The sequence below is a fragment of the Paractinoplanes rhizophilus genome (assembly GCF_042664765.1).
Taxonomy (GTDB): Bacteria; Actinomycetota; Actinomycetes; order Mycobacteriales; family Micromonosporaceae; genus Actinoplanes; species Actinoplanes rhizophilus.
Genome location: NZ_JBHTBJ010000030.1, coordinates 1 through 92154 on the forward strand (window position 1 = coordinate 1; position 92154 = coordinate 92154).

Genomic DNA, 92154 nt, shown 5'->3' on the forward strand with positions numbered 1-92154 from the left:
CACCGCAGCCCCCGTCCCTGAATCACCTCAAACAGGACGAAGTCTCACCCGATCCGCAGCCCCTGAACGCCAGGACCTGGGCACGTTCATCCGTACGTGGCTGGGCACATTCACGCGTACCCCGACAAGTGGCGCCAAGCCCGCGCCGATACCAGCCTGGATTGGGTGACCCCGCACAGCTTCCGCAAGACCGTCGCCAGCCTCATCGATAGGGAGGCCAGCGCCAAGAACGCGGCGGCACAACTCGGACACGAGAGCGAAGAGATCACCAAGAGGCACTACATCGTCAAGCCCGCCATCGCCCCGGACAGCTCTCAGATCCTTCAAAAGCTCGGCCCTAGTTCTGAAGCTTCCGGCAACGATTCTTAGATCAAACTGGACAGAACCGAACTCGACTGACAAACCCATCTGAGGCTGACAACCCATCTGCGGACAGCGTCGCTCGCTGTCCGCCACGCAGGCTCAATCAGACCAACGCGTGCAGACGCGCTATCGTGCGTGACTTCGCAGCGATGGCTTCAGTGCGACTGCGCGCCTTGCCAGCGGCTTCCAGGTTGCGGCGGACATCGGCTGGCACGAGGTTTTCAAGTTGTCTCTGCGCACGTGCGCGACGCTCGCGCTCAGCACGCAGCGAGGACTGACTCTGCTTGCTCACGTGTCTCACCCCGTCTCAGCTCGCCGAGCACTGTAAGCACAAGACTACGGGTAGTAGCTACTACCGTTACTGCAACGTACCACGGTGTGTCATATGCCAACTAGGGTTAAGTTCACTGCTGAAGTAGTGTTTACGTTTCAACCAGACGAAGCCGTCACCTCGCGAGATCAGCGCGACGTCGATGGCCCCTCCAACGGTAGCTACGCTCTGGACGTCCATCCGCTGCTTGAGGGATGTCAGGTTAACCAGACTCTCCGCCAGCACTGCAAGCTCGTCTTTGGGAAGGAAAGAAATACTTTCCAAGAAGGGTGCAACGAAGGTGCTGTCTTCGTGGTCCTGCATATGATGCATAAACTCATGTAAACGATCAGATGTGATCTTGGACATCGCTTCTTCAACCTCGGTTTTTTCGGCCGCCGTGAGGTTACCGAAGCGACTTAGTGTACTGGCTATTTCGGTGCGAGAGTCGGTCATCCATCCGCGCCAGTACTCGACGATCTTCTTCCGAACCGCAGAATTGACGCCGGAGATGTACGCTCGCGCCTCCTCGTCCTCCGCAAAGGTTTCGAGGTGCCCAGCGTAATTCTGTTCAATCGCCACATCCTCGTGTCCGTACGAAAGGACACTGTTTCGCAACATTCCGCGCACTCGAACACTATGCATCTTCGGGAAGTAGTCCCGCTCGCCGAAGCCAGCTATCACTACTCCACTCGCTGCTGGATCTGGAACGACCTTAGTAATGTAGCTAATAGCAATGTTAGAGAGCCGGTTTCGGATGCTCTTTTTAAGCCGCCACTCTCCGAACAGCTCTCCGACCAGCATGTCAATGGCCTGACCGAAGGTCTCCCGTATTTGCTTAGGCCCGACCGCGTCGGTCCAGGGGCCGTCGTGAATGGGTTCGTACCGGGCTTCGGCGCGGTCGATAGCTTCGGTGACCAACGAAGAGACTCGCGTCATGACTAGGCGCCCAGTGTTGGTAACGCATGACTCTTGACGCTCGAAAACGTACTCAAAAATATCCGTCAGCGCGTTATACGCCTTGTCGATAACTAGACGAACTTCGCTGGCGGGCCCGACCATATCACGGTTGTCTTTAATATACTCGCTGAAGGAATCAACGTAGTCTTCGAGGTAGGGCAGAGATAAGTCGCGATTCGCGTCCCGAAACGACTTAAGAACAGTTTCCCACGGCATGCCGTTGATCTCGGCGTTTGCATAAATCATAAACCCGACCGGACGGCCTTTGATAAGCTCAAAAAGCTTGTTTACCGTCTCAAAGGTCTTGCTACCCTGCCGGCCGGAGGAGATCGTTACCGCGCTATCGGCCGCCATAGCAACGGCTGACTTGTTCATCACAACAGCTTCGGCAGTCATAGATTCCTGAGCTTCCCGGCAGAGGGCGTCCAATGTGGCTAGCTGGATTGTATCCGTCCTCGGCGGTGCTCGATACCTGGCATTGCCGGAAGGCGCAGAGCGGAGGCCGCCGGCCCTTGACTGAGTGGACCAGTTCCACCACGGGACCAAGTTGCTGTAAGAATTCCGACAGACGCGAGGTGCAAATACGATGCAGTCCGGTCGCCGCCTTCCGAGCTAGGCAGGGTGTCCCGCTAACGGCTCCTGCCTGCCGTGGCCTGCCTCAGCCTTCAGGTATCCCCTTGAGTGCATCCCGAGCAAGATCAGGGTTCTGTCGTACAGCAGCCCGGAGTTGGATATCACGGAATTCTTCTCGCGTGCGATCGAGCGCGCTTTGCCACCCGGTCTTCGGTTGCACAAGCTGTTCATCGATCAGAAATTCGAGAACATCTTCGAGCGCAGGCCGAAAACGGCGCCCACCAACAGGAAAATGCAACTCGCCCATACTTTTCTTCTTTCGCTTAGCGCAGAGCACTTCCATAATGGGAGTAAGGCCCGTATTCTCGCCAAGCACCTGAAGGTGCGCCTCGGTGTATCCGGCCTTGTGCCGTTCGTAGTCGTAGTGAAAGAAAGGATCCTTTGCGTCAGCAGATCCTGAAACCCCAAAGTAAGAAGTCTTCACCGTCATATAATGATCGCTTGTTTCCTCGAGAAACAGTAGATACTGAATATCGAGAAAGCATCGCATCTTCTTGTCCGCGGAAAGAAGTGCGATGGGCTTGGTGCTGAGGTCTCTCAACTGGAGATTCGCACCAACGGCCATCATGCGCTCCTCACCGACGAATCCTGCTGTCACTCGCGCGTTGTCAGCGACCGTCTGGTTCAGCAGCGTCTGGATCTTGCCCGCAAATTCACGGGCCTGCGACCGGAGATCAGCCCTGGTCACCGATCATCATCCAAAGCTTGCGCGCCTCTGTCGAGGTGAAATTCTTCTCTTGAGCTTGCTCTCTTAGCTCTGACCGAGAGAGCCCGACGCGCTTAAGTCCCTCGGTAACGGCTTCCTGCCACTCCGCAGCGGACATCTCGATGACGTCAGGCTCCTCAGTGCTGTTAACGGGGTCACTCGGTGCCGTTGCCATCGCGGCGCCTCCTCCAGGTAGGTAACCGTCATCGTACGGTCCAGGTCTGACAATTTTGCCTTCGTCGATCCCTAACCCGCCCAACGTACGATGGTCAGTCAGCCGAACGAGCGTGTCGATGCCGTACCCCGCGCAAGCAGCTAAGTATGGCAACTGAGCCAACCCGCCGAGCATGAGCGACACCCACGCAAGCGGCTGACCTGCACCTATGCCGTTGACCGATCGAGTCGCCGGATTTCCTAAGCTCGGACTTCGGTCAAATCCACCCCGAAGCGTTCACGCAGCGTCTGAGTGCGGTGCCTGAGGGCTGAGTGGCGGGAAGAGGAGCCTGCGCCATGAGTTGCGGAGGGACCAAGGCGTCGACCCAGGTCGTTCACGCCATAGCGAGCACTCTGTGGCGAACGTGGTCGTGTCCACCCGTTTGTGGGGGGTTTTCGGGGGACGATGCAAAATGCCATCGACAAAGACGTATGCCCTGACCAGCCAGAAGCTGGTCAGGGCATACCACTGGTCGGGGTGGCCGGATTTGAACCGACGGCCTCTTCGTCCCGAACGAAGCGCGCTACCAAGCTGCGCCACACCCCGAGCTGCCAGCAAATACTATCCGACGCTCCACCGGACGCGAAATCGGTATCCCCCCACCCCCATAACCGCAGGTCAGCGCGGTATCAGCGTCAACACGGAGGCCTCCGGCCGGCACGCGAACCGGATCGGCGCCGTCGGGTGCGTCCCCAGCCCGGCCGACACGTGCAGCCACGCGTCCGACCCCGGCCACCGATGCACCCCGCGGGCCATCGACAGCGGCAGGTCGCAGTTGGTCGTCAAGGCCCCATACAACGGCACCCGAACCTGTCCCCCATGCGTGTGCCCGGCCAGCAGCAGCGCGAACCCGTCCGCGGCCATGGCGTCCAGCACCCGCGCCGCCGGCGTGTGGGTCACGCCGATGTGCAGGTCAGCACCGCTCGAGACGGCGCCGGACACGGACGGATAGTCGTCCCGATCGACATGCGGGTCGTCCACGCCGACGAGTTCGATGGACCGCCCGCCGGCCTTCACCACGGTCCGGGCGTTGTTGAGATCCGCCCAGCCGGCGTCGACAAAGGCGCTGCGCAGGTCTTCGAACGGCAGGTCGACCCCCTGCACGTACTCGCGCTCCCCGGGCAGGAGATACCGCAGCGGATTCCCCCACACCGGCCCGCGATAGTCGTTCGACCCGAACACGAACGCACCCGGCACCGACAGGAACGGATCCAGCGCCCGCAACACTCCCGGCACCGCGCCCGGATCGGACATGTTGTCGCCGGTCACCACGACCAGGTCGGGGTCGGTGCCGATCAGCGAGGCCACCCAGTCCTGCTTGCGCCGCTGGTCGGGCATCATGTGCAGGTCCGAGAGGTGCAGAATCCGCAGCGGCTCGGCATCCGGCTCGAGGACCGGCACGTCGAAGCGCCGCAGCGTGAAAAGGTTCCGCTCGATCAGCGACGAGTAGGCGAAGGTGGCCGCTCCGGCCGCCGCCACACCGGCGGCCAGGGCGATAAGGGGACGCTTGCGCATGAGGGCAAGAGTAGTTTCTCCCTCCATGGGGACGCTGAAAGACCGCCTGAACGACGACCTGCACACCGCCATGAAGGCCCGAGACGAGCTGACGACGGCGACGCTGCGCATGGCCCTGGCCGCCGTCCGCAACGCCGAGGTGGCCGGCACCGAGGCACGCGCTCTCACCGACGACGAGGTCCTGGCCGTCCTCGCCAAGGAGTCCAAGAAGCGCCGCGAGGCAGCCACCGCTTTCGCCGACGCCAACCGTCCCGAGCAGGCCGCCAAGGAGCGCTCCGAGGGCGAGGTGATCGAGCGCTACCTGCCCAAACAGCTCACCGACGACGAGATCGCCGCGCTCGTCCGGGACGCGCTGGCGGCCGGCGGCTTCGCCGGCAAGGCCCAGATGGGTCCCGCTATGAAGGCAGCTCAGGCCGCCGTAGCCGGCCGCGCCGAGGGTGGCCGCGTAGCGGCCGAGGTGCGCCGCCAGCTGGGCGTTTAGCTCACGCCGACTGCATTTTTCAAACCCCTCATATCGTACGGGCGGCCCCGTCCCACAACCGCAACAGCGGGGCCCCCGGCTGCTCGGGTGACAGCCCGCCCCGATGCGTGCCTCAAGTCCCCGAACAAGTGACCGATCTACTCCAGGCCTACCCCCTGGAGACGCCCATGCTTTGCACCAACTGTGGCTCGGCCCTGTCCGCCCAGGCCGCCTACTGCGGCACCTGCGGCCAACCCACCGCCACACCCGCCTGGCATTCGGCCCCCACCCGGCAGATTCCCACCGTCCACGCCGAGCCCCAGGCGACCCCCATTTCCCCGCCCCGCCTGGCGTGGCCCCCCGCCGTCTCCACGACCCCCACCTTCGGCGACCACACCCCTCCCACATTCACGAACTTCTCGCAGCCCACCTACCTCCTGTCCGCACCGAGCGGCGACTCGCATTCCCTCCCCGCCTACGAGCGATACGACGTGCCGCCGCCGGCAACGCCGGCCTACCCCCAGCCCACGTTCCCCCCACAGCCACCGCTCCCGGCCAGCGAAGCCCTCCCGCACCCGATCTCCCCGGCCTGGCAGCTCTACAGCCCACTGGTCTCCCCAGCGCCCCAGGCTCAGCCACACCCACAGCCGTTCTCACCGACCCAGCAGGCGCAGCCACACCCACAGCCGTTCGAGCCGACCCAGCAGCCCCCGACGCAGCTGCCCCCGCAGCCCCACAGCCAGCCCCGGCCCGTCCCCGCCAACGAAGAGATCCGCCCACGGACCGGCAACCGCTTCGACATGGCCGCCATCCTCCTGGCGCTGATCGCGATCCTGGTCGCGCCCATGGGCATAGTCCTGCCCCCGGCGTTCGGCATCCTGGCCATCATCTGCGGCGTAGCAGCCCTCCGCCGAGCCGAACCCCACGGCACGCTGGCCCTGACCATCGCCGCCGGCGCCACCGCCCTCGGCATGCTCGCCGCAATCGTCATCACACTGCTCTGACGGCGGCTACAGCGTCTCGGGCGGCGGTTCGGCGAAGCCTTTGCTGTAGGCCAGCAGCAGGGACCGGTTCTCCCGCACCAGGCCGCCCATATCGGCAGCCAGCAGGTCGAACTGCTCGGGGGAGTCGAGCAATGCTGTGACGAATCCCGGATTTTCCCGAGCCAGCAAAGACCGGGCCTCGCGTCCGCTGCGGTGAGCGCCGGCCAACCTCGGGTCGAATTCGTGAAGCTCGACCAACTCTTGATGGTCTACATACAGCTGATCGAGGTACGGACCTTCGTGATAGGCCGTAATGATGCTCTTCAGGTCGATCGCGTCACGCCGGTTGTCGTGATGACGATCCTGCCACGCGAGGATTTTCAGCACTGACTGGGCGGGCAGCGAGGCCACCGGGACCACCAGGTTCCCCGGAAACGTCACGTGGACTGCGGCGGCCATCGCCTCCCGGAATCCGAAGACGTTCACAGCCACCGCTACATCGATATCGGCCGTGGCGCGCTCCGGCACGGATCCAACGACATGCCGGATCAGGATGTCTCGGGCCGTGGCGCCGACAACCATGATCTCGACGCCGCATTCGCTCGCCCGGCGACTCAGTTCGGCCAGTACCAATGCGACTGGCTCCAGGTCAGCCGCGGTCGAGGCGTTGAAGGAGCGCATCGTTCTCCCGAAGGTCGGCAGCCGCCTCGGTCAACCGCGGGTCGGCCGAGGCGACCAGGTCGCCGTAGATCAACGGCGTGGGCACGGTCAAGGAGGGTTTCGCCGGGAGATGCCAGAAGAGTTGGCGGACCTCGACACCTCCGTCCCCGTGGGGATTTCGGAACCGATAGTCGATGGCCAACTGCCGCGGGACTTCAGTGGCGTACAGCACGGCCTTCTGCGGTCGCAGTCTCGGGTTGATGCGATGAGCGGCCGACTCTCCGCCCCACAACGCTCCGGCTGCCCGCACGCTGTCGTCAGCGTTCTTCCACCAGTCCGGATTCATCGCGTCGAAGGTTGCCAGGGTCAGGCGGGGCCAAAGGTCGAACGCGTACGCCTCCACCCATCGATCGAAGAGTTTCCGAGTCCGGTGCAACTGCCGTGGATTCGTGGTCACATAACCGGCGGTTTCGAGTTCGGCCAGCACCCACTGGACCGTGCCGAGTGATACGCCGCTGGCCCGGCTTATCTCGCGGTATGTGGCGGTGACCAGGTCAGGGTCGGCCAGCAGAGCGAAGATCACCTTGAGGCCGCTCGATTTGAACGCCCGCAGGGGCTTGCCCGGCGTGCCGGGCCGGATTGCGGGACCACGACGTCCGCGCACGTCGAGCAGGAGCCCGTCGCCGCGGAGGAACATGTTGCCGACCGAGTCGACGTAGTGCACATGCTGCCGGCGCAGCGCTTCTCCGGTCTGGTCCGAAATGTGGGGCGCGACCAGCAGGAGCTTTCGCCCCGGAGACGGCCGGGAGGTTTGCGCTGACGCGGGCGAGACCTTGGTACGGAGCTGGACTTCGTAGGTGCATGTGCGTCCGCCGAGGCTCAGCTGGAGCAGTCGGCCGCCGGCGTTCCGGTCGTCGCCGCCGATCTCAGCGACAACGACGCCGGCATCTGCCAACTGGGTCAGCGCAGAGTCCAGCAGTTCGTCGCTTCGTGGCCGCATCCGCGCTCCAATCCCGCCGTTCACAGCGCCGCCTTGTTCATGCTCCCTGAACATACAGGATTTCTGAACATCTGGCTGCTGGGGGCATTGAGGCGGAGCATCAGGAAGCGGCCGCGGGCGGGATGGCTGATCCTCGATACGATGCCCTTTACGGCTTCGCGTGGATACTTCGCGACAACGGGGAATGGCTGGAGTCTCGTCGCGACAATTGACGCTGCGAAGATGGGGCGCACTACTCAGCGGGGGCACGGCTGACGCCGTACCCCCGCATGGTTTTTAAAGGGCCAACTGCGGCCGCACCGGGACCGCGGCCACCGACGGGCCGACGCTGCGGCTCGGGAGTTGTTGCGGGACCGAGTACGGACCGAGCATCGACTCGACGGCGGGGGCGATCGCGGGGCGGGCGTCCAACTGGATCAGGCGAGCGGCTCGGGCCAGGGAGCCGGTTTCGCCGTCGCGGAAGCCCTCTCGGTAGCCCTTCTCGTAACGTTCGCCTCGGCCCAGCGCGCGGCCGAGGGCGAAGCAGGAGGAGCCGGCAAGTGCGAGGAGGAAGAACAATGCGAAGGGTGTCACGGAATGTTCCTTCCGAGTAATTAGCACCAATTAGGCGAAAAGTACCCCAAAAGGATCTCCCATGTTGTAGCGCGGTGATCAAGTACGCGGATGGGTGAAGATCTGTTCGCCGGCCAGGCGAGCAGGCAGGTCCGAAGGGTCCGTGGGGCGGCACAGGTGGTAGCCCTGGCCGTAGGCACAGCCCAGGCGGCGCAGCGCGGCGAGCTGGTTGGCGTTCTCGATGCCCTCGGCGACGGTGCGCAGGCCGAGGATCTGGGCGAGCTCGACGATGGTGCGTACCAGAGCCAGATCCTCGCCGGTGAGCTCGGCGCGGGCGATGAAGGCGCGGTCGATCTTGAGCTCGTCGACCGGGAGCTCACGCAGGTACGCGAGCGACGAATAGCCGGTGCCGAAGTCGTCGATCGACAGCTGGACGCCGAGGCCGCGCAGCGCGTGCAGGGCGGCCTTGCCCAGGTCGGGCTCGCTCATCAGCACCGACTCGGTGAGCTCGAGCGTGACGGCGCTGGACGGCAGGCCGGCGATCGCCAGCGCGCGCATCACCGCGTCGGCGAAGCGGGGATGCACCAGCTGATGACCGGAGACGTTGACGTTGAGCCCCAGATCGGGGAAGTCTCGCCGCCAGAGCGCCACCTGCTTCGCGCTGGTCTCGAGCGCCCACTGGCCGATGTCGACGATCAGGCCGAACTCCTCGGCGATCGGGATGAAGTCGACCGGCGAGACGAAGCCGCGGGTCGGGCTGTGCCAGCGGATCAGGGCCTCGACCCCGGTCGGCGCGAGGTCGGACAGGCGGATCAGCGGCTGGTACTGCAACCGGAACTCGCCCTCGCGCAGCGCGCGCTGGAGGTCGCCGCGCAGGCTCAGGTGGTCGAGGGCCTCGCTCTGCATGTACGGCTCGTAGACCAGCACCCGGCCGGCCCCGTCCCGCTTCGCGCGGTACATGGCCAGGTCGGCGTTGTGCAGCAGGGCCTCGGAGCGTTCGGCGGAGTCGCGCGAGGTGGCGATGCCGATGCTGGCGCCGATGAAGATCTCGCGGCCGGCGACCCGGAACGGCTCCTTGATCGCGGCGATGATCCGTTCGCCGACGACCACGGCCGTTCCGGTGGGAGAGTCGTGCAGGAGCGCGGCGAACTCGTCGCCACCCAGGCGGGCGGTGGTGTCGCTGGCCCGTACGCAGGCGCGCAGCCGCCGGGCGACCAGGGCGAGCAGCTGGTCGCCGGCCTCGTGGCCAAGGCTGTCGTTGACCGTCTTGAACCGGTCGAGGTCGATGAACAGCACGCTGGTCGGGTCGCCGTCGGTGTTCCGCGACGCCAGCACCCGGTTCAGGATCTTGAGAAACAGGGCCCGGTTGGGCAGGCCGGTGAGCGGGTCGTGGTGTGCCTCGCGGACCGCCTCCACGGTACGGGCGTCGGTCAGGGCGAGGCTGACCTGCTGGGCGAAGGCGGCGAGCTGGTCGCGCTGCTCGGCGTACTTTTCGGCGCCGCCGGGCAGGTGGGCGACCAGGCTGCCGGCCATCTCGCCGGTCACCCGCACCGGCGCGGCGATCACCGTCCCGCCGCCGTCCGAGCGGATCAGCACCGCGCCGCCGGACATCGCGGCCCGGGCCGCCGAGTCGTACAGCGGCCGGCCGTCGGCGCCGCCGCAGGTGGAGGCGACGCTCAGCCGCCGATCGGGTCCGCCCTCGGCGAGCAGCAGCGATACCGTCGCGCCGGCCAGCAACTCGGCCGCGCCGCCGGTCACCGCGTCGAGGATCTCGGGCAACGGCCGGCGGGCGGAGATCGCCCGCTGGATGGTCAGCAGCGATTCGACCAGCCGTTGGCGGGTCTGCGCCGTCGTCGCCTGGCGCTCCTTCTCCTCCCGCAGGTGCCGTTCGGCGGCGAGGACCCGGATGCTGCGCAGCGCCAACCCCAGCACCTGCGCCATGCCCTGGAGCATCTGCCGCTCCTCGGGGATGAACGGCTCGCCGGCCCGGCCGACGATCAGCGCGTCCGCGTTCTCGCCGCCCAGCGGGCTGGCCACCGCGTACAGCTCGCCGAGGCCGGCGACGTCGAGCAGAGATTCACCGGCGGCGACGGCCAGGAGGCCCGCTTCCGGCGGGGCGCCGCTGAATCCGTACGCCTCGGAGACCTTGCCTTCCCGCACCACCGCGCCCACCTCGGCCTCGACCATCTCGGCCGCCCGTTCGACGGCGCCGGTGATCGCCGACGCCTCGTCGGCGGCGGCGTTGACCGCGGTGAAGTACTCGGTCAGCAGGTAGGTCAGCATGCGTCAGCCCAGAGCGAGGGTGACCAGGGTGAGGTGGTGCAGCCCGCTGGCGCCGCGCACCCGGGCGATCTCTCCGCTGGTGTAGAAGCCCGCGAACGGGGCGTCGCCCAGCGCCTCGCGTATCGCGTCGATCTCGTCCTGCATGCCACCGTCGATCAAACCGGCCCGCCGTCCGCCGCAGTCGAAGGCGAGCACCCCGAGCGGCGCCAGCCCGTCGAGCCGCGCGATCGCCTCGGTGCACGACCAGGTCGCGCCGTCGATCAGCGCCTGCCGGTCGGCCTCCATGGGCCACACCAGCGCACCCTGCGGCACGTCGGCGGTGCCCCAGACCGAGCGCGCCTCGTCGTCGCCGGCGTGAATCACCCGGATGTCCTCGCCGTTGCGCCGGGACAGCCCGAGCGGCTGCAGCGCCCGCCCCCGGTCGAAGAACTCCTCGGCCGTGCCCTCGAAGTTGTTGCGGCGCAGCAGCACGTCGAGGGCCGGTTTGTCGTCGAGGCTGTAGATGTGCGCGCCCTGGCTCCGGGTGACCACCATCGGCGGCTCGGTGCGCCGCCAGCCGTGCGCCACGCCGATGCCGAGCGGGCCGTCCGAGCCGAGCGCGAGCCCCACCACGGCCTCGCTGAGAACCTCGTCGTCGCAGAACTGGTAGGTCCGCTCGAAGTGCCGGTCGTCGGCGCCGAACCCGCCGACCAGCGGCCAGGCCGCGCCGACCGCCGAGTACGCGCCGCGGACGATCTCGTGCGGCCGCCCGGTCATCCCGTCGGCCAGCAGGATCAGCACCCGGTTCGGGTCGTGCAGGCCGCGCAGCGCCTCGGCCGCGGCGGCGCCGGCCGCCCGCAGATCGTGCGGGTCGAGCTGCGCCGCCCGCGTATGCACGGTGAAGCCATCGCCGCCGAGCGCGGCTATCGCCACCCCGCCCACCGTCATCCCGGCGTTGCCGAGCTCGCCCATCGTCGTGCTGCCCACGATCGCCGCGTCCGGGCCGGCCTCCGCCCGCACGGCGGCGAGCAGCACGGGCAGGTCGTGCGCGACCGAGCTGAAGACGACGACGGCCTTGGGTTTGCGCCCGCCGATCGCCTCGGCGGCGGCCTCGGCACCGGCCTTGGCGGAGTCGGCGGCGCTGCTCTGGCCGGCGCCGAACCAGCGGTGCGTCTCCATGATCTTCTGATCGGCACGTTTTGTTGGTTGCTGAGTGGTTGCATGCGGGGTGCTGTCGGTTGTCTCGAGGCGGCCTGACAGGCTAGGTCCTTGTGACTTCCTCTGAAGACCTCGCGCGGCGGGTCCGCGACGTGAGCCGCCTGACCGGCGAGTTCGTTCTGCGCTCGGGGCGGATCGCCAACGAGTATTTCGACAAGTACCAGTTCGAGGCCGATCCGGAGCTGCTCGACCAGCTGGCCCAGCGGATGGCCGTGCTGATCCCCGAGGGCACCGAGGTGCTCGCCGGCCTCGAGATGGGCGGCATCGCCGTGGTGACGGCGCTGGCCCGGCACGCCAAGCTGCCCACCGCGTTCGTCCGCAAGCAGGCGAAACAGTACGGGACCGCGCGGCTCGCCGAGGGCGCCGAGGTGGCCGGCCGCCGGGTGCTGGTCGTGGAGGACGTGGTGACCTCGGGCGGCCAGGTGGTGATCTCCACCGGCGAGCTGCGCAGGCTGGGCGCCCACGTAGACCACGCCCTGTGCGTGATCGACCGCCAGGAGGGCGGCGCCGAGGCCCTAGCAGCCGAGGGAATCAAGCTACGAGCCCTACTAACAAGAGCAGACCTGACCTGACCCGAGAAGACCGGACCTGACACGGGCCCCTACCTGCCAGGGACCCCGACCCGACCACGTACTTTCCGTGAACTCCGAATCAGGGGACTCGCGCGATCGCCCCGCCGATGAAGCGGCTGACTCCTCATCGGCCTAAAAGGGGCGATCGCGCGAGGCGCCGGAGGCGACGCCGGCCAGCTCAGCTCAGCGACGCCGGCTAACTCAGCTCAACAGCTACCAGCTCCGCTATCTGCACGGTGTTCAGCGCCGCCCCCTTGCGCATGTTGTCGCCGGTCACGAAGAGGTCGAGCGCCCGCGGGTCGTCCATCGCCCGCCGGATGCGGCCCACCCAGGACGGGTCGGTGCCGACCGCGTCGATCGGCATCGGGAACTCGCCCGACTCCGGGTCGTCGACCAGGATCACGCCGGGCGCGTTGCGCAGCACCTGCCGGGCGCCGTCGGCGGTGACCTCGGAGCCGAACACGGCGTGCACGGCGATCGAGTGGCCGGTCACCACCGGCACCCGCACGCAGGTCGCCGAGACCTTGAGCGCCGGGATGCCGAGGATCTTGCGGGACTCGTTGCGGAGCTTGAGCTCCTCGGACGACCAGCCGAGCGGCGCCACATCTCCCGACCAGGGCACCACGTTGAGCGCGAGCGGCGCCGTGAACGGGCCCAGGTCGTCGCCGACGGCCTGGCGCACGTTGCCGGGGCGGGAGCCGAGCAGCCGGTCGCCGGCCACCTTGCTGAGCTGGTCGTGCAGGGTGTCGACGCCGATCTGGCCGGCGCCCGAGGCCGCCTGGTAGGACGCCAGGACCAGCTCGCGCAGGCCGTACTCGCGGTGCAGCGGCGCGATCGCCATGATCATGGCCATCACGGTGCAGTTGGCGTTGGCCACGATGCCGCGCGGGCGGTCGTGCATCGCGTCCTGGTTGACCTCGGGGACCACGAGCGGGACGTCCGGATCCATCCGGAAGGCCGCGGAATTGTCCACCACCGTCACGCCGCGCGCGGTCGCGACCGGCGCCCACTCGAGCGAGACGTCGTCGGGGAGGTCGAACAGCGCCACGTCGACGCCGTCGAACGCCTCGGCCGTCAGCTCGCGCACGGTCAGCCGCTCACCGCGGCAGGAGAGCTGCTTGCCGGCCGAGCGCGCGGACGCGAGCAGCCGGATCTCCCCCCAGACGTTGCGCCGGGAGGTGAGCAGCTCGAGCATGACCGTGCCGACGGAGCCGGTGGCCCCGACGACGGCGAGCGTGGGCTGCGCCATCGGTGCGCTTACCGGCCGGTGCCCGCGTACACCACCGCTTCCTCGTTGCCGCCGAGCTCGAACTGCTCGTGCACGGCGCGGACGGCGGTGTCGAGGTCACTGTCGCGGCAGACCACCGAGACCCGGATCTCGGAGGTGGAGATCATCTCGATGTTGACGCCGGCCTCGCCGATGCAGGCGAAGAACGAGGCGGCCACGCCGGGGTGCGAGCGCATGCCGGCGCCGATCAGCGACACCTTGCCCACGTGGTCGTCGAAGAGCAGGCTCTTGAACTTGATCTTTTCCTTGATCTTGTCGAGGGCGGTCATCGCGGTCGGGCCGTCCGCCTTCGGCAGGGTGAAGGAGATGTCGGTGCGGCCGGTGCCCTCGGTCGAGATGTTCTGCACGATCATGTCGATGTTGATCTCGGCCTGGGCCACCGTGTTGAAGATGTGGCCGGCCGCGCCGGGCTCGTCGGGCACTCCGACGATCGTGATCTTGGCCTCGCTCCGCTCGTGGGCGACCCCGGTGATCAGCGCTTGTTCCACAGAAGGGTCCTCCATCGATCCGGTGACCATCGTGCCGGGCTTGTTGGAATACGAAGAGCGTACGTGGATCGGCACCCTGAAGCGGCGGGCGTACTCCACGCATCGCAACATCAGCACCTTCGCCCCGCCGGCGGCGAGCTCGAGCATCTCCTCGTACGTGATCTGCTTGATGTGTTTGGCGTTGGGCACGATGCGCGGATCGGCGGTGAACACGCCGTCGACGTCGGTGTAGATCTCGCAGACGTCGGCGTGCAGGGCCGCGGCCAGGGCCACCGCCGTCGTGTCGGAGCCGCCGCGGCCGAGGGTGGTGATGTCCTTGGTGTCCTGCGAGACGCCCTGGAAGCCGGCCACGATCGCGATCGCGCCCTCGTCGAGCGCCGAGCGCAGGCGGCCGGGGGTGACGTCGATGATCCGGGCCTTGCCGTGCACCGAGGTGGTCAGCACGCCGGCCTGCGAGCCCGTGTACGACCGGGCCTCGTAACCGAGGTTGTGGATCGCCATCGCGAGCAGCGCCATCGAGATGCGCTCGCCCGCGGTCAGCAGCATGTCGAGCTCGCGGCCGGGCGGCAGCGGGCTCACCTGGTTGGCCAGGTCGAGCAGCTCGTCGGTGGTGTCACCCATCGCGGACACCACCACGACCACGTCGTCGCCGGCCTTGCGGGCGGCCACGATGCGCTCCGCCACCCGCTTGATGCGCTCGGCGGTCGCGACGGACGAGCCACCGTATTTCTGCACCACCAGTGCCACGGGGAACCATTCCTCCAACATCACACCGGCGGCGCCGGTCAGGGCAATCGCCACCACAGTAGCCGCGACGAGCCGGGAGGCCGACACGCGATCCCAGATTGCGGCCCCGGGCGGGCCGGGAGGCGAGAATGTCTCGGTGCGCCCACGCTCCCTGCTGTTGTCCGTGTCGGCCGCCGCGCTGCTGGTGCCGGCGGTCGCGGCGGGCTGCGGCGGCACCGAGACCCCGCCGGCCACCGCGTCCGCGCCGCCACCGGCGGGCGGCGACGATCCGGACGGCCGGGCCGAGTTGGCCGCGCGGGCCGCGCTGGCCCAGGACAAGGCGTACGCCGCGCTCTACACGCTCACCTCCGGCGGCGACGGCCGGAAGCACAACGTGGTGGCCACGATCGGCGCGGATGGCACATGGCGGGTCGATGTCAGCGACGCCGTTCTCGGCGGCACCACCGACGTGTCGATCGTCTCGACCGCGGCCGGGGTCTTCCAATGCACCGTGTCGTCCCCGAGCAACCCGATAACCCCGACATGTGTACGGGTGGCGGATGCCGGAAAGCGCGTGCCGAGGGAGTACTCCCCCCAGGTCGAGCGGTTGTTCCGGCAATGGCTCCCGGTCTTCACCGACCGGCAGTCGCCGCTGTCGGTGACCGAGGTCGAGCCGCTCAAGGGCGCGCAGGGCACGTGTTTCTCGATCGACTCGATCTCGGCCGCGCTCAAGGCGCCGGTCGACATCGGCATCTACTGCTACGCCCCGGACGGCGTGCTGACCGCGGCCCGAGTCGACTTCGGCGTGCTCAAGCTGGTCAGCCAGGTCACCGGCCCGCGCACCGTGGCGCTGCCCGGCCCCGAGGTGCCCGGCCAGGCGCTGAGCACCGACGCACCGCCGGCCGTCGAGCAGCCGTCCGGCAGCGCCTCACCCGCCTGACCCCGGCATCCCACGATCCGGGCGTAGAGTTAGCCACGTCCGAGTTGATCACGTAGGGTGATTCCGACATGTGGCAGACGCTCCTTCTTCGCTGCCGCGACGAGGCCCCATTCCAGGCCGGCACCTCGTCGCGGAGTTTCTGCGTTCTCTGAGATCGCGGCGCCGCCTGAACGCCTCGTTTCGTTTGGAGCAGCCCACATGTCCACCGTCGACAACCCTTTTGCCACGCAGCGCCCGAGCTCGATGCCGTTCGAGCGGTACGCGCCGTACCAGCAGCAATTCAAGATTGATCTGCCCGACCGCAAGTGGCCCACGCGGCACGTCGAGGCCGCGCCCCGCTGGTGCGCCGTCGACCTGCGCGACGGCAACCAGGCCCTGATCGACCCGATGTCCCCCGAGCGCAAGCGGCGCATGTTCATGCTGCTGGTGCAGATGGGCTACAAGGAGATCGAGGTCGGCTTCCCGGCGGCGTCGCAGACCGATTTCGACTTCATCCGCCAGCTCATCGAGCAGGATCTGATCCCCGACGACGTCACCATCCAGGTGCTGACGCAGTGCCGGGAACACCTGATCGAGCGCACCTTCGAGTCGCTGCGCGGGGCCAAGCGCGCGATCGTGCACTTCTACAACTCGACCTCGGTGCTGCAGCGTCGGGTCGTATTCGGCCTGGACAAGGACGGCATCACCGACATCGCCACCAGCGGCGCCCGGTTCTGCCAGAAGTACGCGGAGATCTACACGCCGGACACCGAGATCTTCTACGAGTACTCCCCCGAGTCGTACACGGGCACCGAGCTGGAGTACGCGCTGGAGGTCTGCTCAGCGGTGATCGACGTGATCGACCCCACGCCGGCCCGCCCGCTGATCATCAACCTGCCGGCCACGGTCGAGATGGCCACCCCGAACGTGTACGCCGACTCGATCGAGTGGATGGACCGGCACCTGCCGCGCCGCGAGTCGGTGATCCTGTCGCTGCACCCGCACAACGACCGCGGCACCGGGGTGGCCGCCGCCGAGCTGGGCCTGCTGGCCGGCGCCGACCGCGTCGAGGGCTGCCTGTTCGGCAACGGCGAGCGCACCGGCAACGTCGACCTGGTGACGCTGGGGCTGAACATGTTCTCCCAGGGCATCGACCCGATGATCAACTTCTCGCAGATCGACGAGATCAAGCGGACCGTCGAGTACTGCAACCAACTGCCGGTGCACGAGCGTCACCCGTACGTGGGCGACTTGGTCTACACGTCGTTCTCCGGCTCGCACCAGGACGCGATCAACAAGGGCTTCGCGTGGCTGAAGGCCGATGCGGACCAGGCGGGGGTCGAGGTCGACAAGTTCACCTGGGGCGTGCCCTATCTGCCGATCGACCCCAAGGACCTGGGCCGCAGCTACGAGGCGGTCATCCGGGTCAACTCGCAGTCCGGCAAGGGCGGCGTGGCGTACATCATGAAGGAGGAGCACAACCTCGACCTGCCGCGGCGGCTGCAGATCGAGTTCTCCGGCGTGGTGCAGCACCACACCGACTCCGAGGGCGGCGAGGTCTCCCCGCAGGAGATGTGGGACATCTTCGCGTCGGAGTACCTGACCGACCACCAGCAGTCGACCGCCTTCAAGATCGAGGGCTACAGCACGGCGACCGTCGACGGCAAGGTCGAGATCGACGTCGAGGTCTTCCACCGGGGCGTACGCCGCCCGCTGATCGGCGTCGGCACCGGCCCGATCGACGCGTTCGTGCAGGCGGTGCAGCCGCTGGGCATCCAGGCCCGGGTGCTGGACTACAACGAGCACGCGCTGACCTCCGGCGGCGACGCGCAGGCCGCGGCGTACGTCGAGGTCGAGGTCGGCGACAAGGTGGTCTGGGGCGTGGGCATCGACGCCAACATCGTCAGCGCGTCTATCAAGGCAGTGACCAGCGCCATCAACCGCGCGCGCTGAGCTCGCCTCCGCGCGCCGCAACGGCGGCGCGCGGGATGATCCACTCACGGGTGATCGACCCGGACAGAACGGGCGGGGCACTCCTACGCTGAGGGAGTGCCCCCTCACACTCCTCGATGGACCGTTGCCCTCCTGACCGCCGCCGCCCTCAGCCTGAGCGCCTGCGAAGGCGTCTCGATCGCCGTCGGCCCGTCCCCCTCGGCGGGCGCTACCTCGGGTGCGACCTCCGGCTCCTCGTCCACGTCGTCCGGCGAGGCGTCCGCGTCTTCGTCCGGCGAAGGCTCCGGCGCGGCCGCCGGCGACGCCGAGGCGCAGCTCGACAAGCTCGTCGTGGCCAAGGCCGGCTCGATGAAGGGCTACAGCCGCGACAAGTTCCCGCATTGGCGCAGCACCGGCAAGAACTGCGACGTCCGCGACTCGGTGCTCAAGCGCGACGGCACCAAGGTGAAGTTCTCCGGTTGCAACGTGGTGGCCGGCACCTGGAAGAGCCTCTACGACGGCAAGCAGCTGACCGCACCGACCCAGGTGGACATCGACCACATGGTGCCGCTCGCGAACGCGTGGCGCTCGGGCGCGTCGGCCTGGACCACCGCCCGGCGCCGGGATTTCGCCAACGACCTGGACGACCCGCAGCTGGTCGCGGTGTCGGCGTCGTCCAACCGCTCGAAGGGCGACCAGGATCCGTCCACCTGGAAGCCGTCCGACACCGGCGCGTGGTGCGAGTATGCGCGAGACTGGATCGCGGTGAAGACCCACTGGAAGCTCACGGTCACCACCGCCGAGAAGTCCGCCCTCGCCGACATGCTGGAGAAATGTTCATGACCACGGATCTGACCACCGACATCGTCGCCGGTCCCGGCGGCGTCATGACCGATGAGGTCGGCGTCGTGACCGGCGACCTGACGCTGCACACCGAGGTCTCGGGCGCCGACGCGACCGTCCAGGTGCAGTACAAGGAAGCCGACGAGTGGTACACGGTCACCGGCGGGAAGGCCACGCTCAAGGACCCGGCGGACGCCGCCGCCGTGCACCAGGTCGTGGTGGGGATCCTCAACCGGCCCGAGGGCTGAGAAAAGCTGTCCCGCCGGATCCGGGTGGATCCGGCGGGAACGGGTGCTCACGCCGTACGAAATCAGGCTCTACGCCGGAGTTGCAGCCGGCCGGCGGCCCGCCACGACCTCTTCCGCCACCACCGGGAAATGACACGCCGTCAGGTGGGTCGCCGGGTCGTCCAGGCGGGTGACCAGCGGCGGCTCCTCGGTGGCGCAGATGTCCTGCGCCTTCCAGCAGCGCGTGCGGAAGCGGCAGCCGGACGGCGGGTTGATCGGGCTCGGCACATCGCCGGTGAGCAGCACGCGCTCGCGCTGCGCGCGATCACGCCGGGCCGGGTCGGGCACCGGGACGGCCGACATCAGGGCGACGGTGTACGGGTGGCGCGGGTTGCGGTAGAGGTCGCGCCGCTCGGCGATCTCCACGACCTTGCCCAGGTACATCACCGCGACCCGGTCCGAGATGTGCCGGACCACCGACAGGTCGTGCGCGATGAACACGTAGGTCAGGTCGAACTCGCGCTGCAGGTCGTCGAGCAGGTTGACCACCTGCGCCTGGATCGACACGTCGAGCGCCGACACCGGCTCGTCCGCGATGATCATCTTGGGCCGCAGGGCCAGCGCGCGGGCGATGCCGATGCGCTGGCGCTGACCGCCGGAGAACTCGTGCGGGTACCGGTTGTAGTGCTCGGGGTTGAGGCCGACCAGCTCGAGCAGCTCCTGGACCGCCTTCTTGGTGCCCTGCGGGGTCGGGATGTTCTGGATCTGCAGCGGCGCCGCGATGATCGAGCCGACCGTGTGCCGCGGGTTCAGCGACGAGTACGGGTCCTGGAAGATCATCTGTACGTCGCGGCGGAGCGGCCGCAGCTGCCCGGCCGACTTGTGCGAGATGTCCTCGCCGGCGAACACGATCTTGCCGCCCGTCGGCTCGAGAATCCGGCTGAACAGCCGGCCCGTGGTCGACTTGCCGCAGCCGGACTCGCCCACCAGGCCCAGCGTCTCGCCGGCCCGCACCTGAAGATCGATGCCGTCGACCGCGCGCACCGCGCCGACCTGGCGCTTGAGCAGGCCCTTCGTGATCGGGAAGTGCTTTTCGAGCCCCGACACCTCGAGCAGGTTCTCAGTCATCGTTCCATCACTCCGCTCACAGGTTCGGTAGCACTTCCTCCTGGAAGATCTTGCGTCGATCTTCCGCGGGAAGGTGACAGGCGACCAGGTGCCCGGCGCTGTGACCATCGTCGCGCAGCATCGGCACCTCGGTGAAGGACCGGTCGCCGTTGCGCCCCGCATAGGGGCAACGCGGGTTGAAGGCGCACCCGTTGGGCAGGTTGATCAGGCTGGGCGGGCTGCCCTTGACCGGGGTGAGCCGATCGCGGACGTCGCGGTCCAGGCGGGGCATCGACCCGAGCAGACCCCAGGTGTACGGGTGCTGCGGGTTCTTGAAGACGTCGAGAGCCGGCCCCTTCTCGATGATCTTTCCGCCGTACATGACCAGGACGTCGTCGGCCAGCTCGGCCACCACGCCCAGGTCATGGGTGATCATGATGACCGCCGAGCCGAACTCCTCCTGCAGGTCGCGGATCAGGTCGAGGATCTGTGCCTGCACGGTGACGTCGAGCGCGGTGGTCGGCTCGTCCGCGATCAGCAGCGCCGGGTCGTTGACCAGGGCCATCGCGATCATGGCGCGCTGGCGCATACCGCCCGAGAACTGGTGCGCGTAGTCGTTGAACCGGCGCTCCGGCTGCGGGATGCCGACCCGGGCCAGCATTTCGATGGCCCGCTCGCGGGCCACCTTCTTGTTCACGCCGGGGTGGTGGATCCGATAGGCCTCGACGATCTGCGACCCGACCGTGAAGTACGGGTGCATGGCGCTCAGCGGGTCCTGGAAGATCATCGCGATCTTGCCGCCGCGCAGCAGGCGCACCTGCTCGTCGGTCGCGGTGACCAGCTCCTGGTCGTCCAGCCAGATCTCGCCGGTGACCTTCGCGTTCATGCGGGTGCGGTGCAGGCCGAGCATGGCCAGCGAGGTGACACTCTTGCCGGAGCCGGACTCGCCGACGATGCCGAGCGTCCTGCCCTTCTCCAGCGAGAAGGTCGACCCGGTGACGGCCTGGACCAGGCCGTCGTCGGTCTGGAAGCGGACGTTGAGGTCCTTGACCTCGAGGAACGGCCGCTGAATGGGTGAGCTGATGGACATCTGGCGCCTCTCTCAGCCCAGCCGCACGCGCGGGTCGATGACGCCGTACAGCAGGTCGACGATCAGGTTCATGATGACGATGAAGGACGCGGCGAACAGGGTCACGCCCAGGATCACCGGCAGGTCGCTGGTGCGGATGCCGTTGAGGGCGTAATAGCCGAGGCCGCGCAGGTTGTAGACCGCCTCGGTGAGGACCGCGCCGCCGAGCAGCGCGCCCAGGTCGAGGCCGAAGATGGTGACCAGCGGGGTGAGGCCGGAGCGCAGGCCGTGCTTGCCGATGACGGTGCGCTCACGCAGGCCCTTGGCCCGGGCGGTGCGGATGTAGTCCTCGCCGAGGGTCTCGAGCATGTTGGCCCGGGTGAGCCGGGCGTACGTCGCCGCGAACAGGAACGCGAGCGTGATCCACGGCAGGATCAGGCCGGTGAACCAGTCCCACGGATTGTCGATGAACGGCGTGTAACTCGGGTTGGGCCAGCCCAGCCAGTACACGAAGATGCTCAGCGACAACAGACCGGTGAAGTAGATCGGGAGCGAGACGCCGGCCAGGGCGATCGTCATCACCGATCGGTCCCAGATCGTGCCGCGCCGGAGCGCCGAGATCACGCCGAAGACCACGCCCATCAGCACCCAGAGCACGGCGGCGCCGATGGCGAGCGAGACGGTGACCGGGAGGGCCTCCGTCAGCAGCGGCCACACCTCCTGGTTGGTCTTGAACGAGTAGCCGAGGCAGGGGGCGTCGCAGTGAGTGACTTCCGTTCCGTTGGTGTAGTCCCGGCCGACCACCAGGCCGCTCAGGAACTTGCCGTACTGAACCAGGATCGGGTCGTTGAGCCCGAGCTTGGTGCGGATGCCCTCGATCGCCACGGGGTCGGCCTGCTTGCCGATGTACAGCAGCGCAGGGTCGCTCCCGGTGGCCTTGGGCACCAGGAAGAAGACGCAGAAGGTCACGAAGGTGACCACGATCAGCGTCACGACGGCGTTGAACAGCCGCCGGATGAGGTAAGCCAGCACGACTTTCGGCCGAACACCGAGCGGGTGCCGGGCTCTTGCGAACCCGGCACCCGCCCGGAGGGGGCGGCCTTCACCTGCCCTTCGATTTACCCGTCGGTGCTACCGCGACCGGCTGGGATCACTTGCCGTCGCTGACGCCGAGGGACGCGAAGTCGACCATGGCCAGGCCCTGGTGGAAGTACACGTTCGTCAGCCGCGGGTTGTAGTAGTTGAGCGCCTTGTCGAAGACGAACGGCAGGTAGTAGTAGCCGTCCATGACCTTCTCGTTGGCCTGCTGGTAGTCGGCCGCCGCCGCCTGCGCGTCCTTCTCGGCCAGGCCCTTGGCGAACAGGTCGTTGATGGCCGGGTCGTTGATCTCGGGCAGGTTGAAGTTGCCGGACTGCGCGATGAACGAGCCGCTCGCCAGCGGGGCGAGGTAGCCGTAACCGGTCGGGAAGTCAGCACCCCAGCCGGCGATCATGATGCCGTAGCCCTTGGCCTTGACGACGCTCGGCGAGCCGACCACGGAGCTGATGTTCTTGCCGTCGTACTGCTCGATCGCGGCGTTGATGCCGACGGTCTTGAGCGCCGCCTGCAGAGCGGTCGCCGTGGCGATCTCGGCCGGCTTGTTGTTCCGGACCGCGATCTTGGTGTCGAAGCCGTTCGGCTTGCCACACGCCTGCAGGGCGGCCTTGGCCTTGTCCACCTGCGGCTTGCCCTGGGCGCGACCGTACGGGTCGTACTTCGGGTCGGCGCCGAGGATGTTCGGCGGCAGCATGTTGGTGGCGATGTCACCACCGGCGATCGGGCCACCGCGAGCGGTCTGCAGCGTCGTCGGGTCGGACGCGTAGATGACCGCTTTGCGGCATTCGATGTTGTCGAACGGCGCGACCTTCGGCGACAGGGCCGCGTAGCGGATGAAGCCGTTGTTCGGGTTGTACGCGGTCTCCTTGAGCTTGTCGTTCGTCAGGATCTGCGTACGCGCCTGGGTCTGCACACCGCTCTGGCTCGAGTCCAGGTCGGCGGTGCCGGCGATCAGACGGGAGTCCATGTCGTCGGCGTTGGTGGTGATCGTCAGGACGATCTTGTCGGGCAGCGCCTTGCGGTTCGGGTCGGTCGCCGGGTCCCAGTTCGGGTTGCGGACCAGGGTCGCGCCCTTACCGGGCTGGATGCTCTCGAACTTGTACGGGCCCGAGGAGGCCGGCGCGAGGGCGTACTTGTCGCCGGTGTCCCGCTTCTGCGGCACCGGGGCACCGCCGGGCAGGGCCAGCTCGTACGGGAAGTTCGCGTTCGCCGCCTTGAGGTGGAAGATGATCGTCGAGTCGTCGGGCGTCTCGACGGTCTTCAGGCCCAGCTTGTTGGGGTCGGTGTCCTTGTACGGGCCGGGATACTTCTGGCCCTGGTCCAGCTCTTCGATCAGGTACAGCGGGCCGCCGGGGACGACGTCCTGAGCGAAGATCCGCTCGATGCCGTACTTGATGTCCTTCGAGGTGATCGGCGAGCCGTCGTCGAACTTCAGGCCGCTCTTCAGCTTGAACGTGTAGGTCTTGCCGTCCTCGCTGACCTGCGGCGCCGCCTCGGCCAGGTCGGGGGACAGGATCAGGCCGTCCGGGCCGGGCTTCGGCGTGTACGTCATCAGCGTCCGGCTGTACAGCCGGTTCATGTCGATCGACCAGCCGTAGTACGAGATCGCCGGGTCGAACGAGTCGACGTCCTGCGAGCTCCAGAAGTTGAGCGTGCCGCCCTTCTTGTCGCTCGGGTTGACGATCTTGGTCGCCGCGGCGTTGAAGGAGGCACCCGTGCTGGAGGTCCCCCCGTTGTCCTTGTTGTCATCCGAGCTGCCACCGCATGCGGCGGTCAGCCCCAATGTGAGGGCGGCCGTGGCGGCCACCATCACCTTCGTCTTGCCTGCCACCTGAACTCCTACCTCCTCGAACGGCGACCTGCGGGGGGTCACCGAGATTCATGCTCGTCAGTGGGTCTTCGGATCGAGCGCGTCGCGAAGACCGTCGCCGAACAGGTTGAACGCCAGCACGGTGATGAAGATCATCGCGCCGGGAATGATCATGAACATCGGGTCGTACCGGTAGAAACCGAGCGCGTCCGCGAGCATGCCGCCCCAGGACGGATACGGCGGCGGAATACCGACGCCGAGGAAGCTCAGCGCCGCCTCGGTGAGGATGTTGGTCGGGATGATCAGCGTCGTGTAGACGAGGATCGGTGCCGCCAGGTTGGGCAGGACCTCGCGGAAGAGGATGCGCGGCGACCGCGCGCCCAGGCTGCGCGACGCCTCGACGAACTCTCGTTCGCGCAGTGACAGCGTCTGACCGCGGACGATGCGGCCGATGTACGGCCAGCCGAAGAACCCGATGACCGCGACCAGCACCAGCACCCGCGACCAGCGCGGGCCGAGCCCGAACGAGGTGGCCGGCAGCACCGAGACGAGCGCGATCGAGAAGAGCAGCTGCGGGAACGCGAGCAGGAAGTCCATGACGCGGCTGATCACCGAGTCGACCCAGCCGCCGATGAAGCCGGCCGACATGCCGAAGACCACACCGAGGAACGTCGACAGGAACGCGGAAAGGAACGCGACGGTCAGCGTGGTCTGGGCGCCGTAGACGATCCGGCTGAAGATGTCGCGGCCGTTGACCGGCTCGACACCCAGGAGGTAGTCCCCCGAGATGCCACCGAGATGACCGAGCGGAAGGCCGAGCGTCGGGTCGATCTTGTCGTTGTGCAGCTCGTCGTACGGGTGCCCGAACCACTTCATCAGCAGCGGAGCGATGATCGCGATGACGATCAGCACGATGATGACGATGCCGCCGCCGATCGCGACCCGGTCCTTCTTGAGACGACGCCAGGCGATCTGCTTCAGCGACCGGCCGGCGACTGCGGCTTCGCCAGGGCTCCGCTCCAGCGCCGCGTCGGCGGTGGGCGCCGTTGTCTCATCGGCGATGGGCGCCTCTGGGCCAAGCGACATCTAGCGCCGGTCCTCTCCCGGTGGCCGGGTCGAAGCGGGGCGCTCACAGCCCGCGACACACCACAGAGCGGTGGGCCGGTGGGCGATGGCTACCCGCAGCTTCCGGCAACCGATCGGTTGTCTCATGCCTCGAGTGCCGACCCTCGTCGCGACGGTCAGATGAGTCCGCGCCACGAAGGCACTCGACGGCGGGGGTGCCGCCATCGCAAGGAACATTCACCTAATGTGGTGCCTCGGTCAAGTTCACGGACCGCACGCGGACGGTTCCGTGTCTCCCTCGTGATGTGCTTGTGACCTACGGCGCCGCCAAACGGAAGCTACCGCGTGAGAAGGCCCGAATCTAGCTATTCCGGACTAAATCACTAGCAGGGCGTTACGACCGCGTTACAAGACGTATATCTAAATAGCTCGACGTCCCTCGAACGCCCGACCAAGTGTTATCTCATCGGCGTACTCAAGGTCACCGCCGACCGGCAGACCACTGGCCAGACGGGTGACCGAGATGCCCATGGGCTTCACCATGAGCGCCAAATAGGTCGCCGTGGCCTCACCCTCCGTGTTCGGATCTGTGGCGAGAATCAACTCGTGAACCTCGCCGGTGCCGAGCCTCAGCAGAAGCTCCCGGATCCGGAGGTTGTCCGGGCCGATGCCCTCCAGCGGGTTGATCGCCCCGCCAAGAACGTGGTACCGGCCACGGAACTCGCCGGTCCGCTCGATCGCCACCACGTCCTTCGGCTCCTCGACCACGCACAGCACCTCGTTGGTGCGGCGCGGGTCGCGGCACACCCGGCACTGCTCGGACTCGGCCACGTTGAAACAGGTCGTACAGAAGCGGACCAGCTCCTTGACCTTGCGCAGCGCGGTGGCGAGCCGGTTGACATCCGCCGGGTCGGCGGACAGGACGTGGAAGGCGATCCGCTGGGCGCTCTTGGGTCCGACACCCGGGAGCCGCCCCAGCTCGTCGATCAGGTCCTGGATGGCGCCTTCGTACACGTGATCAGAATCCCGGGATCCCGAGGCCGCCGCCGAGACCGCCGGTCACCGGCCCCATCTTGGCCTCGGTGAGCTCGCGCTGCTCCTCGGCGGCGTTGCGGACGGCCGCGAGCACGAGGTCCTCCAGCGTCTCGACGTCCTCCGGGTCGACCGCCTTGGGGTCGATCCGCACCGACTTGACCTCGCCGAGGCCCGTCATCAGCACGGTCACCAGGCCACCGCCGGCGCTGCCGGTCACCTCGGCGGCGGCCAGCTCGGCCTGCGCCTGCGCGACCTGCTGCTGCATCTTCTGGGCCTGCTTCATGATCTGCTGCATGTTGGGCTGTCCACCGGGGCGCATGCCACCGCTCCTCAGTTAGAAGGTCACATTCCTGACCGCCGTCGATACCCACGCGGCCGACCACGTCAATCGCCGCCCAGCGTAGCCGCCCCAGACGCCCCACCGGTCACGCCACCCAGCCACCTGATGGTCACGCCCTGGCCGTCCGTCGGTTCGGCCGTTCGCGGCCGTGAAAGAACGCGCCCGTGCCCGTCAGCGGCCGGAGTCGGGGGTTCGGGCGGGAGCACCGCAGCCGGTCAGCTCTCGCCGATCTTCTCGGCGCCCAGCACCTCTTGCAGCAGGCGCATGGCCTGCTGCTCGCTGCTCTCCCGCGCCGTCTTCTCATCGATCACGTCGTCCAGCGGCTCGTCCCCCGGGTCGAAGCCTTCATATGCCGCAGCCCCGCCGCGCGGCGGGCCGTCGTATTCGGGGTCGTAGGGCGCTTCCTCGGTAGGCGCCCCGTCGGACCACGCCGGCGATGCGGCCGGAGCCGGGGGCGGCGACAAGGCGGGGCGAGCACTTTGGCGGGCCGCGGCCGCAGCCCGGGCACCGGCCGCGGCGGCACGGGCGGCGGCCAGGCCACCACCCCGCTCGGCGTTGCGCGCGGCGCGAGCGGCAGCGGCGGCGCCACCGGAGGCAGCGGGCCCACCAGAGGCAGTGGGCCCACCAGAGGCAGTCGGCCCACCAGAGGCAGTCGGCCCACCAGAGGCAGTCGGCCCACCGAAAGCAGTCGGCTTACCAGATGCAGTCGGCCCGCCCGAAGCAGCGGCATCAGCGGGTGCGACAGCGCTGTCTGAAGCGTCGCCTGTGTCCCAAGCTCCCTGGACGGCCGAGGCGGAAGCTCCGGCAGGGGTAGCGGCAGGGGCAGGCGCATCGGCGGCGGCAAGCGCGGGGCCAGCCGCAGGCGCATCGGCGGCAGCAGGCGCGGGGCCAGCCGCAGCTCCATCGGCGGCAGCAGGCGCCGGGCCAGCCGCAGCTCCATCGGCGGCAGCAGGCGCTGGGCCAGCCGCAGCTCCATCGGCGGTGGCCGGCGCAGGGGCGTGGCCAGGCGCAGGAGCGTGAGCTGGCGCAGGGGCGTAAGCAGGGACAGGGGCGACTGGTGATGACGGCGAGGAATCACCACTGGACGTGGCCGCCGGGCCGACCGGGCGGACCTCGGGCCAGTCCTCTTCCTCGTCGTCGGCCGGTGTGGGGGCGGGAGCGCCCAGACCGCCTGGTTTGACCGGCTCTGGCCAGTCGTCGTCGCCGCCGGAAGACGACTCGGTCTGCTGGCGGCGGCTCTGCGGCGGACGGGGCGCGGCGGCGTGCGCCTGCTGGGCGCCGGGTGCGGGCTGGGCGGCACGGCCGTTGCGCGCGCCGGCAGGGGGCTCGGTGCGTGCGGCGGGGGGAACGTCGCCGGGGTGACTGGAGCCGGGGTGACTGGAGCCGGGGTGACTGGAGCCGGCGCGCGGCGCGGGCGCGACCGTTGCCGCGCCGGCCTCGCCGCCGACCTCGCAGCGGACCTCCCACCTGCCGCCGAGCGCCTCGTAGAGCGCGCTGGCCACCGCAGGCGCCTCCGGAGCGGCCATCTCGGCATGCTTCGGATAGCGGAACGTCAGCACGAGCGTCTGTCCGTCGAGATCGCGGACCACCGCGTTGGACAGCAACGCGACCAGCCGTTTGCTCCGCCGGCCGATCGCCGTGAGGATCTCGGGCCACACCTCGCGGACCGCCGCCACGGTCAACTGCCCGGGCGGCGGCTCGACGGCGGCAGCGCCCGACTCCTCCGGCGCATCCGGCAGCACGCCCCGAGGCTCGGGCCGCCGCACGGACGCGCTGTCGTAGGCGTCAGGCTCCGGCTCGTCATCCCACGGCGGCTCGTCGTCATAGTGATCCGGCTCCGGCGACGAGCTCGGTGAAGCGGACACCGGTGGGGCGGACGCCGCAGCGGGGGTGCCGGCAGCAGGCACGGCGGCACCGCGGCCAGGTGCAGCACCAGGGCCAGCAGTGGTCGAGGCGGCAACAGCGGGCCCGGCAGCAGCAGGCCCAGCGGCAGCCGTGGTGGCGGGCGCGGCCGGCACAGCGGAAGAAGGCGTCGCAACAGCGGGTGCCGCCGGCACAGAGGACGCCGCCGGGGAACCTGCCACAGCGGCAGGTGCCGTCGGAGGACTTGCCAGCTCGGCGCCAGGTGCCGCCGGAGGACTTGCCGGCTCGACGGCAGGCGGCGGCGCGGCCTCAGCGGAGGGGGCCGAGGCCCCGGCCCGCCGCGGCGCCGTGGGGGATCGCCGACTGGCGGCAGCGGCGGCCGCCCGCGCCGCCGACAGCCCGCTCCCGCCACCAGCGCTCACCGCGGCCTCGCCCCCGTCCACCGGCATTGCGGCAACGGGCGGCGCGGAGGAAGCGGGCGGTTCATCGCGTACGAGAACGGCGTCACCACTCAGCGTCAGCCGCCGCTCCATGCGTTCCAAGCGCTGGAGCAGCGCCCCGGTCGAATCCTCGGCGCCGGGCAGCAGCATGCGGGCCGTGATCAGCTCGAGCAGCAGCCGTGGCGCGGTCGTGCCGCGCATCTCGACCAGGCCGTTGTGCACGATGTCGGCGCAGCGCGACAGCGTCGCGGGGCCCAGGCGGCCCGCCTGTGCGCTCATCGCCTCCAGCTGGTCGGCGGGGCCGTCGATCAGGCCCTTGGTGACCGCGTCGGGCACCTGCTGCAGGACTATCAGGTCGCGGAAGCGCTCCAGCAGGTCGGACGCGAAGCGGCGGGGGTCGTGGCCGGCCTCGGCGACGCGGTCGATCGTCGAATACGCCGCGGCGCCGTCGCCGGCGGCCAGGGCATCGCACATCTCGTCGATCAGGGTGACGTCGGTGACGCCCAGCAGGGCGACGGCGCGCGAATACGAGACGCCGTCGGGGCCGGCGCCGGCGATCAACTGGTCGAGCACCGAGAGGCTGTCTCGGGCGCTGCCGCCGCCGGCCCGCACCACGAGCGGAAGGACGGCCGGCTCCACGTGGACGCCCTCGGCCTCGGTGAGCTGCTGAAGATACGGCCGGAGGACGGCCGGCGGGATCAGCCGGAACGGGTAGTGGTGGGTGCGGGAGCGGATGGTGCCGAGCACCTTTTCGGGCTCGGTGGTGGCGAAGATGAACTTCACATAATCCGGCGGCTCCTCGACCAGCTTGAGCAGCGCGTTGAAGCCGGCCGGCGAGACCATGTGCGCCTCGTCGATCACATATATCTTGTATCGACTGCTGGCAGGCGCGAAGAACGCCTTTTCGCGGAGGTCGCGGGCGTCGTCGACGCCGCCGTGGCTGGCCGCGTCGATCTCGATGACGTCGATCGACCCGGCGCCGTCGTTGGCCAGCGAGCGGCAGGACGCGCACACGCCGCACGGCTCGGGCGTCGGGCCCTGCTCGCAGTTGAGCGAGCGGGCCAGGATGCGGGCGCTGGAAGTCTTGCCGCAGCCGCGGGGCCCGGAGAACAGATAGGCATGGTGCAGCCGCCCGCTGCGCAGCGCCTGCGACAGCGGCTCGGTGACGTGCTCCTGGCCGATGACCTCTGCGAACGTGCGCGGACGGTACTTGCGGTAAAGCGCGAGTGCCACTACCCCTCCTCAACGACCGCGCCATTGTCCGTCGGGGGTATGACAAGAACCAAGCCGCGCGACGACGCAGAAGGGTGGAAACGAAAAGGGCCTCCCGTGCACCCGTCAGAGCCCGCTTATCCTTGCTGCCTTCCGGCCCTGGGGAGGTTCACGAGATGCACGCCGCACGAGAGGCTGCCCAACAGCCTACCCGGTCCCGTCGCCGGCCGAGCGCCGACCCACACGCGCGGCGCGGCGCGGCGGTCTGTATCCTGGCCGACGGAGGATTCGCCTAGAGGCCTAGGGCGCACGCTTGGAAAGCGTGTTGGGTTCACACCCTCACGAGTTCGAATCTCGTATCCTCCGCCAAGCACAAAAACGGCCGAGCTCCCCTGAGCCCGGCCGTTCCGCTAAAGAAGCTCAGATCAGAGTTGTCCGGCCGCGATCGCATCCTCCACCTCGGGAAAGATCGCGAAATACCGAGTCAACCCGACCGTCTCCAGCAACCGCAGCAGGAACGGATTGGCGCCGGCAAAGCTCAGCCATCCCCCACGATCGGTGATCAGTTGCTTACTGGTGATGAAGGCGCTCAGCCCCACCGAATCGCAGAATTTGAGGTCGGTGAGGTCGACGACGATCCGGGGAACGGGACGTTCCAGCAGGCCACTCAGCGTCGAGCGCAGCTTTTCGGCCGTGTCGGCGTCCAGCTCGCCCCGGAGATGCAGCACCGCGATGTCGCAGCGGTGGTCGGTCACTGTCGCCTGCATGGCGTGAAACGTTAAACCCGATCGAGTGCTTGTCACCGGACAAACAGTCCGGTTCAACGTGTACGGGCCGGACCCCTCGCGAGGTCCGGCCCGTAACGAAAATTCGGCTGGCCGATGAAGTCAAGCAGGCGGCGCAGCCGGCCCAAGGCGCCCTAGATCTCGCGCCACTGCCAGCGTGGTCCACGCCACGCATCTGCCAGGATCAAGGCGGAGGCCTTGCCCGGGCACTGCTGCACCTTCGACTTGCCCTCCGGTCCGCCCATCTGAGCCTCGACTTCCCAGAGCGCGCCGTCGGTGCGTACGTAGACATCACGGCGCGCAAGCCGGATGTCACCATTCCACCAGTGATGCTCAACTCTCACATGTCAAATCTAGGACAGATTCAGGACATCGGCGTAGGGCAATCTTGCGAAAAGTTCTCACCAGGCGGTCGGAGCGCATTGTCTGATCCGGTGGTTTTTGGCTACGTGACTTGCGCAACAGTGGCGGTATTTGGGCCGTCCCCTCACCGTCACCTTGGGTAATCGGTCCAGCTAGTGCCGAGGGCCTTCGGAGGCCGAAACGACCGCGTTACGTGCAGGACACCTGATCATGGAGAACAGCCGAACGGCCAGGGCCTGCCGACCCGTACGGTGGACCGGATTTTACGCACGCAGAGTGACTCTTGTCGGTAACCGAAAGCACGGACAAACCACCGCGGCGCGCGCAGGAAAAAGCCCGGCGGACCGCAAGAAACGGAGCCGCCGGGCGATGGCGGTGGTGAAGGGATTTGAACCCTTGGAGGGCGTAAACCCTCACACGCTTTCGAGGCGTGCTCCTTAGGCCGCTCGGACACACCACCGCGAAGTAGGTTACCGGACGCCGCGGCGCCCGCGTCGGCGGGTCACCCATTGCCCAGCGAACCGACCCTGACCTGGCAGGATCGGCGGCATGACCAAGCGAGAGGAGCACGGAGCATGAGCGTGCACATCGGCGGGCAGCCGGGCGACATCGCCGAGCGGGTTCTGCTCCCCGGCGACCCGATGCGGGCGAAGTGGATCGCCGAGACCTTTCTGCAGGACGCGAAGTGCTACACCCAGGTCCGCGGGATGCTCGGCTTCACCGGCACCTACCAGGGCGTCCGCGTTTCGGTGCAGGGCTCCGGCATGGGCATGCCGTCGGCGTCCATCTATACCCACGAGCTGATCAACGAGTACGGCGTGCAGTCGGTCATCCGGATCGGCTCCTGCGGCGCGCTGGCGCCCGATCTTCGCCTTGGCGACGTGCTTGCGGCGATCGGCTCGGCCACCGACTCCAACATGAACCGGGCGCGCTTCGACGGCCTGATCGACTATGCGCCGGTCGCGAATTTCGACCTCCTGCGCACCGCGGTCGAGGTGGCCGAGCGACACGGCACGGCGCTGCGGGTAGGCCCGATCCTGGCCGCCGACGCGTTCTACACCGACCGTCCCGATCTCTACGACGCCCTGGCCGACTACGGCGTGCTGGCGGTCGAGATGGAGTCCGCGGCGATCTACACGATTGCGGCGCGTTACGGCGCCAAGGCGCTGACAATCCTCACCGTGAGCGATCACATCAAGACCGGCGACAAGATGGACGCGGCCCAGCGCGAGCAGGGCTTCGGCGACATGGTCCGGATCGGCCTCGAAACCGCGATCGCCGACGCCGGCTGAGCAACCTGCCGCGCGTCACTCTCCGCGATCCGCCAACACCCTTTCGGGTACGGGACGGCCCACCGATCCCGCGATTGCCGCCGGTGTGACGGCACGTGTGGTTTTCGACGCCCGTGGGTTTGCGGGTGCCGGAAAACCGCCTGCCGTCTCACCGGTTACCAGGCAATCGCCCGCGGAGTGAAGCGCAGCCAGCCAGCTCAGAGCCGTCATTCTCGGGCGAAGAAGTCGCGCAGGAGTGCCGCACACTCGGATTCCAGGACGCCGGAATACACCTCGGGCCGATGATTCAAGCGGCGATCCCGCACGACGTCCCAGAGCGAGCCGACCGCGCCGGTCTTGGGCTCCCACGCCCCGAAGACAAGCGTCGACACCCGCGCCAGCACCAGTGCGCCCGCGCACATCGTGCAGGGCTCCAGCGTGACCACGAGCGAACAGCCCTCGAGCCGCCAGCTGCCCAGGAGCACCGCGGCCCGGCGCAGCGCCAGGATCTCGGCGTGCGCCGTCGGATCCCCGGTCGCCTCCCGCTCGTTGCCCGCGGCCGCCAGCTCCACCCCGTCCGGGCCGTAGACGACCGCCCCGACCGGCACGTCCTCCGGAAACGCCGACGCGACCGCGATCGCCCGCCGCATCCAGCTCACGTGTTGAGCGGTAGGGGCGAGACTCACGCTGAGCCGGCCGGGCGTGGACTCGTGGCCCTGGCGGTCGGCTCGCGCCGGGCAGACCGCTCGCGGCCGGTGCGCTCGCTCACGCCTCGCGCAGCTCCTCCACCTCGTCGCCGCAGCCGATCCGCTGGCAGATCTCCGCGGTCACGTCGGATGGCAGCATGCCCTCCTGGCCGCACAGCGCGAGCAGTTTCTTGGCGTTGATCCCGAGGTCGTTCAGCAGATCGGCGTCACCGACCGGGTCGGCGTCGGGATCGGGAGACGGACTGTCCGCGTCCTCCTCCTCGGTCCCCGACGTCAGCTCGTCGATCTCGAGGGCGGGCGGCACCTCGATCTCGCCGAGCAGCACCGCCCCGATCCGCGACTCCTCGACGAACGCCGAGTCGGAGCCGAAGACCCGCAGGTCCTCGCCCTCGTCGAGGCGCACGATCGCCAGGTACTGGTCGTCGCTCTCGACGAAGAGCAGCGCCACGTCGGCGTCCGGCTCGACGTCGCGCAGCGCGTCCACCACCTCGTCGATGTCGGCGAGGCCGGTCAGGTCCAGCTCGGACGCCGTCCACCCGTTCTTGCCCCGAGCGACGGCGGCAGCGAAAGTCGACAAGTTTTCCCCCCACGCGACTTTTGTCTTCAGCGAGTGACGGTAGCGGGAAGAACGGCGGGCGCGGCGCGCCACGCCCCCAAATAGGTGGGAAGTCAGTTCGCCAGGCGACGGCGCGTGGCGATGATCTCGCGGAGGCGTGCCCCGCGAAGCCGCTGCGGCTGGGCGGCCTCCCGAGCTTTCGCATCGGCGAGAGCAGCCAGCAACTCCAGACGGCGACGGCGACGATCGGGGTCGAGCCGTGGCGGTGAGGGGGCCATGAAGCCGAGCGTGCACACCGCCGCGTCGCCCGTCAAGACCCAGTGCGGACGGCGACGAGGACGGCACATCCGGTCGCCCTCGTTTCCGTGCTTTTCACCACAAAGGCCAGTCGTACGTGGCGATCCACCGCGCGCCCACGAACGCCATGGCTATCGATAGCCCGAGCCCGCTCGCCAGCGCGACACCGACCGCGGCGCCGCGGTCGCCGAGCAGAGTCAGCACGATCGCCACGGCCCACGCGGTGATCGCCGCCACCATCGTCCACCACGCGTACGCGGCGAGGTCGTGGGCGAGGCCGCCGAAGAGCGCGAGCCACAGCAGCGTCGCGCCGAACCCGGACAGCAGCGGCGCCGCCGCCACCGGGTGCGGCTCGCGGTAGACCGGCCGGGACGGGCCGGGGAAGAGCCCCGACGGCGGCCGGGCCGGCGGCGGCAGGTAGCCGCCCGGCCGCCGCGCGAACATCGGCGCCGGCTGCGGCCCGGCCGGCCAGACGGGCCGCGCCCCGGCGTACGGAGCCGCCGGCGGCCCACCCTGCCAAACGGACTGCGGCGCAGCATGCGGAATCGGCTGCGACCCGGCGGACGGAGCCGGCGGCGACGTCGGCCGGGGCTCCGGGCGCGTGTAGACCACCGGCGGGACCACGGTGGCCGGTTCCGGATCGTCGGACGGAGGCCCGGACGCGGGCGTGTCCGGCCAGGACGACTCCCTCTCGCTCACCGCGCCTCCTCTGTGTGCCTCACCCGCCACCAGCCTAGCGAGCCCGGTACGGCGCGGCCCGCCGAGTTCTGCCAGGATGGCTCGGTGCGCCTGCTTCGTACCCTCACCGGCCTGACCGCCGTGGCCGTGACCATGGCCGGCTGTGGCGGCGCACCCGGCGGCGCCGCGTCGAACGAGGCCACACCGCAGTTCGTGGAGCCGCTGAACACCGACGAGTCGTCCGCGCCGCCGCCCTCGGCTCAGCCGCCGGCCGCGACCAGCGCGAGCCCGTCCGCCCCGCCCGCCAAGGCGCCGGCAAAGGTCAAGGTGAAGTACGTCTTCCCGGTCAAGGCGTCGAACGTGGCGTTCCATCCCACCCACTCGAAGTACCCGGCCACCGACATCTTCGCCGACTGCGGCAAGACCGTCGTCGCCACGACCAGCGGCGTCGTGCTCGAGGTGAGCCTCAAGGACAAGTACGTCAAGGGCTCCCCCGACGGCCCGAACAACGGCGGCATGTCGGTGTCGATCCTCGGCGACGACGGCGTCCGCTACTACGGCTCCCACCTGAGCAAGGTGCTCGACGGCATCCGGGCCGGCACTCCCGTGACGGCCGGTCAGCAGCTCGGCAAGGTCGGCAAGACCGGCAACTCGAGCGGCGTCTGCCACCTGCACTACGGCATCTCCCCGCCGTGCGCCAAGACTGGCGATTGGAAGGTGCGCCGCGGCGTGGTCTGGCCGGCCACCTATCTGACTTCCTGGCGCGGCGGCGGCCAGAAGAGCCCGGTCGCCACCGTCGCCGCCTGGAAACGCGCGCACAACTGCAAGGCGTAGGCGCGGGGCCGCACCCTCGCCCAAAGGTGCGGCCCCGCGCTGCCGGGAGGAAAGTCGCTGCCGAATGCGAGGCCCCCAGGCCCATGAAGTCCTCAGCCCGCGAAACGTCCCATGTTGGGCGTTTTGTCGGCTAAAGCCATGCGAGAACCGTAACGTCCGAGCCGGCCGCTCAACGGCCGCGAAACGGACAGAATGCGCAGGTGGGACGGGTGATCCCCGCCCGGTCCGAACGGCTGATCTTGGCAGGTGTGGGAGAGTTCCGGGGTGGACGTGGCGGTGATCGGACTCGGGCTCATCGGCGGCTCGCTTTTGCAGGCGCTGGCCGCCGCGGGGCACCGGGTCATCGGGTACGACGCCGACCCGGCGACCCGCGACCTGGCGGCCGGAGCGGGCTGGACGGTGCGAGGCTCGGTCGCCGAGGCGGTCGCGGACGCGGAACTCGTCGCTCTCGCCGTACCCCTGCCGGTCCTGCCCGAATTGATCGCCCAGCTCGCGGGTCACGACGGCCTGGTCACCGACGTCACCTCGGTCAAAGGCCCGGTGCGTGACCTGGCCGCGAAGCACGGACTGCGACGGTTCGTCGGCGGGCACCCGATGGCGGGCAAGGAGACGTCCGGATTCGCGGCGGCCGAGCCGGGGCTGTTCGAGGGGTGCGCCTGGGTGCTCTGCCTCGAGCCGCACGAGACCGACCTCGGCGACTGGCTGACGCTCGCGGCGCTGTTCACGGCGATGGGCGCGCGGGTCGTGCCGGTCGCCGCGGCCGAGCACGACCGGGCGGTCGCCCAGATCAGTCACGTGCCACACCTGTTCGCCAGCGCGCTGGCCCGCCAGCTCGACGGCAACCCGCTGGCCGGCACCCTGGCCGCGGGCTCGTTCCGGGACGGCACCCGGGTCGCGGCCACCCGCGCCGAACTGGTCGTGGCGATGTGCGGCGGCAACGCGACCGCGGTCCGCGAGGTGCTGCGCGGCCTGCTGGACGGCCTGGAGCGAATGGACGCGGCGCTGGCCACCGACCCGGTCCGCTTCCTCACCCCGCTGGTCGCACACGGCGGCGAGCTGCGACGGCATTGGCCCGCCCGCAGCGGCGCCGCGGAGCAGTTGCCGGCCGAGGTGGACGCGCTGCTCGATCTCGGGCGGTCGGGGGGCTGGGTCACGGCGGTCGCGGAAGATCGCCGGACGGTCGTTTCCATGCGGCCGGAAACTGACCGCATTGAGCACTAGGGTCTGATCACCCGGCGGTCGGTCACGATCGCCGTGACCAGGTCGTGCGGCGTGACGTCGAAGGCCGGGTTCACCGCGTCGGACCACGGGGTGATCTCGGCCGCGCCGCGGTCCTCGATCGGGACCCGGTCGCCGCTCGGCGTGTGGGTGTCCACGGTCGACTCCGGCGCCACCACCACGAACGGGATCCCGGCCCGGTGCGCGCCGAGCGCGTGCGCGTACGTGCCAATCTTGTTGATCACGTCGCCGTTCGCACAGATCCGGTCGGCGCCGAGGATCACCGCGTCGACCTCGCCGCGGGCCATCAGGAACGGTCCGGCCGAGTCGACCGCGACCCGGTGCGCTATCCCCCGCTGCGACAGCTCCCACGACGTGAGGCGGGCGCCCTGCAACAGCGGCCGCGTCTCGCTGGCGATCACGCCGCCCAGCAGGCCGCGCTGATGCAGCTCGAAGACGACGCCGAGCGCGGTGCCGAGGGTGACCGCCGCCAGCCCGCCGGTGTTGCAGTGGGTGAGCAGCCGGGACCGGTTGCCGCAGAGCTCGACGATCAGGTCGGCGCCGCGGCTCGCCATCGCCCGCGACGCCGCCACCTCCTCGTCGCGGATCGCGCACGCCTCGGCCAGCACCGCCTCAGGCCCGCGCGGCAGCAGCGCCGCGGCCCGGCGTACGCCCCGGGCCAGGTTGACCGCGGTGGGCCGGGCCGTCTCGACCCGCGCGACCGCGGCCGTCAGCGCCTGCGGGTCGTCCGCGTGCACCCGGGCGGCCAGCGCCACGCCGAACGCGCCCGCGACGCCGAGCGCCGGCGCGCCCCGGACGGCCAGCGACTGGATCGCGGCCACCAGCTCCGGGACCGTGTGCAGGCGCAGCACCCGCACCTCCTTGGGGAGCACCGTCTGATCGATGATCTCGACGGCCCCGTCCACCCAGTCGATCGTCCGCACAGGTTCGAGCCTAACCACCTACCCTGACGGCATGGCTTCTCGTGATCCGGTTGACGACCTCCGCCGCATCGCCTTCTATCTGGAGCGGGCGAACGAGGCGACCTATCGGGTGCGCGCGTTCCGCTCCGCCGCCGCCGCCATCTCGAAGGTCCCGGCCGAGGAGGTGGCCGAGCGCGCCGCCGCCGGCACCCTGGCCAAGCTGCAAGGAGTCGGCGACGTCACGGCCCGCTGCATCGCCGAGTCGCTGGCCGGCGAGGAGCCGGTCTACCTGCGCCGGGTGCGCGCCATCGAGGGCGCCGACCTGCCGGCCGCCGCGGCCGCGCTGCGGGCGGCGCTGCGCGGCGACTGCCACTCCCACTCGGACTGGTCGGACGGCGGCTCACCGATCGAGGAGATGGCGCTGGCCGCGGTCGAGCTCGGCCACGAATATCTGGTGCTGACCGACCACTCGCCGCGGCTGACCGTGGCCAACGGCCTGTCGCCGGAGCGGTTGCGCAAGCAGCTCGACCGGGTCGCCGCGCTCAACGAGGCATTGCCCGAGGGCTTCCGGGTGCTCACCGGCATCGAGGTCGACATCCTCGACGACGGCTCGCTCGACCAGGAGGACGAGCTGCTGGCCCGGCTCGACGTGGTGGTCGGCTCGGTGCACAGCAAACTGCGCGACGAGTCGCCCTGGATGACCCGGCGGATGGTGCGGGCGATCGCCAACCCGCACCTCGACATCCTCGGCCACATGACCGGCCGCAAGGTGTCCGCGGCCGGCGAGGGCGACCGCGGGCACCGGGCCGGCCGCACCCGGCCGCCGAGCACGTTCGAGCTCGACAAGGTGATCGAGGCGTGCCTCGAGCACGGCAAGGCCATCGAGATCAACTCCCGGCCCGACCGGCTCGACCCGCCCAAGCGGATGCTGACCGTCGCGGTCGAGGCCGGCTGCCTGTTCACCATCGACACCGACGCGCACGCGCCGGGCCAGCTCGACTGGCTGCGCAACGGCTGCGAGCGGGCCGCCCTGTGCGGGGTGCCGGCCGAGCGGGTGGTCAACACCTGGCCGATGGAACGGCTGCTCGAGTGGACCGCGGGGCATAAATGAGCGGGGCATAAATAAGTAGCGTCCCTACCGTAGGGTCGCAGGGTGGGACGAATTGACGACCTCGCCGACCGTTACGTCACCGAGTGGGCCGAGCTGAGCCCGACCGGTGCGACCTATGTGGGCATCGCCGGCCATGACGACAAGACCGACGACCTTTCTCCGGAGGGCTTCGAGGCCCAGGCCGAGCACGTCCGGCGCACCCTCAACGACCTCGACGTGATCGAGCCCGAACACGAGGCCGAGCAGGTGGCGAAGGACGCCATGATGGAGCGCCTCGGCCTCGAGCTCGCCACCTACGACGCCGGCTACACCAAGAGCGCGGTCAGCGTGATCTCCAGCGGGCTGCACGGCCTGCGCGGGGTGTTCGACGTCATGCCCACCGAGGGCGACGAGGCGGTGGCCAACATCGCGGCCCGGCTCAACGGCTTCGCCCCCGCGATCGAGCAGTACAAGACGACCCTGCGGGAAGAGGCGGCGGCCGGCCGGGTCAGCGCCCGCGCTCAACTGCTGGCCGTCGCCGAGCAGTGCGACGCCTGGACCGACCCGGCGCGCGACAACTTCTTCCACGGCCTGGCCGGCCGGCTGACCGCGAGCGGCGCGCTGACCACCGAGCTCGAGCGCGGCGCCGCGGCGGCGACGGCGGCCACCGCCGGCTTCGCGGCGTTCCTGCGTGACGAGCTGGCCCCGGTCGGCCGCGACAAGGAGGCGGCCGGGGCGGAGCGGTACTCGCTGGCCTCGCAATACTTCCTCGGCGCCAAGGTCGACCTGCACGAGACGTACCTCTGGGGCTTCGCCGAGCTGCACCGGCTGGAGCGCGAGATGGCCGTGGTCTCGGCGGCGATCGCCGGCTCCGGCGCGACGGTCGACGACGCGGTGGCCTTGCTCGACGCCGACCCGGCCCGGCGCATCCCGGGCAAGGAGGCCTTCCGCGACTGGATGCAGGCGCTCGCCGACAAGGCGATCAGCGAGCTGAACGGCACGCATTTCGACATCGAGCCGCCGGCCCGCAAGATCGAGTGCTGCCTGACCCCGACCAGCGACGGCGGCATCTACTACACCGGCCCGAGCGAGGACTTCTCCCGTCCCGGCCGGATGTGGTGGGCGGTCCCCGAGGGGATCACCGAGTTCTCCACCTGGCGCGAGGTCACGACCGTCTACCACGAGGGCGTGCCTGGCCACCACCTGCAGGTCAGCCAGACGATGCTCCGCAAGGACCTGCTCAACCGCTGGCGGCGGCTGCTCTGCTGGTGCTCGGGGCACGGCGAGGGCTGGGCGCTCTACGCCGAGCGGCTGATGGACGAGCTGGGCTACCTGGAAGACCCGGGCGACCGGCTCGGCATGCTCGACGGCCAGGCGCTGCGCGCAGCCCGCGTGATCGTCGACATCGGCATGCACCTGGAGTACGAGATCCCCCGGGACAACCCGTTCGGCTTCCACCCCGGCGAGCGCTGGACGCCCGAGCTGGGCTGGGAGTTCCTGCGCGGGCACGTGCGGATGGCCGACGAGGTGCTGCGCTTCGAGTGGAAGAGGTATCTCGGCTGGCCGGGGCAGGCCCCGTCGTACAAGGTCGGCGAGCGGATCTGGATGCAGGCGCGCGAGGAGACGAAACAGCGCAAGGGCGCCGATTTCGACCTCAAGGCCTTCCACCGTGACGCGCTCAACCTGGGTTCGCTCGGCCTCGACCCGCTGCGCAAGGCCCTCGCCCGGCTGTGACCGCTTCGGGCTTTTCCCCGGTGAAAACCGGGGAAAAGCCCGTTTTGCGTTGCGGGCCATCATTACGCAGTGCAATTGCCATTCCTATGAGCAATCGTACGACTACTCTGCGTCAATAGCGTTCCGAGTCATAATCGTTACCCATTGCGAATCTTGTATCTTTCTCAAGGCCCGCCCTGCCGTTACCATCTCCGCGGTGGCCAACCGGCTCCGGAAGCGCTGTGCGCTGCGACTTCGGCCCGACTTAACGGTCGGTAAACGCACGCGAACGGAGTCCGACGGCGGCCGGTGGCATCCCCCGATCAGCCGAGAGAATTCTGCCCCTTGGAAAGGGGCTTCCTGAGGATTTCTCGGATAGATTGGCCCGGATCCGTGCGCCCAACCGGCTACGGACAGTAGCCGTCACCCACGGCTCATCGCGTGTTGCATGGCGGAGGACGAAAGCAATGAACAGCCGGCGAACCCGTTTACGCTCCGCTCTCGCGGTGATTTTGACGGTTTTGGTGCTTGTGCCGAGTGCGGTCCTGTTCGGCCGCGTTTGGCAGGAGAACTCACATCAGCGGGCGCAGACTGACCTGGAGAAGAAGGGCGTGGAATACATCACCGCCCTCACTCCGCTGATCAGCGCGCTTGCCGAGGCACAGTCCTCGGCCGTACAGGGGGTGTCGGCGCCGCCCGACTCGCTCAACGCGGCGGTGGCCAAGGTCGCGGCCGCCGACGCCAGCCTCGGCGACGACCTCAAGACCAGGGAGCGCTGGGCCGACCTCAATGCCAAGATCGCCAAGCTGCCCAAGGCGACCGGCGGCAGCCTCGCGATCCTGCAGGCCCACATCGAGGTCGCCGACCTGGCGATCGCCCTCTACGGCGCGGTCCGGCGCAACTCCGAGCTCAACCGCGACCCGGACAGCGACATCTCCAACCTGCAGCAGGCGGTGGCGGTCGACATGCCGACCACGGTCTCGCGGGTGAGCCGGATGGGCGACTGGGCGAACATCCTGCAGACCGCGAACGCCAAGACCCGCGGCACCATCGCGGTGCAGTTCGGTCAAGAGGTGCTCGCCGTGCAGGACTCGGTCAACTCGCTGACCGAGAACCTCCAGGCCGCCGTCGACAACACCAAGAGCCCGACGCTGAGCGGCTCGCTGGTCACCACGCTCGACTCGTTCCGCCGTGGCGTCGAGTCGATGACCCGAGGCGCCAACCCGGGCGGCACGCCGAACGTGGCCACCATGTCCACCGCGCAGACCGCCCTGCAGACCGCGCTGAACGCGCTGGCCGGCGTCACGCTCAAGGAGATGGCCAAGCTGCTCGACGACCGGTCGAGCTCGCTGTCCTACCGGCGGGCCGAGGCGCTCGCCATGGGCCTGCTCGCGATCCTGCTGGTGCTCGCCGCGCTGGTCTGGCCGGCCATCGGCCGCCGCCGCGACCATGGGCCGGGCACGCCCGGCATCGGCGAGTCCACCCGGGACATCCCGGCCGGCCGGCCCCCGGCCCCGGCCGCGTACGGCGGCCAGTACGACCTCACCCCGGCCTACGGCGACAACGACCCGACACGGCGGGAGCGGTCCGGTGCTCTTCGGTAAGTTCCGCATCCTGGGCAAGCTCGCCCTTCTCGTCCTCGTTCCCCTGCTCGGCGTCGTGGCGCTGAGCGTGCCGATCATCGTCACCCGTATCAGCGACGCCCAGGACGCGCAGAAGACGTCGGACGCCGTCCAGCTCGCCACCCGCGTCAGCACCGCCGTGCAGGAGCTCCAGGAGGAGCGCCTGCTCTCGATCGGCTTCCTGTTCGGGCTCATCCAGCAGCCCGAGCTGGTCGTACAGAGCGCCAAGGCCACCGACGCGGTCGCCCGCATCGAGGACGGCGGCAACCAGCCGATCAGCAAGGAGCTGCACAAGGCCGTCCGCGGCGCGGCCCGCCTGGAGAACACCCGGCAGAACGTGCTCAACCCGGGCGCGATCCGCCCGGACACCCTGGTCACCGACTTCACCAACGTGATCACGCCGCTGATCAACGGCCTGGCGCTCTCCTCGACCGCCGACCTGACCACCGGCGTCGGCCGGCAGGTCTTCGCGCTCGAGCAGGCGCTGCGAACCGACGACATGATCAGCCAGGCGTCCGGTTACCTGGTGGTCGCGACGATCACCAAGCAGCCCGGATTCGTCAGCCTCTTCTACTCGACGCTGGTGCAGCTGCAGCAGGTGATCGCGAACGCGCAGGCGTTCTTCACCGACGCGCAGTACAAGCTGTACCTCGGCGCCCAGGACGCGTTCTCGTCCCGGGTCGGGTCCGACTTCCTCGTCCAGGCCGCGATCGACCCGGGCACGGCGGTCAACTCGCTGAACATCAAGACGCTGTTCCCGTCGCTGCGGTCGGTGCTCGTTCTCGGTGGCTTCGTGGAGAAGCGAGTCGCCGCGGACGTGGACCAGATCGTGACCAACAACCGGGACACGGCGCTCCGGGACGCCTTCCTCATCGGTGGCGGATCGCTGATCCTGCTGCTCCTGGTGGTCTCGCTGAGCATCTTCATGGCCCGCGCGGTCGCCCGGCCGCTGCGCCGCCTGACCGTCTCGGCCGACCGCATCGCCCGCGCCGCCGAGGCCGAGCTCGAACGCGTCGCCGACGACGAAGCGGAGACGGTACGCCCGATCCGCCTCGACCCGGTCGACGTCGAGGCCCAGGACGAGATCGGCGACCTGGCCCGCGCGTTCGACCGGGTGCAGACCACCGCCGTGCGGCTGGTGGAGCGCCAGGTGGCCGGCCGGCGCAACGTGGCGCAGATGTTCGGCCACGTCGGGCGGCGTACCCAGAACCTGGTCGGCCGCCAGCTCGCCCTGATCGACAACCTGGAGCGCAAGGAGACCGACAGCGACCGGCTCCGCGAGCTCTACCGGCTCGACCACATGTCGTCCCGCCTCGGCCGGAACGCGTCCTCGCTGGTCGTGCTCTCCGGTGGGGCCGGCGCCAACGAGCACATGGCGCCGCTGTCGCTGTCCGACGTCGTCCGCCTCGCCCTCGGTGAGATCGAGGACTACACCCGGGTGGACGTCGAGGTCCCCGAGGAGATCGTGGTCGTGCCGGCCATCCTCGCCGACCTGACCCTGCTGCTCGCCGAGCTCATGGAGAACGCCACCGCGTTCTCCCCGCCGCACACCCGGGTGCTGATCACGGCGGCCGAGCTGCGCGGCGGCGCCCGCCTGGCGATCATCGACAACGGGCTCGGCATGACGCCCGAGCGCATGGCCGAGGAGAACGCCCGGCTCACCCGCCGTGAGCGCCTCGACCTGGTGCCCACCGAGGTGCTCGGCCTCTTCGTGGTCGGCCGGCTCGCCCGCCGGCACGGCATCGAGGTCACGCTGACCGACACCCCCGGCGGCGGCGTCACGGTCTGGGTCGACCTGACCCCGGCGCACCTGATCTCCCGGGTGCCCAGCAGCACGATGGCGGCGCCGATGCCGTCGTTCCTGGGCGGGCCGGCCCCGGCGCCGACCCACCACACGGCGGAGTTCGCCCAGGTGATCGCCGGTTCCGCGGCCCGGGCCTCGGTGCCCGGCAGCCAGCTGCCGTTCGACGCCAACGTGCTCGAGCGAGCCACCCGCACCCTCGAATCCGGTGGGTCGTGGAACGCTTTCGCGGCCCCGCACGCCAACGCCGGCCCGGCCCTGGCGGCGCCGGCGGTCGAGGCGCTGCCGGCGGCCCCGGTCGAGGCCGAGCCGGTGTACGAGGCGGAGCCGGTCTGGGCCCCGGCGCAGGTCTATCAGCAGCCGGCCCAGCCGTACCAGCAACCCGCCCAGCCCTACCAGCCGCCGGCCCAGCCCTACCAGCCGGCCGAGTCCTATCAGCAGTCGTCGGCGCCCTCCTACGAGCAGCCGGTCTCGCCGCCGCCCGGGTACGACCTGGGCGCGCCGGTCGCCGGCCGGGTGCCGGCCTCGCTGCCGGAGCTGCCCGCGGCCGGTCCGTCGGCGTGGAACCAGCAGCCGGCCGAGGCGCCCCAGCCGACCTGGAACTCCCCGGCCCCGGAGGCACCGGCCATTCCACATCAGCGCATCGACGAGGACACCCGGTACGGCGCGCCGGCGCCGCAGGCGTACGCCCAAAAGGATCCCTACGCCCGGCCGGACAGCTACGCCCAGCCGGACAGCTACGCCCAGCCCGCGCCGGAGCGTGGGACCGGCGGCGGACCGCTTCGCCGGCGAGTTCCCGGCAGCCAGCTGCCGGCCGAGCCGGTCGACCGGCCGACCATCGCACCGCCGTCACAGGACGACGCGGCCGCCGCGCGCGCCGCGTTCGACGCCTTCGAAGCCGGCGTCAGCCGTGCCCAGTGGGACGTCGCCGAGACCGAGATGACGGCCCCGCCGTCGGCCGGTCACGCACCCCTCGCCCGCCGGGTTCCGGGTGCCACCCTTCCGCGGGACGTGCAAAACACCCCGCCCCCGCCCGCTCCGGCACCTCCGCTCGATCCGGATGCCGCCCGAGCACTGATGGAACAGTTCGAGTACGGAGTCGCACTCGCACTGAACGAAACTCAGCCACAACCCGAGGGACAACCGCGATGACTAGCCCCTACTCCACGGAAACCGGCAACGGCTACGGCCAGGCCCAGCTAAGTGCCGAGGCGAAGACCTTCAACTGGCTCCTGGACTCGTTCACCTCCGGCACCGCGGGCGTGATCGAGGCCATCGCCGTCTCCTCCGACGGCTTGCTGATGGCGATGTCCGCGATCAAGGACCGGCCGAACGCCGAGCGGCTCGCCGCGGTCGTCTCGGGCCTGACCAGCCTGTCCGGCGGCGCCGCCAGCTGGTATCGGCTGGGCGCGCTGAACCGGGTCATCATCGACATGGCGGAGGGCTATCTCCTGGTCACCGCGATCAGCGCGGGATCGGTGCTCGGCGTCATCGCGGACCGCTCGGCCAACCTGGGCACCCTCGCGTACGAGATGACGCTGTTCGCCACTCGCGCCGGCGGCGCCCTGAGCCCGCGTCTGATCGCGGAATTGAAGAACGCCGTCCAGCAATGACCTACCCGGACGCTGACGACCCGGCACACCCGGCTCGCCCGAGTGTCCGGCCCTTCCTGCAGTCTGGCCTCCCGTCGGCCGGCGGCTACCGCCCCACATCCCTGGGTGAACCGCCGGTCGACGAGTCGGCCACGACACTGCGCCCGTTCGTCATCACGTCCGGGCGCACCGACGGCGCCGATCCCGACATCGGGATGGAAACCCAGGTGACCGTCAACCACGCCGCAGTGCCCATGCGGCTCTCGCCGGAGATGCGCGCCATCGTTGCGCTCTGTGGCGAGCCATTGTCCGTGGCGGAGATCTCCGCCCGGCTGCGTCTGCACCTCGGCGTCACCCGGATCCTCGTCGGCGACCTGCGCGCCGCGGGCCAGCTGGACGTCCATGTGCTGGACAACGAGACCCCCGACCCCGAAACCATCATGCGAGTGATCCGTGGACTTCGAGCAATCACCTGACCACTACGTCGGCACCGCCCGGGTGGGTAGCGGCGGCAAGCCGAAGAAGGCGCCGGTCCCGGTAAAGATCATCGTGGCCGGCGGATTCGGTGTCGGAAAGACGACAACCGTGGGCGCCATCTCGGAGATCTCCCCGCTCACCACCGAGGCGGAGATGACCTCGGAGTCGGTCGGCATCGACAATCCCGGCCAGGCGACCATGAAGACGACCACGACCATCGCCATGGACTTCGGCGTCCTCACGATCGACCAGACGCTGAAGCTCTACATCTTCGGCACGCCCGGCCAGTCGCGCTTCGCGTTCATGTGGGACGACCTGATCAAGGGCGCCCTGGGCGCATTGGTGGTGGTGGACACGGCTCGGATCGACGACTGCTACCCCGCCGTGGACTACTTCGAGCGGGCCGGTCTGCCGTTCGTGGTCGGCGTGAACACGTTCAACGGGCAGATGAACTACAACCTCGAGGAGGTGCGCTGGGCGCTCGCTGTGCGTGACGATGTGCCGGTTCTCTCGTTCGACGCGCGGTTCCGCGCCTCGGTCCGGGACGCCCTGCTCGTGGTTCTGGACCAGGCTCTCGACAAGGCGATCCGCGCCAGGTCCACGTAGGGTGTGCGCCGCGTCGCGCAGATCGAGGTTTTCAAATCGGCCTTCCAGCGGGCAGAGTGGATGCGAACCACCCGTAGAGGAAGGACGGTGACGTGCGAGGCGGACTGGACGACGCGCTCGACAAGCTCGCGCGCCGCGATGAGCTGCGCAGGCGCGCCGCGAGTGAGGCTACCGGGACCTCACCGGCTGTGACGGAGCTGGTCGAGGCGATCGCTGGAGTCGTGGCACGCCATCCGGAGCTGGGCGTGACCGTCGGCGCGGAGGGCTCGGGCGATCCGGTTCTGCTGCACTTCTTCTTCGCCGAGGGCCAGGTGCAGGTCAACGCCGACATCCCGGTGCCGCCGGCCTCGGCCGCCCCCGCACCCCGGCACGCCGACATCGTCGATGTGGATCTCGACGATCCGCTGGTCGAGGATCCCTACCCGGCGCGGCCGGTCTCGCCGCCCGCTTCGCCGGCCGGCGAGCCGCGGCGGATGAGCCATGACGACCAGGATCGCTACGGTCCGGCTCATTACGGGTACGCGGAACCGAGCGCCCGCGACGCATACTATGCCGACTCCGACACGGCCGAGCGCCGTTACGGCTCGTTCGACTCCCCACCACCGGCCGACGACCTGCGACACCCGGCGCGCGATCCCGGCGAGACCTCCCGTGACCTGGGCGCCCGCATGCGCGACCTGGGCATGGCCGCCCGCGACGCGGCCTCGAACGGCCCGGGCGCCGGCGGTCCGGTGTCCGACCCGCTCGCCGGCGGCCCGATTCCCGGCGGCCCGGTTTCCGGCGGCCCGGTTTCCAGCGGCCCGGTTTCCAGCGGCCCGGTTTCCAGCGGCCCGGTTTCCAGCGGTCCCGTCTCCGGCGGCGCGGCCCCGGCCTATCCGCCGCACCCCTTCGCGGCCACCCCGCCGCCGCCGGTGCCACCGCAGAGCTCGGGGCCCGACCTGCAGACCCACCGCATCCAGGCGGACCAATATCGCGCGCCCGCCGAGCCGGCGGCCCACGAGCGGATGGCTCCGCAGCGCGGTGGCGCCATGCCGACCCCGCTCCCCAAACCGATCCCGCTGCAGGTCGAGCGCCCCGAGGAGACCGAGCTGGCGGCCCGCCGGCTCGCCGCGCTGCTGCGTGACGACCCCTCGCTGCTCAACAACACCCCGCGCGACTAGCAACTCTGCGTAGCATTCATCGCGATCCTCGACATTGCGTAGCGTAGTTGCATCTCCGGAGGTTTTCGCCGGTTAGGCCAGCTCTGGGACGTCTGGGCTGGGCCGTTCGGCCACAATGAGTGGGGACGGCTTGCCTCACGCTCCGTGACTGCATAGCGTCCAACGAGCCGCTGACCCCCGCAGTTCCGGAGACGATATGACGATGCCCGAAGTCCACCTCGCCGGTGGCACGTGCGCCGAGGCCCTCCGGCTCGCCCCGGTCGCCATCGCCATGCGTGCGCAGGGCCTGGTCACCCCGGTGCTGATCGCCGCCAGCCCGGAGCCCACCGCCGTGGCGCGCACCTGGATCGCCTGCGGGCTCGCCGCCGACATCACGCTGCCGGCCTCGGCCGGCCACTCGGCGGCGATCCGCCGGTACGACCAACTGTGGGCCGCGCGCACCCCGGCCGCCGTGGTCGTGCGCGGCGACAACCTCGGTGCGGCGCTGGCCGCGTACTGGCGCCGCGTGCCGATCATGCACATGGACGCCGGACGGCGCTCCGGCTCGCTGGTGGCCGACGACGCCGACGCCGACCGCCGGCTGCTCGCGCAGGTCGCGACCGTACATCTGGCCGCCGCGCCGCTGGCCGCGATGAACCTGCTCGACGAGCGGGTCGTACCCGGCGACGTGCTGCTCACCGGCGGCACCGCGGTGGAGGGGACCCGGCTGATGGCCGGGCGCACGAAGCGGCCCGCCAAGCCCCGGGCCAACCGGGTGGTGGTGGCCGGCGCCGGCGCCGCGAACGAGCCGGTACGGGCGGCCATGCTGGCGATCGCCGCCCAGCACCACGACCTCGATGTGATCGGCGGGCTGTCGATGCCGTACCCGGAGCGGTCCCGGCTGATCGCGGTCGCCGACGTGGTAGTCACCGACGACGTGGACCTGGCCGAGGAAGCGCTCGCCGCCGGGACCGCGGTGCTGGTGCCGGGCGAGGGTGGCGGGCTGACCGAGGCCATCCACGCCGGCAGCGCTCGACCGGTCGACGCCGAGGCCGGCGAGATCGTGGCGGCGATGGCCGAGTTGCTGGAGAGCCGGGTGCGACGCGACTCCCTGGGCCTGGGCGGCAGCCCGTACGGCGATGGCCTGGCCGCCGTCCGCATCGCGCAAGCCACCGCGGCCCTGCTCGGCCACGGCCAGTTCCCCGACCCGATGCCGGCCCGGCCCGAAGCCGGCGTCGCCCACTTCTAGTCGCCCACTTCAAGGAGACGAAACGATGGACGTCATCGGATTCTGGACCCGGTCGTGGACCAGCGACGACCCCGCCGCCGTGCGCAAGCTGCTCGCCCCCGACGTCGAGGTGGAGTGGAACCTGGACGCCCCGGTCGACGACGAGGAGTTGCTGCAGGTGCAGCATCGGATCGCGGGGTTCGCCGACAAGGTCACGGTGGCCGGCGAGACGCTCGCCGAGGACGGGGCGACGCTCGTCTACGACCTGGTCGCGCCGTTCGGCACCGCGCGGATGGTCGAGTTCCTGGCGGTCGCGGACGGGCGCATCACCGAGGTGCGCCAGGTGTACGACGTGACGCTGACCGACCGCTACTTCCCCGGCCTGTACGACAACTAGAAAACCTGTCGTACCCCGCGACTAGCGTGCTCGGCATGGCATATGACTTCCAGGTGGTCGTCGACAGCGCCGATCCGCACGCCCTGGCCGACTGGTGGGCCGAGACGCTCGAGTGGCAGCTCGAGGAGCAGGACGAGGCCTTCATCAAGGACATGGTGGCCCGCGGCTTCGCGACCGACGACGAGACCAAGACCCACAACGGCAAGCTGGTGTGGCGCACCGGGGCGGCGATCCGCCACCCCGAGTCCGGTCGGCGCGTGCTCTTCCAGGGCGTGCCCGAGCCCAAGACGGTGAAAAATCGCGTCCACGTCGACGTACGGGCGGGCGACGAGCGCCGCGACGCCGTGCGCGACGCCCTGGTCGCGCGCGGCGCCACGTTCCTCTATTCGCAGTCGCAGGGGCCGTTCTCGTGGCACACGATGGCCGACATCGAGGGCAACGAGTTCTGCGTCAGCTGACCGGCAGGTTGCGGTGGAGCACGGCGAACAGGTTGACCCAATGCCGCTCCTCGGCGCCGGCGTCGTATGCCGCCGTGTCGCTCATCGTGAAGCCGTGCGGCGCGCCCTCGTAAAGCTCCGAGGTGTAGGTGACGCCCGCGTCCTCGAGGGCCGCCTCCAGCGTCTTGATCTGCTCGGGCGTGTTCGACCGGTCGTGGTCGGCATGGGCGAAATAGACCTCGCCGGTGATGCTGCCGACCGCCAGGTGCGGGCTGTCCGGGTCGTCGCTGACGACGCCGCCGGCGTGGAAGCTGGCGAGCGCCTTGATCCGGTCGGGGTGGGCCTCGATGGCGCGCAGCGCGTTGCGCCCGCCCATGCAGTACCCGACGGCCACGACCGGCCCGGCCGCGACGCCCGGCTGCGCGGCGAAGAAGTCGAGGTACGAGCCGGTGTCCGCGGCGACTCGCGCCGGCGTGAGCCGCTGCATCATCGGCACGAGCCGGGCGAAGGCGGCGCCGCGCTTCTCCGGGTCGGTCAGCTCCTCGGCGGTGACCAGCGGGCCGCTCGCGCTGCGGTAAAAGAGGTTGGGCACCAGCACGGCATAACCGCGCTCGGCGATCCGCTCGGCCATCTCGGCGAGCCGGGGCCGCAAGCCGAACGCGTCCATGAACATCAGCACGCCGGGGAACGGGCCATCGCCGTCCGGCCTGACCAGGTACGCTTCCGCCGTGCCGTCGGCGGTCGGCACCTGCACAGTCGTGGTCTGCATGTGCGCAACCTAGCACCAACCGGGGATATCTCCCCGTCTCGTCGTACCCTGTCCTCCATGGCCAATCGACTGCGCGCGGACGCGGAGCGCAACCGCGCCGCGCTTCTCGCCGCGGCCCGAGAGATCTTCGGCGCGCACGGGCTGGACGCGTCGCTCGACGAGATCGCCCGGCGGGCCGGCGTGGGCAACGCGACGCTGTACCGCCGCTTCCCCACCCGCCGCGACCTGATCGCCGAGGTGTTCGCCGGCCAGATGACCGAGTACGTGGAGCTGGCCGAGCTCGCCCTGCACGAGCCCGACCCGTGGGCCGCGTTCGTCGGATATCTCACCCGCCTCTTCGAGCTGCAGGCCACCGACCGCGGCCTCTCCGAGCTGCTGGTCTCGACGTCGTTCGACGACGACGAGCGACTCTCGGCGCTGCGCGCGGCCGCCCAGCGCGGCGCCAGCGAGGTCATCGCCCGGGCACAGCAGGCCGGGGCGCTCCGGGCCGATTTCACCCGGCACGACCTGAGCATCTTGATGCGGGCCAACGCGGGCGTGGTGAGCGCGTCCCTCGAGCCGGACGCCTGGAAACGCCAGCTCGTGCTGCTGCTGGACGGCCTGGCGCGGCGGTGACGCGGCGGCCACAAGCGGTCATTTAAGGATCTTTAAGGTCCGTACAAGGTCGTTTAAACAGGTCACGGCCAAGAATCGACTCCCGTCGTCAACCCCTGCGATCGGAGTCACCCATGCAACGCAGCCGTCTGCGTCTCGCCATCTACGCCTCGGCGGCCGTCGTCGCCGTGGCCGGTGGCGTCGGCGCGGCCGTCGCGGCCACCACCCCGACCACCACGGCCGCGGGCGTCCTCACCGCCACCTTCAGCACGGACAGCGACTGGGGCACGGGCTATCAGGCGAGGTACACGATCACCAACGGCACCGGCGCGGCGGTGAACGGCTGGCAGCTGGTCTTCGGGCTGCCCTCGACCGCGAAGCTCGGCAGCTTCTGGGACGCCACGATCACCACCGCGGGCGGGGTCTCGACGGCGAAGAACCCGAGCTGGGCCACCACGATCCCGGCCGGCGGCCGCGCCGAGTTCGGGTTCGTCGTGGCCGGTAGCGGCGCGCCGACCAGCTGCACGATCAACGGCGCGTCCTGCTCCGGCGGCACAGCGCCGACCGCACCGGTCACCACCAAGCCGACGACGGCGCCCACCACCGCGCCGACGACCGGGCCGACGACTGGGCCGACGACTGGGCCGACGACTGGGCCGACGACTGGGCCGCCGACGACGGCGCCCACCACCAAGCCCCCGGTGACCGCGCCCACCTCGGCCCCGAGCGGCGGGAAGGTGCTCGTCGCCCCGTACGTCGACATGGGTTTGCTCTCGAACGGCTCGACCACCCTGGCCCAGCTCGGCAGCGGCGGGAACCTCAAGTCCTTCAGCCTGGCGTTCGTGACCAGCGTGGGCTGCAAGGCGAGCTGGTTCAACGCCTTCGACCCGCGGCAGAAGCAGTTCGCCGACCAGATCGCGGCGGTGCGCGCGGCCGGCGGTGACGTGAAGGTCTCGTTCGGCGGCGCGACCGGCATCGAGCTCGCCCAGGCCTGCGCCAGCGTCTCGGCGTTGCAGGCCGAGTACCAAGCGGTCGTCTCGGCCTACGACCTCAGGTACATCGACCTGGACATCGAGGGCGCGGCCGTGGCCGACCCGACCACGATCGCCCGCCGCTCGACCGCGCTGGCGGCCCTGCAGAAGGCCAACCCCGGCCTGAAGATCTCGCTCACCCTGCCGGTGCTGCCCGAGGGACTCACCGCGGACGGCTTGAACGTGGTCAAGTCGGCCAAGAACGCGGGCGTGGACCTGGATCTGGTCAACATCATGGCGATGGACTACGGGCGGGCCGGCCAGGACTACGGAGACCTCGCGATTCAGGCGGTCAAGAGCACCAAAGACCAGATCAAGTCCGTGTACGGCACCAGCGACGCGGCCGCGTTCAAGATGGTCGGCGTGACCCCGATGCTGGGCGTCAACGACGATCAGGGCACATTCCTCCCGAGCGACGCCCGGGACCTGGTGGCCTTCGCGAACGCCAACCACCTCGGGTTCGTCTCGTTCTGGGAGCTGAACCGCGACAAGAACGCCTGCTCGGGCGCGCTGTTCCAGTGCACCAACGTGGCACAGGCGCCGCTCGAGTTCAGCAAGATCTTCGCCGGCTTCACCGGCTGATCGGGCTTTGCTCTCATCCCCAAAAGGTAGGAAGCGCGCGGCTCCGGGCCCCCACCCGGAGTCGCGCGTTTTCCGTTACTTGAACCCTCGGCCCGCGGTGGCCAGCGCCTCCTCGGCCATCTGCCACAGCGGGGTGCCGGCGGGCGCCTCGAGCCACATGTTCAGCGAGACGCGCAGGGCCACCAGGAAGGTGGCGGCGGTCATCCGAGCGCGTACCCCTCTCGGGTCGTCCTCGGCCATCCGGGCCGAGACCTCGGCGGCCAGATCGCGCTCGACCGCGGCGAAGGTCTGCACCTGGGCCGCGATCAGCGTCGGATGGCTGCGCAGCAGCCGGCCCTGCACCACCAGCTGCGGATCGAGCTCACCCAGCTCGCCGGTGAAGGCGGCGGCGGCCGCGGTCAGGGCCGTCCACGGCGACTCGCTCGCCGGGCGGGCCCGCACCATCTCGATCAGGCTCTGCACGCGCCGGAAGTCGCCGTACATCAGCGCTTCCTCTTTGCTGCCGAAGTAGTTCGAGAACGTGCGCCGCGAGACGCCGGCCTCGTCGGCGATCGCCTCGACGGTGATCCGGTCGAGGCCGTGCTCGGTCGCCAGGCGCACCGCCGCGTCGTGCAGGGCCTGCCGGGTCGCGGCCTTCTTGCGCTCTCGGAGGCCCGGCTCCGCCGTCGTGCTCATGACCTGAGCCTACCGGCCGGTGACTTACTTCTCAATGCGAAAGATTGCGCAATGCGCAAGCTTGGCCGATTGTTGCATGTGACAACCACATCCAGGAGGTCGGGCGCGATGAGCGCGAAACCCATGAACCACCGCCAGATCATGGAGGCCCTGTCCGGCCTCCTGCTGGTGCTCTTCGTCGCGATGGCCTCGTCGACGATCGTCTCCACCGCGCTGCCGAAGATCATCGGGGCGCTCGACGGCAACCAGACCCAGTACACCTGGGTCGTCACGGCCAGCCTGCTCACCGCCACCGCATCCACCCCGATCTGGGGCAAGCTCGCCGACCTGTACAGCAAGAAGCTGCTGGTGCAGATCTCGATCGTGGTGTTCGTGCTCGGCTCGATCATCGCCGGCTTCAGCCAGACCGCCGGCCAGCTCATCGCGGCCCGCGCCTTCCAGGGCCTCGGCATGGGCGGCGTGCAGGCGCTCGTCCAGGTCGCGATCGCCGCGATGATCCCGCCCCGGGAGCGCGGCCGGTACAACGGCTACCTCGGCGGTGTCATGGCCGTCGCCACGGTCGGGGGCCCGCTGCTCGGCGGCGTCATCGTCGATACGGCGTGGCTCGGCTGGCGATGGTGCTTCTTCATCGGCGCGCCGGTCGCGGTGATCGCCCTGGTGGTGCTGCAGAAGACGCTCAACCTCGCGGTCATCAAGCGGGACCACGTCAAGGTCGACTACGTCGGCGCCACGCTGATCGCGCTCGGCGTCAGCACCCTGCTCGTCTGGGTGTCGTTCGTGGACAGCTCGTTCGCGTGGCTCTCCTGGCAGACGTACGCGATGGTGGGTCTCGGTTTGTTGATTTTGGCCGTGGCCGTCCGGGTCGAGACCCGGGTCGCGGAGCCGGTGGTCCCGCTGCCGATCGTCAAGCAGCGCGACACCGCCCTCGCGATCGTGGCGAGCCTCGCGGTCGGCATGGCGATGTTCGGCGGCGCGGTCTTCCTCGGCCAGTACTTCCAGATCGGCCGGGGCTACAGCCCGACCGAGGCGGGCCTGCTGACCATCCCGATGATGGCCGGCGTGCTGGTCTCGTCGACCGTCGCCGGGCGCCTGATCAGCAAGAGCGGCCGGATCAAGCCGTACATCGTCGCCGGCACGCTGATCCTGGTCGGCGGCTTCGCCGGCCTCTCGACTCTCGACCACGACACCAGCCTCTGGTACGTGGGCGGCGCCATGGCCCTGGTCGGCATCGGCGTCGGCATGTCGATGCAGAACCTGGTGCTGTCGGTGCAGAACACAGTGGCGCTCAGGGACATCGGTGCGGCGTCGTCGACGATCGCCTTCTTCCGCTCGCTGGGCGGCACAATCGGCGTCTCGGTGCTCGGCGCGGTGCTGGCCCACCGGGTCACCGACAACCTGACCCACGAACTGGCCGCGGCCGGCATGCCCGCCGGCGGCGACGCGGCCGCGTCCAGCTCGCTCAATCTGTCGGCCCTGCCCGAGACGGTCCAGCATTTGGTTCACGTCGCGTACGGCGACGCCACCGGCCACATCTTCCTGATCTCGGCGGCCATCGCGGTGGTCGGCGTGATCGCTGCCCTGCTGATGAAGCCCACCGCGTTGCGCTCAACGGTCGACCTCATCGCGCCGGCCGACGAGACCCCGCCGACCCGCACCGCCGCCTCGGTCTCGGAGCTTGCGGGTGCCGCCGCGGCGAAGGCGGCCCCGATCCCGGCCGAGGCCCTGCCCCGCTGACCCGACCCGTGCTCTTCAGGAAGCGGCGTCCCCATTGGCGGGGGCGCCGCTCTCTCGGTCCAGGGCCACATATGTGGCGTCGTCCCGATCGGGCCGCCGCCAGATCACGGCGGCGGTCGGGCGGACGTGCTCGGACTCGGGCCATCGCATCTCGTACAGACCGACACCGCCGGCCGCGACGAGCCGGTCGAGCGCACCCTGGGCGATGTGTCGCCGCTCCTCCGCCGGCAGACCGGAGTCGGCGAGCAGCTCGATGAACTCATAGAGGCCCACGCTGGAGACGTCCAGCAAGTCGTTGACTTCCTGCACCAACCAGTCGACGGTTTCGTCACTCACAATGTCGGGTTTCCTTCGAGGGGAATCTTGACCGGTTTCCGGCCGCCCTGCGAGACCACGGCGTACGGGCCCCAGGTGACCGGATCGGCGCGCGACCCGGGTGGATAGCCCGGCATGATCCTAATTTGCCGGCCATGGTGGCCCGGGTCGCGATATACCTCGCCGCCGCCACGCGCCGAATTGTCCTTGGCCCAGGCGTCGGGGATGCGAGCACGGACGTCATCGGCGCTCTGCCCACGCAGCTCCTGCGGATCGAACTCCTTCGGGCCGCCGATCTTCTCGGGCGGCCCCGGCTTCTTGGGCGGTTGGGGCTCATCGGCCGGCTGGGGCTTGCTGGCCGGTTTGGGCTCTTCCGCGCGATGGAACGGGCTGATCTTTTCGATCAGGGTCGCCAGCACGCCGGACTCGCCGTCCAGCGAACGCAGGCTCTTGATCAGCTTACGGAGCCACTGGGAGATCTTCGCGGCCCAGGACGCCACCAGGGTCGTCACCTGCCCGACCACGAGTGGGGTGGACAATCCGAACGAGCCCACCTCCTCCGCCGCGTACACGATCAAGCGAGATACCACCGTGGCGATCGCGTCCCGCACCATCACGCGAACCGCGGCGATCAGCATGCCGGCGCCTTCGACGATCGCGGACATGGTGTCGGATGCAGTGGCCAGCGCGGCCAGCGCCTGACCGTGCCCAGCGGCCCAGGACCGGTAGGCGTCGCCCGCCGTGCCGCTCCATTCGCTCGTGTCGAAGCGCACCGCCCGAGCCAGCACCTCCATCCGGTCCCGCAGCGAGTTCCCGACATTGCGCCAGGTCTGCGCGTGAGCAGCGATCTGGCCCGGGTCGCCGGCCAGCCAGTCCAGCGCCTCCGAGAGCGGTTTGACGTGCTCGATCAGCCAGGAGACGCCATACTGAAGAAGCGCTCCGGCCGGGTCGGAGACCAACGCCAAAGCGTCCAGCCCGACCCCCGCCACACCCAGCGTTCCGTCGATCCAGCTGCCGTTCCGGACGCCCTGATGGATCAGCTCGATGTCCTCGGCGATCCACACGCCCGACCACGCGTCCTGCGGTCCATCGGACGCGGCGACGACGACTGGATTCACCGTCATGGATCGCACGGTAATACCAAGATCCAGGGCGAGATGGATCACGCGGGTGCGCGTGGGATCTTACGCTTACCCAGAGCTAGCCTTTGAAAGCACGCAGTGCTGTGGGAGGGGTGGGGACGGGTTGGACGGCGAGCGATTATCGGCAGCCCTGCTCGAGCTCGAGGACGAGATCAACTGGGATGCCGCCGCGATGCTCGAGCGGGCCGTTCAGCTCGAGGAGCTGGCCCTTGCCCTCGGGGACGAGTTGCTCGTGGCCCGGGCCCGGCTCAGCCAGGCCAACCTGCACATGCGCGCGGGCGACGTGGCGGGCGCGGCGCGGCGTATCTGGAAGGTGCATCAGTGGGCGGTCGAGCACGACGCCCGGCAGCTGACCTCCCGCACCCACCTGGTCTGGTCCAACATCCATCGGCTGCTGGGTGACGCCGCGCAGTGCCTCGAGCACGCGGTCCTCAGCGTCGAGCTGCTCGACGAGACCGCGACCGACCATATGCGCATCTGGCATCGGGTCAAGCTGGGCGACGCGCTGAGCCTGAGCGGGTCGATGGATGCCGCCCGGCTGCGTTACCGGCAGGCCGCCGAGCTGTCCTCCCGGCTCGGGCGGCCCGATCTGCTGCTCGCGGTGCTCAACAACTTCGCGTACGCCGAGTACGCCGCCGGCCATCACGATCGCGCGCAGCAGGTCACGGGGCAGCTGCAGGACGTCGCCAAGACGTTCGGGTTCAGGCTGGACGCCTCGCTGCTCGACACGATCGGCGCCATCCAGATCGAGAACGGGCAGCACGCCGAGGCCGAGAAGACCCTCCTCGCCTGCATCGACCTGCACAACGACGGCAACCAGGACGACGCCGACGCGCTGGCGGAATACCTGCTGACGCTGTCCCGGGCGCAGCGCTGCCTGGCTGCGTACGGGCGGGCCCAGCGCAGCCTCGACGCGTCCCGGCGGCTCTGCGTGGAGCGGGAGCTCGGCCACGTCATGGTCCGGGTGCACCAGGAGCAGGCCGAGCTGCACGCGGCCCGGGGCGAATTCGCCGAGGCGTTCGCGGCGCACAAGGAGTTCTTCGCCACCTACACCCGGCAGCACTCGCTCCAGCGGGAGGCGCAGGCGCGCACCCGCCAGGTGATGTTCGAGACCGAGGAGGCGCGGCAGGAGGCCGAGCGGTTCCGCGAGCAGGCCCGCCGCGATCCGCTGACCGGGTTGCGCAACCGGCGGTACCTCAACGAGCAGCTGCCCGGCCTGATCGCGACCGACCCCGAGCTGACCGTGGCGATCGTCGACCTCGATCACTTCAAGCGGATCAACGACGAGCTCTCGCACGACGTGGGCGACCGGGTGCTGGTGCAGGCGGCCAAGCTGCTCGAGACCGAGCTGGCCGCGGTGACGCCGCGCGGGTTCGTGGTGCGGCTCGGCGGCGAGGAGTTCCTCATGGTCCTGCCCGAGACCCCGACCGAACAGGCGGTCGAGAAGATCGACGCGATCCGCCGTACGATCAAGGGCTTTTCCTGGGAAACGCTCACCGCGGGCGTTCCGGTCACGGTGAGCGTCGGGGTAGCCGGCGTCGCCGACGCCGGCAAGGCGACCCAGCCGGCGCTGCTGTCGGTGGCGGATCGTCATCTGTACGCCGCGAAGCACGGCGGACGCGACCGGGTGGTGTGGTCACGCACCCGGCACGGGCAGGCTTCCGCCGCCTGAGCACCGGGCACGCGGGTCTGGCGGGCACGCGGGTTCTGTGGCAGATCGGGGACCGCCCTTGGGTAGCGGTCCCCGATCAGTACCCCCTTCCACCGAGCGGGCGTGGCGCTCGGCAGTGGGTGGACCGGCCGGGCGATCTGGCACGGGGGAACCGGACCGCCCGACCGGCGTCGGGGTGCGGGTAACTACGGCGTCACACCCGCTCTCGCGGTCTGGCCGGCGCGCAATCGCGGCCTCTTCCGCGCCAGGGGAGCCGGAAGCCGCTCCGCCCGGATGAAAATCTGCCGCCGGCCGATCGGATTGCCGGCCGAATCGATCTCTATGGCGTCCGTCGCGAGCCACGTGGAGCCGTCGCGGACGATCGCGATCTCCCACTCGACGCACACAATGCGTAACCGCAGGGTGCCGTTTCCATGACGATAGTCCGACTCGGCGAACTCATGATCGGGCCAGCGGGGCAGGCGCTCGAGAAGGCGCCCACCGCGGAACGTCAGCGCCGTCGGCACGGGCACCGGAGGGCCGGGAAGGAGCCCGGCCCGTCGGCCCCGCGCGCAGCTGACCAGGTCACTCGCGCGCGTCGGAATCACCCTCCTCGGCCGGTGGCAGCGGGTCGGCCACCGTCGCATCGTGGCGGGTCAGGGCATACCTGACGCCGCCGAATCGGTGCGTCACCACGCTGGCTCGCGCCGTCGCGGCGGACACCTCGTCCGTCTCCGGCTCGTCTCGGTAGACGAGCGCCGGGTTTCCCCTTCGAGGTGTTTCCACCCCATCGGGGTCGCCCGAGTCGGCATGTTCGGGACCGATGTTGGGAATGGACATCTCGTCACCTCTCGCTCGGACCGCCCCCGCCAGGGAACCTCGCGTCGAGGCCGCAGACGCCGTTTCCGCGACCGACCCGTCACTCAAAGATGTCACCGTAAGTGACACCCCTCAGGTGTGTACGTGCGTTATCATGCTCACAATCCCGTGAGTACGCAAGGCCAAATGCACGTGCATTTGCACAACGTGTAATGCGGCCGTAGCCACGAGAGAGCAACTCCGGGCGATCCCCGACCGGAGCCAACCAAGGGAGCTTCAAATGTCGTACGCGGTTAACGGCACCCCCGCCGGGCAGTTGGACGGTGTCACCTGGCAGAAGAGCCGGCGCAGCAACCCCAGCGGCAACTGCGTCGAGTGCGCCGCGCTGCCCACCGGCGAGGTCGCTGTGCGCAACTCCCGGGACCCGGAGGGCCCGGCCCTGATCTACACGCCGGCCGAGATCGAGGCCTTCATCCTGGGCGTTCGCGACGGCGACTTCGACAACCTGCTCGGCTGATCGCGGCCCGGAGCGGTATGGCGAAGGGCGCCGGGCGTGACGTGATCATGTCCACGTCACGCCCGGGCCGATTACCTCCTATGCGCGACTGAAGGCCCCCTCTTCAAGTCCCTGGCGCGCAGACGACGGAGGGCCGCGTCACCCCATGACGACCGCGGCCCTCTTTTGGTGTTCGGACTATTTGTGTACGGGCCAGTTGTGTACCGGCCAGTGCGGGCCGGCCGATCAGGCGGGCCGGCCGACCTCGTGCAGCAGCTTGCCGAGGATCTCGGGCGTGTGGTTCGGCGGCTCGGCGTCGATGCAGACCCGCTCCATCGCCATCGCGTACTGGTCGACGTCCTCGCGCTTGTCCAGATAGATGGCGCTGGTCAGCTGCTCGACGTAAACGACGTCGGGAAGCTCGGGCTCGGGGAAGCGCAGGATCGCGAACGGGCCGCCCGCGGCGGCGTGACCACCCGCGTTGAACGGGATGATCTGCAGCCGGACATTCGGCTTTTTCGCCGCCTCGATCAGGGCCTCGATCTGCGCCCGCATCACCTCGACGCCGCCGATCGGACGGCGCAGCACGGCCTCGTCGATGACCGCCCACAGCTGCGGCGCCTCCGGCCGGTCGAGGACCTGCTGGCGGGCCCGGCGCAGCTCGACGCGGCGATCCATCTCCTCCGGGGTGACGCCGGCGTGGCCGAGCATGATGACGGCCCGCGCGTACTCCGGGGTCTGCAGCAGCCCGGGGACGAATTGGATCTCATACGTACGGATCAGGGTGGCGGCCGCCTCCAGGCCCAGGTACGACTGGAACCAGCCGGGCAGGATGTCGCTGAACTGCTGCCACCAGCCGGGGTTGTTGGCCTGCCGGGCCAGCACCAGCAGCGCCTCGCGCTCCTCGGCGCTGCCGACGCCGTAGAGCGTCAGCAGGTCGGCGACGTCGCGCTCCTTGAAGCTGACCCGCCCCAGCTCCATCCGGCTGATCTTGGAACCCGAGGCGCGGATCTCCCACCCCGCGTCCTCGCGGGTGATGCCCTTGGATTCCCGCAGACGGCGGAGCTGAGCACCAAGCAGGATGCGCAGCACTGTGGGGCCGCTGCCCGGTGCCTCCTCCTGCGAACCCGCGCTCACCTGACTCCTCGTCATCGCTGTCTGGGGCTGCCGGCCGCAGTCCACCAGCATCCTAAAGGGGAGATCGTCCACAACGAAACAGCACCAGCGTATCTCCGGAGCGTGACGCCCAAGCATTCGCCCGGTGCGGATGCACGTGCAGACGGCCTTGCGGTTGCAACCTTTCGCGAGGATGATAGCTGACAGACACGCACCACTCGCTGACACACCGTGTTGGTTGGCGAGGCGTGCAGCAAGTTCGGCTTCTCGGCCCACGCGTACGGGATGGATGGCGGTCGACGCCAACCTCACGACCGAGTCTCCGAGATCTGGGAGGGTCATCTCGATGTCCACGGCACCGGTCCCGCATCCGCCCGTCAATCCGGATAGGCCTGTCACGCCGACCGTCGCCCCTCCGCAGCGCGATCCCGCCGATGTGGCGCCGGCCGACAGCTACCACCCGTCCGACCCGGTCTGGGTCTACCGCGACGGCTGGCGGGCCGGGGTGATCGAGGCGGCGTCCCCGCGGGCGGTGACCGTGACCTACCGCCCCGGCGCCCACCGCGGCACCGGCGTCGACACCTTCACCGCTCCCTATGTGACGGCCCGCTCGTCGGAGGATCCGGCGCTCGACCGGCGCCCGCAGGCCCGGGGCACCCGGATGACACCGACCGGCCTGCCGGTGCGAGGCTCGGCGGCATGACCGGGGCGCTGGTCGTCGCGGCGCTCGTGGGCCTGCTGAGCCTGCTGGCCGGCGTGGCCCTCGGCTGGTATTTGCGACGGTCCAACGACTGGTGCCCCGCGTGTGGCGAGCAACTGTCCTGCCAGGGATGCGGAGCGGGCGCGGCGTGGCCCAAGCGGCCGGTCGGCACGACGCAGGAGAGATAAGAGCTTTCCAGATATATAGAGGGGCTGGCGCTGAGGCGTCGGCCCCTCCTGTGTTGTCACGCTGGGATACCGCGCCCGGGAATGGGCCAGCCGGTTACCGATCGTCGGACAGGCGCATCTCCAACGGGTGAATTCCCCCTTTTCGACGCGGCGAATTCGGTTACCCACCGTAGTTGTGGATCGAGGACGAGAGGGAACTATTCCCCCAAAGGGTCGATATTGAAGTTGTCGCGGAAGACGTTGCCGGGGTCGTACTGCCTCTTGAGGGCGCGCAACCGGCCCAAAACCGGGGCTGGCCAGGCTTCTTTTATTCGCTCCGGGCTCTGGTCTGTCTCGAACGAGAGGTACAAACCCCGGAAATGGGGGGCAAGCACCTCCCATGCCGCGTCCAATCTCGACCTCGACGCACCGAATGCCACCACCGAGAAGTTTGCCGATCTGTGCGAATACGCCGTCGCCTCCGCGGGCACATCGGCCACCGCGCCGCCCACCGAGCGCACCTGGAAGAAGTAGACGGTGCCGGACGCGATCAACTCGGCGGCCGCCGCGGCGAACTCCGGGGTCAGATGGTCGATCAGGCCCGAGCGGGCGACCGGCTCGCCCTGCCCGGCGTGCGCGGCGTCCGGGACGTTCATCACGCCGGCGTAGGGCACCAGCTGCACCTGCTGATCGAGCAGGGGCGCGATCTCGGCGATCGGCGTCAGGCGGTCGATGATGACGTCCGGGGTGGACGAGTCGACCACCCCGTACACCTGGGCCAGCGCCTGCCCGCGCCGCGGCGGTCCCATGATCAGGTTGGCGGTGACGTCGCGCGGGGCGGCCTCCATCGCCGCGCCCCAGCGCTCGAGCAGGCCGGCGGCGTCCGACGCGTCGTAGACGAACTGGCCGAAGCCCACGTCGCCGACCTCGTCGACCTGGAACTCGAAGGCGGTAACGATTCCGAAATTCGCGCCGGCCCCGCGCACCGCCCAGACCAGGTCGGCGTGCTCGGCCTCGCTGACGTGCAGCTTCGAGCCGTCGGCGAGGACCAGGTCGGCGGCGCGCAGGTGGTCGATCGTGAGTCCGTGCTCGCGGGCCAGCCAGCCGATGCCGCCGGCGGTGGCCAGCCCGCCGACGCCCACGCCGCCGTAGTCGCCGCTGGACAGCGCCCACCCGTGCGGGGCAAGCGCGGCAGCCACGTCCTTCCACCGGGCGCCGGCCTCGACCCGTACCAGGCGATCGGCCTCGGACAGCACGGTAATCTCGCGCATCGCCGACAGGTCGATCACGATGCCACCGTCGTTCGTGGAGCGTCCGCTGATCCCGTGGCCGCCGCTGCGCACCGCGAGCGGGACCTTCTGATCGCGCGCGAAGGCGAGCGCCTCGGCCACCTCGTCGGCGGTCCGCGGCTGGATCACCAGGCCGGGCGAGCCGCCGCGCATGTAGGTCGAGCGCACCTTCGCGTACGCGTGATCGCCCGGCTCGATCGCCGTGAGCGACGACGGAAGCTGGTCGTAATCGATGCCATCGCGCCGTTTGGCGAGCTTTGCGGCGCTTCTTATCGGTAGGGCAGCGGTGCGCGTCTTCGCGATTTCTTCGCGTACGGCCGGAATGACCTCCTCAGCGAACCGCCGCAGCTCACCCGGATCGTCCGAACCGATGATGATCGTGCCGACGCCGTTCTCGAGGACGAGGGGCAGGATCTCGTCGATCCATTGCGCCGCCGGCTTCGACGGGTCGCCGAAGACGTTGAGCAGCCGCCGGATCTCGCGCGGGTCCCGGCCCGCTTCCGCCGCCGCCTCATCGATGATCGCGTTGCCCTTCTGCAGGTCGCCGGGCTTGAGGTAGCTCAGCGAGGGCAGCCAGCCGTCGGCCTTGGCGCCGGCCAGGCGCAGCATGCGCGGCTTGTAGGCGCCCAGCCAGATCGGCACCTCGTGCGCCGGGGCCGGGCCGCGCTTGGCCCCCTTGAGCTGGTAGAACTTGCCATCGTAGCGGAGCCGGGCGCGCTCGTCCGACCGCCACACCTCGCGGATCACGTCGATCGCCTCGCTCAGCTGATCGACCGACTCGGGCGGGGTGCGGCGCGGGACGCCCATCGCGGCCATGGCGTCCCAGAACGCGCCGGCGCCCAGCCCGAGCGCGAGCCGCCCGTCGGAGAGCAGATCGAGACTGGCGGCCGCGCGCGCCAGCACCGGAGCCGGGCGCATCGGGACGTTCAGCACGTTCCCCGAGATCTGGATCTTCGTGGTCTGCGCGGCTACCCAGCTCAGCAGCGTCCACGTGTCCAGGAAGCCGGCGTTGTAGGGGTGATCCTGAAAGGTGACCAGGTCGAAGCCGAGTTGCTCGCTGAGCTGCGCCCGGGCGACCGCCGCCCGCGGCGGGTCATTGACGGGCGTGATGAAGGTCCCGAATTCAAGCGGGTGGCCGTAATCCACGTTTCGAGCGTAGGCGGTTGCTTGCGTCGTCAACTTGCGTCCCGCGCCACATGATCCGCCGGGGGTGACGTGGGTCACGCCGGGACGGGCCTGCCGCCCGAGCAGTTGGTTCGCCGCCGCTTGCGGTTGGGTGCCCCGGTACCCGTACGGAAAAGTGGTTTTGATCTTGATGTTTATGGGCACATGGCGCAGCCGACAGTTTTCGCACGGGAATCGACGGGTAGCCAAAGCGCGGAGGTGGTCCCCCGTGCTCGAACCCAACGAGAAAGCCGTCTTCGACGGCATGGTGACCCAGCTGCGCGCGGATGATCCACGATTCTCGCAGCGTGTTGATCGGATGTGCCGGCCCAGGCGGCGGCTCTACATGACGATGGCGATTCTGCTGTGGACGATGGCCCCGTTCTGCATCGTCTTCGGCGGCTGGACCGGCATCATCATGGCGGTCGTCGGATCCGCCTACGGCGTGCACCTCATGAACAAGCGGAACGGCGGCACGCTGCAGACGCTGTGGTCGTCGACGCGCCGCCCGCACACCAGCTCCAGCTAGGGCCAGTCCTACCTAAGCCCAGCTGCTGCCGGTCAGCCGCTCGTATACCTCTATATAGCGGTTCCGGGTGGCCTCGACCACCTCGTCCGGCACGGCCGGCCCCGGCTCGGTGCGGTCCCAGTCGGTCAGGCTCGACGACCAGTCGCGCAGGAACTGCTTGTCGAGGTAGCGCTGGCTGCCGCCCGGCTTCCACTCGTCGGCCGCCCAGAACCGCGACGAGTCCGGGGTGAGCAGCTCGTCGCCCAGCTTCACCGTGCCGTCCTTCGCCCGGCCCAGCTCGATCTTGGTGTCGGCGATGATGATGCCCTTGGTCTCGGCGACCTGCTGCCCGCGCCGGTAGACCTCCAGGGTGATTCGCTTGAGCTCGGCGGCCGCTTCCGCGCCGACCTTCGCCTCGACGTCGGCGTACGTCATGAACTCGTCGTGCCCCTCCCCCGGCGGCACCTTGGTGGTCGGGGTGAAGATCGGGGTGGGCAGCTTGGAGCCCTCGATCAGGCCGTCCGGCAGCTTCTCCCCGGAGATGGCGCCGTCGCGCTGGTACTCCTTGAGGCCGGAGCCGGCCAGGTAACCCCGGGCAATGCACTCGACCATGACCATGTCGAGGCGCTCGCAGCGGATGGCGCGGCCGGCCCACTCGGCGGGCACGTCGGTGGCGGAGATGACGTGGTTGGGGAGGACGTCGCTGAGCTGGTCGAACCACCAGAGGGAGAGCTGGGTGAGGATCTTGCCCTTGTCGGGGATCGGCGTGGGCAGGATGACGTCGTAGATCGAGATGCGATCCGAGGCGACCAGGATGAGGTCGTCGCCGTCGGCGTAGACGTCACGAACCTTGCCGCTGTGCAACAGCTCCACGTGCTCCCCTTCGCGGTGCGTACCCGGCTTGCCGGCTTCACGCTATCCGATGCCGGTCGCCGGAGCTCGGGCCCACGGAGCCGGGACGAGGTTGGTGGTGCGCAGGCGTTCCCGCCGCGGACCTTTCGACAGGCGAACAAATGTAGGGACGTACCTAATTAGTAACGGCTTTACTTAGAGGCGTCCGGGCGGTATCGTAGAACACATGTTCCATTACGGGAGCTTCTGCGTGACTAGGTCGACCGCCGACTCGAGTGACTCATGCTCCCAGATGCGTACGACGCTCCAGCCGGCCTCCGTGAGCAGCTCGTCCGCCCTGCGGTCGCGCTCCATATTGCGTCGCAGCTTCGGAGCCCAGTACCACTCATTCGTGGTCGGCTGCCGCCCGTGCAGGGGACATACGTGCCAGAAGCAGCCGTCAACAAAGACGGCGACCTTGCGACGAGTAAAGACGATGTCGGGCCGCACCCGGGCACCTGCAAGCTTGACAACGAAGTCTTTGCGAAACCGAAAACCCAGGACGTGGAGCGCAGAACGCAAGCGCACCTCTGGCTTCGTATTCGCCCTCCGGTTCGCCTGCATGTTCCGCGACCGGCCCTCGTTGAGCGGGGCCGGATAAAGCCCTGCGGCGTGAGCGTCACGCCTTGCCTTTGCGCCGTCACGCACAGCCACTACGACACCCCGGGAAACTTTGATCCCTCAACGATCACCTCGACTTAGGGCAAGATACTCGCATCGGTGGTGATGCCACCCTGCGGAGCAAGGAGGAAGTCTGTGACCAGCCACGAGGTAGTGGAGATCTGCGCTGGCGCCGGCGGACAAGCTCTCGGTCTCGAGAAGGCCGGCTTCGAACATGCCCTCGCAGTGGAGCTCGACGAAAACGCAGTCAACACTCTCAAAGAGAATCGTCCGTCTTGGAAGGTCGCGATGGGTGACGTCGCTAACCCCGCGACGTGGAACCCCTCGGACTACCAGGGCATCTCTCTGCTTGCGGGAGGCGTCCCGTGCCCGCCGTTTACCATCGCAGGCAAGCAGCTTGGTGCCACCGACGAACGTGACCTCTTCGCCTGGGCAGTAAAGCTTGTGCAAACGGTCCAACCGGAGGCACTCCTTCTTGAGAACGTGCGAGGGCTGAGCATGCCTCGCTTTTCCGGATATCGCCAGCACGTGCTAGACACCTTGGCTTCATTCGGCTACATCGCGGAATGGAAACTTCTTCAAGCCTCCGATTTCGGTGTGCCGCAGCTCCGTCCACGCTTCGTTCTGGTAGCGCTCAAGGAAGACCACGCACCCTACTTCTCCTGGCCCGAGTTGCAAGGCCCCGCACTTACCGTCGGAGAAACGCTCCAGGACCTCATGGCTTCGAATGGCTGGGAACTTGCCCAGCAATGGGCCACCCGTGCTGACAAGATCGCTCCAACTATCGTAGGCGGTTCAAAGAAGCACGGAGGCGCCGACCTAGGGCCGACACGAGCAAAGCGCGCCTGGGCCGAGATGGGCGTGGACGCACTGGGGGTTGCGGACAACGCACCCATCAAGGGCCAGAAATTCCCGGTCGGACCCAAGCTGACCTGTGAGATGGTAGCGCGCATTCAGGGATGGTCGGATGAATACCCATGGGTATTCACTGGCCGCAAGACCACCAGATATCGCCAGATCGGAAACGCATTCCCGCCACCGGTCGCAGCGGCGGTCGGCAGATCGATAATGCGTGCGCTGAGGCACGAAGGCTCGCCGTCCGAACGGATCTCGGCAGACCATGATGCGATCTACCTAGCGCTCCGCGGCAGTGATGACTTCGTCTCGACAGCTCGTCTTCTCAGAGCCGGCGGAAAGCAGATCGATCCCTCCGAGTTGGAGCGTCGCATCAGCCTTCTCAAGCGCGACTTCGATATCGAGACGATAGAATCTCCGTCGGGTACGCAGTATAAGCTGACAGGATTCAAGGCCTTCGTTGGCCAGGAGAGCCATGTCCGGCACCATCTTTTTGAAAAGAACAAGAGCCGGATTAGCTGATTATTCTGATGGCAGCTCTGATGAACATAGCCAGAAGAAGCGTTAGATGACCAGGTCGGGCACTTCTCTGGTTACTTCTCCTACACGAGCGCGACGCCATCTTGCACCGTAGCGGTCCAGAAAATGTGGCTCAGGGTCGGACACCTCCGCCCTAGATACCCTTAAGGGCAGAAACTCTCCCGAATACGGCATTGGCAATCCCAAAGCCTTGGCCACTGGCACATAGCCGGACTCATGACCGAGAACCAAGAAACCTTCAGCAGCCAATCTCGTCCGAGCACCGCCGTTTGCCCGCATACGTTTTACCGGATCAAGCTGCTGAGCAACTGTCGCGACTGTCGTCCTTGAGAGCACTGTACCTTCGAAGCGACGGCATAGCTCCAGTATTCTCTTCTGACCTCTACCCTGTCCCTGATGCCTCATCACTTCATACGCATCCGCCGGCCGCTGCAGCAGATCGTTCGGCGGAAGCGGCGAATCTTCCGCTATGGGGATCCTTGCTTTCCGCCCCGCAACGTTCAGGCTCGCTTTAGCGTCGCGATTCCGCCCGGCATTTCGCCGACCTGGAGTAACCCACACCAGCCATGCCGACCAAACGGACGAATAGTCGTCCGCCGTCGCAAGCAAGGCTATGTTCCCCTCAATCTCGGGGCCAATCATCCAGCTCGGCATTGCACCTTTCCGGGAATGTGTGAACTTTGCGTCAAGATCCATGCCGAGCACTTGGTAGTCGGTGTCATGCCCGTCCGGAAGATCGAGTGTCTTCTGCAACTCGATCTCGAAGAGCGATCCGGTGTGTGCCTTTTCGGTTTTGCTAAGCTGCGCCAGGTGGAAACGGCCGGTCTGTGCGCCGTTGTATGACTGGTCAAGAGAGCGCCGCAGAACGGACGCCAAGCACCGCACGAGCGCCCCCTCACCGCCTGCCGATTCTTCGAGAGCGGCCTTGACCATAAAGACATCCTGGTCGGAGCTAACAGCTCGTTTGGAGGTGGTGACGGGCTTCAGCGGTTGCAGTTCGTTCAGGATTTCGAAGCCCTGGGGAACGGGCGGCTTCTTAAGCCGGGCAGTCATACCACGTAGTCAAGCACACCACGAAGATGAGCCGGTGTCCCCGGGCTGCCTGCCCGGCGGCCGCACGATCGTGCAGTCGGCCCGCCGATCACGGCTTCGACCGGAACGAACGGGCCGGCTCGTGGGCCACGACCGCGGACCGCTCGCACGTCGGTTTCTGGATCTGTCCGGCGGTAGTGGCTGCCCGCCCGGAGTAAGCAAGTCAAGGCGGCGGCATCCACACATGCACGGGGTTCAAGGCCGCGATCCTGCAGGTCCTGCGACACGCGATGCTGGCTGTCGACCATTTCCACGTCGTACAACTGGCCAACTGGGCCGTGACCGAATTCCACCGCGCGTCAGCCTCACCCAGCGCGGGCGGTGCGGCCGATGGTAGGGATCCCGCGTGCCGGATATGGAATCGGCTGCCTCCCTCGGCCGGACGTATTAGTCGCGAACGCACCTCAAATCCACTGTGACAATTGCTCGTCAGGACAACAGCCGCCGCGCGACCGCCATGGGTGACCGGTCGAGCTCGAAAAGGTCCCCAGCCAGAACGGAGAACCCTAGCTGCGACTCGACCTCGTCCGATGCCTGCTGTTGCTGCGGCCGGTACCACTGCCGCTCCCGGCGCCAGAGCGGGTGGTGCAGCGTGACTGCTTTGCGGGTGGTCCGGCAGGCCAGAACCGAGAGCCCCGCCATCTGGTAGGCAGCAATGTTGTACTGTCCGAATGAACTCACAAAGCCCTTGACGAGGATATCTGCCCGGTCAAGCCATCGATTCCAGTTCACCGGACGCCTGAGCCCTAGCTCGACCATATCGAGCGCGAGGCGCCAGTCCAGGGCGCCGTGGATGCGGCGATTGTCGAACGACCGCAGGCAGTCGGGGCATGAGGTCGTGCATTCTTCGGCGTGCCTCGTGGCTTCCCAACGATTGCGGAGTTCGTCTCCAATGCGTTCGAGCACCGAACGGAAGAAGACTGGTTCGCCGAGCAGCGATGCGTATCCGGCACCGTTCTCAAGTGTGTCCGCTGCGAAGACCCGGTGCGTCTGCTCACCGTTGACGCTGACCGGGTTCAGGCCGACGGTGAGTTCACTCGGATCGACATCGAGCTCAGCCTGGAAACCGCGCCGCAGGACTTCGGCGAAGGACCATAGCGCTGGCAGGCCGGCCGGCTGAACATCGCGGTCGGTCAGAACGACACCGCCGGGTAGGTCCAGGCCGATGGGTGTTACCACGAGCGCATCCGTCTTGCGTACTTCGCCGATGGCTGCGTCCCCAAGCTGACGGGTCGTCTGTGGGACCTGTACGTCGTTTGCATACAACGAGGTGTCGGTAACGATGACAGACCTGTTGGGACCTTCTGCCATGGGGAAGAGTCGGCCAAGGTTGTCATTAATCCGCACGATGTCGGCGGTGTCATAGACATCGACGGCAAGGGCTTCGACTGTCCCCGAGGAGCTCTGCTTTGAGGCAACGCCGAGCTCGGGAAAGCCCATGATGGCGACGGTCTCGCCGTCGGCCTGGAAGTCCTTCGGGTGATAATCAGTCCGGAAGCCGAGGGGCTGGTACATGGTGAATGCCCTGATGGGCTCACCGCACACCTCGCAGATGCCGTCGAGCGGGTCGAGGGAGGTCCGGCCACATCCAGTGCACTTGTAGATGTCGATGGGGCTGCCGAGCGGGTCGACGGCGATGGCCGCATTCCCCTTGATTTCGTAGGCGGCGAACCCTACGGCCGTATGGATTTCTCCATCCCGGACCACTTCAGCGCCAGGCACGAATTTCGCGATCGCCAGGTCAAGCGGACGATCGGAGACCTCGGCATCCTTAAGCTGCTGGCGATCACGCGGGCTGTTCTTGTAGAGCTGGCGCACCCGGGTAGGAAAGCCGAACATCGGCAGGACGCCAGCGTTGGCTAGCAGCTCGCTCAGCTCGCCCTGCTGGTAATAGGGGGTGGCTATTGCCCGGTCGATGTCAGCGACCAGCCGCCTTCTCGCCCACGATTCCAGCTCGGCTAGCTCGGTCTCCGGGATGCCGGAGCGGATGGTGAGTGCCGCGATGACGTCCGGCACGTCGGGGACATGACTGAGCCAGGCCTGAACCTGGCTGCGGTACTCCGCGGCCCACTCGTCGCGATGCCCGAAGGTGCCGTGGATGCTGGCGTTGGTCCAAGCCGGTGGCGGGTTACACACTGCGAACGCTCGTCGCAGGAGTTCGGCTGCGACAACCCGGCGTGCGATCCGAGTGCGCCGGAGATCGAGGAACGGCTGCGGTGGTATGTCGCCTGTCATTCGTTCGGTGGCGTTGAAGTAATAGTCGTCGTGAATCCGAGACCGGGCGACGGTCAGGGCGTAGGAGTACGGCTGTCCCTGCCGCCCGGCCCGGCCCACCCGTTGCTGGTAGTTGAAGCGCTGCGGCGGGACATTTGCCATAACCGTCGAGCGCAACGATCCAATGTCCACGCCGACCTCCATCGTGGTGGTCACGCTCAGCACATCGATTGGAGTTGTTAACGGATTTTCGGCGGGTGGCTTGAGCAGGGCTTCCTTGAACCAGCGCTGACGCCGCCGCTGCAAGGTGAGGGGTTTGGTTTGGCCGGTCAACTCCGCGACAACCATCCGGCGGGGTGGCAGCTCGGCGAGCCATGCGTAGTAATCCTGCTCGTCCGGGTCAGCGGTGCGCCGCTCAAGGTCCGGGCAGTGGCAGCCGCGAGCTGCGCAGACGCCAGCCGAGGGGTGCAGGTGACGGTAGTTGCATTTGCGGCAGACCCAGACGTCGGTGCCACCCTTGACCAAGACGAAGGGTGCTTCGGCACTGTTGACCCGCAGACCCCAATCGGGCGCGACGCGATCCCGGATCTCGCGGGTGACCCATGCTTCCAGCGCTTGGAACGACGGTCCCCGGCCAGTGCTGTCGACGGCCTTGAGGTATTTGCGCACCGACACTGGCATGTCGCTTGCCGGCTTGAACCATTCGCCGCCGGCGTAGCGGCCTTCGATACCCAGGATCCGGATCACTGACCGGAGAATTTGCAACGCTAAATCTGGATCGAGCCCAATGCCATCAAGGTTTGGCTGGCGAGGCTCAACCATCACAAGGCCAGTGGATTCCAGATCACGGCGCGCCCGGTCGAAAACAGCCCCTGCCATCGCCGTAGCGAGCACCTCGCGGTAATGCTGGTAGCCAGCTATCCGCAGCGCGGGCTCGAGCGGGGTCCACAGACCAAGGCGTGGCGGCTCGAAGACCTTGTACCAGGGCACGCCCTGCCATTGCTGCATCGACCGGGCGGGGCCGGCCGGGTGGATTCCTCGTTCGAGCATGTCGGTCTGCAGCCGCTGCGCGGCGACCGCCCAGGCGATCTTCGAGTCCTGGCTGCTGCGCCGATAGGCGTCAATCATGGCGGCATCGTCCGCGGTGCCGGCACCGACAGCCGTTCGCATGGCCGCCTGCGCAACGTCAGGATGGCTGGTCTGCAGTGCTTGCAGCGCCGCGAACTCCTCCGGCAAGGGCGGCTGGCCTTTGGCCAGCTTGATGAGGGCGTCGACTCCGTCCGGCTGCCGCTGTTCCAGCTCATGGCGGATGAGCTGGCGTACTACGTCCCGGTGATGGTTGCGTGCCACCCCGGCCGCCGCGCTGGCAGCGTCGTCGCGGCTGTCGTTGAACAGGATCGTCCGCGAGTCGGCTGCGGCGCTGCCCATGCTGCGGAATAGTTGCGACAGGTACAGCTGGATGGCTTGCTGATCGCCGGAGCGATGACCGCGGATCGGCGAGCGCACTATCCCCCGCCAGAACTTCTGCGGATCCATGTTCCGATACCGTGCCTCGCACCGTGGGCACCACTCCGGAAGTGCCGGTGTCCTGTTGGGCGAGCCGGGGCTGACAGCGGACACCCCGAGGGTGAGTCCGGTCGGCTGGGAAAGGCTGGCCTGCAGCACCCCGGAGTAGGGGTCGAGTTCGACCTGGTCGAACCTGAAGGTGGCCGTGCCGCTGTCGAGCTTCTTGTGAGTCCAGGTCTGCACGGATGTAAACGTTCCGCCTGGCCAGTACCACACGTACTGACTCAGCTGACGCATGTTCACTGGACGACTATGGGTAGACGGGATTTCCACTGGGTTGGAGCCAAGAGCGAGGACCGGTCCGCTGCTTTGTGCATCCCGGTCGATCACATACCCGCCAAGGCTGACATCCCCGCACTCGAAGCAGTAGAGAACTTCCATGACCCTGCCGCCGCAGGCACAAGTGGTGGCGGGCCGGCTGAAGAGCCGGCCGATAGATCGTCCGTCGTAGGCGTACTCGGCTCCAACCTGGGTGCACGCACGGTTGGCGCACGCCCACAGCCCACTAGCGGGCCGAACGAACATGTGTGCGCGCAGCGGGATGGTGGACGGGCCTGAACCGGCTTCGGCGATGGCGGCTAGCACGGTCTCCAGGGCCTGGCTGTCCCGGCTAGGACGGTCGAAGAGCCGCTCGTCGAGCACGCTCAGTCGTGTTGCCCGCAGCCGGTTCTGCTCTGGGTCGCGGCACGCGGCCGCGACGGCTTCAGAGAGCTGATACTTACCTGCGACGGCAGTCAGAGCCGTGGCCCTGGCGGCGGGATCGGCCGGTAGGCCAACGGCAATCTCGTCGAATTCCTGACGCGACAGGGGTTCCCGTGGGGGGACCGGCCGAGGCGTTCCCGCCGTGATGCGGAACGTAGACCGATCGACGCCGAAAAACTCCTCGAGGTACTTGGCACTCTTGTCGTCATCGGTCAACGATGCGCTGGTCGCCAGGCACCGCAGCTGGGGCGAATCGACGCTCAGTCCGAGCCGGGCCAACAGGTTCCGCACGACCATGGCCACTTCGCTGCCCTGGGTGCCTCGGTAAAGGTGCATTTCGTCGACGACGATGGTGAAGATGTTGTCCGGGCTAGCCGCCAGCCAGTCTGCGGTCTGGCGGAACATCGCGGCCTCTGTGTCACGCATGAGCATCGCGTTGAGCATCGAGTAGTTCGTCACCATAAGATCCGGCGGCGACTCCACCATGTCCCAACGGACCATCATCTCGCCCGTTCGCGGATCGGGGAACTGCGCCAGCATCTGCTCCGCGGCCTGCGGGTCCTCGCCGTGGTAGGCGTCAGCGAGTGCTTGAAACTCGCTTGCCGCCGCGGTGCACTCGGCAGCGGCATCCTGGACGCGACGCTTGTCTTTGCTCCCCGGCAGCCGTCCCGATCCGGGCGTTGCACCGGTATACCGGCCAAACCACAGCGGTGGTACCGCTCCGGTGGCCGCGATCCGCCGCAGCGCACGCCGCAGCCGCGCGATCTGGTCCTCGACCAGCGCATTAGTCGGGTACAACACCACGGTGCGCAGCGCGGCCGGGCGGGTCTCCGGCCCGCGCAGCGGCCGCCATTGCATCGAGCCAGGAGCAGTCTCCCACCAGCGATCGGGGGCCGGCTGCGGCGACCAGTCCAGCGCCTCCTGTACCAGCCGCGCCAGCACTGGTAGCAGGAACGATTCAGTCTTGCCCGAGCCGGTACCAGAAGTGACAACTACGTTGCATGTACGCTGCCCGGTCCCCAGCGAGGAGATAAGCGCCTCAGCCTGATGACGGCGCAGTCGGATGTCCTCGCCTGGCGCGACGAAGTCACCGAACAGAGCTCGCCCGACGATGTCAACGGTGGCAGGGTCGAGTCCAGCCTGCTCCGCTGCAGCTCGCAACGGGAAGTCCGCGTCGTACGGGACAACCGGCTCCAGTAGCACGTCGGTGTAGATCAGCCCCGGCTCCTGCAGCAGCGCCTTCCGCTCACGCCTCAAGGGTTCGTCTCGCAGCCAGAATGCGGTATCGAAGTACCGCAGATAGGCATCCTGAAGCTCCGCATAGACACGGCCCGGCGCGGGAAATGACGACGTTGACGCCAGCACGGCCTCATCCGATGACATGAATTCCCCTAATGAGTGAGCCGAGACGCCAGCATGTCGGCGACGTCTGCGGGCACGTCGATGTAGCGCAAAATTCGCTGCTTCAGCAGCTTGGCGGGTGGGCGGCCGCTGCAGAGCACCGCCGCCCGGCCATACAGGCCCGGCAGATCAGCGCCGAGCGGTACGTCCAGGCTGCGATGCCGTTCGTCGTAAGCGATAAGCGGGCGCCCTGCCTGGAATGCCTCGAGATGCTTGACCAGCTGCGCCGTACCCACGCGCACAGTGCCCTCAGCGATGTCCGCGGATCGCCGCACCACGTACGTGCTACCGAACGATTCCAGCTGATATGCCCCGGGAACACTCGCATGATGCTGAGGAACCCACGCGGCGGAACCCACATCGAACCTCTTGATGCGCTGGCTCCCGGGCATACTCAACTGCGGCAACGAACGCTCGACCGCACTGAGGTCAGGCACGGCCCGCAAGATCGCTCGTGCCGCATCAGCAGCTACCGCCACTTCCCCGAGTTCTTCAGCCACCTCGACGGCCGTTTCGGCGGCCAGGCCGGTCACGACCCGGCGCGTGGGAGCGCCGGACTGCACATCGACAGTGAGTTTCCCCCCGCATGCGGCGACGGCTCGTTCGAGGTCGGCGACCATCGCGCTAGGCCAGTATCCGGCAAGCAGGTAGGAGCCGTCAGCCAGCTCGGCCAAGGCCGATGGCGCTATCTCCCACTCGGCCGGGACCATGGTGCGCTCATCCCGCTTGATTTCGATGTGGCCAAGGGCCTCCAGCGTGCGCTCAAAGCCATCGACGAACAGCAGCGACCCTTCAATTTGAAGCGCGATCCGCTCGAGGGCAGAACATCCACCCCCGCCGGTGTGCATGAGGGCATCCAGCCCGATGTCCCAGGTCAGCTGCTCAGTGTCGACCGGTTCGATCCTGCTGACTTCAACCCGGTAGTCAGCCTCAGCTTTATCGCGCGCACTCTTGCGCGCCTTGGCCATCCAGTGGGTGTTGGGGAATCGCTTGACCAGGCCGCACGTCCGGCAAATGCCCTGGACCATGGCACTCGTAGCAAACGGCAGATCCCAGAAGTGCGCCCCGGTAACCATGCATGACCCAGGATCCGGACTCGTCAGCGTCAAGGCAGCGCTTGGGGCATACGCCACCGGCCGGTCCGCAGTCCACCAGACTTTCCGGGGCACACTGGCAGCCCCGAGTTCCGCTGCCTCCCCGTACGCGGTTGCGCCATCGACGAACGGAGGACTGGCTTCTTGCCACTGGTCAGCGCTGACTGCAGTCCTCCCCCCGTGACGGGCAGGCTGATGGACGAGACGAGGGCTGCGAGCCCACATGGCGAGGTCGACCGCGTCACCTGACCTAAGCACAAACGGCAGCCGCTGTGCAGGGTCCTTGGCCCGGTCGACGGTCAACAGCACCTCATAGTCGCCAACGGGCAAGTGATGATGACCAAGATTAAGAATGACCGCGGCGCCGTCGGCGCCCTGACGGCAAACCACCTGGTCGAGGCGCAGCGCGGAACTGTCGTCGTGCGCCGCCGGGTCATCGGCGTCTTTGCGAAGGACAGTCAGTTCCAGGTGCTCGGCCTGGGTGGCAACGGCCCGGATCTCAGGCGGGGCGGCAGCCGAGTACTTACGCAACCGCCCGGGCAACCGCAGACCCTCCGCGAAGGTGAGCTGCGACGCCACCGACGGCAGCAGCACGTTCAGATCGGATTTGGTCTTGGACCGGACCTCCGACGGGAGCAGGCCGAGGACCTGGACGTCCATGAACAAAACCCACCCTTGCGGAACTCCGGCGGTACTCGCGTCAAGCACCCGGAACCCCGGCCGGGCAACTTGCTGCAACACGCTGAGAACCTCATCAGCGAGTTCTTCGGCGCTGAAGACCAGTCCGTCATCGGCCAGCTGGAGGCGCTCCGCTTCCAGGAACACCCCGAGGCCGTCGTCCTTGCGCATGGGCAGCACGCGCCGTGGCCGGCGTTGGACTGCGGTGCCGTCTTCGCCCTCAAGGCGCAGGACACCATCGAGGACAGAGGCGTTTGCGAAGTCAGCCGGCCTGTTCAGCCGGTACCAGCCATTGACGCCGGGAACCAGCGCCAGCGTCGGCTTCTCATCACCGACCGCGGTGGCGATGGTCATGAGGCGAGGCTGCTCAGGGCCGGGAATGCGGGCGACGAGGTTAAGCTCCACACCAGAACCGAAGAGCCCCGATCGGGGCAGAGCGATGAGCCGCACCTCACCCCGATGACCATGGGAGTGCGGGAGCTGAGATACATCAAGTCCGGAGCCGTCCCATGCTTCCAGCTCGAGCGCAACGACGCTCGAAATGCGCTCACGTGCCGAGCTCTGCCGCTTCCAGAGGTTGACCAAGTTCTTGCTGATAGGTGGCGGATCGCGTCGCATCCACTCGTCGAGCAATGGCTCCAGCTCGTAGGGCGTGATTTCCTGACCAGGGTGGAAGCCATAGGTCGTAAAGAATCGGGGCAGCTTGCTGCGGTCATGCTCTCGCACGAGTGCCTGAGAGATTGACAGGCCGACGAATCGATGAGACAGGGCGACCGCGGATGGCAGGCCGCGCATGCCGTCCAGGCCGGTAAGCCATATCGAAAGCACATTCCAAAGGAACTCAACGTTCTGGCGGTACTGGGTCTCGACGCGCCGCTTCTGCGCATCGTCAAGATCGAGGACCTGGGCCAGGCGACCGAAGTAGTTGTTGGGCGCCATATTGGCGTCGGCCCCCATGCGTTCGGCGGCCATACTAAACACAGCGAGCATGGCGAGCATCGGCGGCGGATCGAGTTCGATCCGATCGCCCCGCTGGGTCTGCCGCCAGCGCGCGAGCCACCGATGGACCTCCGCCATGATCATGGTGAATGCACCGATGTGCGGCGATCGAAGGTTCAGCGCGCTTCGCACTACAGCTGCGAGGTTGCCGCAGACAGCATCGGCGGGGACACCGATATGCTCAGCCAGCCGGGCAACGACATCCTCGTCGAGGTCGAGGTAGGCCGGCATGCCGGCGTTATCCTCATTGAAGAAGACTTCAGCAACGGCGTTGTTGTACAACGCGTAGGTGTCCCAGTCAGACATTCGAGCGCTTCACTTCCCCCGGCGTCCCCGGCTTTCACTGCATAACGCAGCTTTCACCGTAAGGCTGTGAAGCATGGCTAAAATCCACCGTCCGCCCGTGGAGATCCGCCTAATCAGCGGTAACTGCGCCGATGAGGCCCAGGTGGGCATCAGCCGGACGTTGGTCACGTAGGCCGTATGGGCCTCGGGCAGTTATGTCATCCGTATACGCAGAGCGCGCACTCGAACGAGGACGCCGGTGGCGTCGTAGTGCGTCCGTCAGGGAGGCGTCCACCAGGTCGTTCTTGCGATAGTCGGCTGCAGCCCAGCCGGCAATGCGGCGGGAGGCGGGTCGATGACGGTGGCCAGCCACAGCCAGCCGCACGGCCGACGACGAAGTCCTAGCCGGTCAGGTGCGGGCGGGCCGCTGCGTTCGGTCCTCGACACATGGCTTACCAGCGTGCACCTCACGTCCCGTAAGACGACAGAATGCCCTGGTTGGCGGTGTAGAGACGGCCACCAGTGACGATCGACGGGCCCGCCGTCGTTGGTCTGAGGACGGCACCTGTCGCGGGCGAGAGGATGGGGCCTCCCACGTAGAGGAGGCCGCCCGCCCGCACCGGCTGGCCTGCCTCTTTGGGCAGCGACCTCGACCACAGCCGGCGACCATTCGCGGCATTCAACGCCTCAACAGTGTTGCCGGCGGCTCGGTAGACGCGACGGCCGTCGGTGGCCAGCAAGGTGCTCGCGGCGGCCGGTGCCGTCCACAGCAACGCGCCGAACGCGGCGCTCACGGCCGACAGCGATTCGCCGTTCGTGACCAAGAAACGGTCGCTTGCGGGGGTGGCTGCCTCGGCCCGCCACACGGCCTTCTTGGTCCACAGCGGCACGCCAGAGATGATGGAGACGGCCGAGGTGGATCGGGCATTGGTGACCAAGAGCCGGCCGTTGGCGGAGACGCCGGACGAGTCGTATCCGGGCTTCTGCCACGCCACCCGGCCATCCGCCACGCGGTAGGCGATGACGGCCTGCTCGTCGGAGGGCGAGACGCCGGCGATCACGGCCATGCCCTTGTCGACGGCCAACGAATAGACCGGGACGTCCGGGTCGGCTCGCCAGCGTAGCCGGCCGGTGGTCAGGTCGACCGCGAAGATGATGCCGTCGGGGTCGCTCTGCGAATTGCAACCGCTGGTGGCGGCGATCAGGGTGCTGCCGTCGGCGGCGAGATACGGGGTTTCGGTGTCGAGCGGGTCGGGCCAGGTGAAGCGCCAAGCCGGGGCGCCGGTCAGCGGGAGGTAGGCGCCGATGCCGAGCTGGTCGGTGACGATCACCCGGCCGCCGGCGACGAGCGGCTTGGAGAAGCCGGCGCAGGCGCCGCCCGGTCGCTTGCGCAACGGGACCGACCAGCGGCGGGTCAGGCCGGCGATCGTGCCGAGGTTGATCGCGGTCTCGTGCGGGTTGTAGTAGCTGTCCTCCGCGTCGTAACCGGGATGGTCCCAGGCGGGGAGGGCGACGGCATGGGCCGGCGTGGCCGGGGCGACGGCCAAGGTCAAAGACAGGACCGCGGCAAGGGTACGGGCGCGCACGCCCGTACCATATGCCGCTTATCGGAGTTCAAGGGACCAATCGCGGGATTGCGGCGCGGAGTCCCCACCAACCGGAAGGATCATGAAACCGGGAACAGGATGCCGACCCGGGCGCCGCCCAGCGGGCTTCGTGAGATGACGAGCTCGCCCGACGACTCGGACGCCGCGCGGCGCACGATGTCCAAACCCAAGCCGGTCGAGCCGGCGCCGCTGACCCCCCGCTGCACGGCGTGGGCCGGGTCTCGGATGCCGGGGCCGGCGTCGTCGACCAGCAGGCCGGTGGGCGAGATGCTCACCCGGAACGCGGTGCGCTCGGGGGTGTGTGAGAAGACGTTGCCGAGCATGGCGTCGACGACCAGGATCAGCTCGCTGCGGGGCAGCGGCAGCATGACCGGGACGTCGCCGCCGACTACCTCCCACGGCCGCTCCTGGTCCTCGGCCAGCACCGACCAGAACGCCAGGCGGTCGGCGAGCACCTCGACCAGATCGGTGCGCTCCTGACCTCTGGCCTCGACGCCCAGGCGGGCGCCGGTGATGATCGCCTCGAGCTCCTCGTCGAGCAGGTCGCAGGCCTGCCGCATGCGGTCGGCGACCGGGCCGGGCGGCATCGCCTCGGCGTCGAGGCGGAGCGCGGTCAGCGGCGTGCGCAAGCGGTGGGACAGGTCCGCCGCGAGCTCGCGTTCCTTGTCGAGCAGACTCCGCAGGTCGTCGGCCATGGTGTTGAAGGCGTGGGCGGCGTCGCGCAGCTCGCGCGGGCCGACCGGCTCGACCCGGGTGGCCAGGTCGCCGCCGCCCAGCCGGCGGGTCGACTGCGCCAGCTGCCGGGTGGCCCGGACCATCTGGCCGCCGAGCCGGTCGGCCAGCAGCGTCGAGCCGGCGACCAGCACGATCGCCAGCCCGCCGAGCACGAGCCAGGCCGTCCACACGCCGCGGCGCATCTCGGCGTCGGGCACGTAGACCTCGACCACGACGGTGCGGCCGTCGGTGAGGACGGTGGGCTGCAGGTAGGCGATGCCGTCGGGCGCCGGCGCCAGCACGGACCGGCGGTCCTGCGCGGCGAGGGAGATCTGGCCGGCGTCGGTGTGCGAGACGCCGATGGGGTCGACGTCCGGCAGGTGTACGGCGAGCCGGCCGGCGCTGCCCGCGGCGGTGCTGGCCACCGCGTTGGTGAGCAGGGTCGGGTCGGCGTCGACGCCGAGCACGGTGACCAGCGAGGTGGCCTGCTGGCGGGCGTCGCTGACCGCCCGGTCGTGGGCGATCTGCCGGGTGGCCACGGCGAGCGGCACGAGAAAGGCCAGCGCGACCATGGAGGTGATGGCGAGCGCCAGCCGGTTGAGGGCCCACCTCAAGAAGAACACCTCATCGGGGGTCGACCATCATCACGCCGACCCCGCGCACAGTGTGCAGGAACCTGGGCTGCGCCGCCGTCTCCCCGAGCTTGCGACGCAACCACGAGATGTGTACGTCGATGGTCTGCTCCTCGCCGATCCGGGCCTGGTTCCAGACCTCGTTCATCAGCTCGCGCCGGCTGATCACCTGGCCGACCCGCTCGGCGAGGTACGCCAGCACGTCGAACTCGCGCCGGGTCAGCTGCAGCGGCTGCCCGTGCAGCTCGGCCCGGCGCTGCCGCGGGTGGATGACCAGGTCGCCGACGACGATCTGCTGCTGGATCGGCTCGGGCGCGGTGCGGGCCCGGCGCAGCACGGCGGCGATGCGGGCGAGGATGTGCCCGCCCGAGAACGGCTTGGTCACGTAGTCGTCGGCGCCGGCGCTGAGCAGGGTGATGATGTCGGACTCGGCGCGGCGGGCGGTGGCCACGATGACCGGCACGTCGGAGACCGAGCGGATCATCCGCAGCGCGTCGGTGCCGTCGATGTCGGGCAGTCCGAGGTCGAGGATGACCAGGTCGGGACGCTCCTCGGTGACGATCTTCAGGGCGTCGGCGGCGCGGCCGACCGGCCGCACGACGTGCCCGGCGTCGGTCAGCGCCCGGGACAGCGCGGCCGTGATGATGCGGTCGTCCTCGACCAGCAGGATCAACGCCATGCGGGGAAGCATAGGTGTATCTGAGAACATGGCCGCGTGGGATCTTCCCGGTGGGCTCCGATCGCGGGGTGGGCTGCGGCCACCGCGACCAGCATCGTGCTGGCCAGCGTCGCCATCCTGCCGGTGCTGCGGGCGACCGAGCCGCGTGACGGCGCCCTCGCGCAGCTGCCGGCCGCGGCGGCGAGCAGCTTCCCGGCGCCGCTGCCGAGCGCGACCACGCCGGCACCCCGGCCGACGAGCAAGAAGCCGCAGCGGAGTCCGACGTCGAAACCCCCCATCACGTCGAAACCGGCCACCAGGTCGACCACCCCGCCCAAGACGACGACCGAGGACGGCTGGACGGTCACCACCGCCGACGACGGGGTGCGCACCTACGTGCGGTCGTTCCAGGTCGAGGGCGGCCAGGCGGTGATCAGGATGACCTCGGACGCGGTGGTCGAACTGGTCACGGCGACACCCGCCGACGGGTACGCGGTGCAGAAGTTCCAGGACTCCGCGGACAATCTGGCCGTCTACTTCAACGAGACGAACCACAGCTTCATCATTCATGCGACCTGGTGGGACGACAAACCGTTCGCCGAGGTTAGCGAAATCGGTCAATAACGTAATAAGTCCGGTGAAGCTGGGTACTCGGCAGGCATGGCTACCCCGCTGGTCCAACAGCTCACCGATCAGGCCACCGCGCTGGTGCGCGAGGAGCTGGCCGCCGCGCGCAACGAGATGAAAACCAAGGGCAAGCGGGCCGCGATCGGCGCCGGCCTGTTCGGCGCGGCCGGCGCGGTCGCCCTCTACGGCATCGGCGCGCTCGCCGTCACGGTCGCCGCGGCGCTGGCCCTGGTCATGCCGGTCGGGGCCGCCGTGCTGATCACCGCGACGCTGCTGTTCGCGGGTGCCGGTGCGGCCGCGCTGACCGGAAAAGGTCAGATGACCAAGCCGCTGCCGGAGGAGGCGATCGCCAGCGGCCGGCGGGACGTCGAGGCGGTGAAGGACGCCATCAGGGCGCACGCGCTGCGGGATCGCTCCGGTCGAGGGCGTCCTCCAGCACGCCGTTGAGCATCCGGGAGTACGTCGCGGTGAGGTGGAACCGGTTGCGATAGACCATGACATTGCCGATCACCGGCGTGCAGATCGTCGTGCACAGCCAGGGCAGGACGGAGATGTAGTCGGCGCCGGCCTGACCCGCGGCCGAGCGATCGGCCGCGTTCCATACGCGCGCCGTCGCTTCGGTCTCCGTGGTGAAGCAGGCCGCCAGGTTCGACCCGTGCGCCGCCAGGCAGTCCGGCGCGCTCTGATCCAGCACCGGAGTGTCGCCGAGCACCACCACCCGGCCCGCGGCCGGCGACAGGGCCCGCAGCGTCCGGGTCAGACCCGTCTGCCATTGTCCGGGAGTGATCAGCTCGCCCGGGCCTGTTCTCTGCGCGAAGCTCTCATTGGTCACCACCACCAGCCCGGGCCGCGACCGCCGCACCCGGGCCAGCACGAAGTCGCGGAACCGCCCGCACTCGACGAACGGCCGCTGCTCCTGCTGGTTCCAGAAGCTCAGCGCCGGCGTCGGGCAGGCCGGCTTGCCGTAGAACTCGAGCCGCCAATGCCGTCGCTGCGCGATCTCCTTCATCGCCGGCAGCCACATCCCGGCGTGCGAGTCGCCGTAGAGCACCACCCGCTCCGCGCCGGCCGGATCGCCGAAGACGCACGGCTCGGCGATCCGGTCCCCGGCCGGTGCCACCTCGCATTTCTCGTTGTCGAAGCCGAGATCCGCACCGGCGCCCGCGATCGACGGCGTCAGGTCGGCCGGCACCTTGCGCAGCGCCGGCGCCTTGCGGACCGCGTCCAAGACGCCGGCCAACGCGATCCGGGGGACGGGCTGATCCGTGGGACGCGGCGCCGGCTGGCCGTCGCCACACGCCGCGAGCAGGGCCAGGATCACCAGGGCCGGCAGGAGACGCGTACGGGAATCAGAGCTGCACATGCGCGACCGGCGCTCCCAACCGGGGCGGAAACTGAGGCCCGTCGCCCGCCCCGGGCGACGTGGCCGACAGGACAAAGGCGACCGCGACCGGCGCCAGGATCAGTGCCGCGGCCAGCAGTGCGGTGCGCACCGGCGACCGCCGGAGCCGGCCGCTGCGCCGGATCGGGTTCTCCACCAGCGCGTACGTGACCATGGCCAGCACCACGCTGAGCAGCACCAAACCGGTGCGGGTGAGCCCGTTGAGCGGGCCGAAGGCCTGCCCGGCGATCGTCAGGACCGGCCAGTGCCAGAGATACAGCGAGTACGAGATCCGGCCCAGCCAGCACAGCGGCGCGATCCCCAGCACGGCGTCACCGCGGCCGGCCAGGACCAGCACGGTGCCGGCCACCGGAAGCGCCGCCGCGTATCCGGGAAACGGGGTGCCGTCGTCGAAGCTCAGCGCCGCGACGACGATCCCGGCCAGCCCGGCCCCCGCCATCGCCGCGGACAGGCCGGCCGGGATCCGGCTCAGCCGGCCGGCCACCAGCGCGAGCAGGCAGCCGGCCCCCAGCTCCCAGGCGCGCGTCGCCGGGGAGAAGTACGACCAGGTGACGCCCGACTGCCACACCGAGCAGACCAGCGACGCCGCGACCGCGACGGCCAGCACGGCCGGGGTGAGATGCCGCAGGCCCAGCCAGATCAGCAGGACCAGCAGCGCGGGCCAGACGAAATAGAACTGCTCCTCGACCGCGAGCGACCAGAAATGCTGGAGCGGCGAGGGCGCGGCCTGCGACTCCAGGTAGTCGACGCCCTGAGCGGCGAAGTTGAAATTGGAAGCGAACAGCGCGGCCCACCGGCCGTCCGAGGCGATCTCGTCGCCGCGGAGGAAACCGAGCCAGTGGTATCCGGCCAGGATCACGGTGACCAGCACGACGCTCGACGCCGGCAGGATGCGCCGGGCGCGGCGGCCGTAGAAACGCAGGAGCGAGAGGCCTCCGGTGGTGGCGGCCTCGCGCAGCATCAGGGAGGTGATGAGGAACCCGGAGATGACGAAGAAGACGTCCACCCCGATGTAGCCGCCGCCGAGGCCGGGCACGCCCGCGTGGGACAGGACGACCGCGGCGACCGCGACGGCGCGCAGCCCCTCGATGTCGGGACGGAAGGCGAGGTTCGGCCCGGCCGCGCGAGTCGCGGCCGGGTATCGGACCTCTGTCTCCGTCATCGAGAGCGACGTTAGCCGCCTAACCGGCCGAAACCGGTCATTGACCCAAATACGACGCGTCCGGCGAGACTTCCACGAAACCCCTGCGTAGCCGTCGAATTGGTGCTAGCGCGCGTTGACGACGCCTGTCACCATGACGGTCCACGACGACGGAACGGGGGCGTCATCAACGGGTTCATCGAGGCTGCGCTGAGCTTCCCGGCCGTGCTGTTCACGCCGCTTCTGATCATCGTGGTCGCGTTCTGGGTGGTGGTGATCGCGGGTGGCGCCGACCCCGAGGCCGACGCAGCCGGCGAGCTGCTGAGCTTCGCCGGGCTCGGCGGCGTGCCGGTCTCGGTCCCCCTGTCCCTGCTGGTGGTCTTCGCCTGGTTCGGCAGCCTGGCCGGCGCCGTCTTCCTCCCGGCGTGGATCGCGCTGGCCGCCGCGCTGGTGGTGGCCTGGTTGCTCACCCGGGCGGCGATCGTCCTGATCGGACGGTTCCGGCCGCCCGGCCCGGAGTCCCGCGCCGACTTCCTCGGCCGCACCTGCGTCATCCGCACCGGGCGGGTGACCCGCACGTTCGGCCAGGCCGAGGTGCGCGCCCCGGACGGCTCCTCCGCCATCGTGCAGGTCCGCCAGGCCGGCACGGACGAGTTGCACGCCGGCACCGAAGCACTGCTCTACGACTTCGACCCCGAAGGCGAGTTCTTCTGGGTTGTGCCCACCGATATCGCCACGAAAGAAAGTTGAGGTCCTCGATGGATGTGATCTCCACCGGCCTCGGCATCCTGATCGCTGTCGTCGTGCTCATCGCGCTCGGCGTGGTCTTCTTCCTGAGCCGCATGTTCCGCAAGGTCGAACAGGGCAAGGCGCTGATCATCTCCAAGGTGCGCCGGGTGGACGTCACCTTCACCGGCGCCGTGGTGCTCCCGGTCCTGCACAAGGCCGAGATCATGGACATCTCGGTGAAGACCATCGAGATCGCGCGGACCGGCCGCGAGGGCCTGATCTGCCGCGACAACATCCGGGCCGACATCCGGATCACGTTCTTCGTCCGGGTCAACAAGACCACCGAGGACGTCATCAAGGTGGCCCAGGCGATCGGCACCGCCCGCGCCAGCAACGAGACCACGCTGCAGGAGCTGTTCAGCGCGAAGTTCTCCGAGGCGCTCAAGACCGTCGGCAAGCAGCTCGACTTCGTCGACCTCTACACCAAGCGGCACGACTTCCGCGACCAGATCATCGAGGTCATCGGCACCGACCTCAACGGGTACAGCCTCGAGGACGCGGCGATCGACTTCCTCGAGCAGACGCCGCTGATGTCGCTGGACGCCAAGAACATCCTCGACGCCCAGGGCATCCGGAAGATCACCGAGCTGACCGCGATCGAGGCGGTGCGCACCAACGACTTCCGGCGCAACGAGGAGAAGGAGATCACCCGGCAGGACGTGGAGGCCAAGGAGGCGATCCTCGAGCTGCAGCGCCGGCAGGCGGACGCCGAGATCAAGCAGCGCCGCGAGATCGAGACGATCCGGGCCCGCGAGGAGGCCGAGATCGCCCTGGCCCAGGCCGAGGAGATGCTGCGGGCCGAGGGCGCGAGGCTCAAGACCCAGCAGCAGCTGGGCGTGCAGCAGGAGAACAAGGCCCGCGAGATCGCGGTGGCCGAGAAGAACCGCGAGCGGGTCATCGCGATCGAGACCGAGCGGATCGAGAAGGACCGCATGCTCGAGGTCATCGGCCGCGAGCGCGAGACCGAGCTGACCACGATCGCCAAGGACAAGGAGGTCGAGGCGGAGAAGCGCTCGATCGCCGAGGTGATCCGGGAGCGGATCGCGGTGGAGAAGACGGTCGCCGAGCAGGAAGAGAACATCAAGCGCCTGCGCACCGTCGAGGAGGCCGAGCGCACCCGCCAGGCCGTCATCATCAACGCCGAGGCCGAGGCGCAGGAGGCTCTGGTCAAGGACATCAAGGCGGCCGAGGCGGCGGAGGCCGCGGCCAAGTTCAAGGCCCGCGAGGAGCTGGTGCTGGCCGAGGCCCGGCAGCAGGCCGCCGAGCTCGACGCCCGCGCCGCGATCCGGCTGGCCGAGGGCAAGCAGGCCGAGGCGGCGGCGTTCGGGCTCGCCGACGTGCAGGTGCGCGAGCGCAACGCCGAGGCGGTCGAGAAGCACGGCAAGGCCGAGAACGTGGTGGCCCGCGAGAAGGCGATGATCGCGGCCGACGCGATCAAGGCGAAGCTGCTGGCCGAGGCGGTGGGTCTGCAGGACAAGGCGGCCTCGATGGCGGCGCTCGACGACGCCAGCCGCGGGCACGAGGAGTACCGCCTGCGGCTGGAGATGGAGAAGGAGCTCCGGCTGGCCGGCATCAACGTGCACAAGGAGATCGCCGAGGCGCAGGCCAAGGTCATCGCGGCCGGCCTGGAGAAGGCGGACATCGACATCGTCGGCGGCGAGTCGGTCTTCTTCGACAAGCTGATCGGCTCGATCACGCTGGGCAAGAGCGTGGACGGCTTCGTCGAGCACTCGACGGTGGCTCAGGCGCTCGGCGCGCGCTATCTCGACGGCGAGGGCGACCTGGTCGGCGACCTCAGCAAGGCGCTGGCCGGGATGAGCACCCAGGACGTGGCCAACGTCAGCGTGGCCGCTCTGCTGGCCAAGGAGAACAGCGCCAAGCAGAACAACAACGCCAAGTGACCGAGCCGGGATTGGACGCCGGCACCTACGAGGTTCTGCGCGCCCGCCTGGGCGCGCAGGCCAAGGAGCTGGCCGCCCGCGCCGAGGCGCTGAACGACAAGCGGATCGAGACGTTCGGCGGCCGGCCGATGACGCTGACCGGCACCGAGCGGATCCGCACCGAGAACAACTGCGTGCCGCGGGACATCGCGCACGTGGGCGGCGTGATGCTGTTCGGCTACAACGTCTTCATCGGGCTCAAGGCCGAGACGTCGATCGCGGACGTCTTCGCGGTGCACAGCTTTGCCGAAGGCGGCTTTTCCAAAGAAGAGAAGCCCGGCCTGCTCGACGATCCGGGCTTCCAGCGCGACTTCGCCGAGCTGTACCGGTACTACAAGGACACCAAGCTGCTGCAGCTGCGCCGGCTGGAGGGGCTGCTGCTCGCGGTGTTCCAGACCGGGGCGCGCGGCGACGACCTCAAGGTGCTGCGCTGGCGGGTGGCCACCGACGGCACGGTGTCCTACGTGGACAGTCGGGGGGAACGCGACCACGTGTTTCCGCCGGCGCACGACTTCGAGTGGACGCCGACCACCCGGGACCAGCACGTGCTGGGCCGGCACCCGCACGTCTCGATCGAGGACGTGGTCTTCGTCGAGACGGTCGGCGGCGATCTCACCATCAAGGTGGAGAACAACACCGAGAACGGCGAGGGCATCTACACCGAGCCGGTGGACGAGCCGCTGCAGAGCCTGGCCGACGCCGAGATCTCGTACGCGAAGCTCGGGCCTTTGATCTTGATCCGGGTGTTGCCCTACAAGGAGACCCGGTACCGCCACCTGGTGTTCAACACCCGCACCAAGGACGTGCGGCGGCTCGACGGGATCGGGCAGGCCTGCCAGCGGCTGCCGGAGGACCAGGGGATCATCTTCCCGGGCGGGTACTACCTGGCCACCGGCGTGACCCGGACGTTCGACGCGGTGACCGCCGACCTCGAGTTCGAGCGGGTGGTGCGCTCGGTCAACGGCGAGGACGTGCTCTACGTCTTTCACGCCCGCGAGTCGGGGCGCTACCTGCTGCTGCCCTACAACGTGATCCGCAAGGAGGTCGCCACCCCGATCACCTGCCACGGCTGGTCGCTCTTCGACGACGGCACGCTGATCGCGTTCCGGCACGACGGCGACGAGCCTAGCCGGGTGCACGCGATGCAGCTGTGGCAGACGCCGTACGTGTCGGACACGTTCGCGGCCGCCCAGCCGGCCGGCGAAGGGCCGCTGCAGCGGATCGGCAACGCCGATCTGGTGCGCGGCATCGCGGACGCGCTCTCGGTGGCCCGGATGGTCGAAGAGATGTCGCCTTCCGGGCCGGTCTTCGAGGCGATCATCGCGGCCTGCGGACGGCTGTTCGACCACTACTTCTGGCTCGGCGAGGCGGAGCTGGAAGACCTGGCCGCGCCGCTGACCGAGGTGCGCGCGACGGCCGAGCAGGTGCTCGACGAGTTCGAGTCGGTGCAGCAGCTCACCGCGCAAGCGCTCGCGGCCGTCGAGGACGCGGAGACGGCCGCGACGACGCTGATCCGGCGGGCGCGCAACGACGCGCCGAGCGCGACCGACGGCTGGATCGCGCTGCTCGCCGAGCTGCGCGCGCAGCAGGGCCATGCGGTCACGCTGCGCGAGATGCGCTACGCCGACCTGGCCAGGCTCTCCGCCCTAGAAGATCAACTCTCGCAGGAGGTCGACGCCACCGCGGCCCGGGCCGTCGAGTTCCTCCGCCGCGAGGACGCGTTCGCGGGCTATCAGCAAGCGGTCGCGGCGCTCGTCGACGAGGCCGCGGCGATCCCGACGGTGGCCGCGGCCGCGCCCGTTGCGGAGCGCCTGACCGAGCAGGCGGACGGGCTGCAGGTGGTCATCGACGTGGTGGGCGGCCTCGAGATCGCCGACGCCACCGTGCGGGTCGCGATCCTCGAGCGGATCGGCGAGGTGCTCGGCGGGGTCAACCGGGCCCGGGCCACCCTCGACGCGCGCCGCCGCGACCTGGCCGCCGCCGAGGGGCGCGCCGCGTTCGCGGCCGAGTTCGCGCTGCTCGGACAGGCGATCACGGCCGGGCTGGCGGCGGCCGACACGCCGGATCGCTGCGACGAGCAGTCGGCCAAGCTGATGCTGCAGGTGGAGGCGCTCGAATCGCGGTTCGGCGACTTCGACGACTTCGTGGACCAGCTCACCGCCAAGCGCACCGAACTCTACGAGGCCTTCGCGGGCCGGCGGCAGAGTCTGCTCGACGAGCGGGCGCGGCGGGCCGACCGGCTGGTGGCGTCGGCGCAGCGGACTCTCGCCAGCGTGCAGCGGCGGGCCGCGTCGCTGTCCACCCTGGACGAGGTCAACACCTATTTCGCGACCGACCCGATGGTGGGCAAGCTGCGGTCGGTCGCCGGCGAGCTGCGCGACCTGGGCGACACCGTGCGCGCCGAGGAGCTCGACGGGCGGGTCAAGGCGGCGCGGCAGGACGCCGGTCGGTCGCTGCGGGACCGGCTCGACCTCTACGGCGACGGCGGCCAGACGATCCGGCTCGGCCGGCACACGTTCGCGGTGAACACCCAGGCCATCGACCTCACGCTGGTGCCCGACGGCGCCGAGCTGGCCTTCACGATCACCGGCACCGACTATCGCGCGCCGATCCGCGACGCCGCGTTCGTGGCCGAGACCCGCCCGTTCTGGGACCAGCCGCTGATCTCCGAGAACCGGGAGGTCTACCGCGCCGAGCACCTGGCCGCCGCGATCTTCGCGGCGGATCCGGCGACTGCAGCGGCCGCGCTGGCCGATGGGTCGATTCGAGATCTCGTACGGCGGGAAGCGGAGTCCCGCATCGACGAGGGCTACGAGCGCGGGGTGCACGACGCCGACGCGGCCCTGATCCTGGACGCGGTGATCCGGCTGCACGCGGCGGCCGGCCTGCTCCGCTACGAGCCGTCGGTGCGGGTGGCGGCCCAGCTGTTCTGGGCCTTCGAGACGACCGCTGAGCAGCGCACCGCGTGGACCGTTCGGGCTTCGTCGCTGGCGCGGGCCCGCTCGGCGTTCGGCTTCTCCGGGGCGCTTGACGATCTTGCGCGCGAATTGCCCGTCGACCCGCTGGTCGGCGAGTATCTCGCCGAGGAGCTGGCTACCGGAAACTCCGGATTCATCACCTCGGCCGGGGCGCGCACGTTTCTCGACCGCTTCCATCGGACCGGCCGCGGCTACCTCGACGACCTGGCGGCGCTTCCCGACGTCGCCGCTCGCCGTCAGTTGATCACCGGCTGGCTGACCGCGTTCCGGGCCGCCAACCCGGCCAGCGGCACCGAGGACGACCTGGTCGAGGCGGTCGCGATCGAGCTGACCGGCACCCAGATCACCCGGTACGACTCGGCGGCGGCCCTGGAAGCCACCGTGGAAGGGCTGCTCGGCGTGCATCCGCGGATCAGCGGCGGCAAGCTGACCATCCGGCTCGACCGGTTCCTGACGACGACCCGGGCATTCCGGGAGACCGGGGTGCCGGCCTTCCGCGCGTACCAGAAAAAGCGGACCGCCCTGGCCGCCGCCGAACGCACCCGCCTGCGTCTCGACGAGTTCGAACCGGCGGTCCTGACCGCCTTCGTGCGGAACCGGTTGCTCGACGAGGTGTATCTGCCGCTGATCGGCGACAACCTGGCCCGGCAGATCGGCGCGGCCGGCGACGCCAAGCGCACCGACCAGTCCGGCCTGCTTCTGCTGATCTCGCCGCCCGGCTACGGCAAGACCACGCTCATGGAGTACGTCGCCAACCGGCTCGGCCTGGTCTTCGTCAAGGTCAACGGGCCGGCCCTGGGGCACGCGGTCACCTCGCTCGACCCGGCGGCGGCGCCGAACGCGACCGCGCGGCAGGAGGTGGAGAAGATCTCGTTCGCCCTGGAGATGGGCAACAACGTGCTGCTCTACCTCGACGACATCCAGCACACGTCGCCCGAGCTGCTGCAGAAGTTCATCTCGCTGTGCGACGCCCAGCGGCAGATGGAGGGTATCTGGAACGGGTCGACGAAGACCTACGACCTGCGCGGCAAGCGGTTCGCGGTGTGCATGGCCGGCAACCCGTACACCGAGAGCGGGCAGCGGTTCCGGATCCCGGACATGCTCGCCAACCGGGCCGACGTGTGGAACCTCGGCGACGTCCTGTCCGGCAAAGCGGACCTGTTCGAGATGTCCTACCTGGAGAACGCGCTCACCTCGAACCCGGTGCTCGCGCCGCTGGCCACCCGGTCGGCGGAGGATCTGCCGCTGCTCGTGCGGCTGGCTTCCGGGGACGCGAGCGTGCGGCCGGACCGGCTGTCGTACGCCTACTCGGCGGCCGAGCTCGACCAGGTGCTCTCGGTGCTGCGCAAGATGCGGCACGTGCAGCGGGTGGTGCTGCGCAACAACCAGGCCTACATCGCGTCGGCGGCGCAGGAGGACTCGTCGCGCACCGAGCCGCCGTTCCGGCTGCAGGGGTCGTACCGGAACATGAACAAGCTCGCCGAGCGGATCGTGCCGGCCATGAACGACGACGAGGTCGAGGCGGTCATCGACGACCACTACGCGGGCGAGGCGCAGACGCTCACCACCGGCGCCGAGGCGAACCTGCTCAAGCTGGCCGAGCTGCGCGGACGGATGGCCCCCGAGCAGGTGAATCGATGGGCCGAGGTGAAGGCCGGCTATCTGCGGGCGCAGGCCCTGGGTGGCGGCGGTGAGGACCCGCTCTCGAGGGCGGTCGGCGCGGTCGGGCTGCTGGCCGATCGGGTGAGCGACGTGTCGTCGGCGATCGGGCGACTGCGGCCTTCTTGATCTCCGCCGGTCACCCTCTACGGCGAGTCGGTCTCGGTGGGTGCCGGCGACCTGGTGCGGCTGTCCGCGGGCACCGAGACGACGTGGGAGGTCACGTCGCCGCTGCGCGGCTCTACATCGCCTAAGTCTTGAGTCGGGCGCTCGTCCGCCGACCGGCGTACGCCGCGAACGCCAGCCAGTAGACCGGGTAGAGGCGGAAGAACCGCCGGGCGGCGAAGACCGGCAATGACTGCCCGGCCAGGCTCAGCGGAATGACGTAGCCGCTGACCAGGAAGAACGCGACAACCCCGACCCGGCCCAGGTCGAGGTTGTCGTGGGTCCAGGACGTCCGCCACCGACCACCAACTGCCGGACGTCGCGCTCAGGGCCACTTCGACATACCGAACATAACGTCCCCAAGAGAGGGCTCGCGGCGGCCGTCCAGCCGGCTTTGCTCTGCTTACCCGCAGGAAGCGCCCACTTGCTCTGACCGGAAAATAGAAGCTTGGCCATGGTGGGGTGTTTGGGCAGGTGGGGGTGCCGGGCCGGTGGCCGGTCCGGGGTGGCGTGTGATGTGTTCAGGCGGCGGCGGTGAGGGTGACGGTGTA

Annotated in this window: 78 protein-coding genes, 3 tRNA genes, 1 other RNA gene and 4 pseudogenes; 39 read left to right on the plus strand and 47 right to left on the minus strand. The window is 68.8% G+C overall.

From position 1 onward, the window contains the following. Positions 1-126: 126 nt before the first annotated feature. Positions 127-369, plus strand: a pseudogene (locus ACFQS1_RS29700) (site-specific integrase); the annotation flags it as partial. 352 nt (positions 370-721) lie between these two features. On the opposite strand, the gene ACFQS1_RS29705 reads toward ACFQS1_RS29700, so the two are convergent. The 5 genes from ACFQS1_RS29705 to ACFQS1_RS29725 form a co-directional block, all read right to left on the minus strand. Further along, complete coding sequence (locus ACFQS1_RS29705; RefSeq protein WP_378974757.1) at positions 722-2029, minus strand: hypothetical protein; 1308 nt, start codon at positions 2027-2029, stop codon at positions 722-724. Between the two features lie 262 nt (positions 2030-2291). Continuing rightward, positions 2292-2954, minus strand: coding sequence for a hypothetical protein (locus ACFQS1_RS29710; protein ID WP_378974759.1), 663 nt, complete (start codon positions 2952-2954; stop codon positions 2292-2294). Continuing rightward, positions 2941-3330, minus strand: a complete 390-nt coding sequence (locus tag ACFQS1_RS29715) for a hypothetical protein (RefSeq protein ID WP_378974762.1) — start codon at positions 3328-3330, stop codon at positions 2941-2943. Before ACFQS1_RS29715 ends, ACFQS1_RS29710 begins: the two co-directional genes overlap by 14 nt. Positions 3331-3655: 325 nt before the next feature. Then, positions 3656-3732 (minus strand) — tRNA-Pro (locus tag ACFQS1_RS29720). A gap of 72 nt (positions 3733-3804) precedes the next feature. Continuing rightward, positions 3805-4701 carry a metallophosphoesterase gene (locus tag ACFQS1_RS29725; protein ID WP_378974764.1) on the minus strand — a complete coding sequence of 299 codons (897 nt, stop codon included), beginning with the start codon at positions 4699-4701 and terminating at the stop codon, positions 3805-3807. 25 nt (positions 4702-4726) lie between these two features. Here ACFQS1_RS29725 and ACFQS1_RS29730 point away from each other — a divergent pair, with 25 nt between their 5' ends. After that, positions 4727-5182 (plus strand): GatB/YqeY domain-containing protein, encoded by a 456-nt coding sequence (locus tag ACFQS1_RS29730; RefSeq protein ID WP_378974766.1) that lies wholly within the window; start codon positions 4727-4729, stop codon positions 5180-5182. 128 nt (positions 5183-5310) lie between these two features. After that, positions 5311-6165 (plus strand): DUF4190 domain-containing protein, encoded by an 855-nt coding sequence (locus ACFQS1_RS29735; protein ID WP_378974768.1) that lies wholly within the window; start codon positions 5311-5313, stop codon positions 6163-6165. Positions 6166-6171: 6 nt separating this feature from the next. Here ACFQS1_RS29735 and ACFQS1_RS29740 read toward each other — a convergent pair whose 3' ends face one another. From ACFQS1_RS29740 to ACFQS1_RS29760, 5 genes are all read right to left on the minus strand, one after another. Next, positions 6172-6825, minus strand: a complete 654-nt coding sequence (locus tag ACFQS1_RS29740) for a hypothetical protein (protein WP_378974771.1) — start codon at positions 6823-6825, stop codon at positions 6172-6174. Continuing rightward, a complete protein-coding gene (locus ACFQS1_RS29745) occupies positions 6794-7858 on the minus strand; it encodes a type IV toxin-antitoxin system AbiEi family antitoxin (protein WP_378974774.1) in 1065 nt (354 codons plus the stop codon). Before ACFQS1_RS29745 ends, ACFQS1_RS29740 begins: the two co-directional genes overlap by 32 nt. A gap of 222 nt (positions 7859-8080) precedes the next feature. After that, a complete protein-coding gene (locus tag ACFQS1_RS29750; protein ID WP_378974776.1) occupies positions 8081-8377 on the minus strand; it encodes a hypothetical protein in 297 nt (98 codons plus the stop codon). A gap of 78 nt (positions 8378-8455) precedes the next feature. Then, entirely contained in the window at positions 8456-10639 is a 2184-nt protein-coding gene (locus ACFQS1_RS29755) for a putative bifunctional diguanylate cyclase/phosphodiesterase (RefSeq protein ID WP_378974778.1), read from the minus strand. Positions 10640-10642: 3 nt separating this feature from the next. Next, entirely contained in the window at positions 10643-11797 is a 1155-nt protein-coding gene (locus tag ACFQS1_RS29760; protein WP_378974781.1) for an FIST signal transduction protein, read from the minus strand. Between the two features lie 92 nt (positions 11798-11889). Here ACFQS1_RS29760 and pyrE point away from each other — a divergent pair, with 92 nt between their 5' ends. Further along, positions 11890-12408 carry an orotate phosphoribosyltransferase gene (pyrE, locus tag ACFQS1_RS29765; RefSeq protein ID WP_378974783.1) on the plus strand — a complete coding sequence of 173 codons (519 nt, stop codon included), beginning with the start codon at positions 11890-11892 and terminating at the stop codon, positions 12406-12408. Between the two features lie 196 nt (positions 12409-12604). Here the strand turns inward: pyrE and ACFQS1_RS29770 are convergent, their stop codons facing one another. Both ACFQS1_RS29770 and ACFQS1_RS29775 read right to left on the minus strand, forming a co-directional pair. After that, a complete protein-coding gene (locus tag ACFQS1_RS29770; RefSeq protein WP_378974785.1) occupies positions 12605-13657 on the minus strand; it encodes an aspartate-semialdehyde dehydrogenase in 1053 nt (350 codons plus the stop codon). An 8-nt stretch (positions 13658-13665) separates the two neighbouring features. Next, on the minus strand, positions 13666-14931 hold the full coding sequence (locus ACFQS1_RS29775; RefSeq protein ID WP_378974788.1) for an aspartate kinase: 1266 nt from the start codon (positions 14929-14931) through the stop codon (positions 13666-13668). Positions 14932-15067: 136 nt separating this feature from the next. On the opposite strand from ACFQS1_RS29775, the gene ACFQS1_RS29780 reads away from it, so the two are divergent. From ACFQS1_RS29780 to ACFQS1_RS29795, 4 genes are all read left to right on the plus strand, one after another. Then, positions 15068-15850, plus strand: a complete 783-nt coding sequence (locus tag ACFQS1_RS29780; RefSeq protein WP_378974790.1) for a hypothetical protein — start codon at positions 15068-15070, stop codon at positions 15848-15850. Between the two features lie 198 nt (positions 15851-16048). Then, positions 16049-17782 carry a 2-isopropylmalate synthase gene (gene leuA, locus ACFQS1_RS29785; protein ID WP_378974793.1) on the plus strand — a complete coding sequence of 578 codons (1734 nt, stop codon included), beginning with the start codon at positions 16049-16051 and terminating at the stop codon, positions 17780-17782. A gap of 96 nt (positions 17783-17878) precedes the next feature. Beyond that, complete coding sequence (locus tag ACFQS1_RS29790) at positions 17879-18604, plus strand: HNH endonuclease family protein (RefSeq protein WP_378974795.1); 726 nt, start codon at positions 17879-17881, stop codon at positions 18602-18604. Next, positions 18496-18852 carry a hypothetical protein gene (locus tag ACFQS1_RS29795; RefSeq protein WP_378974797.1) on the plus strand — a complete coding sequence of 119 codons (357 nt, stop codon included), beginning with the start codon at positions 18496-18498 and terminating at the stop codon, positions 18850-18852. Before ACFQS1_RS29790 ends, ACFQS1_RS29795 begins: the two co-directional genes overlap by 109 nt. A gap of 69 nt (positions 18853-18921) precedes the next feature. Here ACFQS1_RS29795 and ACFQS1_RS29800 read toward each other — a convergent pair whose 3' ends face one another. The 9 genes from ACFQS1_RS29800 to ffs form a co-directional block, all read right to left on the minus strand. Further along, positions 18922-19959 carry an ABC transporter ATP-binding protein gene (locus ACFQS1_RS29800; RefSeq protein ID WP_378974800.1) on the minus strand — a complete coding sequence of 346 codons (1038 nt, stop codon included), beginning with the start codon at positions 19957-19959 and terminating at the stop codon, positions 18922-18924. Positions 19960-19975: 16 nt separating this feature from the next. Further along, positions 19976-21028, minus strand: coding sequence for an ABC transporter ATP-binding protein (locus ACFQS1_RS29805; RefSeq protein ID WP_378974802.1), 1053 nt, complete (start codon positions 21026-21028; stop codon positions 19976-19978). A 12-nt stretch (positions 21029-21040) separates the two neighbouring features. Next, complete coding sequence (locus ACFQS1_RS29810) at positions 21041-22039, minus strand: ABC transporter permease (protein WP_378974804.1); 999 nt, start codon at positions 22037-22039, stop codon at positions 21041-21043. 118 nt (positions 22040-22157) lie between these two features. After that, positions 22158-23933 carry an ABC transporter substrate-binding protein gene (locus ACFQS1_RS29815; RefSeq protein WP_378974806.1) on the minus strand — a complete coding sequence of 592 codons (1776 nt, stop codon included), beginning with the start codon at positions 23931-23933 and terminating at the stop codon, positions 22158-22160. A gap of 57 nt (positions 23934-23990) precedes the next feature. Next, positions 23991-24998, minus strand: coding sequence for an ABC transporter permease (locus ACFQS1_RS29820; protein ID WP_378974808.1), 1008 nt, complete (start codon positions 24996-24998; stop codon positions 23991-23993). A gap of 399 nt (positions 24999-25397) precedes the next feature. Next, entirely contained in the window at positions 25398-25991 is a 594-nt protein-coding gene (gene recR, locus ACFQS1_RS29825) for a recombination mediator RecR (protein WP_378974810.1), read from the minus strand. Between the two features lie 4 nt (positions 25992-25995). Beyond that, positions 25996-26307: a YbaB/EbfC family nucleoid-associated protein gene (locus tag ACFQS1_RS29830; RefSeq protein WP_378974918.1), complete on the minus strand. Its 312-nt coding sequence runs from the start codon at positions 26305-26307 to the stop codon at positions 25996-25998. Between the two features lie 260 nt (positions 26308-26567). Next, positions 26568-29888 carry a DNA polymerase III subunit gamma and tau gene (locus tag ACFQS1_RS29835; RefSeq protein ID WP_378974812.1) on the minus strand — a complete coding sequence of 1107 codons (3321 nt, stop codon included), beginning with the start codon at positions 29886-29888 and terminating at the stop codon, positions 26568-26570. A gap of 82 nt (positions 29889-29970) precedes the next feature. Next, positions 29971-30067, minus strand: an RNA gene (ffs, locus tag ACFQS1_RS29840) — signal recognition particle sRNA small type. An 81-nt stretch (positions 30068-30148) separates the two neighbouring features. On the opposite strand from ffs, the gene ACFQS1_RS29845 reads away from it, so the two are divergent. Next, a tRNA-Ser gene (locus ACFQS1_RS29845) sits at positions 30149-30236 on the plus strand. A gap of 56 nt (positions 30237-30292) precedes the next feature. Here the strand turns inward: ACFQS1_RS29845 and ACFQS1_RS29850 are convergent. The 3 genes from ACFQS1_RS29850 to ACFQS1_RS29860 all read right to left on the minus strand — a co-directional run bounded on the left by ACFQS1_RS29850 (position 30293) and on the right by ACFQS1_RS29860 (position 31475). Further along, a complete protein-coding gene (locus ACFQS1_RS29850) occupies positions 30293-30634 on the minus strand; it encodes an STAS domain-containing protein (RefSeq protein ID WP_378974814.1) in 342 nt (113 codons plus the stop codon). Positions 30635-30786: 152 nt separating this feature from the next. Then, positions 30787-30996: a hypothetical protein gene (locus ACFQS1_RS29855; protein ID WP_378974816.1), complete on the minus strand. Its 210-nt coding sequence runs from the start codon at positions 30994-30996 to the stop codon at positions 30787-30789. Positions 30997-31385: 389 nt separating this feature from the next. Beyond that, a tRNA-Ser gene (locus ACFQS1_RS29860) sits at positions 31386-31475 on the minus strand. Between the two features lie 115 nt (positions 31476-31590). Here ACFQS1_RS29860 and deoD point away from each other — a divergent pair. Then, positions 31591-32307 (plus strand): purine-nucleoside phosphorylase, encoded by a 717-nt coding sequence (gene deoD / locus ACFQS1_RS29865; RefSeq protein WP_378974818.1) that lies wholly within the window; start codon positions 31591-31593, stop codon positions 32305-32307. Positions 32308-32513: 206 nt separating this feature from the next. On the opposite strand, the gene ACFQS1_RS29870 is transcribed toward deoD, so the two are convergent. From ACFQS1_RS29870 to ACFQS1_RS29880, 3 genes are all read right to left on the minus strand, one after another. Next, positions 32514-32945: a nucleoside deaminase gene (locus tag ACFQS1_RS29870; protein ID WP_378974820.1), complete on the minus strand. Its 432-nt coding sequence runs from the start codon at positions 32943-32945 to the stop codon at positions 32514-32516. A gap of 106 nt (positions 32946-33051) precedes the next feature. Beyond that, positions 33052-33570 carry a tRNA adenosine deaminase-associated protein gene (locus ACFQS1_RS29875; protein ID WP_378974822.1) on the minus strand — a complete coding sequence of 173 codons (519 nt, stop codon included), beginning with the start codon at positions 33568-33570 and terminating at the stop codon, positions 33052-33054. Between the two features lie 351 nt (positions 33571-33921). Continuing rightward, on the minus strand, positions 33922-34545 hold the full coding sequence (locus ACFQS1_RS29880; protein WP_378974824.1) for a hypothetical protein: 624 nt from the start codon (positions 34543-34545) through the stop codon (positions 33922-33924). Between the two features lie 84 nt (positions 34546-34629). On the opposite strand from ACFQS1_RS29880, the gene ACFQS1_RS29885 reads away from it, so the two are divergent. Then, a complete protein-coding gene (locus ACFQS1_RS29885; RefSeq protein WP_378974826.1) occupies positions 34630-35358 on the plus strand; it encodes a M23 family metallopeptidase in 729 nt (242 codons plus the stop codon). A gap of 264 nt (positions 35359-35622) precedes the next feature. Further along, a complete protein-coding gene (locus ACFQS1_RS29890; protein WP_378974828.1) occupies positions 35623-36579 on the plus strand; it encodes a prephenate dehydrogenase in 957 nt (318 codons plus the stop codon). Here ACFQS1_RS29890 and mtnA read toward each other — a convergent pair. Then, positions 36576-37520, minus strand: a complete 945-nt coding sequence (gene mtnA / locus ACFQS1_RS29895) for an S-methyl-5-thioribose-1-phosphate isomerase (RefSeq protein ID WP_378974830.1) — start codon at positions 37518-37520, stop codon at positions 36576-36578. The two genes, ACFQS1_RS29890 and mtnA, sit on opposite strands and share 4 nt — an antisense overlap. 31 nt (positions 37521-37551) lie before the next feature. Between mtnA and ACFQS1_RS29900 the strand changes: the two genes are divergently transcribed. The 11 genes from ACFQS1_RS29900 (at position 37552) to ACFQS1_RS29950 (ending at position 49622) form a co-directional block, all read left to right on the plus strand. Then, a complete protein-coding gene (locus ACFQS1_RS29900) occupies positions 37552-38610 on the plus strand; it encodes a PHP domain-containing protein (RefSeq protein WP_378974832.1) in 1059 nt (352 codons plus the stop codon). A gap of 42 nt (positions 38611-38652) precedes the next feature. Continuing rightward, positions 38653-40323: a DUF885 domain-containing protein gene (locus ACFQS1_RS29905; RefSeq protein WP_378974834.1), complete on the plus strand. Its 1671-nt coding sequence runs from the start codon at positions 38653-38655 to the stop codon at positions 40321-40323. Between the two features lie 590 nt (positions 40324-40913). Next, positions 40914-41906, plus strand: a complete 993-nt coding sequence (locus tag ACFQS1_RS29910; protein WP_378974836.1) for a hypothetical protein — start codon at positions 40914-40916, stop codon at positions 41904-41906. After that, positions 41893-44877: a sensor histidine kinase gene (locus ACFQS1_RS29915; RefSeq protein WP_378974838.1), complete on the plus strand. Its 2985-nt coding sequence runs from the start codon at positions 41893-41895 to the stop codon at positions 44875-44877. Before ACFQS1_RS29910 ends, ACFQS1_RS29915 begins: the two co-directional genes overlap by 14 nt. Then, the gene (locus ACFQS1_RS29920) at positions 44874-45338 is read left to right on the plus strand and encodes a roadblock/LC7 domain-containing protein (protein WP_378974840.1); all 465 of its coding nucleotides are present in this window, start codon (positions 44874-44876) and stop codon (positions 45336-45338) included. The genes ACFQS1_RS29915 and ACFQS1_RS29920 overlap by 4 nt, the downstream gene beginning before the upstream one ends. Further along, positions 45335-45793 carry a DUF742 domain-containing protein gene (locus tag ACFQS1_RS29925; protein ID WP_378974842.1) on the plus strand — a complete coding sequence of 153 codons (459 nt, stop codon included), beginning with the start codon at positions 45335-45337 and terminating at the stop codon, positions 45791-45793. The genes ACFQS1_RS29920 and ACFQS1_RS29925 overlap by 4 nt, the downstream gene beginning before the upstream one ends. Then, complete coding sequence (locus ACFQS1_RS29930) at positions 45771-46400, plus strand: GTP-binding protein (RefSeq protein ID WP_378974844.1); 630 nt, start codon at positions 45771-45773, stop codon at positions 46398-46400. Before ACFQS1_RS29925 ends, ACFQS1_RS29930 begins: the two co-directional genes overlap by 23 nt. A 92-nt stretch (positions 46401-46492) precedes the next feature. Then, positions 46493-47560 carry a hypothetical protein gene (locus tag ACFQS1_RS29935; RefSeq protein WP_378974846.1) on the plus strand — a complete coding sequence of 356 codons (1068 nt, stop codon included), beginning with the start codon at positions 46493-46495 and terminating at the stop codon, positions 47558-47560. 202 nt (positions 47561-47762) lie between these two features. Further along, complete coding sequence (locus tag ACFQS1_RS29940; protein WP_378974848.1) at positions 47763-48788, plus strand: UDP-N-acetylglucosamine 2-epimerase; 1026 nt, start codon at positions 47763-47765, stop codon at positions 48786-48788. 25 nt (positions 48789-48813) lie between these two features. After that, on the plus strand, positions 48814-49164 hold the full coding sequence (locus ACFQS1_RS29945) for a hypothetical protein (protein ID WP_378974850.1): 351 nt from the start codon (positions 48814-48816) through the stop codon (positions 49162-49164). 35 nt (positions 49165-49199) lie between these two features. After that, on the plus strand, positions 49200-49622 hold the full coding sequence (locus ACFQS1_RS29950; RefSeq protein WP_378974852.1) for a VOC family protein: 423 nt from the start codon (positions 49200-49202) through the stop codon (positions 49620-49622). Here the strand turns inward: ACFQS1_RS29950 and ACFQS1_RS29955 are convergent. Further along, the gene (locus ACFQS1_RS29955; protein WP_378974854.1) at positions 49615-50370 is read right to left on the minus strand and encodes a dienelactone hydrolase family protein; all 756 of its coding nucleotides are present in this window, start codon (positions 50368-50370) and stop codon (positions 49615-49617) included. The two genes, ACFQS1_RS29950 and ACFQS1_RS29955, sit on opposite strands and share 8 nt — an antisense overlap. A 57-nt stretch (positions 50371-50427) precedes the next feature. Here ACFQS1_RS29955 and ACFQS1_RS29960 point away from each other — a divergent pair, with 57 nt between their 5' ends. Both ACFQS1_RS29960 and ACFQS1_RS29965 read left to right on the plus strand, forming a co-directional pair. Beyond that, the gene (locus ACFQS1_RS29960) at positions 50428-50985 is read left to right on the plus strand and encodes a TetR/AcrR family transcriptional regulator (protein WP_378974856.1); all 558 of its coding nucleotides are present in this window, start codon (positions 50428-50430) and stop codon (positions 50983-50985) included. A 113-nt stretch (positions 50986-51098) separates the two neighbouring features. Beyond that, entirely contained in the window at positions 51099-52577 is a 1479-nt protein-coding gene (locus ACFQS1_RS29965) for a cellulose binding domain-containing protein (protein WP_378974858.1), read from the plus strand. Between the two features lie 75 nt (positions 52578-52652). Here the strand turns inward: ACFQS1_RS29965 and ACFQS1_RS29970 are convergent, their stop codons facing one another. Beyond that, on the minus strand, positions 52653-53252 hold the full coding sequence (locus tag ACFQS1_RS29970; protein WP_378974860.1) for a TetR/AcrR family transcriptional regulator: 600 nt from the start codon (positions 53250-53252) through the stop codon (positions 52653-52655). Positions 53253-53360: 108 nt separating this feature from the next. Here ACFQS1_RS29970 and ACFQS1_RS29975 point away from each other — a divergent pair, with 108 nt between their 5' ends. Next, positions 53361-54986, plus strand: a complete 1626-nt coding sequence (locus ACFQS1_RS29975; RefSeq protein WP_378974862.1) for an MDR family MFS transporter — start codon at positions 53361-53363, stop codon at positions 54984-54986. Between the two features lie 15 nt (positions 54987-55001). Here ACFQS1_RS29975 and ACFQS1_RS29980 read toward each other — a convergent pair whose 3' ends face one another. Both ACFQS1_RS29980 and ACFQS1_RS29985 read right to left on the minus strand, forming a co-directional pair. After that, positions 55002-55322 (minus strand): hypothetical protein, encoded by a 321-nt coding sequence (locus ACFQS1_RS29980; RefSeq protein ID WP_378974864.1) that lies wholly within the window; start codon positions 55320-55322, stop codon positions 55002-55004. After that, the gene (locus tag ACFQS1_RS29985; protein ID WP_378974866.1) at positions 55319-56425 is read right to left on the minus strand and encodes a WXG100 family type VII secretion target; all 1107 of its coding nucleotides are present in this window, start codon (positions 56423-56425) and stop codon (positions 55319-55321) included. Before ACFQS1_RS29985 ends, ACFQS1_RS29980 begins: the two co-directional genes overlap by 4 nt. 121 nt (positions 56426-56546) lie before the next feature. On the opposite strand from ACFQS1_RS29985, the gene ACFQS1_RS29990 reads away from it, so the two are divergent. Beyond that, positions 56547-58115 carry a GGDEF domain-containing protein gene (locus tag ACFQS1_RS29990; RefSeq protein WP_378974868.1) on the plus strand — a complete coding sequence of 523 codons (1569 nt, stop codon included), beginning with the start codon at positions 56547-56549 and terminating at the stop codon, positions 58113-58115. Between the two features lie 185 nt (positions 58116-58300). Here ACFQS1_RS29990 and ACFQS1_RS29995 read toward each other — a convergent pair whose 3' ends face one another. Both ACFQS1_RS29995 and ACFQS1_RS30000 read right to left on the minus strand, forming a co-directional pair. Beyond that, complete coding sequence (locus tag ACFQS1_RS29995) at positions 58301-58621, minus strand: hypothetical protein (protein WP_378974870.1); 321 nt, start codon at positions 58619-58621, stop codon at positions 58301-58303. Positions 58622-58679: 58 nt separating this feature from the next. After that, positions 58680-58934 (minus strand): hypothetical protein, encoded by a 255-nt coding sequence (locus tag ACFQS1_RS30000; RefSeq protein ID WP_378974872.1) that lies wholly within the window; start codon positions 58932-58934, stop codon positions 58680-58682. Between the two features lie 259 nt (positions 58935-59193). On the opposite strand from ACFQS1_RS30000, the gene ACFQS1_RS30005 reads away from it, so the two are divergent. Then, complete coding sequence (locus tag ACFQS1_RS30005; protein ID WP_378974874.1) at positions 59194-59430, plus strand: DUF397 domain-containing protein; 237 nt, start codon at positions 59194-59196, stop codon at positions 59428-59430. Between the two features lie 225 nt (positions 59431-59655). Here ACFQS1_RS30005 and ACFQS1_RS30010 read toward each other — a convergent pair whose 3' ends face one another. Then, positions 59656-60546 (minus strand): helix-turn-helix domain-containing protein, encoded by an 891-nt coding sequence (locus ACFQS1_RS30010; RefSeq protein WP_378974876.1) that lies wholly within the window; start codon positions 60544-60546, stop codon positions 59656-59658. Positions 60547-60871: 325 nt separating this feature from the next. Between ACFQS1_RS30010 and ACFQS1_RS30015 the strand changes: the two genes are divergently transcribed. After that, the gene (locus ACFQS1_RS30015; RefSeq protein ID WP_378974878.1) at positions 60872-61228 is read left to right on the plus strand and encodes a hypothetical protein; all 357 of its coding nucleotides are present in this window, start codon (positions 60872-60874) and stop codon (positions 61226-61228) included. Beyond that, on the plus strand, positions 61225-61413 hold the full coding sequence (locus tag ACFQS1_RS30020) for a YneF family protein (protein WP_378974880.1): 189 nt from the start codon (positions 61225-61227) through the stop codon (positions 61411-61413). Before ACFQS1_RS30015 ends, ACFQS1_RS30020 begins: the two co-directional genes overlap by 4 nt. Before the next feature lie 197 nt (positions 61414-61610). Here ACFQS1_RS30020 and ACFQS1_RS30025 read toward each other — a convergent pair whose 3' ends face one another. Further along, entirely contained in the window at positions 61611-63827 is a 2217-nt protein-coding gene (locus tag ACFQS1_RS30025) for an LLM class flavin-dependent oxidoreductase (protein ID WP_378974882.1), read from the minus strand. A gap of 247 nt (positions 63828-64074) precedes the next feature. On the opposite strand from ACFQS1_RS30025, the gene ACFQS1_RS30030 reads away from it, so the two are divergent. After that, positions 64075-64374 (plus strand): DUF3040 domain-containing protein, encoded by a 300-nt coding sequence (locus ACFQS1_RS30030; protein ID WP_378974884.1) that lies wholly within the window; start codon positions 64075-64077, stop codon positions 64372-64374. A 12-nt stretch (positions 64375-64386) separates the two neighbouring features. Here ACFQS1_RS30030 and ACFQS1_RS30035 read toward each other — a convergent pair whose 3' ends face one another. Then, complete coding sequence (locus ACFQS1_RS30035) at positions 64387-65226, minus strand: phosphoribosylaminoimidazolesuccinocarboxamide synthase (RefSeq protein WP_378974886.1); 840 nt, start codon at positions 65224-65226, stop codon at positions 64387-64389. A 213-nt stretch (positions 65227-65439) separates the two neighbouring features. After that, positions 65440-65898 (minus strand): very short patch repair endonuclease, encoded by a 459-nt coding sequence (locus ACFQS1_RS30040; protein WP_378974888.1) that lies wholly within the window; start codon positions 65896-65898, stop codon positions 65440-65442. A gap of 102 nt (positions 65899-66000) precedes the next feature. On the opposite strand from ACFQS1_RS30040, the gene ACFQS1_RS30045 reads away from it, so the two are divergent. Then, positions 66001-67242: a DNA cytosine methyltransferase gene (locus ACFQS1_RS30045; RefSeq protein ID WP_378974890.1), complete on the plus strand. Its 1242-nt coding sequence runs from the start codon at positions 66001-66003 to the stop codon at positions 67240-67242. 42 nt (positions 67243-67284) lie between these two features. On the opposite strand, the gene ACFQS1_RS30050 is transcribed toward ACFQS1_RS30045, so the two are convergent. Then, positions 67285-68313 (minus strand): NaeI family type II restriction endonuclease, encoded by a 1029-nt coding sequence (locus tag ACFQS1_RS30050; protein WP_378974892.1) that lies wholly within the window; start codon positions 68311-68313, stop codon positions 67285-67287. 215 nt (positions 68314-68528) lie between these two features. Here ACFQS1_RS30050 and ACFQS1_RS30055 point away from each other — a divergent pair. Continuing rightward, positions 68529-68741 (plus strand): annotated as a pseudogene (locus tag ACFQS1_RS30055) (transposase); the annotation flags it as partial. A 40-nt stretch (positions 68742-68781) separates the two neighbouring features. Here the strand turns inward: ACFQS1_RS30055 and ACFQS1_RS30060 are convergent. The 5 genes from ACFQS1_RS30060 to ACFQS1_RS30080 all read right to left on the minus strand — a co-directional run bounded on the left by ACFQS1_RS30060 (position 68782) and on the right by ACFQS1_RS30080 (position 80923). Further along, positions 68782-74217, minus strand: coding sequence for a DEAD/DEAH box helicase (locus tag ACFQS1_RS30060; RefSeq protein ID WP_378974894.1), 5436 nt, complete (start codon positions 74215-74217; stop codon positions 68782-68784). An 8-nt stretch (positions 74218-74225) separates the two neighbouring features. After that, the gene (locus ACFQS1_RS30065) at positions 74226-77312 is read right to left on the minus strand and encodes a hypothetical protein (RefSeq protein WP_378974896.1); all 3087 of its coding nucleotides are present in this window, start codon (positions 77310-77312) and stop codon (positions 74226-74228) included. Between the two features lie 446 nt (positions 77313-77758). Continuing rightward, a complete protein-coding gene (locus ACFQS1_RS30070; protein ID WP_378974898.1) occupies positions 77759-78877 on the minus strand; it encodes an outer membrane protein assembly factor BamB family protein in 1119 nt (372 codons plus the stop codon). A gap of 80 nt (positions 78878-78957) precedes the next feature. Continuing rightward, positions 78958-80226, minus strand: a complete 1269-nt coding sequence (locus ACFQS1_RS30075) for a HAMP domain-containing protein (RefSeq protein ID WP_378974900.1) — start codon at positions 80224-80226, stop codon at positions 78958-78960. Positions 80227-80236: 10 nt separating this feature from the next. Next, positions 80237-80923, minus strand: a complete 687-nt coding sequence (locus ACFQS1_RS30080; protein WP_378974902.1) for a response regulator transcription factor — start codon at positions 80921-80923, stop codon at positions 80237-80239. A gap of 36 nt (positions 80924-80959) precedes the next feature. On the opposite strand from ACFQS1_RS30080, the gene ACFQS1_RS30085 reads away from it, so the two are divergent. Both ACFQS1_RS30085 and ACFQS1_RS30090 read left to right on the plus strand, forming a co-directional pair. Beyond that, the gene (locus ACFQS1_RS30085; protein WP_378974904.1) at positions 80960-81526 is read left to right on the plus strand and encodes a DNA mismatch repair protein MutL; all 567 of its coding nucleotides are present in this window, start codon (positions 80960-80962) and stop codon (positions 81524-81526) included. A 36-nt stretch (positions 81527-81562) separates the two neighbouring features. Further along, entirely contained in the window at positions 81563-81976 is a 414-nt protein-coding gene (locus ACFQS1_RS30090; protein WP_378974906.1) for a phage holin family protein, read from the plus strand. Here ACFQS1_RS30090 and ACFQS1_RS30095 read toward each other — a convergent pair. Beyond that, on the minus strand, positions 81918-82892 hold the full coding sequence (locus tag ACFQS1_RS30095) for an SGNH hydrolase domain-containing protein (protein ID WP_378974908.1): 975 nt from the start codon (positions 82890-82892) through the stop codon (positions 81918-81920). The genes ACFQS1_RS30090 and ACFQS1_RS30095 overlap by 59 nt on opposite strands. Then, positions 82879-84093 (minus strand): acyltransferase family protein, encoded by a 1215-nt coding sequence (locus ACFQS1_RS30100; protein WP_378974910.1) that lies wholly within the window; start codon positions 84091-84093, stop codon positions 82879-82881. The genes ACFQS1_RS30095 and ACFQS1_RS30100 overlap by 14 nt, the downstream gene beginning before the upstream one ends. Before the next feature lie 102 nt (positions 84094-84195). Between ACFQS1_RS30100 and ACFQS1_RS30105 the strand changes: the two genes are divergently transcribed. The 4 genes and pseudogenes from ACFQS1_RS30105 to ACFQS1_RS30120 form a co-directional block, all read left to right on the plus strand. Beyond that, positions 84196-84822, plus strand: coding sequence for a hypothetical protein (locus ACFQS1_RS30105; RefSeq protein ID WP_378974912.1), 627 nt, complete (start codon positions 84196-84198; stop codon positions 84820-84822). An 8-nt stretch (positions 84823-84830) separates the two neighbouring features. Then, complete coding sequence (locus tag ACFQS1_RS30110) at positions 84831-86762, plus strand: flotillin family protein (protein ID WP_378974914.1); 1932 nt, start codon at positions 84831-84833, stop codon at positions 86760-86762. After that, entirely contained in the window at positions 86759-91567 is a 4809-nt protein-coding gene (locus tag ACFQS1_RS30115; RefSeq protein ID WP_378974916.1) for a DNA repair ATPase, read from the plus strand. The genes ACFQS1_RS30110 and ACFQS1_RS30115 overlap by 4 nt, the downstream gene beginning before the upstream one ends. A 33-nt stretch (positions 91568-91600) precedes the next feature. Then, a pseudogene (locus ACFQS1_RS30120) lies at positions 91601-91699 on the plus strand (cupin domain-containing protein); the annotation flags it as partial. Here ACFQS1_RS30120 and ACFQS1_RS30125 read toward each other — a convergent pair. Next, positions 91689-91886 (minus strand): annotated as a pseudogene (locus ACFQS1_RS30125) (acyltransferase family protein); the annotation flags it as partial. The pseudogenes ACFQS1_RS30120 and ACFQS1_RS30125 overlap by 11 nt on opposite strands. Between the last annotated feature and the right edge of the window lie 268 nt (positions 91887-92154).

Excerpts from the sequence above, each read along its gene's own strand:
- ACFQS1_RS29850 (WP_378974814.1), bottom strand. The coding sequence starts at position 30,634 with ATGCAGGCGACAGTGACCGACCACCGCTGCGACATCGCGGTGCTGCAT.
- ACFQS1_RS29820 (WP_378974808.1), bottom strand. The coding sequence starts at position 24,998 with ATGTCGCTTGGCCCAGAGGCGCCCATCGCCGATGAGACAACGGCGCCC.
- ACFQS1_RS29730 (WP_378974766.1), top strand. The coding sequence starts at position 4,727 with ATGGGGACGCTGAAAGACCGCCTGAACGACGACCTGCACACCGCCATG.
- ACFQS1_RS30050 (WP_378974892.1), bottom strand. The coding sequence starts at position 68,313 with ATGACTGCCCGGCTTAAGAAGCCGCCCGTTCCCCAGGGCTTCGAAATC.
- ACFQS1_RS30000 (WP_378974872.1), bottom strand. The coding sequence starts at position 58,934 with ATGTCCATTCCCAACATCGGTCCCGAACATGCCGACTCGGGCGACCCC.
- ACFQS1_RS29970 (WP_378974860.1), bottom strand. The coding sequence starts at position 53,252 with ATGAGCACGACGGCGGAGCCGGGCCTCCGAGAGCGCAAGAAGGCCGCG.
- ACFQS1_RS30020 (WP_378974880.1), top strand. The coding sequence starts at position 61,225 with ATGACCGGGGCGCTGGTCGTCGCGGCGCTCGTGGGCCTGCTGAGCCTG.
- ACFQS1_RS29760 (WP_378974781.1), bottom strand. The coding sequence starts at position 11,797 with ATGGAGACGCACCGCTGGTTCGGCGCCGGCCAGAGCAGCGCCGCCGAC.
- ACFQS1_RS29950 (WP_378974852.1), top strand. The coding sequence starts at position 49,200 with ATGGCATATGACTTCCAGGTGGTCGTCGACAGCGCCGATCCGCACGCC.
- ACFQS1_RS29975 (WP_378974862.1), top strand. The coding sequence starts at position 53,361 with ATGAGCGCGAAACCCATGAACCACCGCCAGATCATGGAGGCCCTGTCC.
- ACFQS1_RS29805 (WP_378974802.1), bottom strand. The coding sequence starts at position 21,028 with ATGTCCATCAGCTCACCCATTCAGCGGCCGTTCCTCGAGGTCAAGGAC.
- ACFQS1_RS29940 (WP_378974848.1), top strand. The coding sequence starts at position 47,763 with ATGCCCGAAGTCCACCTCGCCGGTGGCACGTGCGCCGAGGCCCTCCGG.
- ACFQS1_RS29705 (WP_378974757.1), bottom strand. The coding sequence starts at position 2,029 with ATGACTGCCGAAGCTGTTGTGATGAACAAGTCAGCCGTTGCTATGGCG.
- ACFQS1_RS29770 (WP_378974785.1), bottom strand. The coding sequence starts at position 13,657 with ATGGCGCAGCCCACGCTCGCCGTCGTCGGGGCCACCGGCTCCGTCGGC.
- ACFQS1_RS29725 (WP_378974764.1), bottom strand. The coding sequence starts at position 4,701 with ATGCGCAAGCGTCCCCTTATCGCCCTGGCCGCCGGTGTGGCGGCGGCC.
- ACFQS1_RS29740 (WP_378974771.1), bottom strand. The coding sequence starts at position 6,825 with ATGCGCTCCTTCAACGCCTCGACCGCGGCTGACCTGGAGCCAGTCGCA.
- ACFQS1_RS29945 (WP_378974850.1), top strand. The coding sequence starts at position 48,814 with ATGGACGTCATCGGATTCTGGACCCGGTCGTGGACCAGCGACGACCCC.
- ACFQS1_RS29755 (WP_378974778.1), bottom strand. The coding sequence starts at position 10,639 with ATGCTGACCTACCTGCTGACCGAGTACTTCACCGCGGTCAACGCCGCC.
- ACFQS1_RS29960 (WP_378974856.1), top strand. The coding sequence starts at position 50,428 with ATGGCCAATCGACTGCGCGCGGACGCGGAGCGCAACCGCGCCGCGCTT.
- ACFQS1_RS29920 (WP_378974840.1), top strand. The coding sequence starts at position 44,874 with ATGACTAGCCCCTACTCCACGGAAACCGGCAACGGCTACGGCCAGGCC.
- ACFQS1_RS30095 (WP_378974908.1), bottom strand. The coding sequence starts at position 82,892 with ATGTGCAGCTCTGATTCCCGTACGCGTCTCCTGCCGGCCCTGGTGATC.
- ACFQS1_RS30015 (WP_378974878.1), top strand. The coding sequence starts at position 60,872 with ATGTCCACGGCACCGGTCCCGCATCCGCCCGTCAATCCGGATAGGCCT.
- ACFQS1_RS30110 (WP_378974914.1), top strand. The coding sequence starts at position 84,831 with ATGGATGTGATCTCCACCGGCCTCGGCATCCTGATCGCTGTCGTCGTG.
- ACFQS1_RS29900 (WP_378974832.1), top strand. The coding sequence starts at position 37,552 with ATGGCTTCTCGTGATCCGGTTGACGACCTCCGCCGCATCGCCTTCTAT.
- ACFQS1_RS29985 (WP_378974866.1), bottom strand. The coding sequence starts at position 56,425 with ATGACGGTGAATCCAGTCGTCGTCGCCGCGTCCGATGGACCGCAGGAC.
- ACFQS1_RS29955 (WP_378974854.1), bottom strand. The coding sequence starts at position 50,370 with ATGCAGACCACGACTGTGCAGGTGCCGACCGCCGACGGCACGGCGGAA.
- ACFQS1_RS29925 (WP_378974842.1), top strand. The coding sequence starts at position 45,335 with ATGACCTACCCGGACGCTGACGACCCGGCACACCCGGCTCGCCCGAGT.
- leuA (WP_378974793.1), top strand. The coding sequence starts at position 16,049 with ATGTCCACCGTCGACAACCCTTTTGCCACGCAGCGCCCGAGCTCGATG.
- ACFQS1_RS30065 (WP_378974896.1), bottom strand. The coding sequence starts at position 77,312 with ATGTCTGACTGGGACACCTACGCGTTGTACAACAACGCCGTTGCTGAA.
- ACFQS1_RS30080 (WP_378974902.1), bottom strand. The coding sequence starts at position 80,923 with ATGGCGTTGATCCTGCTGGTCGAGGACGACCGCATCATCACGGCCGCG.
- ACFQS1_RS30090 (WP_378974906.1), top strand. The coding sequence starts at position 81,563 with ATGGCTACCCCGCTGGTCCAACAGCTCACCGATCAGGCCACCGCGCTG.
- ACFQS1_RS30005 (WP_378974874.1), top strand. The coding sequence starts at position 59,194 with ATGTCGTACGCGGTTAACGGCACCCCCGCCGGGCAGTTGGACGGTGTC.
- ACFQS1_RS29965 (WP_378974858.1), top strand. The coding sequence starts at position 51,099 with ATGCAACGCAGCCGTCTGCGTCTCGCCATCTACGCCTCGGCGGCCGTC.
- ACFQS1_RS29830 (WP_378974918.1), bottom strand. The coding sequence starts at position 26,307 with ATGCAGCAGATCATGAAGCAGGCCCAGAAGATGCAGCAGCAGGTCGCG.
- ACFQS1_RS30100 (WP_378974910.1), bottom strand. The coding sequence starts at position 84,093 with ATGACGGAGACAGAGGTCCGATACCCGGCCGCGACTCGCGCGGCCGGG.
- ACFQS1_RS29800 (WP_378974800.1), bottom strand. The coding sequence starts at position 19,959 with ATGACTGAGAACCTGCTCGAGGTGTCGGGGCTCGAAAAGCACTTCCCG.
- ACFQS1_RS29745 (WP_378974774.1), bottom strand. The coding sequence starts at position 7,858 with ATGTTCAGGGAGCATGAACAAGGCGGCGCTGTGAACGGCGGGATTGGA.
- deoD (WP_378974818.1), top strand. The coding sequence starts at position 31,591 with ATGAGCGTGCACATCGGCGGGCAGCCGGGCGACATCGCCGAGCGGGTT.
- ACFQS1_RS30060 (WP_378974894.1), bottom strand. The coding sequence starts at position 74,217 with ATGTCATCGGATGAGGCCGTGCTGGCGTCAACGTCGTCATTTCCCGCG.